This is a genomic window from uncultured Methanobrevibacter sp. (assembly GCF_902770715.1).
Classification (GTDB): Archaea; Methanobacteriota; Methanobacteria; order Methanobacteriales; family Methanobacteriaceae; genus Methanocatella.
Window position 1 is genome coordinate 441 of sequence record NZ_CACXTS010000012.1, and the last position, 115,343, is coordinate 115,783.

Sequence of the window (115,343 nt, forward strand, 5' to 3'; positions counted from 1 at the left end):
TGTTCTGTTTTTGGTTGTTTTTTCTGTTGTTTTTGTGGTTGTTCTGTTTTTGGTTGTTTTTTCTGTTGTTTTTGTGGTTGTTCTGTTTTTGGTTGTTTTGGTTGTTTTTTCTGTTGTTTTTGTTTTCCCTGTTTAACTCCATCTTTTTGCCTATCTAAAACATGCTGTGGAGTAATGGTTTCACTATGAGTATAATTTTCAGGACGTTTAAGTTTTGTTTTTTTATTATTCAAGTTATTTTTTTCATGTTTAGGAGATTTTGCAGGGGTTTTATTCCAAGATTTTCCTTCAAGTTCCCTTAATTTTTCTTCAGCTTCATCTTCAGATAAATTAAACTTTTTAATCAAGTTCTCTTTTATTCTTTGACGCCTAATGTCGTCTTCTGTTTTTTGAGGATTTTCTTTTTCTAAACTTGTTATTGTTTTTGTAAATTTCAATTGTTCTTTATCACTCATTTAAAACCCTCTAGAATCTTTTAGAAACTCTGTCCCTATAAGCTTGGAATACGATTATTCCAAATATTAATATGATAATGGAAAGCAGCATTGAATTGATTGTATTTGACATGGAATGCATTGTTCCTAAGTATACATAATCCCTGACCTGATCGATAATCCAGAATACAGGACTTAAAATTGCATAGCTGCGGAAAGGTTCAGAAATAATGTCCATAGGGTAGAATATCGCTGATGTATATAGGATTAACAGTGAAACTACTCCCCATAAGTGTATTATATCTGAATAGTAAACGGCCAATATTGAAACAACTAAACTAAAACCGGTAGTCATCATTATCAATGATATGACTGGAATTATCATATATGGGATTGTATTGAAGTAGAATGGAGCGTGGGTTGCAATCATCACGCCAACTACCAGTATTAAACTAATCAAATAATTAAGAAACTCAGTAATGACTGAGGCCAACACGAAAATATGTTTAGGTGCAGCCGTTTGTATCAAAATGTTTCTATTACCTCTAAGTGCATTCATTGAAGATGTTATACTTCCATTAAAAAAATCAAGCACGGTTCTACCTACTAAATAGTAAACTGGATAGTTCTTAATAGTCCTTCCAAACACTGTTGAGAACACAATGGTAAATACCATCATGATTAATAACGGCCTCAACAGGCTCCAAAGAATACCTAATGATGAATCTTTATATTTTGATGAAAAATTCTTTTTAACTAATTCATGCAGTAAAAAGAGGTGATTAGTATTTAATATATTCATATAACCAACAATATTTTTTTTAATTAAGATTTAGTTTTTCTTCTTATTTAAAATTGTCTTGAGTTTTTTACTCATTTTTATTAAGTAATTTGCAAATTTCATCAGCCACTTTGAACATGCCATAGTCTGTATAATGGGATGAATCGATGGTGATAAAATCATATTCATCCGCACTGAATAGTTCGTGCTGGTTTATGAGAAATGTATTTTCATTATTTTCAATAGCGTTGGCGTATGTTGTCTTGACAATTTCATCAAATTTATCATATACGCTCCAGCCGTTAAAGCATTCTGATGTTAATAGGATGATTGGCACATCAGGATGGTATTTCCTGATTCTTTTATAAAATCTCTCATGGGACTTGATGAAGACTTCAGGAGCATGGGCGTTTCTGGTATAATCGATCACGATTGCATAACAGCTTATTTCACCAATTAGATCTGCCATGCCCAGGGTTCCCCTGCAGCATGATGAACAAGATAAATTAATGATGTCCCTATTAAGCTTTTTGCTGACCACATTAGGAAATGTGTTCCCGCTTCTTGATGCGGCAGCTCCCTGTGTCACTGAATTTCCATAGAATATGACTGGTAAACTGTTTTGCTCAGGATAGTCAAAATTTGCAATTTCGCTTCCTTTTTCTATTCCGATATGCATTTTTTCTATTGTGTTGTAATTGGGTAGGAAAATACATAATTTTCCATTTTGAGGAACATTTATGACTTCAGAAAATGTGTCATAGCCGCTGGCAGGTCCAAATACTGTCCTGTGGGAATATTTGTCATTTTTCAATGCATATACATCAAATCCGGATGCATTCCAGTTGGTCATCTTTTGATATTCCCATTTTCTTTTCAATTTGACTTTAAGCACTAAAACTTTTGAGTCAGTTGATATGCGCAATCTAGTTCCGCAGGCGGAACTGTTCAAATTGGCCATTTCTTTGACGGCAAGCTCCCCATATCTTTCCATTTCCTTTTGAACATCCTGAGGGTATTTGCAGAAATCCAATCCTTCACCTGATAAATTTAAGGTGCCGTAAACTAATTCTGGGTGCTGGAATAAATCGATGTATTCAATATTATTCTCATCAACACTTGTTATGGAATCATCTATTGAATTTAAATATTCCATTTCTTAACCCCCTTAACTTTTCATTTAAATTAGATTTGGTCGGTTCTTCATCCTTTTGGTTAATTTGTTCATATAACTTCTTATAAATCATTATATTCCCAGTATCATTAATGAAATTTTTACTGTGAGTGCACATTTCTGAAAATTCCTCATCATAAATGAATGACAAATCGAGAATTGTGATGCCTCTTTTTTTGGAATATTTTTCCGCAAATTCATTCAATTTGGAATATTTTTCCTCAGATTTGGGAATTGCATACCAACAAATTAAATTTTTGCATCTTGATTTTAATTTTTTAATGACTTTTTCAGCATATTTATCAAAAACAGCTTCATCTTGACGGATGTAATCCAATTCTAGAATTATGGTGTCATATTTTCCTAGGTTATAGCTATTTAACTTTTCATGAATTGTTTTCAGGTAATTGATTTCATTAAAAGAGATATTCTGGAAGTGCTTGTCAAATCTTCTTGCAAGTATATTTGGAAACATCACTCCTGATGCGGTACATCCGATACCGGAACTGTGAATTCCTCCAACAAAAAGAAGATCGTTTGAAATGTCATTGCTTAGAAGAGTGATTTTTGAGCTGTCTTCAACTTCAATTTTCAGCAATTTGATTTCGCTGAAGACTGGCCCATATATTAAAATCTCGTAAGATTGGTCATCATTGGCCAGATACTTCATATTTACGTTTATTGGTGAATTTCTATAAGTATAGGCATCTACATTAAGCCATTGTGTAGTGCCACTAATTCTATATAAAACGTGAATTCCTTCTCTGGCAGTAACGCCCATATGAGGATAATTTCCGGAAAGCTCATCAGGTATCTGATAATGGATTCTGAATCGTTGAGCATCAGCTTCAAACTTAAAGATATGTGGCTTGACTGAGTTTCCATTATTCAAGCTTTCCTGCAATAAATCCAATATGATTCTTACACTCTCCAAAATGTTCGTACATACAATTTATGTCATTAATTTAATATATAATTTAAGAAAGTCATTATCTTTTTAATAATTTTCCGCGGAAATTATTTAACAACAATTTTAGCAGTCTTTTTGCTTGCTTTGTATTTTTTATCACCTGCAAATCTAACAACTGCTTTGTAAGTTTTCTTTTTAGTCAATTTAATTTTTATTGTCACTTTACCTTTAGAGTTTGTAATTCTCTTGTAGGTTTTGCCATTGACTTTTAATGTAACTTTTTTCTTTGCAATTCCCTTTCCAGCCGGTGTTTTCAATGTGATTGTAACCTTCTTGCTTTTTGCAGATTTTTTAAATTTCTTGTTAGGCATTGTTAATTTTGTTGTCTGTTTTTTCACTTTCAAAAAGAGTGATTTGGATGATGCCAAGTTATATTTGTCCTTGTTGAATTTAATTATGCATTTGTAGTTTCCTAGTTTAGGCAATTTCAATTTCGCTGTTACTTTACCTTTGGAATTGGTTATGGCTTTGTATGTTTTGCCGTTTGCCCTTATTGAAATTGTCTTGCCGGTAATTGCCAACCCTTTGGAATTGAGAAGGGTAACAGTTAATGGTTTGGAGCTTGTAATGGAATATGTTTTGGCTGAAACCACCAATTTTGTTTTATCAATAATTCCTTTATTGTCTTGAATATTGAGATTTTTTCCATAATACAATATGGAATTGGAGTTATAGTCCATGAAGTTGTTTTTGGTTATTTTTGTGTTGTCTCCATTCCAGACAAGGATGCTTGATCCTTTTCCTGCGGTATTTTTATTGAAAATGTTTTCTGTTATTTTGGCACTGCTTCCAGTAGTTCTTATCGCCCCTCCTTTTGAGGCTTTACCTGCATGGTTTGATATGAAACTGTTTTTGTAGATATTGGCATTTGCACCATTGACATATACTGCACCGCCAAAGCTGGCCGCAGTATTGTCTGTAAATTGGTTATTTGAAACTACGGCGTTTTTTCCTTCAACATAAACTGCACCGCTGTGAGATCCTGCAGTGGAATTTATGATATTGTTCTTGTTGATGATTGTGTTATTTCCTTTTACATAAATTGCTCCACCGCCTGTAACAGCTTTGGAATTTGTTATTCTGTTTGAGCTTATTTTCGCATTGTTTCCATCGATATAAATCGCACCACCGCATGTGCCTGCAGTGCTGCTGCTGATTTCATTGTCGGATATTGAAATATCGTTACCCAATGCATTGATTATGCCACCACCTTGTTTGGCTGCAGTATTGTTGATGAATGTATTTTTGGTTATTTTGATGTTGTTTCCATAGATATAGAATGCTCCTCCTGTTACTGATGCGTTGTTATTTCTAATTTTGTTTCCTGTAATAATGCTTGTGGTTTTAAAGTCAATCAAATAAACTCTTGCGGCCGCACCAAGACCCAATTCTCCATCAGCATAGTTTTCTGTGAATTCATTGTTCCTCAAAGTGAAATAGCTTGTGTTGTAAATGCTGATGCCTGCACCATAATCGGCACCATTGTGTATGAAAGTGTTGTTTTCAATCAAATCTCCGGAACTGTGCTGTAATTCAACTGCTCCACCACCCATTCCGGCATAATTGTCCTTGAATATGTTATATCTTATTATGCTGTTCTGGCCTCTTCCAATCTGCATAGCCCCACCGTTCATGTGGCGGAGAGCTTTGTTGTTTTCAAAATAATTGTGTTCGACTACGCAGCTTTTTCCATCAAGGGCAAGTCCTCCACCACTGCCTCCAACTGTATTGTTTATGAAAGTGTTGTAAATTATGTGGTTGTAATTACCGTTTATATAAATTCCTCCGCCAACGATTCCAGTTCCGTCCCTGTCGCCTGCAGAAGATCCGTTAGCATTGTTATTGATAAAAGTACAATTGGAAATGATGATGTTATTACCATGGCAGCGTAAGGCTCCAATGCTTTCGGCCGAATAACCATTAATGAAAGTTATGTTGTTTAAAACCACGTTATCCGCAAGTATATTCAGGGTTCTTGCTTTGTTCTTACCATCTAATGTATGTCCGTTTCCATTGATGGTCAATGATTTATTGATGATTTCAACGCCGATATCCTTGAAATCAGTGTCATATTCATAATCTGAGTCCAAATCAATGGTGTCTCCAACTTCAGAATTATTAAAAATAGTTTCCAACTCTGTGAATGTCCTTGCTTTAGCAGAATTGCCTGCTGCAATGCTTTCATCAATATCACTAATTGCTAAATTATCATAATTAGTATCAGGTTCTTCCAATTCAATTATATCTGTTTCTGAATCTTCGTTTGCAAATGCAAAAGATAATGATAGCAGGAATATTATCAAAAATAATGGAATAATTTTTAAATTTGCTTTCATACCCATTACCTAACAGTTTTTATGTATATTATTGTTATTTGTTGTTGTATAAATAGGTATTATATTGATTTTAAAAAAAGAAAAATAAATTTGGCATTTAGCCAAATTATTTGATTTTAATTGTAACTTTACCGGTGCATGCCTTATAGGTTTTGTTACCTGTATATTTCAGGGTTCCTTTGAAGGAACCTTTTTTGGTTATTTTAATTTTAATTGTTGCCTTACCTCTTGCATTGGTAGTTTTTGTGTATTTTTTACCATTGATTTTTAAAGTAACTTTTTTCTTTGCAAGGACTTTCTTACCGGATTTAAGGGTTACCACGACTTTTTTAACTGCTGATTTCTTGAATGTTTTTGCAGGGGAACTTATTATTGGTAGCTGCTTTGGTTACATATAGGTAGAATGAGTTTTTGGCAGCGAGATTAGTATCGTCACCTGCAAATTTAACTGTACAGGAGTATTTTTTGATTGCTGAAATTGCAATTTTGGTTTTGTATTTACCATTTGCATTGGTTGTGCCTGTGTAGGTTTTGCCGTTGAGTGAAATGGTAAGGGTTTTGCCTGAAACTCCAGTTCCTCTTGAATTTTTAAGGACAACGGTCAAGTATTTTGTAGTGGTTGTAACAGCATAGTTTTTGTTTAAAGTCTCTATTTTGAGTGTTTCTTTAATTCCTTTGTTGTCTTGGATTTCAACGGGTACACTAAAAGTAACTATTGATTTAGTGGTGTAAGTGACAAAGTCATTATTTTTTATTTGAGAAACTTTGCTGCCTGTATAATAAATCAGTATGTCTGATCCCTTATCAGTTGCGGTGTTGCTTTTGAAAGTATTTTCTGTGACTATGACTTTTGTATCACTTTTAATTGCCCCTCCTCTATTTGATGCACTGCATTTGGTGAAATTATTGGATTTGATTGTTGCTGCACCGCTTTCCACATGGATTGCTCCACCATCGTTAGCGTTTGCATTTGTAATGTTGTTTGATTGGATTGTTATTGAAGTGCCTGTTTTCACTACGATTGCTCCACCGTTAGTTTTAGCGTTTGTATTTGAGATATTATTGTTTAAGATTTTTATGTTATTTCCGTTGATTTGCATGGAACCGGCGTAACCTTGTGTAGCTTTATTGCCGTCAAATTCATTTGTGTTTATTTCCACTTTGCTTCCGTCAATGTGCAATGCACCACTATTTGGCGCACTATTGCTTTTGAACTTGTTGTTTGAAATGGTTGTTTTAGTATCGGAATCAGTAATAGATTCTCTTACAGCACCACCCAGTACAGTTGCATTGTTGCTTGTAAATGTATTGTTGGTAATTGTTGAGTATCCTGCTTCATATAAACTGACAGCTCCACCTCTCATTGCTGTATTTTTAATGAATATATTATCGCTAATTTCATCACCATTTGTTTTATCTAAGTATAAAGCTCCAGCGTCACCTTTGGTTGCTTTATTGTTTTCGAATGTATTTCCTTTAATTATATTTTGACCTGCGGTATTTTGACCTGTGATAGCTATAGCCCCTCCATTTTTGGATGTAGCCACATTATTTTTAAAAGTGTTATTTATGAGGGTATTTTCGTTGTTGTTAATGTTTAATGCTCCTCCGCTTTGAGCAGCAGTATTATTTTCAAAAATACAATTTATGATTGTATTTCCACTCAAAGGACTATAAAATGCACCACCATAACCAGTAGCTTTATTATTGATAAATGTACAATTGATAAGGGTAATGCTACCTTCTTTAGCCCATACTCCAGCACCTGAATCGGATTGTCCATTTTTAAAAATAATGTTTTGTAAAGTCACATCGGTTGTACGAGCCGCAATAACTCTAACTGTATTTTTTCCATTAAGGGTGTGACCTTGTCCATCAAGTGTTATTTTATTATCAATGCAAATAGTTGCGTCTAAATCATAATCTTTATCCAATACAATTGTATCTCCATCTTCGACACCATTATTATTTGCTGCACTAATCTTATTTCCTTTTAATACTTCATTTAGTGTCTTCTGAATATTGGATTCTCCTCCGTCCGTTTCTTGACCAGCATCATCATTATTTACCATGCCATTATCAGCATCATCAGTCGCCGGCAAATCGCCGGTATCAGTTTGATTATCTCCATCTGCAGATACTGCAGATAGTGAGAGTAGGCATATGATGGCTAATAATGCAATAAATTTAATATTTATCTTCATATCCTTTTTCACCTTTTATTGGTTATACACTCATTTTTATTCTTTCTATTATAAATAGGAGTAGTTTAAGGATTTTGGAGCTAAATTGAATGTTTTTTTAAAAAAATTCGTCATTTTAGTGATATTTTTAAATATTGATAACTGAAGTTGATGTATTGACAAATATTTTTGTCATTTTTTAGAAACTTTAATGATTATTTATGTAAACTAATTGCAGTGATTAAATTAAATGTCAATTTAATAATTATTAGCAATGTTTATAGTATAAATTGGTCAAAAATATTCATTGAAGAAATTATTGATGTGATTTTGTGGATTCTCCAAAGGTTTCGGTTATTGTTCCAGTTTTCAACAGTGAAGATTTATTAGGCAATTGCTTAGAGTCAATTGAAAATCAATCTTTAAAGGATATTGAAATCATATGTGTTGATGATGGGTCCAGTGATGGATCTTTTGATATTTTAAAGCAATTTTCATCAAAAGATGCTCGTTTCAAGATATATCAACAGGAAAATTCTGGTGCGGGATCTGCAAGAAATAGGGGCATTGAAGAATCCAGTGGAGAATACATCTTATTTGTCGATTCCGATGATTATATAGAAAGGGAAACCTGTGAAATGTTATATGAACAGGCAAGTCGGTTGGATTGCGATTTAATATTATTTAATTCCATGAGACATTTCCCAAATGATAGGAATTTGGCTTTAATTCATTTCAAGAAAAGCGACGACATCAATTATCAAATTCGTGTATTTGATTATGAATATTTCAGAGACAGGATTTTTGATGGGGAATATGGTGTCATATGGAATAAGCTCTACAAATCCTCTTTTATAAGAGACAATAACATCACTTTCCCAGGGCATAAAATCTACAATGATGTGGAATTCCACATAAAGACAACTCTTTTGGCAAAAAAGATTTCATATGTCGATGGAACCTTTTATCATTACAACCGCTCAGGACATGCATCTCTGCAGACTTCTTTTGTTAAGACAAGCAAGGCAATTGTATTTTTTGACGTTTTATATGGAATTGTTGATTTTCTGGTTGAAATTGATATGTTCAATGAATTCAGAAAGGAGTTCATAAACTTCACTATCTTTGAGCTAAGAAATAAGTTGAAATCAATCGATGATGATAGCAAACAGGAATTTTTTGAAAAAACTAAGGAATTTTATTATTCCCTTGAATTGAGCAGTGATGAGGTAAATAGCATTCCTTATGAGTACTTTATGCATTTTATTTTTGTAGTCAACTCAAAGGATTATGAGGAATTTATAAAAAATGAGTAAAAAAATAGAAAAATCGAATTTCTATTTTTGAATTGCTTGCAAAATGGCATCTAATTTATTTTCGAGATTATCCATTCTGTTTTCTAGTTTTTTTGTTTCACTGACTTCGCTAGAGCCGGTTTTATGAGCAACCAGACAAGCGTCATGCCATGGAGCAGCTTTGTCACTGCCGTTTACTTCAGTATGCAAGACTTCCAAATCGACATATTTTGCCATAGCTGCAAGGCCGTCTTCCCTGAATCTATAACAGTTTGGCATATTTCCGCCATGTTTTGGACCTGCTGCAGGTGCAATAATACACACATAGCCTCCAGGTTTTAAAACACGTTCAATTTCGCTCATTGTCAACCAGAAGTATTCCAAATGTTGGAATAGTTGGCCGGAAATTACCACATCATAGCTATTGTCCTCCACTTCGGTCCAGTTGTAGATGTCGCTTACGAGAATGTCCACATTATTTCCGTCTTGGAAGTCCAGTCCTGTATAATGCCAGTTTTTTTCGTTGAATATTTCGCGATAATTGAATTCACCGGTGCCGTCTAAGGATCCCACATCCAAAATTCTTAAATTGGCAGAGGTGTTGAGATATTTGTTTTTAAACCATTTCATTTTTAAGTATGAGCTCTTATGCATGTTATTTTCTCCTATAATTATTTTTTTTATATTTTTATCATATTATTTAAATTTAATCTAAATTGAAAAACGATTGTGAAGCTTGTTTCTAATAAACAGCTTTTCTATAAACTCTATTTTTTTCTCAGGCTCTAAATTGAGAATCAAATCGTTTATTTTAGCAGTATCTAAGCTTTCACCATTTACGACATCAAACATGAATATTCTGCTGTTGTAATCGTCATAGTTCACTGTTTCTTCTTCAGTAAAGTTTCCGGTGTACTCTTTTGTAAAGAATACGTCGTCACGAACGGCTGTTGCAGGATTTCCGGAATATAGTTTGTTGGATTTTAATATTGAATGTTTATAAACATGTGAATTGTTGTTGATGATGGAACCTGAACCGATTCTTGCACCCATTTCAACGTAAACCTGATGCGCTAGCCATACGTGGTCTCCTATAAACACACTTGCGCTGTGATTGATTCTTTTTTTGGAATTCATGTCATAGACGATATGCGCATCGGCAGTTCTTGCATTGAAATTACTTCCGACTATACAGTCGTCGCCCATGATGAAATTCTGATGTTCCTGAACATTGATGTGCATTGTAGGGCTTAGCTTGTTGTCCTTTCCGATGAATACTGTACAGTTCTGGAAAACATTTAGGTCTAAAGCGTAATTGCTTTTTGTATATCCAAGATAAACAACAGAATCATTCCCATGAAACCTGATGGAACTGTTGACAATGTTGATATTGTCTTCACAGACCAAAATGTTATTTTTTCCGGTAAATGCTATTGTTGTATTGGATAGTTTAGGATTTCCTATAATTTCATTATCTCTTAAATCGTCACGATTTTTAATATCCTTAATGGATTCCATAAGTCACTCCTTCATTCATTTTATTTTTAAAATTGCATCATAAACACGTTTACAATTATTTTTATCGTTATACCTATAAAATTTATTCGCACGTTCACGATAGATATCTTTCATTTCACAGTCATTATTCAAGTATTCTTCGATTTCATCGATTAGTTTGTCTTCATCTTTTATGACTTCACCGAAGCCCATAGTTTCATAATCGAAGAACTGGTCGCCAAAGTGATAGTCATTTCCGTATTGGTAGTACAATAAAGGCTTTTTGATGTATGCAAAATCAAAGGCAAGGCTTGAATAGTCTGTAATCATCAATGAAGAATTGTTGAACAGGTCCTGATATTTGCTTTCGCTGTCGATTGTGACATAATCATTTTCTTCGAATAATTCAATGAAGCGGAATGTATTTGGATGAGGTTTGAATATTATTTTATATCCTTTGGATTTGGCCAATTCTATTAAGCGTTCGTTGTTGATTAGTGAATTGAACCTTAAGAAATATTGTGATTTTGCAATCTGGTCATTGTCCAAATGAATAAGGCTGCGTCTCCAGGAAGGCATAATAAGAATCTGTTTGCTTTTGGAGTTGTTTTCTAAATTGTCATACCTTGGAAGCCCCAATACCTGCACAATTCCATCTCTGTAATGATATTCGTATTTTTTAAATGATTCCGCTTCGATATCTGCAGTAGTAACTAACAGTTGCACATTTTTATCATATTTCCTAAGCCAATTGGACATGTCGTCCTTTATGACTCCATGCTGCAGGAATATCTTGTCTGCATTGGCAATTCCTGCGTATAGCTGGATGTGCTTTCCAAAAAATGGGTTCACGTTTTCATCATCCACCTGGGATGACACGATCTTGTCTGCAAATATGTACAGTAGCCTTTGCTTAATTGAATAATATGGAATCACGTTATTGAATGTCTCTGATAATCTATTGAAGTCTTTTGATTCCTTGGAAATAGTAAAGTATTTGTCGATTCCGTCTTCCATTTTGCTTGCGTATCTGTAGAAATGTTCCGCATTGTCGTCAGCCATATCTTTCCTGTCCATAACCATCCATATTTTCCGGTTCCTGTAGAACGGAAATAGGATTACATATGCCAAATGGAAAAAGAACGCTGAAGTCCAATATGGCCATCTGTGATAAATTAACCTTAAAAGAATGCGCAATTCATATTTTAAAAGTTTTAAATAACTGGCTTTAGTTATGAAAAATGTGTTGTCTTTAAATGATATCAGATAATCGTCCCATACAGCGCAGGTGGAGAAATGGGATAGTCTTGCATGATTTAAGAATTTTACATACAGGTCAATTGGGATGTCCCTGCCATGGTCATGGAACCTTACCTGAAGCTTGACAGTTGAATTTTCACTTGAGTCAACCGGAACTTCGAAATCAAAGCAGAGTTGGGATTCTGAATATGATGATTCCCTCCTGTTGCTGTAGCTGACGATTTTGGATTCAAAAACCTCTTCGGCTCCATTAACGGTCTTGATAAGCACGATATCCATATCCTTGCTATTGAAATATGAAGACAGCACTCCTGAAATGTATAGGGTGTTATTTTTAATCTCTACAATGTCCAAATAAAAGATATGGTCATTTAAAGTATCCAGCTTCTGACCGGGAATGCTGATGGAGACCTGATCATTTTCAGTACTTAATGTAAAACCATCATATTTGATTCTGTACATGTGGTTCCTGACTTTATAGGGGTCTTCCTTAAAGTGGAAGTTTATAACTTCATCGTCGATGTTTGCAAGGACATATCTCATGTGCTGATTAAATTCTTTGGAACGTATCCCACCTTTTCTTTTGAATAGTCGATTAATTCTCGGAAATATCCTTTTAGGCGGCCATTGAAGAATTCCTTATCCTGAATAGTGGTATCAATGGTTGAAGACTCATCAAAACGCTTGCGATAGTTGTAACCCGCCTCTTTAACAACTCCATATGCTTTTTTCTCAAGCAAAATCTTATTGACCATAACTGAATCTTCAGAGCTGATTAATGTGGTGTCGAATTCAAACTTGTCGAAAAGGCTTCTTTTAAACACTGCAGATGAAGCGGACAGCTGAGGATAGTCCCAGTATTCATCAAGATTAACCACCATTGTCTTTTTGAACTTATAGTTTAAAAGATGATTTCCCGTTTTTCTTCCGAAGAAGTACATCGGAAAGGCAACCAGATCGATTTCGGAATAATGCTGTTCAAAGAAGTTTATGACATTGGAAAAGGTATTTTTCCATAATGTGTCATCGGCATCAAGGAAATTGACATATTTTCCGGTTGCATATTGCAGCCCCACATTTCTGGCGGTGGCCTGTCCCTGATTTTGCTGATGAATCACTTTGATGTTGTCAGGGTATTTCTTTTCATATCTTCTGCAGATTTCCAGTGTATCGTCCCGGCTTCCATCATCAACCAAAACAAGCTCGATATTTCCTCTAAAATCAAGGGTCTGCCCAATTACAGAGTCAAGAGTTTCATGGATGTAATCTTCTGCATTATAACATGGAATAATTACGGAAATCAATTTGTCGCTGGTTTTCAGATAATCTGAATAATCTTTTGAATTCAGAATTCTGCTGATGGCTAAGGTATGCTGAGCACTTAATTTGGAAAAGATTGCCTCATCATGAGTCAAATCTTCCAATTCTTTTTTAAACTCGTTATAAAACTCTTCTTTGTGTTCATCTGAAGTAATTGCGAAATAGTGAAAAATTCTTTTAATGTATAGATTCACGACATCAACTTTGCAGAATTGCCAGCAATCGGCGGCAATCAGTTTTTCCTTTATTGACCTGAAAGCGAAGAGTATGTCGGTATAGTCACCATAGCTCTCCCCCTTTATGAAACGGTTATTGAATCTTCTAACATAAAGAGGGTCCTTGACGAGTGAAATCCTATCCGCTTTTAGGATTGTATCGTAGAAAAATATTTCATCATGAAACTTGTTTTCGGTAAAGTCAATTTCATTGTCCTTTAGAAATGAAGATTTGAACAGTTTATTGAAAGGTTTAGAATAAATTCGTGTAATGACATCAATAATATCGTCACGATTGAAAACGTCTTTTTCCAATCCTTTTAAGATATCTAATGATAAATCATGCAGGTCTTCATCAAATTCATTTGTTAAATCATCATGTGAGGTCAATTGGCACATTGCAATATCCAAATCATTTTTTTCAGATGCATTGGCTAATTTTTCAATCATGCCCTCATTAAGATAATCATTGCTGTCTATAAAACTGATATACTTTCCGTCGGCCTCATTGATTGCAGATTCCAAATCATTTACAACTAGGACATCATTAAATTTCTCACAATATTGCCCTATCAATTTATCGATATTATTTTCTGCATTGTTGACTAAAATAATTTCTAAATCTTGGAAGTTCTGGTTTAAAACACTTTCAAAACATGTAGGAAAATAAATAGAGTCATTAGAAACGGAAATAATTACAGAGACTTCATTCATAATAATATATTAGAAAAACATATTATATATAAATTGATTTCAAATATAATAATCGAGGAGTTTTTGTGTCGTTTAAAGAAAAGATTTTATCCAAAAGCAATTCTTATGCATATTACAAAAAGGAAAACGAAAGGCTGACAAATGAGAACCAATCTCTTAGGAATGAAATAAAAGACCTAAAAGAGAGCAAGCAGAAGAATTTAAAAAATGAGTTTTTTGAAATTTATGACGATGCCAGTTCATTCTGCAATTGGAAATACTTAGATTACTACCTAAAAGATGATTTTGAGGATATCTTAAAGAATGTTACCGAAAATTTGGACAGCGACGCAAAAAGAAAATTCAAACTGATTCTGCTTAGGGTATTGATGGTGAACATGATTAGACAGGACTCATTGTATTTTGATGAAGAGCTTGAAAATCAGGAAAAATTCCTTGAGTTTAGGAAAAATAACTGCAAGGACAATAAAATCGGAAAATATAATTTCAATGGAAATTATAATCTGCACATGTTTATTGATTTAGGATTTAACGATGGGGAAATGGATTTTATTAAGGATAAGCATATAATAGATGCAGGTGCTTTCACAGGAGATACTGCCATTCCCCTTTCAGAGATTACAGAAAAAAATGTTTATGCATTTGAACCTTTCCAGGAATCCTTTGATTTGCTTAACAAAAACGTGAAAGATAACAATATCGAAAACATAGTTCCTATCAACAAGTCTTTAGGCGATATAAACGGTGAAAGAACCTTGTTTTTGGCTGGAGATAATGTTCAGGGAATAACCAATGATCCGAATATCAGAAAGCATGACAAGGAAATCAAGGTTGAAGAAACAACAATTGACAAATTCGTTGAGGATAATGGACTGGATATAGGATTGATAAGTGTGGATGTTGAAGGGGCTGAAATGGATTTGCTGAAAGGAGCTATTGAGACCATCAAAAGCCAAAAGCCGATTTTAACAATAAGCATTTACCATAAGGCGTCAGACTTTTTTGAGATTATTCCCTGGATTGCAAATTTAGGTTTGGGATATGAATTTGAAATAGAAAAGGACCATCCATGGCCATTTTTAGCAGATACGGTTGTCAAATGTAGGACAAAATTGATTTAAGATTTAATGATGATGGTGGTTTTTTTTAAAGGTTAAAGAATGGAAAATGATAATTTAATCAAATTTTTCCACAAGTTTCAAGGATTCTTCAATAACCTTCCACATGTCAAAGTATTGATACATTCCTAGTCTTCCACCGAAGATAACATTTTCCTCCTTGGAAGCTAATTCCTGATATTTTTTGAACAATTCCGAATTTTTTTCATCATTTAAAGGATAATAAGCTTCTTCACCCTTTATCCAAGTTTTCGGATACTCTTTTGTAATGACTGTTTTAGGAGATTCTGATCCTTCAAAATGTTTATGTTCAATTATTCTGGTATATGGAGTTTCGGCATCAGTATAGTTTATGACGGCATTTCCTTGATAGTTTTCAATATCCAAGGTTTCAAACTCGAAGTCCAATCCTCTGTAATCGAGTTCACCAAAACAATAGTCATAATACTCATCAATCATTCCAGTAAATAGGATGGTGTCGGCAATATTTAACCATTTTTCTTTGTCATCAAAGAAATTTGTATTTAATTTGACTTCAATTCCATCAAGCATCTTTTCGATGATTTTTGTATATCCTCCCATGGGGATTCCTTGATATAAGTCATTGAAGTAATTGTTATCAAAAATAAACCTTACAGGCAATCTTTTAATAATTGAGGATGGCAATTCTTCGCATTTTCTTCCCCATTGCTTTTCGGTATATCCTTTTACAAGTTTTTCATATATATCTTTACCGACAAGGGAGATTGCTTGCTCTTCAAGATTTTTAGGATTTTCAATATTCGCTTCGCTTTTCTGCTTTTCAATAATGTCTTTGGCTTCTTGAGGTGTTTTTACTCCCCACATTTGATAGAATGTGTTCATATTGAATGGGAGATTGTATAATTCTCCATTGTAATTGGCAACAGGGGAGTTTGTGTACCTGTTAAAGTCAGCAAATTGATTAATATATTCCCAAATTTCCTTTTTGTCTGTGTGGAATATATGCGCACCATATTTATGGACATTAATGTTTTCCACTTCCTCAGTATAAACATTTCCACCAATATGGCCTCTTTTTTCTATAATTAAACATTTTTTACCTTTCTTTGTCATTTCATGGGCGAATACGGAACCGAATAAGCCGGATCCTACAATTAGAAAATCATATTTCATTTTCATTCTCCTTTTCGTAATATTAATTAGATATATGTTGCATCAAATATATAAAAAAGTGTTCTTTATACATCACATAAATTCATTTAATTGATGTTGCAATTACTAGATGCACTTTCAATTAAATAATACAATATTTTTATATGTTTATTCAATTAAATTATTCATTATGGAAAGTTTCAATGACATTAGTGGAACGGAAAAAAGTGAATATGAAAAATTATTTGGGGATGAATTTTTTATTATTGACTCAAATAACATTAATTCATTAGAAAATAAATTATATGGATATGCACTAAATGGTGATGAAGTTATATATGATGCAAGCAAGGTCAAAAAAGAATTGGCCGGAGAGGGTGCATATGTTTACATAGATGTCAGAGATAATGATATTTCTATTTTTCAGGATATTAACGGAAGTTATGGATTATATTTATTTAGGAAAGATGATTATTTTGCTATATCCAATTCATTCCTTAAATTAGTGGAATTTTTAAAACATGATTTTAAATTAACCCTGAATTCAGATTATGCTTATGGATTAATTTCTGCAGGATTATGTTCACATATTTTTGAAAAAACATTAATTAATGAAGTAATGTCCATACCTAGAAATTATATTGTGCATATTGATAAGTGGAAAAAATTTGTTTCATTTGATAAACTTGATTTTAAAGAAAAAACAATCGATTTAGATTCCAAAGAAGGACTGGAGGTATTGGATAATTGGTTTTATAAATATATTAATATTCTTAGGTCTATTAAGGCGAAAACCAACAATATAATAATTGATTTGAGTGGTGGATTTGACTCAAGGATGACATTTATTTTCGCGTTATGTTCAAACATTGATTTAAATAAAGTAAAAATTGGGTCTATGAATCATAAAACCAATAAATCAATTCAGGAAGATTTTGAAATTGCAAGTGAAATAGCAAAAGAATTTAATTTTAAGTTAAATGAGGAAGTATTCTTTGAAAAAAGAATTACTTTTAAGGACATTTTAACCATATTAAACATATCATTTAATGTTAAATTGGGTTTTAATAATCAAATGAATTATATTTTCTATAAAAGCGAAGAACCAGTATACTCATTTAGTGGTGCTGGTGGAGAGAAATTAAGAAGTTACAACCAAAAAAATCCTGAGGAATTCTTATTAAATACAGAAAAAAATTCTAAAAGATTTGATAACAGTTTAATAGAACCTTCTTTAAGATTAATGCAATCAAATATTAATAGGGTAGCTGAAGAATTTGAAATTGATGACCCCACTTCAAAAAGAATAATTGACTTATTGTACAGTGAAAATAGATTTAAGAATCATTTTGGTAAGCTATCTGTAGAACGTTATATGAGGAATTTAATTAGATTTACTCCACTTTTGGATTCTGAGATAAATAAATTAAAATTGACAACAAAAAATTGTGATGATGAAAACATTTTAATGGCAGTAATTTTCTTGAGGTACTGTCCAAAATTACTTAAATTCAGAGTTCAGGGAGGTAGGGAAATAGATGCGGAAACTATTCGAATTGCTAAAGAAATTAACAGAATAAAACCATTCAAACCTAAGCATTATGAATTTATTTCAGGACCTCCTATAAATATAGGAGAGATAAATGAGAATAAGAAAAATTTCAATTATCCTTTAGGAACAAATTATGCAGTGAATGAATACTTGAAGAAAATTTTCTATTCAAGAAAATTTGAAATGGAATTTAAGAAATATTTCACAGATAATTTGTATAATAATATCTCAAAAAGTATTGAAACAAAGCAATATTTCCCATTACAATATGCATTTCCAATTTTTTCAATAATGAAAATAATAAATGACATAAAATTCAGCCAGTCCAAAAAGGATTATTCATTTTCATCATGGTTGACCAGTCACATTGAGGAGGAATATGGCAATAATGATAGTGTTCCACCAATTTCAAGAGAGTTGTTATTGAATTATGGAACTGCAAGAATTGACCTGATGAATATGGGAAATCAAGATAATAATATAGAAATTTTAGAAAAATCCGATAACTTCTCTGAATTAACTTATCCAGAATGGCTTGGAGGGTCTGACGGAAATGGTTTGATTATCTTAAGTCATGTAGGTTCATTAAATTTAAAAGTAAAATGCATAAATGATGGGGAATTGAATATCCGCCTTAGATCTAGGGATCTTAAAGATAAAAATCAAAAGAGATTTCCAGTTTTCATTGATTATACAAAATGCACTATTAATGGTGAAGAATTTTTGGAGGATAGTTCTCTAGTTACTCATGGCAAACCTTACCTGATTACCCGTCCTGTAAAAGATTCAGAAATTTTAGACATTTGCTTTGAGTGGAAACCATTTGACAACACTAGTGACTACCAAGATGAAGGAAGGCAAATTCTTCAAAGAGTAGGTAATAAATTAAATAAATATAATACTGCAAGAATTGATGTTTATTTAGATGGAAAAGATAAAACAGGAAACACATTAAAACTTGCCGAAATTGATGATTATACGAATCTATCTAAACTTACTTGGATGGAAAATCCCAATTCAAGTTTAAGTATTACTAATAGGAATAACGCTATAGACTTTAAATTAATTTGTCTTGATGATGGAGATTTGTCCCTTAAATTGAGGGGAGTATCATTCAAAATGGGTAATCAAAGAATTCCTATCTTTATTAATTATACCAAGTTCATTGTCAACGATGATGATATTATTGGGGATAATACTGTTGTTGATCATAATCATCCATTCATTTATAATAAAAATGTTGAAAATGGAGAAATGGTGAAAGTCCATATTGAATGGACGCCTTGTTAATAATTAATATTTTTAATGGAAATAGGGTACACTAGTTATAAATGAGATTTATTTTGTTAAAATTTAATATTAAAAATTTAATTTTAAATTAGTGATTAGTTTTCAGAAGTTTTCATTCACTTCCTTAAATATTGAGATAATTTTTTCAAACACTTCATCATTGTTTTCATTATATCTAAGCATTGACATTCTTCTATGCTTATGAAGTATTTTAGGTATGCTCATGTAATCGCCATAACTGCCTTTCATGTACCTGTGCGGATTATTTGGGCATGGAAACATTCTGTCCTCAAATTTTATTTCTTTGAGAGGGAATAAGTTTTTAGTTTCAATTACTGATCTGTTGATTTCGAGGGCATCAACACCTGGAATAATATATTTTGACCTTTCGAAAGTTAAATTTAATTCATCATAATATTGTTTCAGATATTCTTCTCTACTGACATTTTTAAGTTTATTTCTATACAGATTTTCTTTGCTCGCTTTGACTCTTTGTTTAAATCCTTTTTCTTCATATTCAGTCATAAAATCGTATGGTACCACGTCAATATTAGAAATTATTCTTTTGCCTTTGTATGATTTCATTTCGGAATAAACTCGGATAGCCATAAATGTTTCCACGGGTTGATTATCAATTTTTCGAGGGTGATATGCTATTCTAACATATTCACCAAGGTTGTGCTCATCAATTTCTTTTTGCAGAATTTCTTCGAATTTAATGAAATCTTCCCTAATCATACCGATGTCTGCATCATCATCCCATGGAATAAAACCACCATGGCGGACAGCACCTAAGAGATTTCCAAAATCTATCCAAAACTCTAAATCATATTTGTTACAAACGTTTCTTACAAATTCCATCAATTCAAGAAGTAATGTCTGGAGGTCGCTAAATAATTTCTTAGGTTTTAATTCATAATCTAGGTAAATATTATTAAACAGGTAATTGTATGAATCCAATACTCTATCAGTAATAATCTTATATTGTTCTAGTTCTTTTTTTAATTCTGGAACTTCATCATCTGGATGTTTAATAAGATTTTCCAAATATGCAATTCTTGCTTCTAATAATTCCCTATTTTCAGGCGTGGTTTCATCGGTGTCAATTGATCCAAGTTTAGCATGAAACTCTCTAATGTTTACTTCACGATTGTCATTAAAGACTCTAATAACAAACAATGTTTCGTCAGATGCAACAGTTCTAATTAGATTTCCATCTGCAATTATGGAAACTATTCCATCTTTCCTAGTAAATTCCATATCGTGCCACACGTTTGTTTTCAATGCAACATCATTTTTGAGGTCTTTATTTCTAAAATTAATTAAAGTACCAGTTCCCAAATAGAAGTTAACTAAAACTTGATAGTTTAATTTAAATTTTAATTTGAAGTCTCCAGTTAAAGGATGATTTAAGATAATTCCTTTAAGCATAGAGGACATTTCATGATAGAAATTAATTCCAGTATCTGGGCTGATATTAAATTTGGCTCCTTTATCTATTATCCAAAATTTCTCATCAGTTGTTAAATCAATATTTGAAGTAATTAAATCATATTTTCCTTTATTATGGTTTTTAATCGTATTTTCAATGTTCATCAAATTATTTTTTCGTTCGGTTCTAATTTGATCATCATCTAAAATGATTTTGGTTTTCTCTTGCATATTAACAACCTTTTGTAATTAACAGAATCTCCTACATTATTGATATTATATTTTTTACATTAACATTATAAATCTTATTATATGTTATAAACTCTAAGTATTCTGCGATGATTTTAAAAAAAGGTAAATAGAATTTTAATTTTCATGTTTTCAAATTAAATATCCTTTTTTAAATGGGTTTTTACTATATTTAAAGAAAATTTTATATTAGAATAATAATATAGTTAACTATAATATATCAAACTTATATTGTAAATTATTTTAGTTGATTCTTTTATAAATGAGGTTTTTTAATGGTTAAGGTTTCTGTTGTAATTCCCGTGTATAATGTGGAAAATTATTTGGAAGAATGCTTGGATAGTATTGTTAATCAGACAATGAAGGACATTGAAATTATCTGTGTCAACGACGGATCTACAGATGGGTCCTTGGATATTTTAAACGACTATGCTGCAAGGGACGAAAGATTCACTGTCGTTTCCCAAGAAAACGGAGGGCATGCTGTGGCGACCAATAGGGGAATGTCCATGGCAACAGGGAAATATCTCTATTTGATGGATTCTGATGACATATTAAAGGTTGAAACTGCTCTTGAAGACACATATAATATTGCGGAAGAGAAAAATCTTGATTTTGTGATTTTCCAATCCATTAATTATTATATGGATACAAATAAATTGATTAAAAAAGAAAACTACAGTATGAATGCACTTGCCGATTTCATTGGCGATAAGGTATTCAACTGGCGTGACATTAAAGATTACATATTTACCATTACCGTAACTCCTTGGAGTAAGCTATACAATAGGGAATTCATTGTAAAATCCGGTGCAAAATTCCCTGAGGGGCTTGTTTTTGAAGATAATGTTTTCTTCTGGGAAGTTCTTTTCAGTGCTGAGAGAATATATTTCCATAGGCAACATTATTTCGTACGCCGTTGGCACTCTTCCTCATTTACAGTTTCTGGAGGGCCTCAGTTTAAAGATTCTATTGATGTGATGAGATTAGTTTGGGAAGTATTTAAAAAATTTGGTGTTTTCCACGAATTTGAGGACATTCTTTATCACAGAAGGATTGACCTCGGATACATGAGATTCAGATTAATCAGAGACGAATTTAAGCAGGGTTATCTGGATGCACTTAAGGAATCATTTAATGAAATCAAACAGGAAAGCAACTTTGATGAGGTTTTCAATAGATTGTCCAAACGTGACCAAGCAATATTCAATTATGCGCTTGAATCAGAAACTCCTGAGGAGTACAAAAACATAATGGAGGATTTCGATTCTGGAAGATTGAGAAGAATGGCTCCTAGAGACCCTAACACTCCTATCAAGATATCAATCATGATGCCGGTCTACAATCTTGAAAATTACCTTGATAGATCAATTGGAAGTATCATTAGCCAAACATTGGATGAACTGGAACTCATTTGCGTTAATGATGGCTCTTCAGATAACTCCCTGAAGATTTTAAGGGAATTTGAAGAGAAATATAATTTTATTAAAGTATTCACACAGGAAAACCAGGGTGCAGGGCCTGCATTGAACCGCTGTATTGGTGAAGCCAGCGGGGAATATATCGCATTCCTGGATGCGGATGACATCTATGTTGATGATACTGCTTTGGAAAAAATGTATAATTATGGAATTAAAAATGATGCAGAAATTGTCGCAGGAAATCTCAAGAGAACCAATCTGAAAGGAGATTTAATGGCAAACTTCAATTATGATGTCGGCAATTATGCATATTGTGATGATTATGGCACAATGGACCCGAAGGATTATGGAATTCCTTGGGCATTTTATAAAAATATTTACAAAAAATCATTTTTAGATGAAAATAATGTCAGATTCCCTCCATTTAAGCGTGGTGTGGATCCGGTATTTTTAGCAAAAGCATTGGCTGAAGCTTCTGTGATTTACACAGTGCCTGTAGACTTATACGGATACAATTGGAGTATTGGAGGAGGATTCAATAACAAGCTATTCGATTATTCATTTAAGAAAAACCATCTGATTGCTTTCAAGTCTTCCTTTGACATTTTGGAAAATGCAGGATTTAGTGAAGTGGCCCACAGGTTTAAAAAAGAAGTTATAACATATTTAACTCATTTCGGTAATGAAAATGACCTTGAACTATTCAATTTGGTTCATGAAGTCTTTGGTGAGGATGAACGCTACTTCGATGACTATTCCGATGAGTTCATGCTTTACAAAGTAAAATTGATATTGAATAACATCAATGACCAGAAATTTTTCATTTATGCTAAAAATACTTTAAGCGAAACTCCAATTTGGGAGAACAATTTACTAACCAACAGCGTAATTAGGGAAGTCTTTGTTGTGCTGTCATCAAATTCATTTGAAGAATACAAACTCAATTTACATAAATTTATAATTAATGAATCATCTGGAAATGAGTTAGTGGCTGCTAAAAAGATATTCAATCCTGAATTTGAAGTGCAAGGTTTAAGCAGTGCTGCAGATTCATTAATTGATGGAAGAAACAGTTTAAATGAGAACATTGCTTCATTATTGGAAAACAATGAAAAATTAAAATTAAAGATTTATAAATTGACTGAAGATAACAAGTACCTGAAAAAAGAAGTAAGTGAATTAACGGAATTAAATGACAAAAATAATTCTTCAACAGGTTCAAAAATTAAAAAAACATTAAAATTGGGTAAATAATTGGGTGGTTTTGATGGTTAAAGTTTCTATAGTGATGCCGGTTTATAACGGTTATAATTTTCTAGAAAAATCAATAGAAAGTGTTGCAAAACAAACATTGAAAGATGTGGAGCTAATCTGCATTGATGACGGTTCTACCGACAAGTCTTTGGAACTCTTGAATGAATTGAGTGAAAAATATGATTTCATCAAAATATTGACTCAAAAGAATCAAGGTTCAGGAATAGCTAGAAATAACGGTATTAAAAATGCCACTGGAGAATATGTCGCCTTTTTAGATGCCGATGATGAGTTTTTAGATGCTGACGCATTGGAAAGAATGTATAATGCATCCAGTATCAACAATGCGGACATGATTTCAGCTAATCTTCAATTCATAAATGAAAATGATGAAATCGTTGATAACATTTTCTATAATAATAAGGATTATCTATTCATATCCAAAGAGGATGTTATTTCACCAAGTGATTATGGATTGCCTTTATCTTTCTATAAGAACATATTCAAAAGAAGCTTCCTATTGGATTATGAGATTTATTTCCCTGATTTGAAAAGAGGACAGGATCCTCCATTTTTAGCTAAAGCTATTGTTTCAACCAGTGAAATCCCAGTTATTCCTGTTGATTTGTATGGTCATCATTTCCAATCCGGAGGGGGTGCTGAAAGCAAGGTAAACAGTTTCCCTAAAAGACATGACTACATCACTCATTACAAACTTACTTATGATATTTTAGAGAAAAAAGGATACTTTGATTTGGTGGAAAGGTATAAGAAGAAATTATTCATTTATCTCAATAACAATTTCAATAATGATTTTGAATTAACCGGCTTTAAAATAGTCAATGATGTTTTCGGTTCCGGAAACGAGTATTTTGAAGGATTCGAAGATCAAATCGCGGAATTCCGTATAAAACAGATTACTGATTATCTAAGCAGTTCCGATGATTATGACTTTTTTATGAAAGCTAAAAAATTAATTTTAAGCTATAGAATTTGGAACAATAAGCTATTATCAACTCCATTGCTCAAAAAGTGTTTTTTAATATTGACCGCTAATTCTCTTGATGACTTCAAAAACAAAGAGACAAAAATCAATGAAAGAATCAACAATGATGATTCTGCAAAAAAATCCTCCGGTAAGGATTCAGCTATTTTATCAAAATATATCACTGGCAGAATTGACATTAAAAACTTCGGAGGAAAAGACAATAAGGTGGAAGTTATCGAGAATTCCGACATGGATGCAACAGTTACCCAACCTAAATGGTTTACAAATCAAAAAGGTATCGGAACCCAAATTCAAAGTAAAAAGGGCAACATTCGCTTAAAAATACGATGTATCAATAATGGAAAATTAAATGTAACACTTAGAGGTATTGACTTTAGAGATGATTACGACAACAGAATTCCTATTTATGTTAAATACACTAAGTTAATGATTGATGATGAGAACGTTATTGAAAATCCTGCATTTATTTGGCATGATGAACCACTTTCCCATGAAATTGATGTTGAAGATGGTCAAACTGTAGACCTTCTTGTTGAATGGGGTGCAGTTTAATGAGGGGGTGATAAAATGAAACCAGAGAATAAACCTACAAAAAGCAGAGATGAAATTAAAATATCTTATTTAAACAATTTATTAAATCTTAAAGAGGTAACCATCAAACATAAGGATGGGGACCATGGAATCATTCCTTCAGAATTTTCTGATTTAACAAACAATAGAGGTTTGTGGATAACTGATGAGGGAACCTTTTTTGAGAGGGACTATAATCAGGGAATTACTTTTTACCATGAATATCCCTTATTGGAGAAAGGAGTAATTTTAAATTATCCTTTAAAGGGTGATTTCACATTAAAATTCAAGTTAAATTATCAGGTTCTTGTTAATTTTTACTTGGGCACAAAACATTTGATAAACTTCCGAAATAAACAAATGAAAAATGATGTTGCATTGGAAACAAACGTTTGGCATGATATGGAATTTAGCAGAGAAGGAGACATTGTTTCCATTAAAGCTGATGGTTCTCTAGTTAGAACAGTTGTATCTAATGAGGAATTGTTTGTCATTAGGATTTATAATAGTGGCCGTAAAGTCAATATTAAAGAATTCTATGCTAATGTTGCTCCGGTAGCGGGCAGGGAATACATTACTAAAAGTAGGGAAACTCAACTTTTGGAAGATAAAATTTCACAGCTGGAAAATTACATTTATGCTTTGCCTCATGGTGAGGATTTCATTGGTTTGGAAAATAAATTCGAAACTCATGAACAAATATTGGATTCTTATAATTATTATTTTGATACATTGTTCATTGATTATAACTTACAGCCAAAAGGGTTGTTAAAAAGTGTCCAGGATTTATGTGAGGAATTATTGTTTTTTGTCGGCAATGTATGTGATAAATATGACCTTCCATGGTGGATTGATAGCGGTAATATGTTAGGCGGTTTGAGACATGGTGGTTTCATACCGTGGGATGATGATGTTGATATTGGTATGATGAGAAAAGATTACCATGAGCTTAATAAAGTTCTGCCGTTGGAAATTAAGGAACTTAACTTGTCCGATTTTGTTGATGTGCAGTACAGGTATCGTAAATATCAAAGAAAAGATGTTGTAAATGGTTTCCTTCAAGTTTTCGTTAGAGATTTGCCTGATAAAACAGTATTTGCAGGCGTTGACGTTTTCCCATATGACTTTTTAGTTTCTTATGATAATTCTACAATTGGAGATTTATATGAAAAAGCTAAAAACGATTTTTATAAGAAATTAACTGAGGGGTCTGATACAAAACAGTTGTACATGGGGTTAAATGAAGATGAAGTCATGGATGATTATTTCAAAACCTTAAATCTATCCTACGAACCTACAAAGTACCTTGTTCATGGTGTTGAAGGGTCCTTCGGATATGGGGGAACCAATTTGCTTGAAGTATTTGTCATGAATTATGACGATATATTCCCGTTAGGTAAAGTGAAGTATTGCAACCATGTATTTCCGGTACATAATAATCCTGATGCTTATTTGACTCAAGTTTATGGAAATAATTATATGCACGTCCCTAAATCTATAAGATCTCATGGTAGGGTTGATAACTTCAGAAACAGGAAAGATGCAAGCGCAAAATTCGAGGAGTTTCTTTCAAAACTTAAAGAGGCAAATGATAAATTTTAATATTCTTGGCTGTTAATGTCTTAAAATAAAAATTCTTGAAATAATGTAGGTAATAACATGTCTGAAAATGATGAAAATATTGATGTTTTATTGGAAGGGATTTCCAAATTTACAGAAGAGTTAGTTAAGCTTGAAAACTGCTTTGAAAATCAAGATAATCTAATCAATAATAAATTAGAGGGATATGATGCTAAAATTAATAATCTAAACAATGATTTCTCTAATTTAAATGAAACCATCAATAAACTCAAGGAGTATCTGTTATTGGAGCTAGAATCCAGTTTGGATAAGCAGAAACAGATACAACTGAAAAATGAACATAAATACAATGATTTGCTTGTCATTTTAAAAAATAATGATGATGAAAAAATATTTTCATTAAATCAAGAAATTGGGGCATTAAAACAAACATTAGCTAATAAAACTGAAGAAATCAATGAGTTGTCTTTCAAAAATGAAGATTTAAACAGCATTTTAAGGCAAAAAGAACAAGAAACCGATGAATTAAATAAAAAAATTGATGAAGTTTCTTCTATTAAGGATTTGGAGATTGAAAAGGTTTTCGATGAGAAAAATTCTGAAATTGATAATTTAAATATTATTCTGAATGAACGTGATGATGAAATCGTTTCCTTAAATGAAAAGATTGATGAAATTTCTTCAATAAAAGATTTAGAGATAAAAAACGTATTTGAAGAGAAGACTAAGATTATTGATGATTTAAAGAATAGTTTAAAGGAACGTGATGATGAGCTTGTTTCTTTGAAGGAGAAGATTGATGAAATTTCTTCTGATAAGGATTTGGAGATTAAGAGGATTTCTGATGATTTGAGTTCTGCTCTGAAAGATTATGATGAAAGTGATGGTCTTATTGATGATTTAAAGAATAGTTTAAAGGAACGTGATGATGAGATTGTTTCTTTGAAGGGGAAGATTGGTGAGATTTCTTCTGTTAAGGATTTGGAGATTAAGAGGATTGTTGAGGAGAAGGATTCTGAAATTGATGATTTGAATAGTGCCTTGAAGAAACGTGATGAAGAAATCGATGCTTTAAATCAAAAAGTTGGTATTGTCAATGACTTTATCCAAATTGTGGATGAAAATGATAAAATTATTAATGCAATTGGAGATGATATTTCCAAATTTGAATCAGACTTATCTGATAAAGCAGACCAAAATTCAATTTTAAATGATGAGAATGATTTCCTTAAAAAGAATCTAAAAGAAAAAAATGCTCAAATTGATTATTTGAATGAAGAAATCCAAATTTTAAAAGAAATCATAGCAGAAAAGGATAAAACTATTGGTTATTTAAAAGGAGATGATTAATATGTCCAAATTTTATGATTCCAATACGATTCTTGAGATTCTAAGAATTTTCAAGGTAAAAGATGTGGTCTTATCCAATGTATCTAATAGGAATCTGATTGATGCTATTAAAAAATCTGATTTCAATTTAATCAATGCAGATGAAGAAAACAATAATCCCTTGGATGTTCTTCCGGAATTAACAAATTACGATGCCATATTTATAGATGGAGATGCAAATTGGTACACTGTCTTCAATGAATTGAATATTGTAAAACAGTCAAATAAGGATTTCCCATTGGTTTTCATTTGCAATAATGTTTTTCCAAACAAAAGGAGGGATTCATATAAAAATCCTGAATCTATTCCTTCAGAATTCAGGCAAAAATTTGCAAAGGAATTGCCTTTGGTCTATGATGGTGAAACAATTAACATTGTTGATGAGTGTTATCATGCCTGTGAGGAAAACACTCCTAGAAATGGTGTATTAACCGCAATTGAAGATTTTTTAAGCGAAAATTCTCATATTAGTCTCATGAATATCAACTTTGTAGATGGAACTACAATTTTATATCCGAAACTTCAGATTAATGAAAAAAGAATCAATATCATCAATAACTTGACTAAAAATGATGAAACCGAATCAGTTAACTTATCAGATAAATTAATTGAAAATGATTTATTGGTTTCTCATATTAACAAATATAATGAATATTGTGAAAATTTCATTGAGTTTGAAGATGAACTCTCTAAGAAAGATAATCTTATTGCAAATTATGAAAAGGAACTCAGCATTAAAAATTCAGAAATGACTTTAATGGATAGTCAGATTAAGAGTATAGAATCCAAATTAAATCTAAAAGATTCCCAAATTGAAAATTTTGAGTCTAAATTAGTCAATAAGAATGAAATGATAACTACTCTGGAAGACCAGATTAAATCTAATAATGCTGATTTTTCTGAGAGGGAGTCTTCTTTTAATGAGAGGATTAATGCTCTTGAGGGTCAGATTAAATCTAATAATGCTGATTTTTCTGAGAGGGAGTCTTCTTTTAATGAGAGGATTAATGCTCTTGAGGGTCAGCTTGACTCTGCTAATGCTGATTTTTCTCAAAAGGAGACATCATTCAATAGTCAAATCATTTCCCTTGAAAATAAGTTAATGAGAAAGCAGGGTGAATTTGACACATTATCCCGCAACATTAAACAAAAAGACAATCAACTTAAAATCAAACAACATGAATTGGATGATGTGGAAAGGGAATTAAGTGATGTGGAAAGTGAATTAGATAATTTGCAACATAATTATACAAAGCAATTATCCAAATTAGATTCAAATAGGTATTGCATCAGCTGTTTTAAGGATGAGATTTCTAACAATCATTTGGAAATCAACTATCTTAAAAAGAGTCCAATTCTTAAAAAGATTTTAAGTCCTGTAGCTTACTTATATTTAATTTTCAAATCCAAACCAAAGGAGTTGTCATTAAATATTGATTTATACAAAGCTCTTAAGGACAGCAACTGTTTTGATATTGGATTTTATCTAAATAAGAATAAGGATTTAATAGATAGTAAATGGTGTAAATACTTTTCACCAGAATTGCATTATGTTTGTGAAGGCTTTAAAGAGGATAGGCTGTTTAATAAGAGATATTTCAATACGAATTCCAAAAAGGAATTATTGGATTATTTATTGGAATGTGATAAGTAACCATGTGGGGCATTTTTTTAAAATGGGATGCTCCCCGGCGCATGTTTCTCATAAAAACATGTGGATGTGAGTTTAAATATTTCGAATCATGAATAATACCAAGGTGAAAGTGTGATTTCTGTTATTGTTCCAGTGTATAATGTTGAAGACTATTTGCATGTTTGCTTAAATAGTATTTTAAACCAAACTTTTCAAGATTTTGAGATTATTTGCATTGATGATGAATCAACAGATTCCTCTAGTGAAATTCTTGAATATTTTGCAAGCAAAGATTCAAGAATTAAAATTCTTCGCAATGAGAGGAATATTGGATTAGGTCCTAGCCGTAATAGGGGTATTGATGCCGCAAAGGGCAAGTATATAATTTTCTTAGACAGTGATGACTGGTACAGCTTCGATACTCTAGAGACATTTTTCAATGAAGCCGAAAAAAATAATTTGGATATGGTAATGGGCAAGCCTATCGTTTTTTATGAAGAGGAAAAATCTTTTGGCAGGGAAAGATATTATGATGCCGAATTCATGGGCAAATTTGATCATAAGGTATTTGACCATTGGGATTTGGATAAAACAAGGTTGTTTGACATTCCAATTGCCGTTTGGAATAAGCTATACTTAAAATCCTTTTTGGATGAGAATAACATAAGGTTTCCCGATGAGGATTATATTCATGAAGACAATCCGTTTTCATGCAGGGTAATGACTCATGCTAAAAGAATCTCTTTTATAAATAAGTATTTTTACAATCGTCGAAGACGTCCTGGTTCTTTAATGGCTTTGAATGATGATAGGTTATTCGATAACATTGCGATAGTCCGTCTTGTTCTTGATGTTTTCATGGAAGATGCTGAACTTTATGAATATTATAAGAAGGAAGTGTTGACTTATATCTTCAAAACTGTTTTAAATTGGAAATACCAACAAATTGAGGACCAGTACAAGGAAAGGTTTTTCAGTGAAGTTCAAGGGGTCTATAGGACCTTCATTGAAGATTATGGATTATATAATGATATTAGGGATAATGTTGATAAGGAAATTCTTGATTTTTTCAAATTTGAAGATATCGTCTCAGAAATGTTATAATATATTAATTACCTTTTTCAATTTATTATTTTAAAGTCAAACGACTTAATTTTAAATATTATTAAATAAAAATATTCAATCAATCATAAAATGGGTTCCTATCGGATTTTTAAATTAGATAGATTTATAAAGTTTACTTTACTAATAATAATATATAATTTATATTTAATGGGTGCGTTTATGGTGGATAACGATGTTGAAAGTCATGAGTTCCAGAATGTAGGGATATTAAAAGCCAAAATGTTGAGTTCCTTTTCAAATTATTTCAATGAACTTTATGACAGTTTTCTTAATGAGGACATTAGTTTAGCCGAATTTATAGATAATAAGAATTTATTCGTTGACCAATGGGGTTTCACACGCATCGATATTAAAAACAGAGGGGATTCTGCCAATTCTATAAAAGTTATAAATCTCGATGATGATGTTACGGTATCCTCTGCAAAATGGCTGACCGATGAAACAGGTGAAGGGTTTAAGATCACATCCCGAAAAAATAAGTTAAGAGTTACATTTCGCTGTGTCAATGCAGGCGAGCTAGTTTTAAGATTCAGAGGTCCTGAGTTTAGGCACATATTAAATAAGAATAGGATACCTGTTAAAATTTTCATTTCTGATGTTAAATTAAATAATGAGACAGTTTTAACCGATAAGCTATTGTGGCATGATGATTCGGTTTCATACACATATTCCTGTGTGGATGGCGAGATTATCACAATGGACATCGAAACAAAATTCATTTATGATTATTTCCCAAGCCTATTGGATTTGTGCAATAATATTGTCGATGATGATGATTTCATTTCGTCTGTAAATAGTCTAAAAAAATATTTCATAAGCAATGGTGATGGCAATCCTAAAGAATTTAAGGACGTATATCTTGATAATCATTATTTGAATCAGAAATATGTCGAATTAAGTAGAAACGACAAGTCCAATATTGATGATTTTATGGATTCCAATAAAAATCTATATGACATCCTAAATATTGTTAGGCAGGAGGATAGCCAAATTTTGATTCAGCAATTCCAGGAATTTTTAAATGTCTCATCATTCAACGGTGCCTTTGATTCAAATAGATTTAAAAATCTGCTTATTTACATGTCAGGCAGGGTGGATATCATCAATTTTGGTGAAGACTGCGATGTCGAGCTTGTCTACAGTTCAGATAATGAGAATAACATCCGCATTCCTCACTGGATTAAAGGGGGATCTGGTGTTGTAGTCGAAAGCAACAAGGGAATTTTGGATGTGATAGTTAGATTTGTCGGTGATGGGAACTTGAAGCTTTCATTTAGAAGCACAGACGTTCGTGACAAAAATAAAAAGCCTAGATTGCCGATATACATTGACTTTACAGATATAAAAATCAACGGCAAGCCAGTTTTAGATGAAAGGAAATTGGTAACTCACAATAAGCCATTTAACTTCAATAGGAAGGTTAAAGATGGCCAATCCATGTCCATACATATGGAATGGACTTCATTTGACCCGAATAATTCCTCTTTTGAGTAATTTTTAAAAAAGTTCTTTAGAAGTAATTAGGTGATATTCAAAAGCAGATATTGTTAAATGTCGTTTAAGTTTCAAGGAAAGTTAATAATTTTATTTATAGTAAGTAATATGTTCTATTTTCTTTTTAGAATATATATTTAAATACTTATTCCTATAAAATTATATTTATTAAAGTAATTTGAGAATTTATCCAGTTTTCCTTTATTTATTTTGAATTTAAAGGAATTCTCCAAATAAAATTGGATTTTCAAATTTTTGGTGTTATGATGAATCCGTCAGTATCAGTTGTTGTTCCAGTTTATAATGTTGAAATGTATCTAAAAGAATGTTTAGACAGTTTAATCAACCAAACATTCAAGGATATTGAAATTATTTGCGTCAATGACGGGTCAACAGATAATTCATTAAATATTCTAAATGAATATGCATCAAGAGATGAGAGAATAAAAGTATTTTCAAAGGAAAATTCAGGTCCTGGTTCAACCCGTAATTACGGTATTGACAATGCCCAAGGGGAGTATCTGCTGTTCGTGGACTCCGACGACTGGTTGGATTTGGATGCCATCAAGATTTTATATGAAACATCTAAATCTCAGGATTTGGATTTGCTGATCTTTTTGGCTGAAGACTATGATGACCTTCAGGATAAATTTTATGAAGAGGATTACTACAATAACTCATTATTGCCAAATTCCCTTGATGAAACCGTATTTAATCATAGGGATATTCAAAAATATCTATTTTCTATAGCTGTTGTACCCTATAACAAATTGTACAGACGCAGCATACTTGAAAAATACCATATTCGTTTTCCTGAAAACATTTTTTTTGAGGACAACCCGTTCCATTATGAAGTGCTTTTAAGCTCAAGGAAAATGTCAATATTGAGAAAGCATTTTGTAATGAGACGTAGGCGCGAGGATTCCATTACTTCAGATATAGACAAGAAGTTCTTGGATGTCATTGAAATCAGCAACATGGTTCCGGACGTATTCCGGAAGCATAATCTGTTCAATGAATATGTTGTGCAGATAGTGGATTTCAAATTGCGTTATGTCAGCATGTGGTATGACTTGATAGAAGAGAAATTCAAGCCTCAGTACTGGGAATTGATGCATGACGATTTCTTAAGGATTTACAATGACAAGCAGCAACATAACCTATTTTTAAATAATCTTGTGGACAAATATAGGGAATTTTATTCGGCCGCTTTAGAATCAAACAGCTATCAGGAACTCGACATGCTGCTTTTGTCAAATCAATTGGATTTAAAAAAGAAAAATCATATGAACCAGATTGATAAAGAAAAAAGAAGAATTTACAACCGGTCCCGTGTACTGGATTCAATGGAAGAGGACCTCTTGAATAAAAATGCGAAATTGGTCGGGGAAATCAAGAGGGTCGAATCTAAGGAAAAGATTCTTGACATCAAAAATGATAATATTGAACGATACTTTGCAGAAAAGAAAGCCTATTATGATGCCCGTGAGCGTGAACTGGTGGAACGACAGGCAGATTTCGAAAAGTTGATTTTGGAAAAAAACGCATTAGTCGATGAAAAGCAGGCAAGCTTTGAAAGTTATGTGGAAGAGAAGGAAGCCTATCTTGATAAGCGTGAGAAGGAATTGGCTGATAAGCAATCAGAATTTGAGAATTTAATTTTAAAAAGGCAAAAAGAGTTAATTGAAAAAGAAAAACAATTAAGCGAAAGGGAAATTAGATTTAATGAGAACATGTCCAGAAAAAATGACATGCTATATCTAAAAGAGATGGAGCTATTGGAAATCGCTTCAAATCCAAGCTCAAATTCACGTCAAAACTTTGCTAATGTCGGGCCGAAAATCTCAATAGTCATTGCAGCATATGATGCAGAGAAATGCCTAAAAAGATGTTTGGAAAGCGTTTCAAATCAAACATTAAGAAATATTGAGGTTGTTTGTGTCGATTGCGGATCAATTGATGATTCTTTAAAACTATTAAATGATTATTCTAAACTAGATTCAAGGGTGAAGGTTCATGCCCAGAATAATTTGAACATTGCCGAAGCCAAAAGATATGGTTTCGAAAAGTCATCAGGGGAATATGTGATGTTCTTAGACGCTTCAGATTGTTTAAAGATGGATGCATGCGAAAGTGTCTATGCAGATGCTAAACTAAATAATGTGGATTTATTGATTCTCTCAAATGATGATATCGATTTGGAGGGCAATGTTTTAAGCCATAACAATATGGGAAGCGAAATGTTCAATATTCAGGCAGCCGGTTGTCAACAGTTATATAAACGGGAATTGTTGAAAGGTATTGATTTCTTTGATGAGGTTCCCTTATTTTGGGAGGCTGCATTGTCATCAAATTCATTTAAGATAGATAGTAATCGATGCATTGATATGGATGCCACTTCAAACAACTCATTCAGCATAATATCAGATATGAATAAGATATTTGACATTTTCAAAAGGCATGATGTTGATGGACAGTACGGCAAGGAGTTAATCAATTATAAAATCAGATCAGTTAAACAGTCATATTATTCTTTCGATGAAAGTGAAAAGCAAGATTTCTGGAACATGATGCAGAATGATTTTTCAAAAATTAAAGAGGAATCCATAGAAGATTTAACAGATGAAAATAGGGATTTCTACAATAAGGTAATCCAGTCCAGAAGCTTCAAGGAATTGGAATATTTGGAAAAATATGGAGATAGCATATAAGTGATAAAATGAGTCCCAATAAAAGATTTCGAGATGATTTAACATTAATTGATGAGTTGGACAATGAGGTTGAAGATTTATACATCACTTCCAGGTTTCCTCCACTCAATGACGTAAGCGGAATCGTTTTTTCCAAAAGAATCATGGTTGCAGGCAAAAAGGTCGATGTATTATGTTCTGATTTTATTGGAGATGAGGACAAGTCTTTTGATAAATTGATAAACAATTTCATCTCTGAAAAATTCCTTCTTGGTGGGGATTTTGCTCCAAACACCATCCCTGAAATCAATTACTTTAGAAAGGAAGGGTTAAAGAGATTAAATGAGTCCGGCAAGAAATACAAAACAGTTGTAAGTAGGGCCTGGACTATCGAATCACATTTTTTAGCTTTGGATTATAAGCTCCAGAACCCGGACGTCACATGGATTGCCGAGTTTTCGGATCCTATTGCTTATGATATGAATCGTGCTTTCAGGGGCAACAAGCCATATCATCTTGATGATGACTTTGTTGAAAAGCTCAATGAACTGATTTCAAATATTAATAAGGAGCAATTTGGCGATAACGTTGATAAATACTTCCCAGATGTCAAATCTGATGAGGAAGTCTATTATTTAGTTGAATACCTGCCATATCTTTTTGCAGATGTCGTCAGGTATACAAATGAAATTCAATGTCAGGTCATGCTGGACATGTTCCCAGTTGACATGAGGGAATTTGTTTTGAAAAAGACTGAAGTTTCAGTACATCCGACATTGGATTCTGAATTTTATTTCCTCAAGAGTTCCTCATATGATGTTGATCCTAATTATTTAAATTTCGCATATTTCGGAACATATGTGGGAAAAAGGCACTTAGAATACTTATTCAAATCATTTGAAGAGCTGAATGATGATGTCAAATCTAAAATAAAACTGCATATGTTCGTTCCAAATCCAGACGTCCTGAAGTTAAACGTTAATGATTTGGACATGAAGGACAACATTGAAATAGGTAAGAAGCTTCCATTTTTGGAATTCTTAAACTTAACAACTAAAATCGATGTTTTGATTGTAAATGACACCATAACAGAGGGTGCTTTTGACATAAATCCATTTTTGCCTTCAAAAGTGTCAGATTATCTAGGATCAGGCAATGATATTTGGTACATCTGTGAAAAGAACAGCTGCATGGATTTGAAAGACGGAAAATACAAGTCTTATGTCACTGACTATGAATCCTCCAGAAACATGCTTGAAAAGATAATTAATGATAAGTTGGGTGTTGATGGCATATTTGATGAGGTTCTCGACATTGAGTATTACCAAAACAGGCTGACAAACCTGAACAATGTCATTCACGATTTATACGGTCAGAGGATGTATTGGTTTAATCAGACACAACTGTATAAAGGCAAAACAAATGAGCTGAATTCAAGCCTTAAAAGAATCAAACCAATGGAAAGTAAGTATGGCTCCCTGGTCAAGGAAATGGATGCAAAGGATGAGCGCATAGAATCTTTAAGAAAAGACTGCGATTCTCTGATTGAGGACATTCATCTAAAGGATGAACAAATCAATGCTCTGGCGATTGATGCAAGTTCCAAGGAAGACGAAATTTCTTCCCTCCAAAAGGAATGTGACTCTCTACGTGATGATCTTCGATTGAAGGATGAACGGATTTCTGAACTGGTTGCTGAAGTGGGAGAGGCCAAGAATGAAATTTCAACATTTAAAAGTCAGATGGAATCTGATTATCTGGAAAAGACTAAATTAAAAAATGATTATGATGATTTGCATAAGTTAACTAACGAATCCTTTGAGTTAGTTCAGATTAAGGATGACATAATCAATGATAAGAATAATGAGTTGCAGTTCTATAAGAATCATGGAAACCTGTTTAACAGAATCATATCAAATCCCTTAAGCCATGTTTACATATTCCTTACTTCAGGATCTGAAAGGAGTTTGAATCGTGATTTATACAACGCCTTAAAGGATAGTGATTGGTTCAATGTCGGCTTTTATCTTAGTGAAAATGAGGATATTTCAAGGTTTAAGTGGGTAAGGCTGTTCTCACCATACCTTCATTATGTATGTCACGGATTTGATGAAAAGAGAAGTCCAAACAGAGAGGAAAAAACGGATTTTACCAAAAAAGAGCTGTTGGATAAGCTATTGCTGTTGGGTGAGAACGAGTAAATGAAATAATCCGTTGATGTTCCAACTTGCAATAAAAGTTGCTGTATGTTTATCATTTAAGATTTAAAGCATATTTGATAGTTTATATATGAATTTGAATTTAATTAATCGTGGAATTGTTTAAATATTATGTTTAACTTATAAAAGAATAGGAGGATTTTCTTTGGGATTTAAGGTTGCAGTTGTGATGCCGGCATATAATACGGGAAAATATATTTCAAAGGCATTGGATTCAATTATAAATCAGAGTATGGATTTTAAAAAAGATATTCAAGTCATCATTGTTGACGATGCCAGTTCTGACAATACTCTGGACAAAGCAATTAAATATCAAAGGGAATATCCTAATAATATAACTGTCGTCCATAATGAGACTAACTGCGGTCCGAGCTATGCGAGAAATGTCGGTCTCAGTCATGTTGATGCGGAATTTGTTAATTTTCTAGACAGTGATGATTACATCTCAAGGCATGCATTCAGAAAGGCATATATCTTTTTAAAGAAGAATCCTGATGTGGATATTGCATCCATTCCTATGTATTTTTTTGGAGTCAGAAAAGGACCTCATAATTTGAATTATAAGTTTAAAAAGACTCAGGTTGTTGATTTAAGGCAACATCCGGAATTCATTCAGCTATCCGGACCATCAAGTTTTTTCAGATTTAGCAAACTTAAGGACTATAGGTTCAATGAAAAGTTGAGGGTTTCTGAAGATCCTCTATTAATCAATCAAATGCTTTTGGACAATCCGAAAATTGGTCTTTTGCATGGCGTCAAATATTATTATAGACGAAATGCGCTTGGAAACTCTTTAATTGCAACTTCAACTCATTTCAAGTCTTATTTTACTACAAGGGTTGATGAATACTTCATTGGCCTTTTAAATTATACATTAAATAAGTGGGGTCATGTTCCAAAGTTTATTCAGCATTTGCTGATGTATGACCTGCAGTGGATTGTTGAAATCAAGTCTGTCAATAAGATTCTTGACAAAAATGAAATCGATGAACTGTATGACAAAATATTCTATCTTTTGAAATATATCGATAAAGATGTCATTGACTTTCAGGCTTCCATATCTGAAGAACTAAAGTGTCATTTAAAGCTTTTAAAGGATTATGGTACTGGTTACAGATTAAATAAGGATAGTTTTCAGGAAGATACCAATTTAAGAACAGTGTATATAGACCATTTTGAGTTTATAAATAAAAATCATGTCTTCATTGGCGGGATTTTAACAAATTTCATTAAAAACGATGATGTTTATGCGGTTGTAAACGGCCAAGTTGTCGAAACAACAAAAGTGGAATATCCCCAAAGGGACAATTATTCCCTTAATTTTAATTATGCTTATAATCACTGTTTTGAAGTCGTTTTGCCTATTGGAAAGGATTTAAAGATTTCATTCAAATCAAAAAGGAACAATCTGACCATTGATTATAATCATACTTCAAGACTCAGTAAAACTTCAAAATACAGATTTGGGAAAGATTATCTTGCTATTGATAATGGAGATTATATTGAAATCACAGAAAAAACTTTCAAAAAGTGCATTAAATTAGAACGTGAAGTTTTATCAATGATTTTAAGCGAAAAAAAGCAGGGATGGCGTACTGGTGTAATTCTAAGAATATTGTACTTCATGTCTTATTACTATTTTAAAAATAAGCATCTGTGGATATTTATGGATTTGCCGAATATAGCGGGAGATAATGGATTTTTCTTATTTAAAAAAGCGATTGATAACGATAAACTTAAAGACATTAAGAAATATTTCGTTTTTTCAAAGTCACCTACTCTTTCCGCTAATTTGCCTGAAATGGAAAAATTATATGTTGCAAGTTCACGATGGGATAAAATCAAAAAGTTATTGGGCTTGGAAAGCGGAAATAGCGAATATGATAAAATCAACAAGATTGGGAATGTGCTTCCAAGCATGTCCTTGAAGCATAGGCTTTATCTATTGTTTGCGGATTATATTATTTCTTCTCACCCCGACAATGAACTTATCTATCCATATTGGGGCAATTATTCTCACCTTTCCGGTCTTGCAAAATCCAAGACAGTATTCTTGCAGCATGGTGTGACTAAGGATGATATTTCATACTGGCTCAACAAGTATGACAAGAGGATATCTTTAATCGTTACAGTTTCCGAAAAGGAAAGGGAATCGTTTTTAACATATGATTATGGTTATCCTGAAGATTTTATTCAGGTTCTTGGATTTCCGAGATTTGACTTTTTGGAAAGTTTTGTCGATAGAAAGGAAGTTGTTTTCATGCCGTCCTGGAGAAGGCAATATGACCAGCTTGAAGATGATGAATTCGTCCAAACCAATTACTTCAAAGGCATCAATGAAGTTTTGAATGATGCAGAATTGCTGGAATTTTTGGATTCAAAAGGGTATAAATTCATATTCAAACCGCATAGGAATATTTTGAAATTTTCTCATCTGTTTGATATTCCATCAAATGTTCAGATGGGCAGCGATATCTCTTATACAGATATATTTAATAATTCTTCTTTGATCATTACCGATTATTCATCAGTAGCATTTGATTTCGCTTATCTTGCAAAACCTCTAATTTATTATCAACATGACAAAGATTATCACTTTGATATAGATAGGTCATACTTCAAATATGAAACTATGGGGTTCGGTCCAGTTACTAAAACAAGTGATGAATTAAAACAACAGGTCATGAGGTTGGTTGAAAATAATTGCATCATGGATGAAGAATATGTACAACGTGTCAATGACTTCTTCAAGTATGTTGACAAGAACAATTCGGAAAGGGTCATTGATGCAATCTTGGAGTTGGATGAGAATTTCTATTATTAGATTTTAAGAATAATTTTTTATGTTTCTATAAACAAAAATATATGTAATTATTTTTTCACATGAGGATTTATTATGAATTTAACTGTTATTGGAACCGGATATGTTGGTCTTGTTACAGGGGCTTGCTTTTCTAAAATGGGAAACAAGGTATACTGTGTAGATATCGATGAAACTAAAATTGACGGATTGAAAAAAGGAATTTTACCTATTTTTGAACCGCATTTGGGGACTATGGTCATTAACGGCCAGGAAAGAGGTGATTTGGTCTTCACAACAGACATTAAAGAAGCGCTTGATGATTCCAATATTGTTTTTATTGCTGTTGGAACTCCTATGGCTGAAGATGGAAGCGCTAATCTTGACTATATTTTCTCAGCAGCATCTGATATTGCAAACAACATTACAAAAGATTCCCTTGTTGTAATAAAATCAACAGTTCCGATAGGCACATGCTTTAAAGTTAAGGAACATATAGAAAAAATCCTTGAAGAAAAGAACTCTGATGTAAAGATTGACATTGCTTCAAATCCCGAATTTTTAAAGGAGGGTAGGGCGATTGATGATTGCATGAGTCCTGACAGAGTAGTTATAGGTGCTGAAAAGGAAGAGGTTTTCCTAAAATTAAGAGAACTTTACTCTCCGTTTGTCTTAAATCATGACCGTTTTGTTCTTATGGATGTCAAATCATCAGAGATGACAAAATATGTTGCAAATGCAATGCTTGCAACAAAAATATCCTTCATGAATGAGATTGCAAACATCTGTGAAGTCACTGGTGCTGATGTTCAAAAGGTTCGATTGGGTATTGGATCTGATAAAAGAATTGGATATCACTTCATTTATGCAGGATGCGGATATGGGGGCAGCTGTTTTCCAAAAGATGTGCAGGCCTTAATCAATACTGCACAATCTAACGGATATGAGCCTGAAATTTTATCTCATGTGGAAATTGTAAACCAAAGGCAAAAGCTTGTCCTGGTAGATAAGATAACTAAAAGATTCGGTGAGGATTTGAACGGTTTTACATTTGCCATTTGGGGACTTGCATTTAAGCCTGGAACTGATGATGTAAGGGAGGCAACATCCCTTGTCGTTGCATCTGAACTCATTAAGAGAGGTGCAAAAATCAAGGCTTATGATTCACAGGCAGTTGAAGAGTTTAAAAAAGCAATTGGCGACAAATGCTTGGAATCCATTTCATTTACCAACAACAGGTATGAAACTGTTGAAAATGCAGATGCATTGATATTGATTACTGAATGGAAAGAATTCAGAACACCTGATTGGGAATATCTAAAAGAAAAATTGAATCATAATGTCATATTTGACGGAAGAAATATTTATGATAAAAAAATCATGGATTTAGGTTTTGAATTATATCAAATTGGGTGTTAAAATTTTTATATCCTAAAAACTAATTTTTATACATGACATTAATTGACATAATGCTCAAAAGAAGGAGTACAAGAAAATTCAATGATGAGCCGGTTACTAAGGAGGAACTTGAAAAGATTCTTCAAGCGGCACTTCTTGCTCCAACCAGCATGAATAGAAAGCCATGTAATTTTTTGGTGGTCGAAAGAAAAGAGACTTTAGTTGAACTTTCAAAATGCAAGAACCATGGCGCTGAGCTAATTGCAAATGCTGATAAGGCTATTGTTGTTGTTGCAGATACTATGATTGCCGATACTTGGTGTGAAGATTCATCAATTGCTCTAACTCATATGCATTTAATGGCAACAGAATTAAATTTAGGCAGTTGTTGGGTACAGATTCACCTAAGGGATAAAGATGGTGTAGATGCAGAGGAAGTCTTACGCGATATTGTTAAAATTGATGACCATTACAGGATTGTTGGAATCCTGGCGCTTGGCCATTCTGATGACATTCCGCAGCCTCACACATTGGACGACATTGATAAAAGCAAGATTCATTTTTTAGTTTAACATGTCAAAAAGAGTTTTAATTGCAAACGGCGAAGTCATCGATGATACTTTCATCGAGGATTTCATAAGCACTCCTGATGCTCTTCCAATTCTGTTGATGAACATTTTGGATGAATTCGATGAGGACATTGAATTGAAGCGATTCAATATTTATGAAACCCATCCTGAATTTGAAGAGCTTGACAATAAGGAAATTAGATTGACTTCTGAATTGTTGAAAGAAGGTAAATTTGATGAAGCTGAGGAATTTCAAATTGATTTTGCTCTTGATTTTTTGAATAAGCATCCTCAATTCAAATCTATGATTAAAGGAGTGGAATCGGTGGGTCATAATGATCTTCGCATTGCCCTTTCATCTATCAAGGAAGCGTTTCTTGGAGATTTTGACTACTTTTAACCCTTGGAAAGTTACAATATATTTATATATATTTTTCCATAGAATTTTATTTAGATATAACTACTCTAGGAGATTTTTAAAATGCACGTTAAAGATATTTTGGATGATTTGGATATTAGAATCAAATTGCCACAGCACTGGTATTCAACAGACGTAAGCAATGATTTTGAAGAACCTGAACTTGTTGAGAATGGTGAAATAATTAAGATTAAAGCTGAGGGCGAAAAGGACACAAAAGTCATAGTTATTGATGTGAATGACGGTATGAGTGTCGTTACCGTATTTCCGGATAAAAAGGTCATTGGAGTCAAATATTTGGATAACAAAGATGACTTTGAATATATCGGGCATCCGTCAGATCTTTACTTTTAGAATTGCAACGCCACTTAAAATACCAACCATTGCTCCCACAATCACATCCAGAGGGTAATGCACACCACAGTACACCCTAGAAAATGCAAGGACACAACCGAATATTATTAATAATGCAATCAATGCTTTGTTCTGTTTATATTCATGAATTAAAACGGTTATTATGCTGAAAGTTGATGAAGTATGTCCTGAAGGAAAGGAATTCGGTTCGCTTGGTATAACTAATTGGTTTACATGGCCCAATACCTTGAACGGGCGTTCTTCAACGATTCCCAGCTTTAGACATGCAACGATTCCTGCAGACAGCAGGAGAGAATATAAACATAGCTTGCTTATTCGGGAATATTTTTCATTATTATAATGTCTTGAAATGATGATGGCCAGAATACATAAAACCAAAAGGCTGATAAACCCTCCAACATTTGTTAATTGGGGCATTATCAAATCAAAAATCGGATTTGATAGTGTATTGTTTATGAAATAAAAAATATCAATGTTCGGATTCATTGGTTTAACTTTTCTTTTTATTTGTTAAATAATTTTAGTAGTTGCCTTTTCACAAGTAAAGTTTCAAAATATTTAAATATAGTTAAAATATATTTTTAATCACAATGATTAGGAGGAATTAATCATGGCTGATAAAAAAGCACCTGCAGATGGCTGGCCTGTAATCAGTGGGGATTACATTGTTGGGGACCCTGAAAGTCCCGTGGCTGTTACAACTTTGGCTTCTCATATTGAAGCTGATTTATCTGGAGCAGCAATTGCAGGACCATGTAAAACTGAAAACTTAGGTATTGAAAAAGTTGTAGCAAATATTATTTCAAATCCGAATATTAGGTTCTTGATTTTGGCTGGTGCTGAAGTGCAAGGTCACATTACTGGTCAAAGTATTCAAGCATTGTACGATAACGGTGCGGATCCAGATAAGAAGAAAATTATCGGCGCTACTGGTGCTATTCCTTTCGTAGAGAATGTCCCTCTCGACGGTATTGAAAGGTTCCAGCAACAATTGGAAATAGTTGATTTGATTGATACCGAAGATATTGGCGCAATTCAATCAAAGATTAATGAATGCGTTGAAAAGGACCCTGGGGCATTGGAAGAAGATCCTATTGTTATGGAAGTTGACGAAGAAAATGAGAGACTTGTAATCGTTGAAGATAAGGACGACGATGATGATGAAGAAGATGAGGCTGAAGAATAATTCGGCTTCAACTTTACTTTTTTTTACTTTTTTTTAAAATTTTTGTGATATTTCACACATGTGTTTTTTTGTCTTTTTTTACTAAATACAAAAACTTTATATATGAGTACAACCAAAGTAGTAATTGCCTTTCTTATTGATGTATTTTTCATCAAAAAGTAGGAAAAATAGTTAAGTTTATATACTATTGTATACAAAATATGATTACAAAATTAAATCTTCATTGCAAAAATGCAGATTATTTGTAATTGTATTTTCAAAAAAATATTGTTGAACTCCTCCACAAAAGTGGATTTAAAAAAATAGAGGTGATAATATGAATGATTACCCAACTAACTCCATCAACTGGAGTGAAAAAGTCAAAAACTTAGACGAAAACATCAGGCGTGAAATCGGGCTTGAAGGGGATAATGAAGCAAAGCATATCCTAATTAAGGTCCAAACCAAATCCGCCGAAGCCATCGAACCAGCGTTCATAGTAGGGGAAGATGAAACATTCCTTGATTTATTTGTTTTGTCTCCGCAGGGTGCAGGGATTACATCAACTGCCGTTTTGAAGGACAACATTCAAAGCGTTGGTGTAATAGGCGGCGTTTCTGCTGAAAAATTGGACCCATCAGAAGTACCTGATGAAAAGCCATTGATTGACGATGTTAGCGCATTGTATCAGTGAGGTAGAAATGTCCAGATACAGGCATAATAAAAGGTCAAGACAGTCAAACAATGAGTATTATGAAAGGGAGCAGCTGATTAACCGAAAGATTAAGGAGTTTAAAAACAACTTCTACAATCTTTCAAATCCTCCTATAGCATCTGAATACCACAAAATGGATGCTTTAAGAAAGGAGATAAAATATCTGCTCGGACTTCAGGAGTATCAAGTCTGGCAAAAATCATACAACCGCAAACATGCTTATTTCAGCCAACTCTCCCTTTTTAAATCAATATATATGATGTGGAAACGCTTCACATGCTTTGTATACCTTGAAGAATACCACCACGTTCCCCATCATATTGCTATGTGGGCCAAAATCATTGGCTCAACATTGGTTCCAGGCAGGTGCTTTGGAACCTAATTTTTATATTTTATTAAAATAAACTATAATTAGTGAGAAAGATGCATGATGTAAAACTAAAAGATATTGCAGAGATATACTCTGGTCTTTCATATAGGCGTTATCTAGACGATAACGGAGTGGAATGCGATGTCGTCGTTCAAAGATCCATCAAGGGAGATGGAGTCATCAACGATTTTGAAAAAATCAGGCTAAATTCAGAAATTAAGGAAAGGTTTTTTTCAAAAAAATGTGACGTGTTGATGAGAATGCCATATCCATTTGATGTAGTTCACCCAAACCTGGAAGGCCTTGTAATAAGCGATAGAATCGCCATTATAAGACTTCATAACAACCATGACCCAGCATTTATTGCTCATTTACTCACCAATGCCCATGTTAAAAAACAATTGCATGACATTGGAAGTACAGAAAGAATACCACATATATCCATCAAAGAAATTAAGGAAATCAACCTCAGAGTCCCCGATTATGAAACACAGGTAAAATACGGGGAGCTCCTAAACACCATTAATGAAAAAATCGCCCAGGATTTGAAAGTTGTGGAATATGACAGGCGTCTCAAAGAGGGAATTTTAAACAAGCTTTGGGGGCAAGATGATGAATAGGCAGAAACGATCATCAAACAACACAATTTTCAGAAACATCAGAACCAAACTTAGACAGGCAGACTACTCCCGAGATGTCTCTTATCTTTTGGTTTTTACATTTTTATATAAATACTGTTCTGATTCACTTAAGGATTATTTTTTAAGCGCAATTGAAGATAAGGAAATCACCCTGGATGAAGCTTTCAGAGATTCCTATTATCGGGAAGTATTTAGGGATGATGCATTTCACATGTTCGGATACTACATCAACAATCCCGAAGCGTACATTGATGAAGTAATCAACACCAAATATCAGGAAAGATTCTTTTTATCATCATTCTTTTCATCATTCAGTAAGAATATCGAGTTTGTTCCGAATTCAAATTATGAAAAATACTTTAAATTCCTGTTTGATGCATTTAAAAGGGAAATCAACATTGACAAGTTGGAATATGACTCTGAACATAATCTGCTTTATAAAGACATTATCTATTCCATTTCGAAATTGGATATATATGAAGAAAAATTCCCGTTCAGCGAAGTTTTCAACCAGATTTGCCAATTCAGAAACATCAATATTGACCATGATCCCGATTATGTCAATTATATTCTAACGGAATTGGTCTGTGCAAGCAAATCATCGCCGATGGATGTTTATAATCCGTTTTTGAATGATGCATCTTCACTGGTTAAATTATCAGAGAAATTTCCATTCAGTTACGGCAAATCTTATGGAAAGGGTTATGATGAGATTACCTACTGCGTAAGTATTGTAAATATGCTGATGCACTACTTCGATTTGGATAATGTATTTTTAGAATTCGGAAATTCAATTGATTCAGTCGATATCAATGGAGCTTCATTTGATGTAATCATGTCAAAATTCCCACACATCGGCGGTTGGAGTTCAAAAGCCAGAAATAAGGTTCAGAATATTGAATTGGCAAAGAGGAACAGAAGAAGAAAACTTGAAAATGTACTTTCAAAAAACTTTAAAATGGATGAAAACTCCTTTGCAAACGATTCACAGCTGAATGATGCTCTGGAAAATTTACTCGAACAAATTGATGATGAATTCAACTCCCAAATTCAATTCACAGGCGAGTACGAATCACTCAAGGACAGTGAATATCTGTTCCTTATTAATTTGATCAATTGCCTTAAAAATGATGGAGTCATGGTCGTATCACTTTCCCAAAGCTTCCTATTCAAGAATTCGCTTGAGACATTGAGAAAATACTTAACCTATGAGAATAACTTCATTGACACTATCATAAGCATGCCTGACGTTCTTGGAAGATATTCAAGGCCTGAAATCATTTGTGTATTCAAGAAAAACAAGTCCGATGACAATGTTTTATTCATTGATCTCTCACAAGGTTTCGATACAAAAAGAGCCCATAATGCTTTGCCGGGTGCGTTCAAGAGGAACTTGCTATTGGATGATAAAACAGTCAGCAAACTTGTTAAAACATACGTCAATAAGGAAATCATTGACAGATATTCAAATGTTGTAAAAATATCAGATATTGTTAGAAATGACTTTAATCTGTCTGTTTCAAGATATGTTGACACATTTGAAGGCGAATTCATTCAACTAAGTGATTTGACTCATGAAAAAGAAGAAATCACCTCAAATATTAAAGAGTTAAATAAGAAAATTGATAAAATGATGGATGAATTGGATATTAAGTTTTAGGACGGAATTTCCTGTCCTCAACATTTTTTTTCGTTTGCTTAAAAAAATAAGGTGATAGTAGATTTATAATCTACTAATTTTAATTAAAGATTCAACAGGAATTCCTTCAATTTCGGAAAGGCCTGCTTTATCGATTAATACAGTAACGCATGTTGGCTCTCCGCCAAGATCTTTTACTGTGTGAATAACTTCTTTTGCAGTTTTTCCACTGGTGATAACGTCATCAACGATTACAACTTTTTTGCCTTCTACAGTTCCAAAGTTAGTACTTATTGCACCTTCATCATCGATTTCATCATTGTTTAACCTATGTTTGTTTGGGTGGAAAATAGCAATAGATGTATCCATACCAGTCATATCCTCAATAAAATCCGCCATTAAGGTTGCAAATGGAACTCCACTAACTGCAACGCCCACAATGGTATCCACATCTCCATGGGTTAATGCCATATCACTTAAAGCACCTGATACATAACTTAAACGAGTGGAATTTCCTCCAATGCTTTTCCAGTTGATAGCAAAGTCTACTGGAGCTTCGGTTTTAATTTCAGCTTTTTGAAGTGTTAACCATCTTGCGGTATCCATACTCACATTAAGTTCGTCAGCAATCTCACCGGTTGTAAAACCGTGTTGTCTTAATTCTTGTGCTTTTGCAATTAATTTTTCTTTCACATTATCACCTTAATTATAATTCTTCAAAACTAATTGGTTTATGTTCTTTAGAGGATCTGTTAGCAGCAATAACCATTTTGAGAGCTTTAAGCCCGTCTTCACCAGTTATTTCTGGTTCTATGTTATTCACTACTGCATTTAAGAAGGATTTTAATTCACCTTTTAAAGGTTCTTCATGTTTGATTTGGATATCTTGTGCGAATTTACCGTAAACTTCAATACTTTGCTTGATATAATCCACAGATATGATTCCTGCAGTACCTGTGAGTTCTAATTCTCTACGCTTGTATGGGGTTAACCAGTTAACTTCAATAATTCCGGTTGATTCATCATCAAAGTTTACCATAATCTCAGCATGGTCTTCAAATTCACTGTCATCAAAACTGCAGTTCATTGAACCATAAACCTGAGTCACTTCTTCATCAAATAGATAATTCATAATGTCTAAATCGTGAATAGCCAAGTCTATTGAAACACCAACGTCTTTTATTCTTGGTGGGAGGGGCCCTACTCTTTTTGCAAATGCAGATACTACATCGCCAATTACTCCATCATCAATAAGTTCTTTAGCCTTTTGAACAGCAGGATTAAATCTTTCAACATGTCCTGTTGCAAGCAATACTCCAGCTTCTTTAGCAGCAGCAATCATTTCTTCAGCTTCTTCAACTGTAAATGCAATCGGCTTTTCAACCAAAACGTGTTTTTTGTGTTTGATTGCTTCCATTACCACATCGTGGTGGAAAGTGGTTGGAACACATACGCTTACAGCTTCAATATCCGGATTTTCAAGCAATTCGCTATACTCTGTAAATCCTTTTGCACCATATTTTTTCTCAATTTTCTTAAGCGCTCTTTCACTTACATCACTTACTGCGACTAAATTCGCTTCTTCCATTTTGTGATAGACACGAACGTGGTTTTCACCCATTGCACCTACCCCAATAACTCCAACGTTAACAGTTCTCAATTTAATTCCTCCGTTTAAACATAATCTTGGAAATGTTCCCCAATGCGCCTGCCAAGTTCAAGTGCATTTCTTATAGAACCTTTCTCTTGTTTTTCAGAAAGGATTTCTCCTTCTTTAGTTAATAATATTGAATAAATATTAAATTCTTTATCATTCATGCGAGCAATAGCTCCGATTGGCCATTGGCAACCTACGCCAAGTTCTTCTAAGACCATTTTTTCTGCAAGAACTTCCTGCATGGATATGTAATCATTTAACTTTTGAATTGTCTCTTTCTTATCGGAATCTTTTCTAGTGATGATAGCTAGTGCACCTTGGCCTGCAGGCGGTGTGATATAATTAATCGGAAACACCTCTTTGATGTATTTTGTAAGATTCAATCTTTTAAGGCCGGCTTCGGCCATAATGGTTGCATCCAAATCACTATTAAGCGCCTTATCAATCCTAGTTTCGATATTTCCTCTAATAGGTTTAAGTTCAAATTCTTTATTGTAATGATTACAGAATGCTTCTCTTCTAAGGCTGCTTGTTCCAAGTTTGGATCCCGGTTCAAGTTCTGCCCATGATTTTGAAGAAATAAGCACCTCATTTGGAGATTCACGTTTGGGAACGGCCACTATTTCCAAATCTTCATCCAATTCGGTAGGCAAATCCTTAAAACTGTGGACGGCAAAATCAACCTCTTCCTCTAAAAGTGCAATATCAAGTTCTTTTGTAAAAAGACCTTTTGAATCCATATTGTATAGTTGAGAGGTAGTTATTTTATCTCCTTTAGTTTTAATTATTTCTAAATCAATAGCTTTGCCGGTAATCTTTTGTAAATCAGCACATACTTGCTTGGTTTGGGCTAAAGCTAGTTGACTTCCGCGTGTTCCTACAATCATGTATAATCTCCTATTTTCAAATTCATTTTATAAGGTATAACTTATAAAGATAGTTACATTGTTAATTTTTGAAGTTAATTATTATTAAATGTTTAGAATTTTTTGTTGAATGGGTTATTTAAAGTCTTTAAAAATAGCTTAAATCATCTTTGTGAAAGTTTTTTATAATCCGATCTGTAAATAAAAAGAAGATTTTTATTATTTTCAACTGCAATATCGTATACCTTATTGTAATCTTCAATAACGGGACACTCTTTGGACATTTTCTTAGAAATGCTAAAGCCAACGTTTCCTGTAAGAATTACTTCAATATCTAGACTATCTAAAAATTCGCTTACTTTATCTTCATCAATCTCTTCACAGGTTATGCCATAATCACCGCCGATAGCCACGATATAGTCATCCAAACTGCTGACCATGTTGATGGATTCTTCAATGGCTTTTGTGTTTATTCCGGGGTTTATCTCTTCAATGATGGTTGAGTTTTCCATCTGCTTTTTATTGGTTCTTCCAGGTATTCCTTTGAAATTTTTAATTCCCCTGACAATTTTATCCGGTGGAATTTCTAGACTCAATGCAGTCAAAACCGCCCCTAAAACATTGCTTACATTATGTTTTCCAGGTGCAAATGCTTTTAAAGTGATTTTGCCGCTGAAAATATTGTCGTTTATGGTCTTAACATCTTTAAAGGCAATGCTCATTGTAGTTTCATCCAAGGAATATGCAACATTTTCCAGATATAAGTTGGAAGATTGGTCATTTAATGAGAATGTGTTTACCTTGTCATGCTCCACATCGCTATAATAAGTGTCATATGCATCTTTTTCACACACGACTGTGTTGCATCGGAATACTTGCTTTTTCGCTTTTGATGCGCTGCTTTTTCCTTTGGCTATTGGATAGTCTTCTGCAATATTTAACAGAACTCCAACATCTCCAATGCCGCTTACACCAAGTGATGACTCAAATATTGCAGAATTGTATTTTCTTAAGTTTTGACTTTCAACAATGCCATCTGCAATTTTACAGATGGGATTCGCTATTTTATAAGCTAGGTCAATTGTTTCCTTAATGTTTGCAGGAGTTATTGAAATATTGCGTTTTAACATTATCTCCCTTTCATCTTCATAAAGCAGTGCGCCAAGGCTTGATAAAATCAGAGGATCTTCATCTATTAGGATTTCCTTGAGCATGAAGACGGTTGATGTTTTGCCTTTCACACCTGTAACTTCAACTTTTGGAATGTCATCTCCCCAATCCTTGAGAAGTTCAAATATGGCTTCATGGTGGGTTTGAAAAGTATAATTTAATTCAGGGTTGTTTTTTGTAATATCCTCAAAGGCTAATGGCATATGAATAGGATAGATTACATTCATATCTCCTTTGAAATCACTTAAATCATTTAATTGAATAAGTTCCACATAGTAAATGCTGAGCATTTTGGCGTCAATCTTGTCCAATGTATTGTAGAGGTCATAGGCAAGGACATTTTTTCCTTTTTTTGCAAGGCTAATGGCGATTTTGACTCCGCCATGGGTCAAGTCAATCACTAGATGGTTCATGATTTCACCATTAGTGGATTCCGCCTTCGTTTAACTTGTCTTTCACTTTTTCATAGAAGTATTTGGTGGAAGTTCTTATGAAGTATGCATCTTTATCTGATTTTTTGAATTTGATTTCCTCTTCATATTCCGCTTCCTCGTTGATCTGACCGTCCATTACAAATACTGCACTTTTACCCTTTTTAAGTAGTTTAACTGTTATTTCACTATTGTCTGATACTACAAACGGCCTTACTCCAAGTTTGTATGGGCAAATTGGGATAATGATGAATCCTTCAACTTTAGGGTCGACAATAGGCCCTCCGGCAGACATGGCATATGCAGTAGAACCGCTTGGTGTTGAAATGATAAGTCCGTCAGCCCGAACCTCTTCAATAATTTCGCCGTCCACCTGTATTTCAAAATGAAGCATTTTTGCTGTTTTGTCAGTCATTACGACTACTTCGTTCATTGCACTGTATTTGTGGTTTTCGTGTGAAACGACAAGTCTTGTTCTTTTTTCTTTATAGTAATCTCCTTTGAGAATGTCGTTCAGTGCTTCAAATGTATGTACAGCTTCAATTTCTGTTAAAAATCCGACTGTACCCATGTTGATTCCGAATATTGGAATGTCTGGGTTCATTTTTCCCTGCGCTCGTAGAAGTGTTCCGTCCCCTCCTAAAATCAGTGCCATATCACAGTCGAAGTCAAAGATATTTTCAGATAACTGTTTGAAGTCAATATCAAGGTTAATGTCATCAAGAAGATGGGCTATTTCAGGATATTCCTCTTTAACTTTGATAATTATGTTGTCAATGTCCGGATCCTCTTTTAATTTAGTCAATTCGTGGGCTAGTCTCTTTTCGATTATCACTTCACGCCCGTTTGTAAGGAGGTATTCGATGACTTTTGCTGAAAAGAGTATTGGCCTTGTCTGGTCTATTCTTGCAATAATGCCGACTTTTCCTATAAAGTCTGTCTGATTATCGTTTAGGATATCAATCAGTTGCTTGTGAAGTATCTTGTTGTTTGCAGCAACAACAACGGCCTTTTCATAAATGCTTAACTTGTTGTTGAGCTTTTGACCATATTTGTTTGTGATTGTGCATCCTGCTTCTTCAAGAATTAGTTTGGAAGCTGCAATGTCAATGATTCTACTTCCCCTAAGGTCAAGAAACGCATCGTATCTTCCGCTTGCAACATATGACAATTCCAATACAACGCTTCCAAGAACTCTCATACGGCGTGCATTATCGACAAGCTTGGAAGCCTGTGATGTTCCACTTTTTGTAAATCCTCCTAGAGTCATTTTGCTGATGTTGACATTTGTGCTCGGTGTTACCTCTTCATTGTTTAACCAGCATCCCTTTCCTTTTTCAGCTTCAAAAAAGTTACCGTTTGCCAAATTGCTAATAAAACCTAGTTCGACATCGTCCAATGTTGCAAGACGACCTTGTGTAACATTTGCGACAGCTATTGAAATGGCGTATGCAGGAATTTCCTTGATCGCATTGTTTGTTCCATCAACAGGATCGATTAGGAATATGAATTTTGGGATTTCGTCCTCCTCCAGGTCTTCACGTCTAAGTTCTTGGGTAAGTGTAATGCTTCTTTTAGTCCCACGGCCGAGTTTCAACTCTCCAATCTCTTCGCTAACAATATATGAGAGTACAGGCGCATTTTTTAAGATGTTGATTAATTTGTCTTCAGCTATGATGTCAATCAGTGATGTCGGTGTGCCGTCCGCTCCCATCTTTACTTTTTCTGCGGATTCGGGTTTTCCGACATACGGCCTTATGGCTCTTGAAACTTCGCGGATTATTTCATATGCCAGGTCTGTTGCTATTTGTTTGTCTTTTGCATCCATTTTCATCCCTCAACAATCTCATCATTTAGATAAACTACTGATGCAACAACTGATGCTGTTTTGCTAACAGTTGTAGTGGAGCATTCAACAATCAAATCTTTGATTTCAACTCCACGCTTTTCCATCATATATTCAACCATCATTTTCGCTTCTTCTATTAGGTCATCAGCCTCTTTATTTTTTCCGGTTGTTTCAACCACACAACCGAGTTCAGTTCCGATAGCTACTGCAATTACTGCGGTAATTTCATCTCCAGGAACGTCTGATGTGACTTCTGATAAGACACAGTTCACCATGGCTCCAGCTTTTAGTTTAGGCAATTCACTGATTTCGGCATTGCCTGCAAGCATACTGGATACTTTTATTAAGTTTACATCACCAATTCCGGCATCGGTCAGAGCATTGTCAAATGCATTCAGTTTTGTAGGACCTTCATCACTTCCAGATACAATAGCTATTTTCATTTTATCACTGAATCTATTTTTGTATTTTATATTTTAAATAAATATTCAAATATTCTTTTTTATAAAATTTTTTTCAAAAAACCTATTTTCAACGAATACTTTATATAAAATGGAAAAGATAATTTAATATAATCTAATAATATTCCTTATTATCAGATTAAAAACCGGTTTTTAAATATGGAGGAAAAATTAATGTCAACAAAAGTTGTAGAAATTAAAACATTAAAAGTTGGAAAATATATTGTTTTAGGCGGAGAAGCTTGTAAGATTATCAGTTACACAACTTCATCTCCAGGTAAACACGGAGCTGCTAAAGCAAGAATCGAAGCTGTTGGTGTCTTTGACAACCAAAAAAGAAGTTTAGTAAAACCTGTAGATAACAAAGTAGACACTCCTATCATCGATAAAAGATTAGGACAAGTTATTTCTATCCAAGGTGACACTGTTCAATTAATGGACATGGAAAATTACGATACTATCGACTTACCAATGCCTGAAGACTTAAAAGATTCTATCGTTGAAGGTATTGAAGTTGAATATATTGTTGCTTTAGGAAACATGAAAATAATGAGAACTAGAGGATCTAACTAGAGATTCTATTCTCTTATTATTTTTTCCTTTTAAGAATAATTATGCTTTTAAATACATATGAACCATGGAAATTTGCATTTTCAAAAGAAAATGAGAATTTTAAAGAAAATTCATTTGGAATAATCGGAGTTCCATTTGACAGCACCACTTCTTATCACTCCGGTGCACGTTTAGGACCAATTGTTGTAAGGGAAGCATCATTTGGTTTTGAAAAATATAATACTGTTTTTAATAAAGACTTGACAACTACTTTTTATGATTTTGGAGACGTCAATGTCATTCCAGGAAACTGTCAAAAGACTTGTGAAATCGTCGAGGAGACAGTTGGCGAACTCTTGGATTTGAATATCAAGCCAATCATTATTGGAGGGGAACATTCCGCTTCCATTGGTGCCATCAAGGTATTGTCCGAAAAATATGAAAAGCTGACAGTCATCCATTTGGATGCTCACAGGGATTTGGCATTTGAATTCATAGGCGAGAAATATTCCCATGCGACAGTCATGAGAAGAGCACATGAAATGGGTGTCGATTTGGTTCAGATTGGAATCAGGTCATCTTCCAAGGAGGAGGAAGAATATGTCAAATCGACTTATAATATTCAAACCTTCAAAACTAGGGATGTCCACAAGCACATGGATGCAATCGAATACTTTTTGGTGAATATTGATGGTCCGATTTACATTTCAATAGATATGGATGTGATGAATCCAGCTATTGCTCCTAATGTTGGAAATCCAACACCTGGTGGATTATTCGTATCTGAAATTGAAACTATTCTTGAAACATTATGCCGCAAGGATGTTGTGGGCTTTGATGTTGTAGAAACCGCAAGCGATAAATTAGGCGATCCGACAGCTGTTGTTGCAGCAAAAATTATTTATGATTTTTTAACTTTAATCGAATAGCATTTCAATTTTTTTAGTAATATTTAATAATACTTTTTTTTAAAAATAATACTATCGGAATATATTTTTTTCTGATGAGGTGTTATATGTTGGACAATTTTTTCAAATTTACGGAAAATGGAACTGATTTTAAAACTGAAATTCTTGCAGGTATCACCACATTTCTCGCTATGGCTTACATTTTGGGTGTAAACCCGATAATATTGTCTGATGGTGGAATGCCTGCTACCGGAGTATTCTTTGCTACCGCGATTGCTTCCGGTGTAGCTAGTATAATTATGGGGCTAGTTGCTAAATATCCAGTCGGATTAGCTCCAGGTATGGGACTTAATGCATTATTCACATATACAATCATTTTAGGAATGGGAAACACATGGGAAACTGCGCTTGCAGCAGTATTCATTTCAAGCATAATCTTTTTACTCATTACCATTTCCGGTCTAAGGGAAGCTATCTTAAATGCTATTCCTCTTGACTTGAAATTAGGTATCGGTGCTGCAATCGGATTCTTCCTTGCATTCCTTGGGCTTAAAGGTGCAGGAATTATTGTAGCTGATCCTTCTACTTTCGTTACTATGGGATCACTCTTGTCCGCTCCAGCACTTCTTGCATTGATAGGTATTGTTATTACTTTAATTTTATATGTAAGAAAAGTACCTGCTGCTGTATTTATCGGATTGGTTGTAACCGCTATCATTGGTGTAATATTCACTTTATGCGGATTTGGTGCAGGAGACATGTTAATGCCTGCTATTCCAGCTCAATTCATTTCAGCCGATTTTGATTTATCACTATTTGCAGGATTCATGAAAGGATTTGGACAGTTATTCTCAAACATTCCAAACTTAATAATGATGTTGTTCTCACTTGTATTCGTAACATTCTTCGATACAACTGGAACTTTGATGGCATTAGGTAGACAATGCGGATTTATAGATGAAGAAGGTCAAGCTGTTGGAATCCAAAATGCATTTTTAGCTGACGCTGTTGGTGGTATTGTTGGTGCAATATTCGGTACAAGTACCGTTACAGCATACGTAGAAAGTGCAACAGGTATTGGTCTCGGTGGTAAAACTGGTTTAACTGCTATTGTTACCGGTATCTTATTCATCCTTTCAATATTCTTTGCTCCATTAGTGTTATCATTATTTACTTCTCCTGTTACTTGTGCAGCACTTGTAATCGTAGGTATTTTAATGATTGCACAATTACAAGAAGTTGAATGGGGTAACTTAATTGTTGCGGCTTCCGTATTCATGACCATTATCATGATGATTTTAACCTACTCCATTTCACTCGGTATCGCTTGGGGATTCGTTGTTTACGCAATTGCAAGCTTAGCTAGTGGAAAAGCAAAAGAGTTAGGCTGGGGTATCTGGTTAATGGTTATTGTATTTGTAATATACCTATTCTTCGGACTTTAAACTCACTTCTGTGAGTTTAATTTTTTTCTTTTTTTTTAAAATTAGTCTTTATAATCTTTTTCTACTTTATTAAGATAGTATTTGCCTTTATCTGTAATACTATAGAATCTGTATCTTTTATCCTCTTCATTAAGACATTCCACTAACTCCGCTTCTTTCAATGTCTTCAGATATTTTGATACATGATTGCTGTTGTCGTCAATGTCCTTGCTGATTTTTGAAGGAATCTTGTCTTCCTTTTCCAAAGATTTCAGGACTTTGATTCTTTTTTTGGAGCGGACAAGCAGGGATATAATGCTCATATCATCTTTTTTGCTCATATTTAAAAATTTAATTTTAGCTATTTAATAGATATCTATACGATATTAGCATGCTAATAGCAATGTTTATATTGTGTGTGTAACATAATTATTATCACAGAATAAACGAGGTGATACTTATCAAGAAAAGATGGTTACTGTTAATCGTTATTTTGGCATTGATCGCCATCACTGCTGTTAGTTCATTTGCAACCGCAACACAGGATTTTGACGGATTATTCACCATGAATGTTCCATTGGGTCAGCATTATAGTGATGCTGTCTGGTGTTATTCAAATAAACCGTTAGGCTGTGCAAAAGAATATCTAAATGATGATGACGCTAATGGGGTCATTGATGAGGATGAATTTGCGGTTTACTATTATGATGATTCCCAAGTGAGGGGAGGTTACTCAAATGCTGCAGATTATTCTATTGATGTGTTGACAAAATCATTTGTCTATGATTTTTATCAAAGTGATGGGGATATGCTGGTGTTTAATAATGATATTGGCATGACAAACCTGCCGAAATATGTAGTTGGCGTTAGAAGTGCTGATAATAGTAAGGTCGTTTTTGTTGGTGGATATGACCTTGATATGCTAAAATCTTATGCAAGTTCTGTTAAATTTAAATGAGGTAAATGATGGATTTAATAGATTTTTTTGAAAATATGGGACTTGGAGCAGGCATTGTCACTATAATATGCATTGTTCTATTCGCAGTACTGTTCCTTGGCAGAATTATTCCAGTTTTACTCATAGGATTGGGAAGTGTTTTATCCATTTTGGTATCTTTGGCTATAATTGGCGCTGCTATTTATTTCATAGGAAAATTTGCAAAGGATTTTATTAAAAAGTGAGGTGTTAAAATGTTAGTACGTAATCTAGATTTCTTGTCAATTCCAAAAGAATTCTCAAAAGTGGAAATTGATATTTATGAAAAACAGTCAATAGCATTGGTTTATATTGAAAACAAAGGATATTCTTTAGTGTTGAAAAATGATAATGATGTCCAATCTGTATTTTTACTTAAAACTGATATTCTGCCGCATAATGTCAATGAACATTCCGACAGGGAAGATTTCATTAATGTGATTAAAATGCTGTTGGATAGGATTTACAGTGTTGAGGATATCAAAGAATATGAAAAACAGCATCAGGAACATGTATTCCTAAGATTGATGGACATGTTGAATGAAGGAACTGATGTAGAATTGATTTCAGAAGAAACCTCAAAAATCTACACTGATATTGAAAAGGGTTTCATGAAATTGGAAATTGATATTATGGACAATAAGATCAATGCATTAAACTCATCCATTTCTAATGTTTCAAGCAACTTAGACTCCACTGTAAAAAATATTGAAGATAATGCATGGGGAAACAAGATCAAAAGAACTCTTGATCAAAATAATTGGGGTTAAATCATGGTTAAATGTAACAATTGCGGTGCAGAAGTTGTAGGGTCTGATTTCTGTTTCAATTGCGGTGAAAAAGTGGAAAAATTTGAATCAACTTCTGATATTTGCCCAAAATGCGGAACAAAAAACAATCAGAATACCAATTTCTGCGTAGAATGCGGTCATAAATTAGATAACGGCGCTTCAATCTCATTCAAACAACAGGAATGGAATGCAAGGCGTGATGAGATACTTGCAAGATATGATAAACTTGCCGAAGAGTTTGGCATCAAGGATGAAGACTACTTCCTAACCAGCGTTAAACGTTTCAACATGTTGGAGGAATCAACTTCCAAACACAATACTATCAATAAATTTATTTTAGGATATAATCCTAGTATGTACATAGGTAATGAAACAATGATTGATGGATTTTTCTTGATAAAAGAAAATAAATTTGTTTTCATGGAAATTGATAATAGGGATTTCCAAAAAGTAAATGCCGGAATAAACAATTTCTACTTTGATAAAATTGTTTCAATGAGAGTGACAAAAAGACTTGGTGATGAAAGTAGATATGAGGATATCACCAAAAGGGCTTGGACTTCTCCTCATGATATTCGTCGTGACATTGAGAATAAAATTCAATCTCTTAAAGCAACTAGATTTAAGGATATGGTTGCAAACAATGACAGTGCAAACATGTTCGACAGGTTATTAATAAAACTAGTCGACAATACTTCTTATGAAATTAGATTGCCTAGTTATGAATTTGGGCAAAATTTAGTTGATTTGTATGAAGCTTTAAGAGATAAACCTCAAACGGTCATTGTTGAAAATCAAAGTGCCGAACCAACTAAAGCGCAACAATTAAAGGAATTCCAGGAATTGCTTGAAAGTGAAGCAATCACCCAAGAAGAATTTAATCAGCTTAAACAAGATTTACTGTTCGGGTAATATGGTGATTTCATGGTAAAATGCGGTAATTGCGGATTGGATGTTTCCGATGATCTGGAAAACTGTCCCAATTGTGGGAGTAGTCTCGTCAAATCGGAGGAAATAAATGAAGTTGCAGATACTGAAATAGTATGCGGCAATTGCGGTGCACAATTGAAAGAAAATGAATCATTCTGCCCAAGTTGCGGTTCTGAAGTCAAAATTGAGGAAGATGATTCATTAAAATGTGAAAGCTGTGGTTCAAATTTGCCTGAAAATACATTGTTCTGCCCTACATGCGGAACTAAGGTTGAAAATGTTCAAAAGGCCAACAAGAAGAACTGTCCTAATTGCGGAGCTGAAATTGAAGATGACATTACATTCTGTGATAAGTGCGGAGCGAATGTGTTCACCGGTGAGAAGAATAAACAGGAATTAGTAACCGCAGGCTCTTTTGCAGAAAAGATTAATCTAAGCACAATCATCAAGCCTTCAATCGTCGCTTTGATTGTAGCGTTGATATTGTCAGTAATAGGATTATTAATTGGATTTTCATGGTTTTCATTTGTCATTGCAATCATTTTGTCTGTGGGATTTTTTGGTGCAGCTATTGATAATGAAGCCAATGCAATAATATTTGGTTTGATTGTTGGATTAATTTTAGGTCTTTTGGAAAATCCATTAGTCGAATTCACTTATGGGGCTTTTGTCGCAGGATTTTATGAAGGATTTTTCGGGGGACATTTGATATTGATTGTTATTTTAGGAGCGGTTATGGCATATGTCTCAAACAAATACCTTAAAGAAAGTATTCTTGGATTGACAGATAATTTCAAGGGTATGTTATAAATGTGAAAATGTTTTTCACATCCTTTTTTTCTTTTTTTTTCAACCGTAACAATACCATTAAATATCACCAAAAACAAAATTATAATATTAACTAAAAATGGAGCATATTGTTATGAACAAAAGAACTATTGAGCTTTCAGGCCATATTATTGACTCATTGACATTGACCAGGACAATGGGCATAATAATGGATAAAGGCGGAGAATTTGATATTTTGGAAATTGATGTTGGACGTAAGAAATCAGATATAAGTCATGCGAAAATTGAAGTTTCAGCGGATTCTCCCGAATTATTAGAATCTATTTTAGATGAATTGTCTGTTCTCGGTGCTTCAATTGATGAGATTAAGGAAGTCAACCTTGTTGCAGCCTCAAAAGATAAGGTCGCTCCTGAAGGTTTTTACTCATCATCTAATCATACCACTCATATTTTTTACAAAGGCAACTGGATTCCAGTTGAGGAAATCGAAATGGACTGTTTGGTTGTTGTTGACGAAGATCAAAACAGGGCATTTGTAAAGCCTATTGCCGATGTCAAGGCCGGAGATAAGATTGTCGTTGGCCTTGACGGCGTAAAGGTAACACCTCCTCACAGGTCAAGGGAAGAACAGCAGGTATTCGAGTTCATGAACAGTGAAGTATCCTCCGAAAAGCCTTTAATGAATCTAATCAATGGTATTGCCAAAGAAATGAAAGAAATCAAAGCGAAAGGCGGAAAAATCGGTATTGTCGGAGGTCCGGCTATTGTTCACACAGGTTCCGGAAAATATTTGGCTTCACTCATCAAAGAAGGATACATTGATGTAATCATGGCTGGAAACGCTTTGGCTACTCACGATATTGAATCTGATTTATTCGGCACTTCTTTAGGTATTGAAGTGGAAACAGGTAAGATTGTGGCTCATGGTCATACACACCATATGAGGGCAATCAATAGGATCAACAATTCAGGCTCAATTAAAAATGCAGTTGAAGACGGTACTTTAACTAGCGGTATAATGTACGAATGTGTTAAAAACAATGTTCCATATGTTCTTGCAGGTTCAATCCGTGATGACGGACCTCTTCCAGATGTCATTACTGATACTGCAGAAGCACAAAAGTTAATGAGACACTATGCTCAGGAAGTTGACATGGTAATCATGATTGCAACAATGCTCCACTCCATTGCAACTGGTAATCTCTTGCCTTCAAGGGTTAAAAGTATCTGTGTAGATATCAATCCATCTACCGTTACTAAATTATCCGATAGGGGAAGTGCGCAGGTTGTAGGGCATTACAGGAGGAATAGACATGTCATTTACAGCTTTCATGTTGGATGTAATTACTAATACTTTTTATCCTGCAAGGATTACTATTGAAGATGGTAAATATAAAGAAATCACACCAATATTCGTTGATGAGGATACCGTATTGGATATGCCTGGATTGATGATGCCAGGATTCATAGATTCACATATTCATATTGAAAGCAGTATGCTTACTCCTGCACAATTTGCTAAAATAGCTGTGCGTCATGGAACTACAGGTGTGGTTTGTGACCCTCATGAAATTGCAAATGTTTTAGGAATAGAAGGTATTGAAGCAATGATTGATAATGCAAAGAAAGTGCCTTTTAATTTCTTCTTCTCAGCACCTTCCTGTGTGCCTGCAACACCTTTTGAAACTGCTGGGGCGGTTATAGATTCATCAGATATAAATTATTTGCTTAAAAAAGATGAAATTGTTGCATTGGGTGAAATGATGAATTTCCCTGGTGTAATCAATGGTGATGAAGAGGTTTTAAATAAGTTAAAATTGGCTAGAATCCATAACAAACCGATTGACGGTCATGCGCCGTTGCTTTCCGGTGAGAATTTAAACAAATATCTTAAACAACAGATTTCAACTGACCATGAGTGCAGCAATATTCAAGAGGCCTTTGAAAAGAAGATGAAAGGTATGAAAATTATGGTCCGTGATGGGTCATCTGCAGTAGACATGGAAAACCTTTTCAATATTGAAGATATTTATTCGTATGTTGAAGATCCTAAGAGATTTGGGGTAATTTTTAGAGATATATTCGAAAAGAAAATCTATGCGCCATTGTTTGATTTCATTGTTAGTGATGATAAAAACCCTAACGATTTACTTGAAGGTCATTTAAACAAATCTGTCAAGAAAGCATATGAATTGGGAATCGATATTCTAAATGCCATTAATATGGTGACAATTAACCCGGCATATCATTATAATCTAAACTGCGGAGCTATAGTGGTTGGTGCAAATGCAGATTTTATCATTGTTGACAGTATTCATGATTTAAATATTCTAGAAACATATATTGGCGGTGAATGTGTATTCGATGGTGAAAATGTTTTATTTGATGCACCCAAAGTTGAGGGTAGAAACTCAATAAACGCAACAAAAAAATCCGCTAGTGATTTTGACATATCATATGATGGCGATGAATGTGAAGTCAATGTAATTGAATGTATTGACGGGGATTTATTGACCAATAAGGCAACTGCAAAATTAAAAACCAAAGATGGAGTTGTTCAGCCGGATATCATCCAGGATGTTTTAAAGATATCTGTTGTTGAACGTTATGGTGGAAACAAGGTATCAAATGCTTTCATTAAAGGATTTGGACTTAAAAAAGGAGCTATCGCTTCATCAGTTGCTCATGATTCACATAATATAATCGTTGTAGGCTATAACTCAGAAATGATGGCCAAAGCTGTAAATGAGGTTATTGATAATCATGGCGGAATATCAGTTGTAAGTGAAGATTTCTCTGATTCATTGCCTCTTCCTATTGCAGGTCTTATGTCTAATGAAGATGCAGAAGTTGTTGCAGAGAAATTGACTGTATTGCACAATATGGTTTCAGCATTAGGTTCAAACCTCAAGTCTCCATTCATGACAATGGCATTCATGGCATTATTGGTAATTCCATCCATTAAAATATCTGATATGGGATTATTCGATGGAGATGCATTTGAATTTATTGATGTTATTAGAGATTAAGGCTCATAGCCTTTTTTTCTTAACTCTTCTTTTATTATTTTCATGGATTTTATATCCTCTTTGTAGCCTACTTTTCTTACAACGCGAAATGCTTCCCTAAAGCGGTTAAGGTATTCCTCTTTTTGCTCTTCACCAACCATATCAAAACGTGTAAGGTTGGAAAGGGACTCGATGACATAGCTAAATCCCCTATTCATAGCACGGGTAGGCTGGTTAATTGTCAAATCGGTAACTTTTGATTTAATAACGATTGCCTCTTCTTTCTTTCTGATGGGGTCGCTTTGTTTTACTGCCTCGCTAAGGCTAATCACTTCACATTTAAAGTAGGCTTCTGCACACTTTAAGGAATTGTCCTCGTTAAAGTAATCCTCACTCAGATTTCCGATGGTTGACAGCATAAATATTTCCGGATCGTGTGTGATGTTTACAATGAATTTCCTTTGTGAAATGATATTTTCCAAAGTATGGCTGCCTTTAAAAATACGATTCAAAATCATGTCAGGGCCTGAACAAAGTACGCCTATTGGAGCGGCATTTTTAATTTTTTCACAATTTTCTGTTGTAATCACAGTTTCGTACTGTCTGCCTTTTTCCATCCCTATTAAAGATAAATCTATTTGCATTCTAATCATTGCTAATTTTTTAATAAATGTTTTTATATGTTAATAATCAATATATAATTAATATTATTTAATTTTAAAGGAGTTTAAGCTATGAAATATAAGATGTATGATGAAATGATGGAGCAACCTGAATCACTTAGGAAGACTTTTGAATCAGAATTTGCTACATTGGATGAAGTCTCCAATTTGATTTCTAGTGCCGATAAAGTATATTTAATTGGTTGTGGCAGTTCTATTTCAACCTGCTACAGTGTACGTGATGCAATCAGAATGTCAAGCACCAATATAGATATCGAAGTTTATGCAGGATATGAGTTTTACTACAATAAAAAGCTAGTCGATGGAGAAAATTCCATTGCTATTTTCACATCCCAATCAGGTGAAACAGCAGATACATTGGCATCACTTAGAAAAGCAAATGAATTCAATGTTCATACGGTCGCTATTTCAAATGAACCTGAAAGTTCCATGATTAAAGAAGCTAAAACTCCAATTATAACCAGGTGTGAAACTGAGACTGCAATTTTAGGTACTAAAACATACATCACTCAATTGGCTTGCCTTTATAGAATTCTATTTAAAGCAAGTGATTATGAAAACAAAACTGAATTGTTGGCTCAGCTTTCTGAAATGCCTAAAATGTTAGAGAAATTGCTTTTATTAACTGAAGATGAAAGCAAAGAACTTGCTGAACAGTATAAGGATGAAGATATCTTTTATTGTTTAGGAAGCGGTCCTAACTTTGGTCTTGCATATAAATTGGCAATGACCATGCTTATGGAAGGTGCAGTTAAGCACGCATGTCCAGAATATTCAGCTGAATTCAGGCACGGTTTAATTGAAAGGGCAGAAAAAGATGTTCCTATTATTATTTTAAAATCAGAATTCCCATCTGATGAAATTACTGATAAAGCTATTGAATTTTCTAAAAATTTAGAGTTAAAGTCCATAATATATGAATTAAATGATTATGCGGATGTTGATAAATTATTATCTCCATTCATCTTGGTAATTCCGCTTGAATGGTTTGTATATTACTTGGCACATTTCAATGGTGAAGATCCTGGTGCAACAAGACACATAGGAAAAGTCAGATATTAATTTTTTTTAAAAAAGAGATTAAATGTAGAAATCTATTCTACATTTACTTTGTGTTTTGGTATAATTAATTTTGGAATGGTTACAATAACGATTCCGTTAGAGAATTTTGCGGTAATGTTTTCAAGGTCAATGCTGTTTTCAAATCTTACAGTTTTAACACATTTACCGGATTTAATTGCAGATAAAATTACTTCAGCTTCGTCTTCTTCTTCAAACTCTTCGATGTATGGTTTGAAACAAGTTTCGATAGTGATGTCATTGTCACCTGCTTCGATTGAGACATCTTCTTTTTCAACACCAGGTACTGCTGCTTTAATGTAGTAGATGTCTTTGGTTTCTACTAAATCAATATCGATAGATTGTACTGTTGTTTTTTTGTAGTCAGAGTATTTTTGATCTGCAGATTTTTGCATGTTTTTGATGCTTTCTCTGAATTCATCGATGCTTTTGTATAAATCGTTGATAACGTTATCAGCAATGTTTTTGGTTTTTTCTCTTGTTTCATCGATTTTTTCTTTTGTTTCGTCTTTTCTTTCATCAAATTTTGATTTTTCTTCGTTGATTTCATCTTCAACAGTTTCTTCTTTTTCAGTGAATTCGGTATCAATAGTTTCTTCGTCTACCATATTTTTCACACTCCTTATTGATGAATTATCATAAGTATATATTAGTTACTTTTTGTTAGTATATAAAGTTTTCTATTAAATTTACTAAAAGTTATTAAAAAGTATAACTTTTAATCTTTGATTTTTCATATGTGTGATGCTTTATTTTTTTCGAATTCCTAAATTCTTTTATCAATGTTCTAAATACCTGTTTTTAAATCTTTAAAATTAGATTATATTTTTTTTAATCAATTAATTAATTGGTTGTATTGGGTATAATTTATGTTTTTCATGTTTTCAGATTAAATTTGCCTTATTTTGGATGTAAGTATTAAAATTTTTTTGAATATAATTGGGGCAACGATATAACTGTGACGTGTTTTAAACAAATTAAACCTAAAAAAAGATAATTGGGAATGTCTTATCGATACTGCTTTCTCTGGTTCCAGATTTTCCTTAAACTGCTTAGGCCACCGCAATTTTGATCATATAAGTCCATACTTGTTGTTAATTCAGCTACTTTAAGACTTGCTTTACAACCATTTTTAATTAAACGTTTGCCTTGAGGTTTTTTCATCCTAGAAACAGCATGATTAATATCTTGTGTAGAAGCAACATTTATTCCTAAATCTTGAGCCAGATCATTACTTGCATGTTTGGTATGGAAGCCCAAAATTTTTACTGCGGGAACTCCTAAGGCGCCAACTTCAATTGTCACTCCCATTCCAGCACAGTAAATTACTCCCTGTGAAGCATTCATCAAACTGATTAAATCCACATAACCCTCAACAACAAAAATATTGTTTTTAGTGATATGAGGGGTTATGGTAGATGTTTCAAACCTATATGGAATGACTAATATGGTTTTATCTATTTTTTCCACTTCTTTGATTATTTCAGGAATATCTGAAGCTCTTGTATCTCCACCTAAAAAAAGAACATAAAAATCGTCATGTTTGTACTGTTCATATATTTTCTCAGGTTCCAATATCGGAACTCTGCTTACATATTCCGCTAGAGGATATCCATTTATATTTACAGTATTTGTAATATCATACATCTCTTCTAATTGTTTCATAGCTACCTTATTGGGAACTGTGATTAAATCTGCATATGCTATCATTTCTATTGGGTTATAAATATCCTGTTCTATATGAAGTTTTGGCAGATTTAATTTTTTTGATGCTGCGATTCCTTTACGCACATCCCCTGCATTCCCGCATGTTAATGTTAAATCAACAGGATGTTTTCTTAAAGCGTTATATGTGCGGATTGTATCTTTTAAAACTAGTCTGGCGATTGTGAAATTGCTTCTTTTTTTTGTTGTATTCCTTCGACCTTCGCCTATTGAAAAAATTTCCTTACTGTAAGGGCTCAATAATTCCATTGCCCCTTCACTATGAGTTAAAGATAAAATATTTGTATCAATTTTTTCAATGATTGGAATAAAGGCTTTTGCAGGAGCGGTTTCTGCCACAATAGCAATATTCATTTATTACCCACCTTTTTTATATTAACTAAATAAATCAAGAGGATTATTGAAATTAAATAGAATAAAAATATGACCAAATCGGTAGGTCCTGTTTCTATCCATATTATTAAATGAGCCAACAATATTGCATACAATCCAATGAAAATGCTCTTGACATTAATCTGTACTTTATAGATTAAATTCATTATAAATCCTAAGATTATCATTTGCAATAGCATGGCATATAATCCAAAATCCAACAATGCAGGTCCAAAAATCGTTGAAGTTGTTGAATGCGCATAACCTAATGTTGTTGAGCCAACAATTACCCTTGGATCTGAAGATTTGAAAAATCCCATCAATGTATTATATAGTAATTGACCGTGGGTGCTGCCCTGCAGAAATACTGCATGGTCTAAGACCTGTAAAGTGTATCCCGCCCTATAAAATAATAGTTCAATTGGAGTTGATGTCCAGGTTTGCCATTCAATTGATTTGACTGCAATATATCCCACTACCACTAGTAATATGAATATGGCGATTACAGATAATATCAGATATTTCCAAGGCAAATCCTTTGTATAATATGTTGTTATTAATACGCTTATCACGATAGCCATTGCAGTTGTTCTATATCCGGTGGATACAAACAGTAATAAACCTAATATGAACAACAAATAATATTTTTTGTTATCATATTTTGCTATTAGAATATTAATAGAAGGCAAAAAGATTAGATAACTCAATAACCATATCCTTGTTGCGGCATGCGCTTTAAGATAACCGCTAAATAGGGGAATGCCCCCCAAGTAGATTAGATTCACTATTTGAAGCAATATTCCAATTATTACCAATGATAAGACTAAGCGTTCCGAGAAAATTTTATCTGTTTTTCCAGTATTTATAGTAATTTCTTTATTCTTAAGAAAATAATTTGATAATGCAGTACCTATGATATAAAATAAGATTCCTAAGAAGATTACGCCAATGGTGTAAAGATCAACACCAATTAACTTATGTAAATGATAATGAAATGCTATTTCTGAAAACATTAAATAAATAATAACCAATAGAACAAACACCATTGGTGAAAAAATATCATATTTTTTATAATCCATAGTCCTCTACCATAAAATAGTTAATTAGCCTAAAATAAATACTAAATATATAATTATATTTTCATAAAGTTATATAAACATTTTATATATTCAATTAAGTGAAGAATATGTCTAATAAGGTACTTAAGAATAGTTTCATTTTATTAATAGGCAACTTACTTTATAGAGTAGGAGGTTACATTAATAGACTATTAATGAGTAGAATGCTCGGACCGGAAGGATATGGGTTATATGGATTAACTTTACCGTTTCAAGGAATATTCCAAATTTTATCTGCCGGCGGATTGCCTCCAGCAATATCAAAATATGTTGCGGAATATAATGCAAAAGATGAAAAGGCATTGACTAGACAGGTTATTTATACTGCAACCAAGTTCATGGTTTTAATGGCAATATTATTAAGCATTATCCTATTATTTTCATCAGATTTTATTGCAAATGAAATATTTCATAAACCACTAGTCGTATGGCCATTAAGGGCGGTTAGTCTAATAACTCCTTTTAGTGTAATTGTAGGAGCTATGAGAGGTGCATTTCAAGGAGTTTATAAAAATGAATATACTGTATATAATAGGATGGCCGAACAGTTAGCAACAATTGTTTTTGCTGTGGTATTTGTTTATTGTGGATTATATGCTATGGGGGCCGTATTGGGAGGAGCATTTGGTTTCATAGTTTCAGCCATAACTGCAGTATTGCTATATAAAAAATATATTAGTCCAATGTTCTATTCGGAAGATTCATTAGATTTAAGTTTTAAAGAAGAATTAAAATTATTATGGATGTTAATTTGTTTTGCAGTGCCTGTAGCTATAACTGCATTATCTGAAATGGCAATTTATGATGTTGGCACATTAGTTATAGGTGTTTTCATGTTATCCTCTGATGTAGGGTTTTATAATGCTGCGGACCCTATTTCAAGAATTCCGTTGGTTATTTCACTATCAATTTCAACAGTGTTGCTTCCTGCAACAGCTGAAGCTTATGTTTTAAAAGATCAAAAATTATTGCAAGAATATGTTGTGGACTGTTTAAGATATTGCATTCTTACAGTTATTCCAATGTGTGTAGTTATAAGCATGTTTAGCATGCCTCTTATTCAATTGCTATTTGGAGAAGTTTATACCCCCGGTTCCGGAGTTTTAAGTATTTTGGTAATCGGAATGTCTTTTTATAGTGTTTATATGATTAGTAGCAGCATACTTCAAGGTACTGGAAATCCGAGATTGCCGATGTATATACTGCTTGTGGGTACTGTAATGAATATTGCATTCAATGCATTTTTTGTTAAAATGATGGGCATTATAGGTGCAGCTATAGCTACAACAATCACTACATGTATATTAATGATTGTTATAATGCTATTTGTAATCAGGACTACCAAAATATCAATTCCTTGGAAGAATATATTGCTAGTTTTAATTTGCAATTTAATTTTAATGGTGGTTTGTTATGTAATTCCTAAAACATTAATTGGTTTGATCGTAGGAATTGTAATTGGCAGTTCAGTCTATATTGTAGCATTAATAAGATTAAAAGTTTTAACAAAACGTGATATAGACTTTTTTAGTCAGTATATGGACAAGATTCCTATACTAAAAAAATATACTCCTAAAATAGTTAAATATATTGAAGAAAAAGAACTGCTATATAAAATTGAAGAGTAATAAAACATTATTCACTGAATGCGATTAATTTAAAAGGTGTTAAAATAAAAAACAAAAAGAAATCAATTATCATAGGATAATTGATTATCTGTTTTTTTTTGGTTAAAATGGTGGTTCCATAAGTTTCAGTTAAATAGAATTACTAAATATATCTAATTCAACAATTAATCCCTTCTAAAGAGATCCCTTGTATATACCTTGTCAACAACATCGCCAAGAATTTCTGAATCAAAGCGGTTTGCAAGGATTACGTCACTTTCGCTTTTGAAGCGGTCAATATCATTTACAACTTCGGATTTGAAAAATTCGCTTCCATTCTCCAATGTTGGTTCATAGATAATTATTTGAATTCCTTCCGCACGTATGTGCTTCATTACATCCTGTATTGCAGATGCACGGAAATTGTCGCTACTGCTTTTCATGGTAAGGCGGTAAACTCCAACAGTTTTCGGATTTCTTGAAATGATCTGTTCAGCAATAAACTCCTTACGCACTGAATTGGAATGAACAACAGCCTCAATCATGGTCTGCGGAACATCCTTATAATTTGCAAGCAGCTGTTTTGTATCCTTAGGCAGGCAGTATCCTCCATATCCGAATGAGGGGTTATTGTAATGTCCGCCAATACGGGGATCCAAACACACTCCGTCTATAATCATCTGTGTATCGAGGCCTTTGGTCTGTGCATAGGTATCAAGCTCATTGAAGTAGCTTACCCTTACTGCAAGGTAAGTGTTGGCAAAAAGCTTTATTGCCTCCGCTTCTGTTAAAGGTCCCAAAAGCACTGGAATGTCCTGTTCGGGTGAACCTGATTTTTTCTCCTCTTCCCTCGCACCTTCCAGAAGGAGGTCTGCAAACATCTGTCCTTCTTCTTTTTGGTTATCATCACATCCGACAACTATGCGGCTTGGATGAAGGTTATCGTAAAGTGCCTTTGACTCACGAAGGAATTCTGGGCTGAAAATAATATTCTTAACTCCATACTTTTCACGCACGGATTCAGTATATCCGACAGGTATTGTTGACTTGATAACCATAAGAACATCCGGATTAACCTTAAGGGTCCATTCTATGGCATCTTCAACGGCTGATGTATCAAAGAAATGATTGACATCATCATAATTTGTTGGGGTGGCGATAATGACAAGCTCCGCATTCTTATAGGCGGCTTCCTTGTCGGTGGTTGTGTGGAGATTCAGTTCTCTTTTTCCTTCACGCGCCTCTTTGAAAAATCTTTCTATTTCATCATCCTGGATTGGGCTGATGAACTGGTTTAGCTTTTCAGCTTTTGATTCTGTTGTTGTAATGGCGGTAACCTCATGTTTCTGAGCCAGCAAAACGGCAAGTGAAAGCCCCACATATCCTACACCTGCAACGGTAATCTTCATTTTCATTGTCTCCTAATAATATTCGTCATCATCATCTTCTTCTTCATTTTCAGCATAGCGTTCAATTTTTTTAATCTTATCGATTTTCTTGTTTATTTCGTCTATGCCTTCACCTTCAATTGCGGATATGAAAATGGAGTTTTCTTCATCATCAATGTATTCGTTAAGATATTCCCTATCTTCAACAAGGTCCATCTTATTGAATAAATAAATGACCGGTATCTCTGAGAAAATCTTTTCAATCTGCTTTAAAAGGTTATATTGATTGTCCAAATGGAAACCGCAGGTTTCTGATGCATCGAAGATAAACAGGATTGCATCGGCTAAATGTTCAAGAGCTACAATCGCATTCATTTCAATATCATTCATCTCTAAGACAGGCCTATCAAGCAAACCTGGGGTATCGATAATCTGAACATGCTTCCAGTGTCTTTCAGTATGGCCAATCTGTATACCCTTTGTGGTAAACGGATAATTTGCAACTTGCGGATCTGCGCTGCTGAGCTGTCTTAGCAGTGTTGATTTGCCCACATTTGGAAAACCTGCAATAACGATGGTTGTTGCATCAAAGTCAATTGTAGGCATATTCCTCAGATTCTGCTTTGCAAAATCCAAGAAGTCCAAATCCTTTTTAATCTTATTTACAACGGAAGCTATTCTTCCATAAGCTTGTTTCTGTATTGCAGTTGCCTTTTCAGATGGATTTTTTCTTATTTTTGCACCATATTCCTTTTCAAGTTGGGTTATAATTCCATATGCCCAATTAAGTGCTCCAAGAGCTTGTTTCATATCATCTACACCGACGGTAATGTCTATGTAGTCTTGATAAAACGGATGTAAGCTTTCAATTTCAGGAACTGCATCAATGATTGATTTTAATTTATCCTTGATTACTTGGCAGGAAGTAACCACCCTTCTCTCTTCAATTCTTTTACCTTTCAAATGTTTAGGCATTTTCTGACTTCTAATTAAGTCTGCTTGTTTTTTACCTCTGCTGAATCCTTTGTCAAGTAATTCTTGTGGCGTTGGTATTGTCGGAATCATCATTTTAATCACTATTCAAAAATTTGTCCTTGGAATTTGTACACGTCACAACTTTCATCCATCCAGCTATCTGCACTAATTCCTGCTTTCATGCATGTGTGTTCTAAAAACATTTCTATATCAAATTTATTTTCTGTAGCAACCTGCGGAAGCAGCAATCCTCTGGAATATCCTTTTTGGATGATTAGGCCGTCACGGCCGATTTCGATTTCTTCAAAGTATTGGTCAGGGTGTGCTACTATAATCATTTCAGGTTTGGTCAAGACGGTAACTTCCAAATCAAGTTCGTCAAATTCATCTAAGGTCACTTGTGGAAATCTAGGATCGTTAACTGCAGCTGCAATAGCAACATCGATTGTCGCTTCAATTGCGCTTTTGATAGGTTCTGCATATCCGATACAACCTCTTAAATTGTTTCTTTTATTCAATGTTACAAAAACACCTAATTTTTCATCTAATTCGATTGGATAGCCTTCTCCTTTATCTAATTTTTCTCCTGTTTCCAAATAATGTTTAATTGAGTCTTTAGCTAATTCAACTAAGTATTTTCCAGCTTTATCACTTATCATCATCCCATTCCTCCTACAAGTGCGTTCAAGATTCTTGTGTGTGGGCCGCCGTCACCTACAGGTGCGGTCTGACCATCTTTACCACAGAATCCGACACTTAATTTAAAATCATTTCCAATAGCATCAATGTTTTTCAATGTTTCAAGTATGTTTCCGGATAATGAAACGTCCCTTAGCGGAGTTGATATTTCACCACCCTTAATTAAGTAGCCTTCCGCTGCATTAAATTGGAAAATGCCTTTACCGGTGTCCACTTGGCCCCCTCTTGAACCTTTAAGATAAATTCCATCAGGAATGTCTTCAATCAACTCTTCAAACGTATTGTCTCCCGGTTGCAGATATGTGTTGCTCATTCTCACAATTGGCTGGTCGGCAATTATTGATCTTGCATTTCCTGAAGATTTCATATTCAATTTTGATGCGGTTTCTCTTGAATTTAAAAGTGAGACCAGTTTTCCATCTTTCACTAATTGATTTGGTGCGGTCTTCACGCCTTCCACATCATAAGGATAATATCCGAATCCTTCCTTAAGGCTGGCATCATCGAATATGTTAACAATGTCTGATGCAATTTGGCATCCCATTTTGTCCTTTAAAATTGAATCGTTTTGTAAGATTAAATCGCCCTCAACAGCATGACCTAATGCTTCGTGAACCAAAACACCGGTTAATTCAGGGTCGGCTATAACTGGGAAGTTTCCGGAAGGCGCGCTTTCAGCGTCAAGTAATCTAACGGCTTTTTCACCTATTTTTCTTCCGAATTCCTCGATATCTGCATCAGCTATTACTTCAAATCCTTTTACTCCTCCAAGACTTCCGTGTCCAAATTGGATGATTTTACCATTTGTTGCAGATGCATTTAAGGCCATTCTTACCCTGCTTGTTTTCACTTGAATTTCGCTTCCTTCGCTGCTCATGAATAATTCATTTATTTCGCTGTCACCATAACTGACTGTGGTACTGTTGACTTTATCTATGGTTGCTGAATCGTTAGCTTCTTTCATGATGTTCTTTTTTTCTTCAATAGAAATGTCTTTGAAGGGTATCTTAACATCAACAGCTATTTTGTCTTTAATTATTTCTGTTTCACTTAAACTGACATCTCCTTTAAGTGAATTTGAGAATTTGATTGCAGTATCGGTAATTTCATTTATTTTTGATAAGTCTGTTGTATATGCAAAGCCCCATGCTCCATTATTCAACACCCTTACTCTTGCCGCTAAGCTCATTCCGGTGTTGATTTCATCGACTTCTCCATCTTTCATTAATAAAGCAGTATTTTCACCAATTCCTGCTCTAACATCGATGTAATCTACTTGTGGGCTTGTTTTTGCAATTACATTTTCGAATAAACTGATATATTCTTCCATTTTATCCCTCAATAAGATTGATATTATAATATTATATCTTTGTATTACATATTTAATAAAAGTTTTTTAATTCATGAATTCAAGTAATTTTATGTGCTTGTTTTAATAAAAATAATACATATTTTTATAACATGAACTATAATATAACACATGTTAATATTTTTAGGTGATTGAATGATTGTTATTGTAGGTACTGGTGCAGGCGGAGGAATCCTTGCCCGTGAACTTGCATTGGATGGAAAGCAAGTTACAATTTTGGAAAAAGGCTCTTATATAGACTCAAAAGATGCATTTAATTGTTATGATAAATACTCACAAGACGTTGATTTGCTAACAACAACCTGTATTGGCGGTTCAACAATTGTATCCATGTCAAATATGGTTCGAGCTTTAGATGAGGAATTGCTTGACTACGACATTGATCTGGCTGAGGCTTATGAATATGTTGAAGAGTTGGTTGGAGTGCACCAATTGGATGACTCACACATCGGGAAAGGCACACAGGCATTTCTTGATGCGGGACGTGAATTGGGATTGAACACTCTTAAAATGCCGAAAGCTATTCGTGAAGAGGACTGCATTCAATGTGGAAAATGCGCATTTGGATGTCCTGCTGATGCCAAATGGTCTGGAAAGGACTTTGCTGATGAGGCTGTTGAAGCGGGTGCAACATTAATAACTGAAGCTGAAGTGGTTGAGGTCTTATCTGAAAACGGTAAAGTCTGTGGAGTCAGATACATTAAAGATGGTAAGAAAGAGGTTATTGATGCCGAAAAGGTAATATTGTCTGCCGGAGCTATCGGTTCTACTTTAATTTTGAGAAATTCAGGAATCGATAAAGCGGGTCATGAAATATTCTTCGATCCATTTGTGACAGTTGGAGGATACATAAAAGACATTAACTTTAACACAGAAGTTCAGATGGCCGGTCTGATAATCGGTGAAAACTTTGTCTTGTCCCCTCACTTTTCATCATTCATCCGTGAAAATATTCCTGATGATAATGTAACCAATAATGATATTTTAAGCATCATGGTAAAAACAGCAGATGAATGCAAGGGGTATGTGACTGATGACGGTGATGTCGTTAAGATAAATACCATAACGGACATCAGATATCTGGCGGAAGGAGCAGCTACTGCAGGTTTTGTATTGGAAAAAGCCGGTGTCGATCCAAATACTATCGGTTCAACAGTTTACAGAGGAGCTCATCCCGGCGGAACTGCAAAGATTGGTGAAATTGTGGACAGCAATCTTGAAACAGAAATTAAAGATTTGTTTGTTTGTGATGCAAGCGTACTGCCAATTTCTCCAGGAAAACCACCTATATTGACAATACTCGCATTGTCTAAAAGATTGGCAGATTATCTAAAAAAAGAATAGAAGATTATTCGAATTGTTTATCGATATCTTCTGTTTTTATTAATTTTTCACAGTAATGGCATCTAACAACAGGAGGATAATTGTTTACAACATTAAAAATTGGTGTAATAGGCTCATTCTTGTTGTTGGTGATGCACTTTGGATTAGTGCATTCTATGATTGATGTGATTTTTTCAGGAAGAACAATTTTATCTTTTTTTATTGGCTTATAATCTCTAATAATGTTAATTGTAGCTTTTGGAGCAATTAAAGCAACCTGATTCAGTTCTTCATGATCCAATTCCCTATTCTCAATTTTTAAGATGTCCTTCCTGCCAATTTCTTTTGAGGATACATTCATAGCTATTGTAACATTTTTAGTATCTGAGTCGGGAAGTCCTAAGATTTTAAGAATGTGCAATGATTTATTGGCCGTAATGTGGTCAATTACTGTTCCGTTTTCAATAGCTCTGATTTTCAATTCTGATTTTTTATTTTCAATCAATTTAATCTACCTTGTATACATTTTTAAATCTTTCATTTCGATAATAGCTTCAGTATCGGTAACTAGCTTTTCAGGACCTTTTCCTTTAGTAGCAATGGCAAAACTTTCAATAACTCTTGCTCCACGCATCTTAACTTTTTCTTCAAGCCTTTCAATGTTTGTATCACCACGGTTGTTGTCCATTGTAGCGAATAACATTACATCTTTTCCGGTTAAGTTACATCTGTCGATAATTGTTAAAATTGCGGGAGTAGGGTTTCCAGCCCAGGTAGGTGTTCCGAATATTACTGTGTCATAGTTGGTCAAGTCCACCCTGGCCGGAACGATATCAGTTTTATTTTCTCTAAATGCATTAATTGATGCGAATAATCTATTTTTAAAGCCTTCACGATTTTTCAAATCATGAATTCTTACCATGTCTGCTCTTAAATTTTGAGCTAATGTTTTAGCTACTAATTCTGTAGTTCCTCCTTGTGAATAATAGATAATTAATGTAGCCATTTAAATCTCCCCCGATTTTTTTTAAGGATGAAGACCGAAGTGTGTTAGTCCGGCATGTTCATCAATGCCGAGAAGGATATTCATGTTTTGAATAGCCTGTCCGGATGCACCTTTAACAAGGTTATCAATAGCTGAAAGCATCACTAATCTTCCAGTTTCATCGATTTCGAATCCTCCGATGTGTACGAAGTTGGACCCTCTGACTGCACTTAAATGTGGGATTTCTCCTTCATCCATAAGTTTGATAAAGTATTCATCACCATACTCTTTTTCGTATAATGCTCTGATTTCATCAGGAGTAATATCTATGTTTTCCTCTTTTAATAAGCTGTGGCTTGTTGTTTGAATTCCTCTGATTACTGGCACCAAATGTGGTGTGAAGGATACTTTAACGTCATCAAATCCATGCAATTCCTGTTGGATTTCAGACATGTGTCTGTGTGAGGATATTTTATATGGATTTACGTTATCTGCAATATTTGGGTAATGTGTAGTTGCTGACGGATTGACACCCGCTCCACTAACTCCAGTTTTTGAATCAATGATGATCCTATCGACCAAATCATTTTTAACCAATGGATAGGATGATAGAATTGCACCTGTTGGGAAACATCCAGGATTTGCAACAAGGTTTGCTTTTTTGATTTCATCTCTGTATAGTTCAGGAAGCCCGAAAGCACCTTTATTTTCACTGTCAGTATGTTCCATACCGTACCATTTTTCATAGACTGCAGTATCTCTGTATCTGTAATCTCCGCTTAAGTCAACCACTTTTGCGCCTGTGTCTAAGATTTCAGGCACGATTTTCATTGATGCGCCGTGAGGGGTTGCGGTAAACACAACATCAACGTCCAATTCAGAAGGACTTTTGTTTGTAAATACGAGTCCTGAATCTCTTATGTGTGGATGAATTTTATGTGCAGGAGTTCCATCGTATTGTCTTGAAGTGATGTCAGTTATCTCCACTTCAGGATGGTTTAAAAGCATTCTTAAAAGTTCTCCACCAGTGTATCCGCTTGCTCCTATAATAGCCGCTTTAAACATTTTATAATCTCCTCCTTAATCTTCACAATTATCTAATATTTTACCTTCAAAGTCAGTATTTTTAATCTTTTTTATAATCTTACAGCTGCTGTCAAGTTCATCTTTGTGATAAACTTTAACGCGCTGAACACGGGCCTTCAAACCCCTATCATCGATTGCCTTTTGCAGCTTTTCAACATTGTGGGTTTGGTCAGGTCCAATAGCTATGATGTCAGGGTCGATTTCCTTTACAATTTTAAAGATATCTCCCTCTTCATTACCAAGATAAGCTTCATCTACTGGTTTTAACATTTTAATTAATTCTAAACGTTGATTTTCTCCAACAATTGGGACTCTTTTTCTTTTCTCAACGGTTGAGTCACGTGCAACAACAACATAAAGTTTGGAATTGTATCCACCAAGGTTTTTCGCTTCCTCTAAGTAAACTCCATGTCCCGGATGGAGCAAATCGAAAGTTCCACTTGCCATTACTTTTTTCATCTGATTACCTCTTTTGATACTTTAACGCTTCAGTCAAATCAATTTTATCTTTATAAAGTGCAGAGCCGATTACTATTCCTTCCACTCCGCTTTCATTTAATTTTTTAATGTCATCTATTGTTGTAATTCCGCCTGAATAGACAATTGGCAAATCAACAGATTTTTTCAATTCCTCTACAGGTTCTGTGTAAAATCCGCCTAAAAGCCCTTCAACATCAACATTTGTAAATAGGATGCTGCCTGCTCCATGGTCTTTGAACTCCTGGGAGATTTCAGCAGGGCTTTTGTCAATCTTTTCCTGCCAGCCTTTAATGACCACTTTGTTGTCTTTGCTGTCTAGTGAAATCATTATCCTGTCGGATCCGTATTCTTCGGAAAGCTGTGTAATGGTTTCAGGCTGCTGTATTCCCATTGTTCCGATTATCAGTCTTTCGATATCCAAATCTAAAAGTTCTTTTGCATATTCAACACTTCTTATTCCGCCGCCAAGTTGTATCGGGACGGAAACCTCTTTTAGGATTTTTTTGATAATGTCAAAGCTTGCAACGCCATTTATGGTTCCATCCAAATCAATGACGTGGATGTTACGAGCTCCCAAATCCTCCCAATGTTTTGCAACAAGTTCCGGATTTTCTATTTCAACCATTTCACTTCCAGGTTCGCCTTGAACCAGTTGAACACATTTGCCGTTTTTTATGTCAACTGCGGGCATTATTAACATTTCATCTTTATTGAATGACATTTGGATTTTTTCCTATAATATTTTATTATAATATAACTTTTGTTTTGAAATGTTTTATATGTATTGTTTAATTAAAAATAAAATTTTTAGGCATACCTAAATTTTATATAGTATGTTAAATAAATTTAACTACAACTAATTGAAGAAGGCAATATTAATGAGTACAATTATAGAATTTAAAAATGTTGAAAAGATTTATAAATCTGGAGATCATATTTTAAAAGCTATGGATAATGTTAATTTTACAATTGATGAAGGTGAATTTGTTGTAATCCTTGGGCCTTCAGGTGCAGGCAAATCAACACTTTTAAACCTTTTGGGAGGTCTTGATACCGTCACTTCAGGAGAGATTATCGTAAAAGGCAACCATGTAGAAAACTTCTCTGATAATCAGCTTACAGATTTCAGAGCAAAAAATGTAGGTTTCATTTTCCAGTTTTATAACTTGATTCCAAATTTGACAGCTCTTGAAAATGTTGAACTAATGAAAGACATTGTTGATGTAAACATAAATGGTTTGGATGTTCTAGACTCCGTAGGTCTTAAGGACCATGCAAGTCAATTTCCGGCGCAATTGTCCGGTGGGGAACAGCAGAGGGTGTCTATTGCTAGAGCAGTAGCCAAACAGCCTACAATGCTTTTATGTGATGAGCCAACAGGAGCATTAGATTCAAAAACTGGTGTTTTAATCTTGAATTTACTTCAGGATATGAGCAATAACAAGGATACAACTGTTGTTATTGTTACACACAATGCAATTTTGGCTGAAGCCGCAGATAAGGTAATCAGGATTAAGAATGGCCAGATAGAAAGCATTGCCGTTAATGAAAATCCAAAAAAGATTGCTGATTTGGAATGGTGAGCAAATGCTTTTCAAAAAGATGTTGAGAGACATCCGCAAGCACAAAACCCAATTCCTGTCAATTTTTTTGATGGCATTTTTAGGAGTGTTTGTTTTTGCCGGTGTCGGTGGAGAATCAGTAGGCCTTGAAGTCAACAGTGAAAATTTTTATAATGATACCAATCTGGCAGACGGTTGGATTTATTCGGCCAATTTAAACGACAAGTTTCTGGATGATGTATATTGTCTGGGTCCAACTAACCAGATGGAAAGGCAATTGGTTGTGGATTCGGTTGCGGACTTTTCAAATGACCCCGAAATTACACTGCATTTTGTTGAAAACAACACTATTTCAAAATTCTATCTGGTTGATGGAAAACCGTTGAATATTAGTGATGGTGATGGGGTATGGCTGGATAAGAGCTTTGCTGATGCTAAAGATTTGAAAGTCGGAGACAACATCACCTTTGAATTCAATGGATTTGAAATCGAAAAGGAAATTAAGGGAATAGGATATTCTCCGGAATATGTTTATCATGCTTCAAAATCATCTGTAATTCCGGATTTCTCCAAGTTAGGTTTTGCATATCTGTCATATAAGGCATTCCCGACAGACATAGTTCCGTATAATGTTTTAAATGTTAAGTTTGATGGAACACCAGAAACCTTCAACGATCTGCTGTCTGACAAGTTGGATGGAGACTACAATTCATTTGTTGAAAGGTCAGAGCATTCCAGCGTAAACCAATTTTCAGAAGAGATGGACCAGCATAAGATGATGTCTGGAATTTTTCCAGTGGTGTTCATACTGATTGCAATGTTGATTTTGCTTACAACAATGACAAGAATCATCGCTCATCAGAGAACTCAAATCGGTATTTTAAAGGCATGCGGATTTAAGGACAGGTCCATAATGTTTCATTATGTATCCTACGGATTCTGGCTTGTTTTGGTCGGATCTGTTTTAGGCCTAATCATTGGGCCGATGACATTGCCTCAGCTGTTCTATCCGTCAATGAGTTCTACATACATCCTACCTTCATGGGAGCCAGCATGGAGTATGGATTTTGTCTATGTTGCAGCGGCAATGATTATACTGTCAGTACTGGTTTCATATTATGCAGTAAAAAGCATATTCAATGAGAATCCTGCCGATACAATTAGGCCAAAGGTTCCTAAGGTGTCATCATCAGGTTTCGTTGAGAGATTTGCATTTTGGAAGCATCTGTCCTTCAATGCCCGTTGGAATTATCGTGATGCAAAAAGAAATAAATTCAGGGCATTGATGACAATAGTTGGTGTCATCGGATGTACTGCACTTTTGATATCCGCTTTCGGAATGTATGATGGAATGAATGATTTGAAGGAATGGGAATTCAATCAGATTAACCATTATGATTCCAAATTGGTTATAGATGATGAAGCAAGCCTGTCTGAAATTGATGATGTGGCTGATGAAGTAAACGGTGATAAGGTAATGGAATCTGCCATTGAAATCGAACAAGGTTCGGTTAAAAAGTCAGGTTCGCTATTGGTTTTAAACCATACTGATTTGATAACTCCAACAGATTATAATTGGAATAAAATCAAAATAGCTGATGATGAGGTTTCAATTTCACAAAAGATGGCGGACATGCTGGGTGTTGGTGTTGGAGACACTGTCAAATGGCATATAATGGGTTCTGATAAATGGATTAAAACAAAAATAGATAAGATTCATGCAGATCCGACATCACAGGGTTTCATAATGTCCAGCGACAAGCTTGATGATTTGGACTTGAACTACACTCCAACAAGCATTGTAACAGCGGAACATGTCGACAAGAATTATTCTGCCGTTAAAACAGCTAATTCACTTAAGGACATGACCTCCAGTTGGGACGAGCTAACAGAAGCGATGTGGCTGCTGATATACATTTTAATATTCTTCGCATCTCTTTTGGCGGTTGTGGTGCTTTATAATTTGGGACTATTGTCATTTACTGAAATTGAACGTGAAATTGCAACATTAAAGGTATTAGGTTTCAAAACAGGGTCATTGAGAAGGCTGCTTTTAACACAAAACTTATGGTTTACAGCTATAGGATTCCTGTTGGGCATTCCAATCGGTTACTACATATTGAAGATAATGTGGGAATCTTCCGGAGATTCATTTTATATACTCCCTTCAATAACTATTACAAACTTGGTATTGACTGCTTTGATAACATTTGCCTTATCAATTCTTGTAAACCTAATGTTTTCACGCAAGATTAAGAATTTGGACATGGTCGAGTCTCTAAAAGGTGTCGAATAGATTTGTATCTATTCGCACTTAATTAGTGATGAAATCTTTAAAATTTTAATATTTTTTATTTTTTTCTGTTTTCAGATATATCTCTTTTTTAAAGCATGTATTATTGGTCTGATGCTTGATGTTAATGAAAATTGCAATTTATTATTTTGTGATCTTATCGTTAACAATATAATTTAATGGGGCATATCATCAATTTAAAATAGGTTTTTTATATTCCATTTTTCTAATATATTATCATGTCACTATCCAAAAAAATGCTGAGGGATATAAAAATCAATAAGGCCCAATTTATTGCAATATTTCTAATGGCATTTTTAGGTATTTTCGCATATTGTGGAATATATGCTGAATATTATGGGTTGGAACAGACCTCAGAAGGTTTTTATGCCGATACTAACATGGCTGATGGATGGATTTACAATACTGGTTTTGATGACTTGGATCTGGAGAAGGTGAGCGATTTTTCAACCCAGACTGATAGGCAAGAGGTTATTCAGGCCGTTGCAAATCTGGATAGCAAACCTGATTTTACATTGCATTTCATAGAAAAGGGAACGATTTCCAAGTTTTATTCAACTGAAGGGGAGGATTTCAACCCTGAAGATGAATCCGGTGTATGGTTGGATAAGCGTTTTGCGGATGAATGGGATTTGAAAGTAGGGGATAAAATCACATTCAAATTCGGAGATTCAAAAATCAAAAAGGAAATTAAGGGTATTGGTTACTCTCCGGAATACATTTATGAATCATCTCCAAGTTCGTTGACTCCCGATTTTTCACAAATGGGATTTGCCTATCTTTCAAGTAAAGCATATCCTGAAGATTTGGAATATAACAGATTGCTGGTCAAATATAATCAATCGGATAGTGATTTTAAAGAGAAACTGGACAAATCAATTGATTATTTGTCATTCACCAAAAAAGAGGACCAGATCAGTGTTGCCAAATTTTCCGATGAAATGGCGCAGCACAAAATGATAGGTGATGTTTTCCCGATAGTGTTCATATTGGTGACATTTTTAACCCTTTTGACTACAATGAATAGGATTGTTGCCCATCAGCGTACTCAAATAGGAATCTTAAAGGCCGTTGGGTTTAAAGACAAAACAATAATTAGGCATTATTTGTCATATTCGTTCTGGCCGGTTTTGGCGGGAGCTATTCTAGGTTTGATAACCGGACCTATGGTTATTCCTCAAATGTTCTATCCGACAATGTCCAAAAGCTATAGCATGCCTAGCTGGCATCCGGGTTTTGACATGAGATTTATCTATATTGCATTGTTGATGGTCTTTTTATCTGTTTTGGTTACTTTTCTGTCATGCAGAAGGATTTCAAAGGAAAATCCTGCAAATACATTAAGGCCGAAAGCTCCTAAGATATCTTCAAATGGGATCATTGAAAAATCAAGATTATGGAATCATTTAAGCTTCAATTTCCGTTGGAACTGGAGGGATGCAAAAAGAAATAATTTCAGAGCAGTCATGGCAATCGTTGGAGTTATGGGCTGCGTTGCACTGTTGATTGCAGCATTCGGTATGAACGACAGCATGGGCGAATTGAAATCATGGGAATATGATGACATCAGCCATTACGAGTCAAAATTGCTTCTTTCAAATGAAGCCAATCCTATGGAATTGTATTATATCCTAAATGAGACCAACGGCAGCTTCATAATGCAGCAGTCAATCGAGATGAAGGCAAACGACATGGAGGACACGGTAACCCTGCTGGTTTCAAACAACACGGATTTGATATCCTATACTGACAGCGACCGAAATCCGATAGAGATTAACGAGAGTGATGTTTCAATTTCCAAAAAACTTGCCGAGACTTTTAATTTGAGCATTGGAGATAAGGTGAAATGGCACATTGTCGGAAGTGATGATTGGGTGAGCTCAAAAATTGACCAGATTCATGCAGAACCGATTTCACAGGGTTTGATAATGTCACCTGATACCCTTGAAGATCAGGGACTTAACTTTACACCAACTAATATCTTGACCAAAGAGAAATTCGGCGAAAACTTCAATTCAATCAAATCCGTTTCAAGCATGGAAAAAATGAAGAAAGGTTGGGATGAATTAACAGAAGCAGTTATGATGATGGTTTATGTAGTCACTATCGTGGCCGTAGCCCTTGCCATTTTGGTGTTATACAATTTAGGAATATTGTCATTTACAGAAATGGAAAGGGAAGTTGCAACCTTAAAGGTTTTAGGTTTTAAAACAAATAGCTTAAGGAAACTGTTATTAACTCAAAATTTAATTTTCACAGCCATTGGATTTGTTTTGGGAATTCCGCTTGGATTTTACTTCATGACATTGATGCTCAATGCTGCAGGAGACTCTCTGTATTATGTACCTTCTTTAACATGGGGAAACATTCTATTGACAGCCTTTATAACCTTCACAATATCAATCGGAGTTAATCTGTTGTTTTCGGATAAAATCAGTGATTTGAACATGGTTGAAGCACTTAAGGATGTTGAATAATCTGAAGTTATTTGCGTTTTTTTCGAGCAGGAAGCTCATCATACATTGCTTCAAATAATTCTTTTAGAAACTCTCTGTTTTCCACATCCTCAACAAGCAGCATTTTCTTGGCGCCTTCGTAGGGCAGTTCCATATCAGCATCAGGCATCATTTCCATAGCTGTTTTTACGGGTTTTATGAGAAAGCGGTCATCGTAAATGCCTCCAACAATCTTTTCGCGATAATAGATAATGTATTCGCCCATCATTGCCCTGTATGATATGTCATCCAAATCAGACAGCTGTTCCATTATGTATTCCAGATATTCCTTGCTTGATGTCATGTTAAATCACTTTATTATTAAATTTGCTCTTTAATTTGATAATTTACCATATGAATGGTATAATCTTATAGTTTACTTTGTCTTTATAGTCTTTATAGCCATCTAATTTGCTTTCCAAAAATTTTTCTTCATTTTTTATTCGGAAAATGATGATAATCGGATAAATCAGCATAATACCAAATGAAAAGAGTGAGCCCAAAATTAATGGCATTGATAGGAATAGAAAGATTGTTGAAGTGTACATTGGATGTCTGACAAGCCCGTATAATCCTCTGTCAATCACTTTCTGATTTTCACTCACTTCAACAGTACGTGAAAGATACATATTTTCTCTTAATACTTCCGCATACATGATATAGCTCAATAAAAAGATTATTGAAGAGGCAATTATCACGATTTGTGGAAGTTCGGACCATTTGAATCTAAAATTTAGTCCCGCTATGATGAATGCGAGTAAAAATATTGCTCCACTAATCAAGATAACTATTTTCTGTTCATTTTCCTCTTCTTTAGCATTCAATCTTTTTTTTAGAAGTTCTGGTGATTTGATAAGCATGATGATTCCTGCAATGAACATCGGAATGAATAATAATGCTAAGAATAACCATGCATTGGGATAGTTTAGAGTTCCTGCAGGTATAAATAGCAATAAGCTGATTATTATTAATCCGAAAAGGAATTTGCTTAAAGCTTGTGAAAATAATTTTGCATTCATTCAATCACTTAAATTCTTTCTAATGATTGATATTATGATTTCATGGTATAAACAATTAATTTAATCCCCTGTTTCAGTTTCAGCAATATCTTAAAAAATCACCGGATATTTTATATAATAATGTTTAATTAATAATTGTGTGGTGATAATATGAATCGTGATTTCATAGGATATTTGTTAGGTTTGATTATTTTCATAATTGGAATTCCATATGTGATGTATTTGGCATCAGGAAGCCCTAACCTGGCCGAAATTGGATTGAGGGGACTGTTGATTCTGATCATATTGGCAATTACAGGTATAGGATTAAGCGTCTGGTCAATTGTTTATATGAAAAATGTCGGTGGCGGAAATCCCTTTGATGCATTTAACCATGAAGTTGCCCCTAGAACCAGTTCACTAATGACTGATGGACCTTATGGAATATGTAGAAATCCGATGCTGTTGGGTGTTTTCATATATCACATAGGAGTTTTAATAGCTCTTTTATCTGTAGAATCTCTATTGATTTTCATAATTGAAGTTTTAATAATGAATGTTCAAGTTAAAAAAGAAGAGCAACGCTTAAAGATAGATTTTGGAAAGGATTATGAAGAATATGTTAAAAATTCAAATAGATTTTTTCCAAAATTAAAATGAATTCAGATAATAGCAAAATTTTTAAAAAACTAAAATGAGATAAATTATTGAAGGTTTAATTTAGTTGTTTAAAGCTATTCTACCAATAAAATGCTTATTGAAGGTGGTATCATGGAAGATGTTAATGAATGGAAAGGATTGAACGGACAGCTTGTAACATTTAAAAAGGAAGTTGGAGATGCTGAAAAAATTACATTTATTGGATCTCCAGGTGTCTGCACTCCATTTGCAGAGTTTTTGGCTTATTCCGTTAGGGATAAGGAAAATTATTTCATTCCCCTATTGGATATTGATGACTGTCATGAATTTGAGTCCAAACCTTATGCTATGGTGCTTAAGGATGAAGTTTCCGATCCTCACGACTCTGATGTTGTCGTTTTGTTGGGAGGATTGTCCATGCCGAAGTATGATGTTGACACAGAAGATGTAAAGGCACTGGTCAATGAAATCTTAAAAGAAGATGGTCAGCTTATGGGAGTCTGCTTCATGGACATGTTTACCAAGGCAGGTTGGCTTGAAAAGGTCGATTTTGACTGTGTCATTGATGGAACATTAATTGGTGTGGTCAAAAAGTAATCTTTAAAGGGGCTTTAAAATGAACAATAAAAGTATTATTGCTGTGGTAATTTTACTTTTAGCGGTTTTATCATTGGTTTTGGTTTATTCATTTGAGGAAACTGATGATTCAACTAAAACACCCATTACGGTATATTCAGAAGGCCCAATTCCGTTGACTGAAATAATCAAGGATATTAAAACAGCGGAGTATTATGAAGGTCATGATAATGAAACACTTGCATGGATGGAATCCTTGGGAAACAAGCAGGTTTTCATTTCTGATGATGCCTTTGTGGTGATGAACAGCTGGGATGCAAGAAAGATTCCTTCAGAATATGTATGTGATGTATATATTGAAGAGTTTATAGAATGTAATGTCTTGGAAAACCATTCTATAGGTGATGTCAAGTATCCTAAAGATGTTTTGCTGGTTGAAAATGTAGATTATCTTGGCCAGGAGGTTCATGACCTTCAAGGCAGTTAATTTTTCTTTTATTTTTTTAAAATAACATATCACGATATCATGATATGACAACATTTAAATACATAATCATATCATAATATCATTATATAATATATGTGATGACTATGGAAAATAATAATCTTGAAAACAATAATGATGATATGTGTGAAATATTCGACTCTCATGAAGATGTTGTCAGCCGTGTAAAGGAACGCATACCTGATGAAAATGAATTCACTGAATTATCTGAATTCTTTAAAATATTTGGAAACCCGACAAGATTAAAAATTATTTCTCTGCTTAGCATTGAAGATTTATGTGTTTGCGATATTTGTGAGGCACTTGATTTAAATCAAACTACTGTTTCAAATCAATTAAGAATATTGCGTGCAAATAATATTGTTAAATACCAAAAAGAAGGTAAAATGGCAAGATATTCTCTCACAGACCTTCACATAGAAATGATTTACAAAGTAGGTTTAGAACATATATTAGAATAATTTTTAATTGGTGATACTATGGCTGAAAATAGGTGTTATGATGCTGATTGTGCTGATGAAAACTGCCACAATCCAGAACATTACAATTACATCTGTTTCGATCCAAATTGTGATGAAACTCACTGTACAGATTCTAACCATTATGATAAACAGTTATTAAGAGATTATCAGAAAAATGCTGATTTAAGTGTATATGATCACAGAGAAGAAATTGATTATGATGAGGATGTAGATATTAATCTTTGTGCTTGTCCCGATTGTGCTGACGACCATGATCACGACCATGACCATGATCACCACCATCATGGCCACGACCATGGACATGGGCATTCTCATGAGGAGCATCATCATGGCCACGACCATGAGCATGAGCATCATCATGAAGAGGATGTTTGCACTGATGATGATTGTGGTTGTCATGACCATGACCATGAGCATGAGCATCATCATGAAGAGGATGTTTGTACTGATGATGATTGTGGTTGTCATGATCACAACCATGAGCATGAGCATCATCATGGCCATGATCACGAGCATGAGCATTCTCATGAGGAGCATCATCATGACCATTCTGAAAGTGATGTTTGTACTGATGATGATTGTGGTTGTCATGATCACGACCATGACCATCATGGACATGACCATAGCCATGACGATGATGTTGAATTTAGCCTTTGCGCTTGTCCTGATTGTGCAGATGATGACCACGACCATGGACATGACCACGGCCACGACCATGCTCATGGAGATGAGGACTTATTTGCTGAAGGAAAACCGTTCTGGGCAAATAGGCCGGTGCAAATCATTCTTGCGAGCGGTCTGATGTTTGTTTTAGGACATATTTTTGAATGGATGTCATTCAGCCCTACAATCGTAACTGCTACATATATGGTGGGTGCCGTGATTGCAGGTTATGAAATAGCTATTTTGGCTTATAAGTCATTAGTTAACAGACATACTATTGGTCCTGCAATGTTAGTATGTATCGCTTGTGTTGCATCATTCATTATTGGGCATCCCGAAGAAGGTGCAGCTGTAACATTCCTTTATTATATTGCTGAATTTTTAGAAGATGTTGCTGAAGATAGGGCTAAACGTTCTATTAAATCCTTAGTTGAAATTGCTCCTGACACTGCAAGAGTCAAAGTAGGTGATAAGGAAGAGATTAGAAATGTCGATGAAGTTGACATTGGTGATATTGTTATTGTAAAACCTGGAGATAAGGTGCCTTTAGATGGTGAAGTTGTTTTCGGTTCCTCCTCAATCAACCAGGCTTCAATTACTGGTGAAAGTGTCCCTGTCCTAAAAGAAGTTGGGGACAATGTCTTTTCAGGAACTGTTAATGAAGATGGATATCTTGAAATTAAAGTAACCAAAGCCGCTAAGGATTCAGTAATCTCAAAAATCGTAACATTGGTTAAAAGATCACAGCTCAACCGTTCTGAAACAGAATCTTTGGTTGAAAGGGTTGCAAAATACTATACTCCAATCATGATGGTTGGTGCATTATGTGTCGCATTAATCCCTCCATTGTTATGGGGTCAGAATCTGGTCGATTGGGTTTATAAGGCTCTTTCCCTTCTGGTAATTTCATGCCCATGTGCATTTTTGATTTCAACACCTGTCGGAATGGTGTCTGCTATCACTTCAGCTACTAGAAATGGGGTTATCATCAAGGGAAGTACATATGTTGAGGAAATGCGTAACGTCAAGGCGGTCATCTTTGACAAGACAGGTACATTGACTGAAGGAAAACTGGTGTTAAGTGACGTTGGTGTATTTGATGAAAACTACTCTGAAGAAGACATTGTCAAAATCGCAGCATCTTTGGAGCATCAATCTTCTCATCCTATTGCTAAAGCCATTGTTGACTATGCAGATGAGCATAACATAATCTTTGATACAATCGATGAGTTTAAAAATGTTCCAGGTAAGGGAATTATAGCCAACATTAACGGCGAGCAGTTCTATGCGGCTAATGAGGCTTTGATTGAAGGAAGTGCATTTGACATTTCAAAAGATGAAATCAACAGTTACTCCAGTGAAGGAAAGACCTTGATATTTGTCGGAAATACCGAAAAGGTTTTAGGTATCATCACAGTATCCGATAAGATTAGAGACAATGCTTCTGAAGTAATTGCCGATTTGAAAAATCAAGGAGTACAGACTATCATGCTTACAGGAGACAACAAGCTTGCCGCAAAAAGCGTTGCTGATGAAATAGGAATCGATTATGTATACTCTAATCTGATGCCTGAAGACAAGCTTAACATCCTGGATACAATCAGAAACAAATTCGGTGACGTGGCTATGGTTGGTGATGGAATCAACGATGCCCCGGCTTTGGCACGATCAAACATTGGTATTGCTATGGGTGCTGCAGGTTCTGATGTAGCTATTGAAACAGCAGATGTTGCACTGATGCAGGATGACATATCAAAATTGCCGTATCTGTTCGCCTTAAGTCGCAAAACAATGGGAATCATCAAACAGAACATCACTATTGCTATTCTAGTTAAATTATTGTGTGTAATTCTTGCGATTATGGGAATCATCACATTGATGATGTCTGTCGGTTTTGGTGATTTAGGATTAACAATATTCGTTATCTTAAATGCATTTAGAATTGGAATGGTGAAAGATCCACTATTCTAATTTCTTTTTTTCTTTTTTTTGTTGTTCTCTAATGGAAAAATGCTTATTTTGAGTTACTCGAAAAATTCGAACAAATGAATAATTTAATAAATAACTACTTTTATATTTGAAAAAATTTTAATATTAACTCATGTTAAGTAATGATTCATCGAATAGTGTTGACATAATGCTTGGAAATCCTAAAAAAGCACTGATAAAAATGTCCATACCTTTGATTGTTTCATTGCTTATAACCAGTTTTTACAATTTGATTGATGCTGCTTGGGTGTCAGGACTTGGTGCTGATGCACTTGCGGGTGTTGGATTTTTCACACCAATATTCATGATTCTGGTAGGGTTTGGAAATGGTTTGGGTTCAGGTGCAGCTTTTGCACTGTCAAAGTATCTTGGCGAAAACAATAAACAAAAGGCAAACAATGCATCTGTTCATTCCATAATTCTTGATATTGTCATTTCAATGATTTTAACAATCATATTGTTAATATTCTTAAAGCCGATTTTGAATGCAATGGGTGCCGGTCAAACCATAGGCTATGCAACTGATTATGGTGTAATCATCCTTTTAGGTTCGATTTTCATAATATTCTCCAATGCATTATATGGAATTTTTAGAGGTGAGGGGGATACTACCCGGCCGATGTATGCAATGATCATCTCAGCTATCCTGAACATGGTTTTGGATCCGATTTTCATTTACACCTTAAACTTGGGAGTCAAAGGAGCGGCAATTGCAACAATCATATCTTCAGTATTTGTAATCTTGATGTTGTTGTATTGGTTTTATATCAAAAAAGATACTTACTTAAAGCCTAATTGGAATAATTTCAATTTTAAAATGGATATATCAATAGATATTGCTAAAGTGGGCATTCCTGCAAGCATTCAGCTTTTGAACAATGCATTTTTCGCAGCGGTTTTCTCAGCATTGCTTGCATATGTTGGGTCAACAGATTCTGTTGCTGTTTACTCAACTGGCTGGAGAGTGGTAATTATTGGAACAACACCTCTTTTGGCTATCGGAACTGCATTAATCAGTGTCATTGCAGCCAACTATGGTGCTAAAAACTATAATAATATCCAAGTTGCCCATAGATATGCAATGAAAGTGTCAATAGTCATTGGAATAATCGTGGCAGTTTTGACTAATGTTTTTGCAGGAGACATAGCATCAGTATTTGCTTCATCGGGAAGCAGCATAAGGATTGCTCAAGAGCTTACTAGCTTTCTCGCTTGGATTGTGATATATTATCCTACAATGGGTGTTGGTGTTGCATCGACTTACGTTTTCCAGGGCATAGGAAAAGGCATAACTGCGATGTTTCAGACAATCATGAGAGAAACAGGCTTTACAATATTCTTTGCTTATTTGTTGGCTATTGTATTTGGCTTTGGTGTATGGGGTGCCTGGATGGGAATTGTTTTAGGTGAAATTGTTTCAAATAACATTACGATGGTCTGGGCCGATTTTGAAATTAAAAAATTGATTGAAAAATAAGTTTAAATGAAAAAAGAGTTGAAATAAATTCAACTCATAATTGTTTATTTGCTTTCTTCAATTGAAGAGGTACGGGACCAATCAAGGATATTTCCGAAAATATCTCCACCGTGTGGTTGGATTAAAGCAGTATCTTCAGATATGTCTAAACTGTCATCTACAAAGTAACCGTATTTGATTTCGCCAACCCATAACCATGGTGCGTCACCTTTAGCTGAGAATCCAGTTTTTCCATCCCAAGATGCAGCTTTCCAATCATCATATGATGCTTCACGTGATTCGCCCATTGCTTTGTCGATATGTGCATCAACAGCACTGTCATTTAACATAGCGTAGTTTCCGGTTTCAATTTGTGAGCTGTGATATTTGGAAAATATTGTTGATGGATCTGTTGAACCATATCCGAATACGATTGGGTCGGTCCATTTGTGTGATCCCATTTCGTCCCAGTTTGAACCTGTTGCATTGATTTCGATTCCGAATTCTTTTGCTTGTTCACCGAGAGCTACAGCAATTGCTTGTCTTTCCGGTGCATTGGATGGGTAATATACGTTAAGTGATGCTTTTACACCGTCTTTTTCAACGATTCCATCTCCGTCGGTGTCTTTCCATCCGGCATCGCTTAAGAGTTTTTTAGCTTTGTCAACGTCAGCATCCTGGATTTGTGCTTCTTTATTGTACCATGGTAATAAGTGAGGTACTCCATCGGAAGTAGGAACTCCAACTCCATTCAATGCTCCTTCAGCGATTGCAGTTCTGTTGATACCGTAATTCAATGCTTCTCTGACTGCTTTGTCTGCAGTTATGTTGTTACCCATTGGGCTTCCGTCTTCAGTTGTTTTGCCGGTATTAGGTTCTGTTGGTAAGGTAAGGCCTCTTACGTCAATTGTATCCATAAGAACCATGTTATATCCGTCAACTGTTTCATTAGCATATTGCATTGGCACTGCTGCAACATCCACTTCTTTGTTTCTAGCAGCATTTAATGCAGCTTCATTTTGTTCGAAGAGAATGGTCAATTTGTTAAATTCCGGTTGTTTTCCATAGTAGTCAGGGTTTTTCTCTAAGATTACTTGTTGACCTTTGTCCCATTGTACAAATTTGAATGGTCCTGATCCGACAGGGTTGGATCCGTAGGTTTCATTATTGTATGAATCTGATGGAACAATACCGATGTATGCAAATTTATCTACAAAAGTTGAATCTTTTTTGTTTAAATCAAATTTAACAGTTGTATTATCCACAGCAGTCGCATTGTCCATGCTGCTTAAATCTAAACTTGCTCCAGTTGCTTTTGCTTCATTAAATGTGAATGCAACATCTTCAGCATCTAATGTTGAGTTATCCGTAAATTTAACGTCATCTCTGAGTTTTACGGTATATTCAGTAAAGTTATCGTTTGCTTTCCAACTTGTAGCTAAATCATTTTCATAATCTAGGTTTCTGTTAACCTTTAATAATGTTGATTGAATCAAAGGTTCGCTGTAGTAGTTCCAACCAAGGATAGGGTCAAAACCGGTTTCCGGTTCTCCCCCGTGACTGTAAGCAGCAACTACTAGTTCATTGTCTGCTCTTTGTACAGAAGAGCCTCCTCCTAAGAACATGGCTCCTCCAATTATTGCAATTAATAATATTGCTATTATTCCAATAATGTATTTTGTATCCATTATCAATTTCTCCAATTCTAAATATAATCTTGTTATTACAATAATTAAAAAAATTATTATTTTAAATAATAACAATTAATAAAATATTATTAAAATATAATATTTAAATTTATCTAAGGGAAGTAATAAAAAATTAAATAATTCATTAAAAAAAGTATTAACTTTCACGTTTTTGTACAAAGTTTTTATTATTAAAAATAATGTTTATAAAAAAAATAAAGGGATATTAATGATTAAATACCATTAATATCATTAAAATAGATTACATCATCACATATGGTGTTTACAAGATCCATGTCGTGGCTTACGAGTAAGAATCCCATTTTTCTTTGTTTTACTATTTTCAATACTGCATCCAAGATTTGCACTTGTGTGATTGCGTCAAGCATTGTGGTCATTTCGTCAGCTATAAGGAATTTTGTTTTTGGATTTAATGCTCTGAGCACGGAAAATCTCTGCAGTTCTCCTCCGGAAAGTTCCTGTGGAAATCTTGTAAACCAGGATTTTTGAATACCGAATTCAGATAGAAGATTGTCATCAACATTCCATGATTCTTCCAGTACATCCTTCATTTTCCACTTTGGGTTCATTACTTTTTCGGGATGTTGGTAGATTAACTGAACCGGACAAAATTCGTTTTCAGGCAATTTTTGACCGTCCAGCTCTACTGTCCCTTCGAAGTTTGTGTAATATCCGGATAGGATTTCGCATAATGTTGACTTTCCGACACCACTGTCCCCAACTAAACCTGTGATTTTACTGTTGTCCAGATGTATGTCAATATCTCGTAACAAGTATTCTTTTGCTAATGGGTATTTAAATGAAATTTTTGTTCCTTTAAGTTCCATCTTATGCACCTTCCTCATATTTAAAACATCTGACTTTTTTATTTCCTAGGTCGATAAGTTGTGGTCTTTCCTCTTTGCATCTGTCGAATCTCATTTCGCATCTGTCGTAGTATGGGCATCCGTTTGGTATTTCTCCGTGTAGTGGTTGGTGTCCTTTTGTTAGGTGCCTGTGAAGTCTTCTTTTAGTGCGATTTCGATTACGTATCCTGAGTAGAAGATTCCTATTCTGTCTGCCACTTCGAGTGCCGCATGAATGTCGTGTGTGATGAGCAGTACTCCTATTCCGTCTTCTTTCATGTGTTTGAAGTGGTTTAGGGTTTCTTGTACTGTTTTTTCATCAAGTCCAGGAGTTGGTTCGTCAGCCACCACTAGTTTTGGGTCAGATAGCAGTGCTGTTGATACGAGTACTCTTCTTGCCATTCCTCCTGATAGTTGGAATGGGTACATGTCATCCACTTCTGGACCCAAGTTGTAATGTTCGAAGATTTCTCTTTGTTTTGTTTTTTTTGCTTTTTTCTCTTCGTCGCTTTCTGTGTGTCCGATTGCCTGGTCTGAGATTTTCATTAGGGGATCAAGGAAGTTCACTGATTGAGGTACGAGTACTATGTCTTTTCCTCTTATTTCTTCTTTGTCTTGTTGTGATAGTTCCTTTCCTTTGTATTTTATTTTTCCGTTTAGGTTTGCGTTTTCCGGTAAAATCCCGAAAATTGCATGTGCAAGCAGGCTTTTTCCTGATCCGCTTGAACCCAATACTGCCAATATTTCTCCTTCGGATATGTCAAGTGTCAAATCGGTGATGACTTTTAAATCCCTTTGATTTAATCCTTGTGTATATTGTATAAATGATATTGAAACATTTTCCACGTCTAATAGTTTATCCATTTTCATCACCTACTCATTTGCACTTGTTGGGTCGAGCATTTTCTTAATGTTTTCACCAGCTATATCAAATAATAAAACTATTATTAATAATGCTAAACCAGGGAACAATGCTAACCACCAGTTACCTGTTGCAAGGTATTTCATGGATTCTGATAAGATTACTCCAATTGCAGGTTCGTGCGGTGATAAACCGAATCCTAAGAATGTTACACTAGCTTCGTGCATGATTGCATGAGGGAAAATCAATATTGTTCCAACAATAATCTGAGTTATAACTAATGGCAAAATATGTTTTTTTGCAATCCATATTTTTGATTTTCCGAATCTTTGTGATAATTTAACAAATTCTGATGTGTTGATCTGCTTTATTTCTGCTCTTAAGATTCTTGTAAGAGATGTCCAGTGAGTAAGTGCAACACCCATGGTAACACCAAATGCTCCTCCACCTAATCCTATGGATATTAATATAATCAATAGAATATGTGGAACAGATAAGAATAAATCGACCAGCCATGCAATGAAGCTGTCTAATTTGCTGTTGATGCTTCCGACAAATGCTAAAATTATAGCAATGATACTGCTCAATATTGAAGCTCCGGCACCAATCTGAACACTTAATCCAAGACCTTTCATGGTACGGGTAAACATATCCCTTCCCATCCAGTCTGTACCGAATAGATGTTCGAATGAAGGCGGTTGATTCATAGCATTAAAGTTTGTTGTAATGTCTGCAGAATTAATGAATAAGCTTGTGATTACAACGGCTACTAAAATGAAGACAGTCAAACCAATTGTAAGCAATGTTTTTGTTCTCAAATTCATATTTGCAATAGGGCTGTAAATACTTGAGACATCTTTTGATTTATCCGCCATCTTCTTCACCTTCTCTGATTCTTGGATCTACAAAGTTGTATAAGACATCTGCTATTAAATTGCCGCAATAAACGAATATTGCACTGAATATTACGATTCCTAAAAGCAATGGAACATCACTTCTGAGTCCAGCGGATACTGCTGCCTGTCCGATACCAGGGTAAGTGAATATTTGCTCTACAAGAACTGCTCCTCCGAATAATTCGGAAAATCCTAAAAATTGCAATGTGATTGCAGGAAGTAAAACATTTCTTATACCATGTCTCACAATTAAATTCCATCCGCTTTCTCCTCTTGCTTTAGCAAATAGGAAATAATCACTATTCATTACATCAATTAATTTATCACGTGTAAACAATGTGATTGATGCAATTCCAACAACGCTCAATGTAATCATTGGAAGAATCAATCTGTGCAGCCAGTCCCAGAAGGACACATTTTCACTTAATGTTCCGACAGGAACACCCAATCCTGTTGGGAACCATCCAAGATATACGCTGAATACCATTAAGAATAATAATGCAATCCAAAATGTAGGTGCAGATTGCAATATGTAACAGTATACTTTGATTGCTTTATCAATTATAGTGTCTTTTTTAAATCCGGCGATTACTCCTAACAAGAATCCTATTACTCCTGAAAATATCCATGAACTTAACATCAATACCAATGATGCAACGAATTTTTCTTTGATTACATCAAGTACAGGTGCTCTGTAAATCAAAGAGGTTCCGAAATCAAGATGTATAATATTTGCAAGCCAATTGAACATTTTAGTTGTAATTGGTTCATTCACACCCCAATATGATTCCAGAATGGCAATTTTTTCAGGTGAAACAACACCTAGGTTAGCGATGTATGTTTTTACAGGATTTATAGGAGACATATCAATAAGTATAAAACTTAATAATATTACAAAAATAAGCAAAATTATAAATCTGACAATTTTTTTACCTAAAAATTTTAAGAGTTTTTCGTTTTTTAACATAAATATGCTCCAATGTTAATAAAAAGGGAAAAAGAGAGAGTTGAATTAATTCATCCAACTCTATTATTTTTTTTAACTTGTTTCGTTAATTGGAGATACACGAGTCCAATCGTAAATGTTTCCGAATGCGTCTCCTCCGTGAGGTTGTAATTTGAAGGTGTCTTCGGAAATGTCTAAACTGTCATCTACGAAGTAGGTGTATCTGATTTCACTAATCCATAACCATGCTGCGTCACCTTTAGGTGAGATACCTGTGGTTCCGTCCCAGGAAACAGCAGACCATTCAGCATAAGATGATTCACGAGGTTCGGACATTGCTTTGTCGATGTGTGCATCTACAGCGCTGTTGTTTACAAGTGCAGGGTTGTTGTATCCGATACCTGCTTGGTCACTGTAGTATTCTCCCCACATGGTGATTGGATCGGTTGAACCGAATCCCCATACGATTGGGTCAGTAAATTTGATAGCGTCCATTTCGTCCCAATTGGAACCGGTAGCATTTACTTCAATTCCGATTTCTTTTGCTTGTTCAGCAACAGCTACAGCAATAGCTTGTCTTTCGGTTGCATCAGATGGGTAGTATAAATTGATTGAAGCTTTTACGCCGTCTTTTTCTACAATTCCGTCACCGTTGGTGTCTTCCCATCCGCCTTTTTTCAAGATGTCTTTAGCTTTATCTATGTCACCATCTTTAATAGCAGCTTCTTTGTTGTACCATGGTAATAAGTGAGAAATTCCGTCGTAGTTAGGTACTCCTATACCGTTTAATGCTCCTTTAGAGATATTTTCCCTACTGATTCCGTAATTCAATGCTTCTCTGATGGATTTGTCTGCAGTGATGTTGTTACCTAATGCAACGCCGTCTTCATTTGTTTCGCCAGTGTTGTTTTGTACAGGTAAGGAAATACCTCTTACGTCTAAGGATTCAGATAATAATGCGTGGTATCCGTCAATAGTTTCATTAGCATATGCTAATGGCACTGCTGCTATATCCAATTCATGATTTTTAGCAGCATTGAATGAAGCTTCATTTTGTTCGAAGAGAATAGTCAATTTGTCAAATTCAGGTTGTTTTCCATAGTAATCAGGGTTTTTCTCTAAGATTACTTGTTGGCCTTTGTCCCATTGTACAAATTTGAATGGTCCGGATCCTACAGGGTTAGTTCCATAGGTCTCGTTGTTGTATGAATCAGATGGCACAATACCTACATATAACAATTTGTCTGAAAATGTTGAATCAGGTTTGTTTAATGTGAATTTAACGGTATTTTTATCAACTGCTGTTGCATTGTCCATTGTACTTAAATCAACAGCTTCACCAGTAGTTTTAGCTTGGTTGTATGAGAATGCTACATCGTCAGCATCTAAAGTTGTGTTGTCAGTGAATTTGACATCGTCTCTGATGTTTACGGTGTATTCTGTAAAGTCATCATTTGCTTTCCAACTTGTAGCCAAGTCATTTTCATAAGTCATGTTTCTGTTCATTTTCATCAATGTAGATTGGATTAAAGGTTCTCCACAATCACCCCAACCATACATTGGGTCATAACCTGCTTCAGGTTCACCGCCGTGACTGAAAGCAGCTACTACTAACTCATTATCCGCTCTTGCTGGTGTTCCGCTTCCGCTCATAAAGAGTGCTCCACCAATAACAGCGATTAAAAGTACAGCAATTATTCCTATAATGTATTTTTGATCCATAAATAGTTCTCCAATTTTAAATCTGTAATTGTCATATTTTTAATATAATAAGTAATAATTAAAATAATAACAATTAATTATTTTTTATTATTTTGTAACTATTTAAATTTACCTAAAAAAAGTATTACTAAATTGCTTTATTTTCTAAAAAAAGTATTAATTATTACTCTTTTTAATTTTATTTATATATGGAGTATTATTTTATTAAAAATAGAAATATTAATGGATTAAACACCATTAATATCCTTTAAGTATATTTTATCGTCACAAATTGTTTCTACCAAATCCATATCGTGACTTACGAGGAGGAATCCCATTTTTCTTTCCTTAACTATTTTCAATACGGATTCCAGAATTTGCACTTGTGTGATTGCATCAAGCATTGTTGTCATTTCATCTGCAATCAAAAATTTGGTATTTGGATTTAATGATCTGAGTACAGAAAATCTTTGAAGTTCTCCACCGGACAACTCTTGTGGGAATCTTGTCAGCCATGATTTTTGAATACCGAATTCCTTTAAAGCTTCATCTGTTACATCCCAGGACTCAGCTAAAACCTTTTCCATTTTCCATTTCGGATTCATCACTTTTTCTGGATGTTGATAAATTAATTGGACTGGCTTAAATCCTTTAGTAGGTAGGGGTTGGCCATCAAAAGTCACGCTGCCTTCAAATTTTGCGACATATCCGGATAATATTTTGCACAATGTTGATTTTCCACTACCACTATCGCCAATCAAACCGATAATCTTATTGTTATCCAGTTCGAGATTGACATCTTTTAATAGGTATTTTTTAGCAGAGGGGTATTTGAATGAAATGTTTGTTGCTTTAAGTTCCATCTTATGCACCTTCCTCATATTTGAAGCATCTGACTTTTTTATTTCCGAGGTCAAGTAATTCAGGCCTTTCCTCTTTGCATCTGTCGAATCTCATTTCGCATCTGTCGTAGTATGGGCATCCGTTTGGTATTTCTCCGTGTAGTGGTTGGTGTCCTTTTGTTAGGGGAGTAGGTTTTCTCCTTCGCCTGTGAAGTCTTCTTTTAGTGCGATTTCGATTACGTATCCTGAGTAGAATATTCCGATTCTGTCTGCCACTTCGAGTGCCGCATGGATATCGTGAGTAATCAATAGCACTCCGATTCCATCCTCTTTCATGTGTTTGAAGTGGTTTAAGGTTTCTTGTACGGTTTTTTCATCAAGTCCGGGTGTTGGTTCGTCCGCTACCACTAGTTTTGGGTCGGATAGTAGTGCGGTTGATACGAGTACTCTTCTTGCCATTCCTCCGGATAGTTGGAATGGGTACATGTCATCCACTTCCGGACCCAAGTTATAATGTTCGAAGATTTCTCTTTGTTTTGCTTTTTTTGCTTTTTTCTCTTCGTCGCTTTCTGTGTGTCCGATTGCCTGGTCTGAGATTTTCATTAAAGGGTCTAGAAAGTTCACTGATTGGGGAACGAGCACTATGTCTTTTCCTCTTATTTCTTCTTTGTCTTGTTGTGATAGTTCCTTTCCTTTGTATTTTATTTTTCCGTTTAGGTTTGCATTTTCCGGTAAGATTCCGAATATTGCGTGTGCAAGCAGGCTTTTTCCTGATCCGCTTGAACCTAATACTGCTAAAATTTCACCTTCAGATATGTCAAGTGTCAAATCGGTGATGACTTTTAAATCCCTTTGATTTAAACCTTGTGTATATTGAATAAATGAAATTGAAACGTTTTCAACATCTAATAATTTTTCCATCCAATCACCTGTAATGATTTTCAAATGATAACTTTTAAATACTAATTTGTACTTTATCAATATTAAAGTTATTCAAAATTCATTAAAAAGTATTACTAATTGAATAAATTATTATATGAAAGTAATACTTTTTCAGAATGGTGTTTTTTATGAATGTTACAATCAAACCTTTAAGCAATGATCCAAAGGAAATTGAGGATGTTAAAAAATTCTTGTTTAAGATGATAAAATTGGAATTTGGATACGGTTATGTTCCAGAGTGGCATCAGGACATTGTAAATTTGGAAGATTATTATATCAACCCTGAAAGGAATAATTTTTTTGTTGCTTATTATGAAACCGGTGAAATCATTGGCACTATTGGAATTCGTGCTTATGATAAGGATTTCCCAGAATTCAGGCACTTATATTCAAAAGACACTACCTCCAGCATATGGAGATTATTCGTCGATAGGAGATGTCGTCGCTGTGGTTTAGCTTCAAAAATGTTTAACATTGCAGAAAACTTTGCAAATAAAGCTGATTTTGACGATATCTATTTGCATACTCATAAGACATTGCCAGGAGCTATAGAATTTTGGACAAAAATGGGTTTTGTTGTTGCATTGGATTCCAATGATGAGCTTGAAACCGTACACATGGATAAGAAGATACGGGGATTAGATATGGATTCTTGTGGTTCTGACTTTAGACATGCTGTAAAATTATAATTCTTTAATATATTTTTGTGTGTGTGGACAGGCAAAAATGCATTTTCCGCATACTGTATCTGGTTTTCCCAAATTTTCCTCTGAAACTTTTAATGCGTATTTTTCACATTTTTTGTCATCATAAAAGTCGTTTCGCTTAAGTTTGTAGTTCCAGTTTAGTCCGCTTATTGCCCCTCCGAGACATGCATCTCTGCACTCCATGCATTTTCCGCATCTTGATTTCAGTATTGGCTTTCCAATATCTAATGGGGCGTCTGTTAATACTGAAGATAATCTTAAGGCAGATCCGTAATTTTTTGTTGTAAACAGTGCGGATTTTCCAATCCATCCAAGTCCGGCACGTGTGGCAATGGTTTTGTGAGGCAATTCAAATGAGTTAAACTCTCCAAAATCAGTCCCTAATCTCTTTTTTGTTTGAGCATATGCATTGTAGCCTTCATCAATTAAAAATTCTTCACATTTCATTCCAAGAGCATCCAATCTTGAATTCAGACTGATTAGCTCTTCAACATATTCCTGTGTCGGGGCATTCTGCATATGTCTTATAATCTCTTTTGGATATGTGATGTAAAAAACAACTCCGTTTTTTAACTCTGGCTGTGGCGTGAAGTTTGCAATGTCTGCAAAACCCACTTCGGTTGCACCATTTTTTATTAAGAATTTTTTTAGTTTTAGAGATAGGGTCATTGGCCTTAGTTTAAAATTAATGTTATATAAATTTAAGTTTTGTATTACTTTTGGTTAATTTTTTAATTTTTTTATTGTGTTAAATTTGCTTTTATAGTTTTTGTACATGTTTATTTAATTAAAAATATTATTGGGTCTGTTCATTTTTTTGTTAAATAATTAAAAGTATTCTATTTGTCAAACAAACCTTAAAAGTAATAAATATATTTTTATATGTATTATTATAAAATTATTATCAATATTAAAATAACAATAAAAAGTATTACTAATTAAGTATTTTTTAGAAAAAAAGTATTACTTTTATTTTAATATGAATAAGGATAATGGTGAAAAGTTATGGATAGAAAAACATTGATGATTATTGGTGCCGTTGCAGCGATTCTTATTATTGTTGGTGGTGCTTTAGCTTTAATGGGTGGATCTCATGATGATGACCCTACTCATTTGACTGTAGCTGCACACAGCAATATTAAAGAACCTGAAGCAGGTTTCAGCCCTCTTGTTGGTTGGGGTTGCGGACACCAAAATTATAATCCTTTAGTACAAAGCTGTTTATTTAAAACAGATAAGAACGGTGATATTGTCCCTGACCTTGCTACAAATTATTCAATTAGTAGTGATGGAAAAACTTGGACAGTTCATGTCAGAGATGATGTTCAATTCTCAGATAATTCCACTTTCGATGCAGAAGATGTAGCATTCACATTCAATACTGCAAAAGAAACTGAATCTGAATTGGATTTAACAAATATAGAAAAAGTTGAAGCTAAAGATAACAAAACTGTTGAATTCACTTTGGTCGAACCTAGATCAACATTCATTTATGATTTAAGATATGTTGGTATCGTACCATCTGACTCTTATGATAACAACACTTACGGTGAAAATCCAATTGGTACAGGACCTTATGTATTAGACCACTGGGATAAAGGTCAACAAGCAATCTTCAAAATAAATGATAATTATTATGGTGACAAACCATATTTCACTCAACTTACTTTATTATTCCCTGAAGAAGCTACTTGGTTAGAATTAGCTAAATCCGGTGATGTGGATGTAGTTCCTGTAGCAACCTCCGCATTAAATCAAACAGTTGATGGATATCAATTTGTAGAAAAATCCGCTGGTAGAGCACAAGGTGTATCATTCCCTTACCAAAATGACACTGGCGATTCCTGGAATGGAACTTGGAAAATTGGTAACAATGTAACTGCGGATAAAGCTATTAGACAAGCATTGAACGTTGGTGTAAACCGTCAAACAATGTGTGATGAAATTTTCTCAGGTCACGCTACTCCTGAATACACTAGTGTAGATACAAGAGATTACGCAAACCCTGATGCTAAAGTTAAAGATGGTGATGTCGATCAAGCTAAAGCAATCTTGAAAGAAGGTGGTTGGGAAGACACTGATGGTGATGGAATCGTTGAAAAAGATGGTGTAAAAGCATCATTTGATTTATACTATCCACCGGATTACCTTGACAGACAATCCCTAGCAACAGTATTTGCAGAACAAGCAAAAGACATTGGTATTGAAGTAAACTTAGTTGGTGCTGACTGGGATACAATTTATGCAAATATGTACTCATCCGCTGCATTAATGCAACAAACTTCCCCAGACCCATATAAATCCATCTATCAACAATACCACAGCAAGGAAGCTGACGGTTTCTACATGAACCCTGGTTTATACAACAATACTGATTCCGATAAACTAATGGATGATGCAATGCATTCAAGCGATTTAAGTGCAGCTAACACATTATGGTCTCAATCCGCTAATGTCAATGGCGGAGGTTGGGGTCCTGCTGGAGACGCTCCATTTGCATGGCTTGTAAACTATGACTACAACTACTTCATTAAAGATGGAATCGATATTGGTGAACAACCTGACGGATTAGGAAACGATATATTAATTAATATCTGTGATTGGACCAGAACCAATTCCACAGCTTAATTAAATATCTTTTTTCCTTTTTTTATTTTTTAAAAATTTCTAAGGGGGGTTTCTTTTCTTGAATAAAAATCAATTATTGAAGTTTTTTGGTTACAAGTTAGTACGTTTCATAATATTGATACTTGTAGTTGCAATTTTTAGTTTTATATTAATAGATTTATCCCCTATTGATCCAGTTAATGCTTATTTAAGACAAGCTGCGGTGTCAGAAGCACAAAGGCAAATTCTTGAAAATTATTTTGGCACAAATGTTCCATTGACAACCAAGATCTTTCATTGGCTAATGGATTTAATCCATTTAGACTTAGGAACTTCTTTGATATATCGTGCACCTGTCATTGATATCATAATTGATAAGGCTTCTGCTTCTATTGTATTGATGGCCATTTCCTGGATATTGAGTGGAGTTATTGGTTTTGCAATGGGTGTTGTGGCAGGTAAGAATAAAGGTTCCTGGATTGATAAAGCAGTAAAAGTATATTGTTATGCAATTCAATCTGCACCATCATTTTGGGTAGGAATGCTTATATTGATGGTATTTGCTGTCTATTTAGGATGGTTCCCAATAGGATTTGGTGTTCCAATAGGTGTAAAGAGTACAGATGCCACATTTATGGAGTGGGCATCAAGGTTGGTATTGCCTGCACTTACATTGAGCCTTGTTGGTTTGGCGCCGATTGCGATGTATACACGTAATGAATTAATTCAAGTTTTATCTTCTGATTATGTATTATTTGCAAAATCCAGAGGAGAAAAAGGTTGGGATTTAGTAAAAAATCATGGTATAAGAAATATTTTACTGCCTGCAGTAACACTACAATTCTTATCTTTCAGCGAATTGTTTGGTGGCGCAGTGCTTGTTGAACAGGTATTTTCATATCCAGGTGTTGGACAAACTGCCGTAGCAGCGGGTCTAAACAGTGATGTTCCGCTATTTTTAGGCATTGTAATATTCAGTGCGATATTTGTATTTGTTGGTAACCTGCTTGCAGATTTATCATATTATCTAATTGACCCTAGAATCAAGGAGAGTGAGTTCAATGATTAAGAAAAGGGAAATTGATGATAAAAAGCAGTGGTTTTTATACCCTGCAAATCTCAGAACAAAAACTCTTGTCATCATTGCCCTTTCAGCATTGATTATTGTATCCATATTTGTCTGCGGTTATTTCATTAGGGATATTCCGACAAGTTTTATTAGTGCTAATCAAATGCCTTCATTTGAACATATCTTCGGTACTGATTGGATGGGAAGAGATATGTTTCAAAGAACCGTTGCAGGTCTTGGATTAAGTATCATGGTCGGTTTCATTGCATCTGTTATAAGTACTATCATTTCTATTGTTCTTGGATTGTTTTCAAGTTTCAATAAATTCGCAGATGAATGTGTTGCAGGAATCATTGATTTGTTCGGTTCAATACCTCACATTCTTTTGATTATTCTTGTCTCCATCATGTTTGGTGGAGGAGTAATCGGTGTTGTCATGGGTGTCGGATTGACACATTGGACTCCGCTTGCAAGGGTTCTAAGATCTGAAGTAAAGGAAATCAGAACTAAGGAATATATTCATTTGGCAGAAAATCTTGGAAGATCAAAAGTGTGGATTGCTACAAAACATATTCTTCCGTTAATTGTATCTCAGATTATTGTGGGCGTAATCTTAATGTTCCCTCATGCAATCATGCATGAAGCGGCAATTACTTTCTTAGGATTCGGTTTGCCTCCGCATGAACCTGCAATTGGAGTAATTCTATCCGAATCAATGCACTACTTATCTTCAGGATATTGGTGGTTGGCATTTTATCCGGGTATGTCCTTATTGATAGTTGTATTGCTATTTGATTTCATTGGGGAAAATGTTGAAAAGTTACTTAATCCTGAAACTGCACAGGAATAGGAGAAATTTCTAAAATTTCTCTTTTTTTTATTTTTTTATGTGATATTATGGATTTTACAATTAAGGAACTTGCTAATGATTATTTAGAGATTGAAGCTGCAAAAGAATTCTTATACGACCAAATCAAAAAAGTATATGGCATCGGACCCACACCTGAATTTCATTATGACATTGAGGGAATTGAAGAATATTATGTATTGCCTTCAAATAACGCCTTTTTTGTAGCTTATGATGGTGATAATATAGTTGCAACAGCGGCCATCAGGGCATATGATAAGGATTATGAATTGTTTAGGGGAATCTACACAAAAAAGGATACGGCAAGCATTTGGAGATTGATGGTCGACGAGGAATATAGGCGCCATGGTCTCGCACGCAGGCTTGTCGGTGTTATGGAGGATTTTGCTCGTAAGAAAGGTTATGATAGAGTATATCTGCACACTCACAGATATCTTGAAGCTGCAATGGCATTTTGGGAATCTGTGGGCTATGAAATAACCGTTCAAGAAGATGACTATGACGAGACCAATCACATGATAAAGGTTTTGGAGTAATGTCAAATATTTTTTGTAGTATTATTTTATAAAAAAGTATTACTTTTTTTTAATTTTTTTATTTTTCATTATTTGTTTTATTCATGTTTATTTGTTGGCATGTGCCAATTTAAAGAAATTATTAATTCCAGATGTTGCGGTAAGATAAAATTCTAATTTTTTATTTAAATTTAATTAATTTTATCAACAATCGGAAGTATTACTATTTTTAAGAAATATTATTAAAAATCATTTATTAATAATGCTGAAAAAGAGACATGGGTTATTTTACAACTTATAAGTTTTAAATCATTTGTTTTAAATTTAAGGATAAAATTGCCGAATTTTTAATTAATAATATTTATATGGTTATTACTATTAATTATCAATTAGATTATTCAGAATATTGAATAATAAAGATAATAAAATTAATTTCGCAATATAACCGCTTTATCTTCAAAAAAATATTTTTTAATTTTATTATCTTTCTATGATTATCAAATGTATAAATAGTAAGTCATATAACCTAAATAGCTATTTTATTAAATAGCTATTTCCCTCCTCTTATTCTATTTTTTTATTAAACTTTATTTTATATTATGTTTAATATTATATTGATGAAAAGAACAGCACTAAAAATCGGATATATCGGGACTAATTTTCATGGTTTTCAAAGACAGCCTGACTTGAGAACTGTTGAAGAGGAGCTAATCTATCATTTGCGCAAACTTGACTACATTGATGATTTAAAAAAGTCAAGATTCAGAATTGCAGGACGAACCGATGCGGGAGTTCATAGCTTGGGCAATGTAATTAGTTTTCAATCAGAAAAGGAAGTCAGAGTCAATGAAATTAACAATTCCCTGCCTGATGATATTCAGATTTTAGCCAGTGCTCCGGTCAGATATGCATTTAAGCCGAGGTATGCCCAGATGAGGCAGTACCGTTATATGCTATTCCAGGATTTGGATGTTGATAAGCTCAATGAAGTTGCGGAAATCTTTAAGGGGACTCATAACTTTACGAATTTCACTAAAAGATTCCAGAAAACAACTGAAAGAACTATTGATGATATCAAGATTACAAAAGTCGATTTGAATGATTATCACAAAAGGGAATTTCCAAATTTACATGATACAATCTCTCCAATCTTTGTAGACATCTATGGGGAATCCTTCTTATGGAATATGGTTAGAAAGATGATGAGGGTTTTTGTTGATGTTGCAATTGGAAAGATGGATCTGGAGGAAGTGGAAAGATTATTGAACCCTGCTGAAGACGAGCCAAGGGCTTACATCAAGGTTATGGAGGCCGAATATCTGATATTGATGGACATACAATATGATGGAATTAAGTTTACATATGATGATTACGCCTGTGAGAGATTCAGACGTGATTTGGTTGATTCACTGGCAAATTTGCAGAAAAGGTATGCCATTCGTGAATCAATGGTAAAAAGTTTATGTGATTTGCATAGTTTTTAGGATAATGAGGTGATTTTATGAGTGATAAAATTAGTTATGAAGATATTAAGCCATATGAAGAGTTGTTTACTGCAACACCTGCATTTTTGCTTGAAAGATTTGCTAAAAGGAAAACCAATTTCGTTTTAAAATTCAAATCCAAAGTGGAAAGTTTTTTGGATGGTTTGGATGATAATCAAAAAAAGAAGTTGGATATTGTTTTAAACAGTGATACTGATGAATTGCAGGCAGTAATGGCTGATGCTTATGAAAAGACCAATATTAAACAATATAAAATATTGGCCAATCCAAAATATAAGGAATTCATTCAGATCAACATCAATGAAATAGAAAATATGATAGAATAAATGTTTAACATAATTCTTAATGTTTTTTGTACTTGAAGGATTGGCTGTGATATTATTAAATCATATTATGAATGCGGACCCTGCATATTGAGGCAGGTAAAGGAAGTCATAGATTTGTCATGCACTGATAAAAATTTAAAAATGGACTTAATGCATGATTGCATGGTACATATGGCAAAAAACTTTAATAGGGATTCTCAGCCAAATAAATTAGCAACTGAAGTTAATCAGCATATTAAACAAAAAACCAAATGTGAAGATGCTTATTTTAAGGAAAAAGAATTAAGTAATGAAATCGCATTGTCCATATTGCCAAAAGTTAAGGACCTCCTGAAAGAGGATACTAGTTTGGAGACTCATGTCAAAGTAGCCATCGTTGGAAACATTTTGGATTTTGGAGCTTATGGCATCAGCACTGATTTTAAAAGATTAATTGATGTCAATTTGAATAGGAATCTTGCCATCAATGATATTGAGGAATTTGAAGAGGCATTGAATTTTCACAATGAGGCATTATATTTGGTCGATAATGCTGGGGAAATTGTATTTGACCGTTTATTGATTGAAAAAATAATGGAATATGATGTCAATGTCATTGTTGCAGTGAAAAGCAGTCCAATTGTAAACGATGCATGCGTAAAAGAAGCTATTGATGCGGGTTTAAATGAACTGTCTGAAATCATCACGGTAGGTTGCGATTCCGGAGGTATTGTTGAAGAAATGTTTTCAGAAGATTTTAAAAAGGTATTTGATGAAAGTAATTTTGTAATATCTAAGGGAATGGCGAATTATGAAGGATTAACAGAAATGGATTTGAAAAATAAGGACGTTTTTTCTTTGCTTTGCAGTAAATGCAATCCGATTTCCAAGAATTTGTCAGTTGATGTCGGATCATTTGTACTGAAGAAGCTATAGCACAATTTTAAATATCAAGATAAAAATTTTTAACCTATTCGATTAAATATATTAATTTAGTGATAACATGAAAATAGCGACTATTTTGGGAACAAGACCTGAAATTATTAAAATGGCTCCTATTATTGATGAAATCTCTAAAAGGGATATTGAGCAAGTTGTTATTCACACTGGCCAACACTATGATGAGGAGATGTCTGACAATTTCTTTAAAGATTTAGAAATTCCCACTCCAGATTACAACATTCATGTAGGTTCCGGAACTCATGGAAAACAGACTGGTTTAATGATGAAGGGTATTGAAGAGGTTCTTTTGGTAGAAAAACCGGATATTGTTTTGGTTCAAGGTGACACTAATGCAGTTCTTGCAGGTGCGCTTGTTGCCTCCAAATTGCATATTGCAATTGGCCATGTTGAAGCGGGACTCAGGTCATTTGACATGACAATGCCTGAAGAGTTAAATCGTAGAGTTGCTGATGTAGCCACAACAATGTATTTTATTCCAACAGAGCAGTCAGCCATTAACCTATTGGCTGAAGGATTTTCTCACAAAAATCTATTCATTACAGGAAATACCGTCGTTGATGCCTGTTTCAGACATTTGGAAATTGCCAAAAAAAGAGGTTTTGAAGACGAATCTCTTGCAGGTTTAGACATTGATAATTTGGATAATATCCTGACTTTAACAATGCATAGGGCTGAAAATGTTGATGTTAAGGAAAGAGTGGTTAATATTATTGATGCTTTGAAGGAATTAAGTGATATGAATATCATTTTCCCTATTCATCCAAGAACCAAAAATACATTGGAGAATTTTGGTTTGTTCGAAGAATTAAATAATTTGAGTCATGTTCATATTATAAAACCGTTAGGATACTTGGATTTCCTGCTTTTAACATCTAAATCTACTTTAATTTTAACCGATTCCGGAGGTCTGCAAGAGGAGGCCATTACACTCAATGTGCCTGCTTTAACATTAAGATACAATACTGAACGCCCTGAAACCGTTGCAGCAGGGGGTAATATTCTTGTTGGATCTGATAAGGATTCGATATTGGAAAATGCATGCAAAATTTTATCCGATGAGGAATTTGCTGATAAAATGAAAAATGCGATAAATCCATATGGTCGGGGAGATTCAGCAAAATCGACCGTTGATGCGATTGAAGATTACTATAGCAGGGGTCTGCTTAATATTGAAGCTCCAGAGGATATTATGGATTCATTTACAAGAAAAATGGCTTCAATTAAAGAGGATATTTCAGTAGCGGAATTCGAACAAAAGGAAAATGCTTTGATTCATATGGTATTTGATGGAGAGAATATGAAATTTCCGTTCGATGATTTAAATTTAAATGGGATGATGATTACTTATGATAAATGATGATTCAATTTTAGTATTTGAGTATTTTACGGCTTCCGGCGAAAAAGATAAATGCATTATTTCAGAAGCGGAAGCATTAATCTTTGCACTTTTGAAGGATTTGTCTGATTTTGATGTTGATTTGGTCATCAACAAATCTTATGAAAATGTTGTAAAGGATTATGAAAATGTTAATCCGATTCTAATTGATTGTGATGTTATCGATTGGTTGGAGGATAATGCGGTAAACTTCAATAAAGCTATTTTCATCGCTGCAGAAAACAATAACAACCTATACAACATCACTAAAATTTTAGAGGAAAATAATGTTAAAACATACACTTCTTCCGCAGAGGCATGTTTAAAGTCATCCGATAAGTATGAGACATATGAAGCGCTTCCAAATGATGTTCCGAAAAGGGCAATAGAAAATCTTCATGAAAAATGGCAGGCTGAAGACCCATTGACTCCTTTAAAATTGATTATAAAGCCATTGGTTGGTGTTGATTGTGAAGATATAATAATAATCGAGGATATCAAAGACTTATCTTATGATTTGGAGCAGATATTCCCTCCAGGTTCAAGAATCATTGTTCAGGAATATATTGAAGGAACTGATATTAGCGTTAGCTTAATTTCAGATGGCAAAAAAGCGATTCCAATCAGTTTAAACCAACAGTTCGTTGAATTGAAGAATAATAAAGGAACATACGAAGGCGGTAAATTGCCTTATGAAAGCAAATATGAACAGGAAGCTTTTGAAATCGCAACAAAAGCAGTTGAAGCTATTGATGGCATAAAAGGTTTTGTTGGTGTGGACTTATTAATCAATGCAGATGAAAAGGATATCTACTCAGTTTACCTTTTGGAGATAAACTCAAGATTCACAACACCTTATGTTGGATTGAGCAAAGTCGCTAATTTCAACATAGGCAAAAGCATCATTGAACTAATTGACGGAAAGATAACCCTTGATGACATTGATGTCTCTTTGGATGGTGAAGTTGAGTTCAAAAAATCTGGAGATTTACTAGAAATTAGGAGAATATGATATGAAAGTAGCTGGATTTGACATTGGTGGTGCAAACACCGATCTTGCAGTAATTGACTTTGATGGTGAAGATATTAAAAATATTGAAGTTGATTTTGCATATCTTCCTATGTGGAGCAATAATGATGATTTATCACGAGTATTAATTGAATTAATTGAAAATATCTGTCCTGTATCCGAAATAGATGCTGTAGGCATTTCCATGACTGCAGAGCTTGTCGATGCATATGATACTAAAAAGGACGGTGTCTTGGATGTTGTAAGAAAATGTGAAGATACATTCACATGCCCTATTGCATATGTTGGAATTGATGGTATGCTGTCTAAATCCGAAATTGAGGAAACTCCACTTAAGGCGGCTGCAGCCAATTGGATTGCAACAGCTCAAATCGCAACATTGATTTCCGATAATTGCATTTTCATCGATACAGGAAGCACAACCACTGACATTATTCCAATAAAGGATGGAAAGGAATGTGCCATTGGCAAATCTGACTTTGACAGGTCCGCTACAGGAGAGCTGGTTTACACTGGAACCTTAAGAACTAATCTTGCAAGCTTTTTGGATAAGGTTGAGTTAAATGGAAAGGAGTATCGTGTAGCCAGTGAGTTATTCGCACAAACTGCAGATGTTTATACAGTTCTGGATTTAATTTCCGAAGAGGATTATATCTGTGATACTTTTGATGGTGAAGGTAAATCTAAAACAGACTGCGCTAAAAGGATAGCTCGTGTGGTATGCGCCGATTTGGAAATGTTGACCATGGACGATATTGTAGACATGTCCAAATTCATTCACAAAAAACAGGTCGCTCAGATTGCAGACGGTTTAAAACAGGTTGTTGAAACTCAAGACTTGAATTTGATTGTAACAACAGGTTTGGGAAAGGATATATTGGATAGGCCTGCTGCTGAATCATTAGGTTTGGAAGTTAAGTCTATGGGTGATGTTTTAACCGACGATGAATGTACTGTAGCTCCGGCTGTTGGAACTGCAGTAATGATGAACAGATACTTAAATTAGAGGCCTTGTCCTCTTAAACTTATTTTTTTTAAAAACTAGTACCAAACATCTTTTATTCCAAGAAGATATGCGCAGGTATTGGTTAATAAATGAATTGCTAAAGTAAGGATAATAGCTATTGCTACGAATGGTAGTGTGAGTTTCACAACAAAGGAAACTAAAATCAATGCTACGATTATGAAATCTAACTGATCTAAAATTGGGGCGGGTTTTCCTCTTCCAATTCCAAGCCTTCTTTTTAAAAAGCTACCTATCGCGTCACCTAATAGTGCTCCAAATCCAAGTAAAAATCCGATTATTATTCCTTCCGGAATGTTGGTTATGATTGGGGTTGTAATGAATTGTCCAAACTCATTAATTATGCTGGGGCCTAAAAATCCTTGAATAATTCCTGTGAGGGTACCGATAATAGTACCGGCAGCCAATCCTCTCCATGTAACGCCATCTCCAATCCAACGAACTCCGTTTTTGTCGGATTTTCCAAAGTCAACTGGAAGTCCGCCTCCAAATAGCAGTCCGCTACCATTTGAAAAGTATGCTGGGAGAATGAAATAGAGTGTTGTTAAGCATGTAATCAAAATCATCTGAATATCAAATGTCATTTGTGTTTTACCCCAATTTTATTAATAATACATTTATATTTGATATAATTTAAGTTTTTAGATAATAATATTTAAATAATAAATTAATTTAAATATATAATATTATGTAAGTTACACTAACAATTCAATTTTGTTAGTTCAAAGGTGATTTTTTTGAAGATTAAAGGAACAAGAAGTTTATGCCCAGAATGTGGCAAACCTATCAATGCAGAGGTTTATGATGAGGATGGTAAAATTTTCATCAAAAAAACTTGTGATGATCATGGGGAATTTGTCAACACATATTGGAGTGATGAAGAACTTTATAATCAAGTAAAACAATATGTTCCATCTGTTGCTCCTGTTGAAAACCCTTGTGTTGATGATACTGGAGCTTGCCCAAGCAATTGCGGGTTGTGTTCTAAACATGAAACATCAACTGTTTTAGGTTTGATTGATGTAACAAATAGATGTAATTTAAGATGCCCTGTTTGTTTTGCAAATGCGGCTGCTGCAGGCTACCTATATGAGCCTAGTAAAGACGAAATAAGACAAATGCTCAGGAACTTAAGAAATCTAAAGCCTAATCCATGTCCTGCTATTCAATATGCTGGTGGTGAACCTACCATCAGAAAAGACATAGTTGAACTTATTGAAATGGCTAAGGAAGAAGGTTTCACTCATGTTCAAATAGCTACTAACGGTATTAGATTGGCTAAAAGGGAAAATTTGGCTAAAGAGTTAAAAGATGCTGGTTTAAATACAGTCTATCTTTCATTTGAAGGAGTAACTCCAGAACCTTATATTGAAAATAAAGGTAGGGATTTGCTTCCAGATAAGCTTCAAGCTATTGAAAACTGTAGAAAAGCAGGTTTAGGAGTAGTGCTTGTTCCTACATTAGTTAAAGGAGTTAATGATAATCAAGTTGGAGAAATAATTAAATTCGCATTTGATAATAATGACATCATTTATGGGGTTAACTTCCAGCCAGTATCATTCTCAGGAAGAACTCCTGCTGACCAAGTAGAAGAACAAAGAATTACAATTCCAGACTTTATAAAAATCATTGAAGACGAAACTGATGGTCAAGTTCCAACAAGTTCATTCTACCCGCCATCTTGCGTTGAGCCAATTGCGGAGTTCATATCTTTACTTGACGGTAATGATTCAGCTACAGTTACATTAAACTGTCATGAACATTGTGGAATAGCTACTTATGTATTCAGAGAAAAAACTGAAGGTGATGGAAAGGATAAATTAATTCCAATCACTGATTTCATTGATGTTGATGATTTATTTGACAAATTAAAAGAATATAACGGTAAACTTAAAAAGGGAAAATTCGGATCCCGTAAAAGAGTGCTTGCAGGCTTGACTGGAAATCTTCCTAAGTTGGTTCACCCAAGCAGGTCTCCTAAAGATTTGGATATTACCAAAATCTTGTTGAACATATTTGTTAAAGGAGATTACGAGGCATTAGGAGACTTCTCTAAAGATGCAATGCTCATTTCATGTATGCATTTCATGGATCCATTCAACTTTGATGAAGATAGAGTTAAAAAATGTGTTATTCATTACGCAACTCCTGATGGCAGAATTATTCCATTCTGTACCATGAATTCAATGTATCGTGAAAGTGTAGAAAAAGAATTTTCAACACCTTTTAAACAAAAAGATTAGATTAATATAAAAATCACCTTACTTATTTTGTATTTGGGCACGTCCCAAATACTCGTTTTTTAAAATCAATTTTATAGTGATATTAATGAATATTATTGAAGGTAAAACATGGACTTTTGGGGAAAATATTGATACTGATGTCATAATTCCTGGAAGATATTTAAGAACATTCAATCCACAAGATTTGGCGGATCATGTATTGGAAGGCGAACGTCCGGATTTCACTAAAAATGTCAAAGCCGGAGACATTATCGTTGCCGATGAAAACTTTGGATGTGGTTCATCAAGAGAACAGGCACCAGTGGCTATTAAAACAGCAGGCGTTAGCGCTATTGTTGCTAAATCCTTTGCAAGAATTTTCTATAGGAATGCAATCAACATAGGATTGCCGGTTATAGTTTCTGATATTGAAGCTAAAGATGGCGATATCATTAGCATTGACCTGTCAAAAGGAACCTTAGTCAACAAAACAACTGGTGAAGAAAAAACATTTGAACCGTTTAAGGAGTTCATGTTAAGTATTTTGGAAGATGGTGGATTAGTCAACCATTATTTGAATGAAGCGGAATAGGAGGTATGA

Annotated in this window: 99 protein-coding genes and 3 pseudogenes; 57 read left to right on the plus strand and 45 right to left on the minus strand. The window is 34.3% G+C overall.

The window, feature by feature from the left end; genetic code table 11:
- Window positions 1–465 precede the first annotated feature (465 nt).
- The 6 genes from QZU81_RS04695 to QZU81_RS04720 all read right to left on the minus strand — a co-directional run bounded on the left by QZU81_RS04695 (window position 466) and on the right by QZU81_RS04720 (window position 7,899).
- Window positions 466–1,236 carry an ABC transporter permease gene (locus tag QZU81_RS04695; RefSeq protein WP_295589683.1) on the minus strand — a complete coding sequence of 257 codons (771 nt, stop codon included), beginning with the start codon at window positions 1,234–1,236 and terminating at the stop codon, window positions 466–468.
- Between the two features lie 67 nt (window positions 1,237–1,303).
- Complete coding sequence (locus tag QZU81_RS04700) at window positions 1,304–2,371, minus strand: SGNH/GDSL hydrolase family protein (RefSeq protein WP_295589685.1); 1,068 nt, start codon at window positions 2,369–2,371, stop codon at window positions 1,304–1,306.
- Window positions 2,346–3,323, minus strand: a complete 978-nt coding sequence (locus QZU81_RS04705) for an SGNH/GDSL hydrolase N-terminal domain-containing protein (RefSeq protein WP_295589687.1) — start codon at window positions 3,321–3,323, stop codon at window positions 2,346–2,348. Before QZU81_RS04705 ends, QZU81_RS04700 begins: the two co-directional genes overlap by 26 nt.
- Window positions 3,324–3,406: 83 nt before the next feature.
- Window positions 3,407–5,695, minus strand: a complete 2,289-nt coding sequence (locus tag QZU81_RS04710; protein ID WP_295589688.1) for a right-handed parallel beta-helix repeat-containing protein — start codon at window positions 5,693–5,695, stop codon at window positions 3,407–3,409.
- Window positions 5,696–5,801: 106 nt separating this feature from the next.
- Window positions 5,802–6,017 carry an Ig-like domain repeat protein gene (locus QZU81_RS04715; RefSeq protein WP_295589689.1) on the minus strand — a complete coding sequence of 72 codons (216 nt, stop codon included), beginning with the start codon at window positions 6,015–6,017 and terminating at the stop codon, window positions 5,802–5,804.
- Between the two features lie 7 nt (window positions 6,018–6,024).
- Window positions 6,025–7,899 carry a right-handed parallel beta-helix repeat-containing protein gene (locus tag QZU81_RS04720; RefSeq protein ID WP_295589691.1) on the minus strand — a complete coding sequence of 625 codons (1,875 nt, stop codon included), beginning with the start codon at window positions 7,897–7,899 and terminating at the stop codon, window positions 6,025–6,027.
- 311 nt (window positions 7,900–8,210) lie between these two features.
- Between QZU81_RS04720 and QZU81_RS04725 the strand changes: the two genes are divergently transcribed.
- Window positions 8,211–9,194, plus strand: coding sequence for a glycosyltransferase (locus QZU81_RS04725; RefSeq protein WP_295589692.1), 984 nt, complete (start codon window positions 8,211–8,213; stop codon window positions 9,192–9,194).
- 21 nt (window positions 9,195–9,215) lie between these two features.
- On the opposite strand, the gene QZU81_RS04730 is transcribed toward QZU81_RS04725, so the two are convergent.
- Genes QZU81_RS04730 through QZU81_RS04745 form a run of 4 tightly spaced genes read right to left on the minus strand, consistent with a single transcriptional unit; the run spans window position 9,216 to window position 14,179 of the window.
- On the minus strand, window positions 9,216–9,827 hold the full coding sequence (locus tag QZU81_RS04730) for a class I SAM-dependent methyltransferase (protein ID WP_295589694.1): 612 nt from the start codon (window positions 9,825–9,827) through the stop codon (window positions 9,216–9,218).
- A 57-nt stretch (window positions 9,828–9,884) separates the two neighbouring features.
- Window positions 9,885–10,691, minus strand: coding sequence for an acetyltransferase (locus QZU81_RS04735; RefSeq protein WP_295589696.1), 807 nt, complete (start codon window positions 10,689–10,691; stop codon window positions 9,885–9,887).
- Window positions 10,692–10,706: 15 nt separating this feature from the next.
- A complete protein-coding gene (locus QZU81_RS04740; protein ID WP_295589698.1) occupies window positions 10,707–12,473 on the minus strand; it encodes a CDP-glycerol glycerophosphotransferase family protein in 1,767 nt (588 codons plus the stop codon).
- Complete coding sequence (locus tag QZU81_RS04745; protein ID WP_295589700.1) at window positions 12,470–14,179, minus strand: glycosyltransferase; 1,710 nt, start codon at window positions 14,177–14,179, stop codon at window positions 12,470–12,472. The genes QZU81_RS04740 and QZU81_RS04745 overlap by 4 nt, the downstream gene beginning before the upstream one ends.
- 65 nt (window positions 14,180–14,244) lie before the next feature.
- Here QZU81_RS04745 and QZU81_RS04750 point away from each other — a divergent pair, with 65 nt between their 5' ends.
- The gene (locus tag QZU81_RS04750) at window positions 14,245–15,300 is read left to right on the plus strand and encodes an FkbM family methyltransferase (protein ID WP_295589702.1); all 1,056 of its coding nucleotides are present in this window, start codon (window positions 14,245–14,247) and stop codon (window positions 15,298–15,300) included.
- 54 nt (window positions 15,301–15,354) lie between these two features.
- On the opposite strand, the gene glf is transcribed toward QZU81_RS04750, so the two are convergent.
- Complete coding sequence (gene glf / locus QZU81_RS04755; protein ID WP_295589704.1) at window positions 15,355–16,452, minus strand: UDP-galactopyranose mutase; 1,098 nt, start codon at window positions 16,450–16,452, stop codon at window positions 15,355–15,357.
- Between the two features lie 169 nt (window positions 16,453–16,621).
- On the opposite strand from glf, the gene QZU81_RS04760 reads away from it, so the two are divergent.
- The gene (locus tag QZU81_RS04760; protein ID WP_295589706.1) at window positions 16,622–19,273 is read left to right on the plus strand and encodes a hypothetical protein; all 2,652 of its coding nucleotides are present in this window, start codon (window positions 16,622–16,624) and stop codon (window positions 19,271–19,273) included.
- Window positions 19,274–19,375: 102 nt separating this feature from the next.
- Here QZU81_RS04760 and QZU81_RS04765 read toward each other — a convergent pair whose 3' ends face one another.
- The gene (locus QZU81_RS04765) at window positions 19,376–20,935 is read right to left on the minus strand and encodes a phosphorylcholine transferase LicD (protein ID WP_295589708.1); all 1,560 of its coding nucleotides are present in this window, start codon (window positions 20,933–20,935) and stop codon (window positions 19,376–19,378) included.
- Between the two features lie 293 nt (window positions 20,936–21,228).
- Here QZU81_RS04765 and QZU81_RS04770 point away from each other — a divergent pair, with 293 nt between their 5' ends.
- From QZU81_RS04770 to QZU81_RS04835, 14 genes are all read left to right on the plus strand, one after another.
- Window positions 21,229–23,628, plus strand: a complete 2,400-nt coding sequence (locus tag QZU81_RS04770) for a glycosyltransferase (RefSeq protein WP_295589711.1) — start codon at window positions 21,229–21,231, stop codon at window positions 23,626–23,628.
- Window positions 23,629–23,641: 13 nt separating this feature from the next.
- Complete coding sequence (locus QZU81_RS04775; protein ID WP_295589713.1) at window positions 23,642–25,189, plus strand: glycosyltransferase family 2 protein; 1,548 nt, start codon at window positions 23,642–23,644, stop codon at window positions 25,187–25,189.
- Window positions 25,190–25,204: 15 nt separating this feature from the next.
- Window positions 25,205–26,809, plus strand: a complete 1,605-nt coding sequence (locus QZU81_RS04780) for a phosphorylcholine transferase LicD (protein ID WP_295589715.1) — start codon at window positions 25,205–25,207, stop codon at window positions 26,807–26,809.
- A 57-nt stretch (window positions 26,810–26,866) separates the two neighbouring features.
- Window positions 26,867–28,138 carry a hypothetical protein gene (locus QZU81_RS04785; RefSeq protein WP_295589717.1) on the plus strand — a complete coding sequence of 424 codons (1,272 nt, stop codon included), beginning with the start codon at window positions 26,867–26,869 and terminating at the stop codon, window positions 28,136–28,138.
- Between the two features lies 1 nt (window position 28,139).
- Window positions 28,140–29,831 (plus strand): hypothetical protein, encoded by a 1,692-nt coding sequence (locus QZU81_RS04790; RefSeq protein WP_295589719.1) that lies wholly within the window; start codon window positions 28,140–28,142, stop codon window positions 29,829–29,831.
- 111 nt (window positions 29,832–29,942) lie between these two features.
- On the plus strand, window positions 29,943–30,914 hold the full coding sequence (locus QZU81_RS04795; RefSeq protein ID WP_295589721.1) for a glycosyltransferase family 2 protein: 972 nt from the start codon (window positions 29,943–29,945) through the stop codon (window positions 30,912–30,914).
- A gap of 180 nt (window positions 30,915–31,094) precedes the next feature.
- Window positions 31,095–32,429, plus strand: coding sequence for a hypothetical protein (locus tag QZU81_RS04800; RefSeq protein ID WP_295589723.1), 1,335 nt, complete (start codon window positions 31,095–31,097; stop codon window positions 32,427–32,429).
- Window positions 32,430–32,692: 263 nt separating this feature from the next.
- Window positions 32,693–35,140, plus strand: coding sequence for a glycosyltransferase (locus QZU81_RS04805; RefSeq protein WP_295589725.1), 2,448 nt, complete (start codon window positions 32,693–32,695; stop codon window positions 35,138–35,140).
- Window positions 35,141–35,148: 8 nt separating this feature from the next.
- Entirely contained in the window at window positions 35,149–37,320 is a 2,172-nt protein-coding gene (locus QZU81_RS04810) for a hypothetical protein (protein ID WP_295589727.1), read from the plus strand.
- A 163-nt stretch (window positions 37,321–37,483) separates the two neighbouring features.
- The gene (locus QZU81_RS04815; protein WP_295589729.1) at window positions 37,484–40,162 is read left to right on the plus strand and encodes a CDP-glycerol glycerophosphotransferase family protein; all 2,679 of its coding nucleotides are present in this window, start codon (window positions 37,484–37,486) and stop codon (window positions 40,160–40,162) included.
- 72 nt (window positions 40,163–40,234) lie between these two features.
- Window positions 40,235–41,557, plus strand: a complete 1,323-nt coding sequence (locus QZU81_RS04820) for a UDP-glucose/GDP-mannose dehydrogenase family protein (RefSeq protein ID WP_295589731.1) — start codon at window positions 40,235–40,237, stop codon at window positions 41,555–41,557.
- Between the two features lie 50 nt (window positions 41,558–41,607).
- Window positions 41,608–42,108, plus strand: coding sequence for a nitroreductase family protein (locus tag QZU81_RS04825; RefSeq protein ID WP_295589734.1), 501 nt, complete (start codon window positions 41,608–41,610; stop codon window positions 42,106–42,108).
- Between the two features lies 1 nt (window position 42,109).
- Entirely contained in the window at window positions 42,110–42,505 is a 396-nt protein-coding gene (locus tag QZU81_RS04830; RefSeq protein ID WP_295589736.1) for a hypothetical protein, read from the plus strand.
- An 81-nt stretch (window positions 42,506–42,586) separates the two neighbouring features.
- The gene (locus QZU81_RS04835; RefSeq protein WP_295589739.1) at window positions 42,587–42,877 is read left to right on the plus strand and encodes a hypothetical protein; all 291 of its coding nucleotides are present in this window, start codon (window positions 42,587–42,589) and stop codon (window positions 42,875–42,877) included.
- Here the strand turns inward: QZU81_RS04835 and QZU81_RS04840 are convergent.
- Entirely contained in the window at window positions 42,860–43,384 is a 525-nt protein-coding gene (locus tag QZU81_RS04840; protein ID WP_295589742.1) for a phosphatase PAP2 family protein, read from the minus strand. The genes QZU81_RS04835 and QZU81_RS04840 overlap by 18 nt on opposite strands.
- 124 nt (window positions 43,385–43,508) lie before the next feature.
- On the opposite strand from QZU81_RS04840, the pseudogene mtrA reads away from it, so the two are divergent.
- The 5 genes and pseudogenes from mtrA to QZU81_RS04865 form a co-directional block, all read left to right on the plus strand.
- A pseudogene (gene mtrA / locus QZU81_RS04845) lies at window positions 43,509–44,012 on the plus strand (tetrahydromethanopterin S-methyltransferase subunit A); the annotation flags it as partial.
- Between the two features lie 388 nt (window positions 44,013–44,400).
- On the plus strand, window positions 44,401–44,757 hold the full coding sequence (locus QZU81_RS04850; RefSeq protein ID WP_292825044.1) for a hypothetical protein: 357 nt from the start codon (window positions 44,401–44,403) through the stop codon (window positions 44,755–44,757).
- Window positions 44,758–44,764: 7 nt separating this feature from the next.
- Window positions 44,765–45,160: a hypothetical protein gene (locus QZU81_RS04855; protein WP_295589748.1), complete on the plus strand. Its 396-nt coding sequence runs from the start codon at window positions 44,765–44,767 to the stop codon at window positions 45,158–45,160.
- Window positions 45,161–45,201: 41 nt separating this feature from the next.
- Window positions 45,202–45,768 carry a restriction endonuclease subunit S gene (locus QZU81_RS04860; RefSeq protein ID WP_295589751.1) on the plus strand — a complete coding sequence of 189 codons (567 nt, stop codon included), beginning with the start codon at window positions 45,202–45,204 and terminating at the stop codon, window positions 45,766–45,768.
- Window positions 45,758–47,449 (plus strand): N-6 DNA methylase, encoded by a 1,692-nt coding sequence (locus QZU81_RS04865; protein ID WP_295589754.1) that lies wholly within the window; start codon window positions 45,758–45,760, stop codon window positions 47,447–47,449. Before QZU81_RS04860 ends, QZU81_RS04865 begins: the two co-directional genes overlap by 11 nt.
- Before the next feature lie 63 nt (window positions 47,450–47,512).
- Here the strand turns inward: QZU81_RS04865 and QZU81_RS04870 are convergent, their stop codons facing one another.
- The 6 genes from QZU81_RS04870 to QZU81_RS04895 form a co-directional block, all read right to left on the minus strand.
- Complete coding sequence (locus QZU81_RS04870; protein ID WP_292825056.1) at window positions 47,513–48,121, minus strand: orotate phosphoribosyltransferase-like protein; 609 nt, start codon at window positions 48,119–48,121, stop codon at window positions 47,513–47,515.
- A gap of 13 nt (window positions 48,122–48,134) precedes the next feature.
- Complete coding sequence (locus QZU81_RS04875) at window positions 48,135–49,088, minus strand: Gfo/Idh/MocA family protein (protein ID WP_292825059.1); 954 nt, start codon at window positions 49,086–49,088, stop codon at window positions 48,135–48,137.
- 14 nt (window positions 49,089–49,102) lie between these two features.
- Window positions 49,103–49,972 carry a hydroxymethylbilane synthase gene (gene hemC, locus QZU81_RS04880; protein WP_292825062.1) on the minus strand — a complete coding sequence of 290 codons (870 nt, stop codon included), beginning with the start codon at window positions 49,970–49,972 and terminating at the stop codon, window positions 49,103–49,105.
- A 143-nt stretch (window positions 49,973–50,115) separates the two neighbouring features.
- On the minus strand, window positions 50,116–51,534 hold the full coding sequence (cfbE, locus tag QZU81_RS04885; protein WP_295589762.1) for a coenzyme F430 synthase: 1,419 nt from the start codon (window positions 51,532–51,534) through the stop codon (window positions 50,116–50,118).
- Between the two features lie 10 nt (window positions 51,535–51,544).
- Window positions 51,545–53,380 (minus strand): bifunctional NADP phosphatase/NAD kinase, encoded by a 1,836-nt coding sequence (locus QZU81_RS04890; RefSeq protein ID WP_295589765.1) that lies wholly within the window; start codon window positions 53,378–53,380, stop codon window positions 51,545–51,547.
- Window positions 53,381–53,382: 2 nt separating this feature from the next.
- Entirely contained in the window at window positions 53,383–53,844 is a 462-nt protein-coding gene (locus QZU81_RS04895; protein WP_295589768.1) for a pyruvoyl-dependent arginine decarboxylase, read from the minus strand.
- A gap of 192 nt (window positions 53,845–54,036) precedes the next feature.
- Between QZU81_RS04895 and QZU81_RS04900 the strand changes: the two genes are divergently transcribed.
- The 3 genes from QZU81_RS04900 (at window position 54,037) to QZU81_RS04910 (ending at window position 56,767) form a co-directional block, all read left to right on the plus strand.
- Window positions 54,037–54,435: a translation initiation factor IF-5A gene (locus QZU81_RS04900; RefSeq protein WP_292825074.1), complete on the plus strand. Its 399-nt coding sequence runs from the start codon at window positions 54,037–54,039 to the stop codon at window positions 54,433–54,435.
- A 41-nt stretch (window positions 54,436–54,476) separates the two neighbouring features.
- Window positions 54,477–55,343, plus strand: a complete 867-nt coding sequence (gene speB / locus QZU81_RS04905; RefSeq protein WP_295589772.1) for an agmatinase — start codon at window positions 54,477–54,479, stop codon at window positions 55,341–55,343.
- A gap of 86 nt (window positions 55,344–55,429) precedes the next feature.
- Window positions 55,430–56,767: an NCS2 family permease gene (locus QZU81_RS04910; RefSeq protein WP_292825080.1), complete on the plus strand. Its 1,338-nt coding sequence runs from the start codon at window positions 55,430–55,432 to the stop codon at window positions 56,765–56,767.
- Window positions 56,768–56,808: 41 nt separating this feature from the next.
- Here the strand turns inward: QZU81_RS04910 and QZU81_RS04915 are convergent, their stop codons facing one another.
- Window positions 56,809–57,087, minus strand: a complete 279-nt coding sequence (locus QZU81_RS04915; protein WP_295589775.1) for a helix-turn-helix transcriptional regulator — start codon at window positions 57,085–57,087, stop codon at window positions 56,809–56,811.
- 110 nt (window positions 57,088–57,197) lie between these two features.
- On the opposite strand from QZU81_RS04915, the gene QZU81_RS04920 reads away from it, so the two are divergent.
- From QZU81_RS04920 to ade, 7 genes are all read left to right on the plus strand, one after another.
- Window positions 57,198–57,704: a hypothetical protein gene (locus tag QZU81_RS04920; RefSeq protein WP_295589779.1), complete on the plus strand. Its 507-nt coding sequence runs from the start codon at window positions 57,198–57,200 to the stop codon at window positions 57,702–57,704.
- Window positions 57,705–57,709: 5 nt separating this feature from the next.
- Entirely contained in the window at window positions 57,710–57,928 is a 219-nt protein-coding gene (locus tag QZU81_RS04925; protein WP_295589782.1) for a hypothetical protein, read from the plus strand.
- A 9-nt stretch (window positions 57,929–57,937) separates the two neighbouring features.
- Window positions 57,938–58,492 (plus strand): hypothetical protein, encoded by a 555-nt coding sequence (locus tag QZU81_RS04930; protein WP_295589785.1) that lies wholly within the window; start codon window positions 57,938–57,940, stop codon window positions 58,490–58,492.
- A gap of 3 nt (window positions 58,493–58,495) precedes the next feature.
- Window positions 58,496–59,425 (plus strand): zinc-ribbon domain-containing protein, encoded by a 930-nt coding sequence (locus QZU81_RS04935; protein WP_295589788.1) that lies wholly within the window; start codon window positions 58,496–58,498, stop codon window positions 59,423–59,425.
- 12 nt (window positions 59,426–59,437) lie between these two features.
- Window positions 59,438–60,253: a zinc-ribbon domain-containing protein gene (locus tag QZU81_RS04940; protein WP_295589791.1), complete on the plus strand. Its 816-nt coding sequence runs from the start codon at window positions 59,438–59,440 to the stop codon at window positions 60,251–60,253.
- Between the two features lie 112 nt (window positions 60,254–60,365).
- Window positions 60,366–61,583 carry a TIGR00300 family protein gene (locus QZU81_RS04945; protein ID WP_295589794.1) on the plus strand — a complete coding sequence of 406 codons (1,218 nt, stop codon included), beginning with the start codon at window positions 60,366–60,368 and terminating at the stop codon, window positions 61,581–61,583.
- A complete protein-coding gene (gene ade, locus QZU81_RS04950; RefSeq protein ID WP_295589797.1) occupies window positions 61,546–63,261 on the plus strand; it encodes an adenine deaminase in 1,716 nt (571 codons plus the stop codon). The genes QZU81_RS04945 and ade overlap by 38 nt, the downstream gene beginning before the upstream one ends.
- Here ade and QZU81_RS04955 read toward each other — a convergent pair.
- On the minus strand, window positions 63,258–63,884 hold the full coding sequence (locus tag QZU81_RS04955) for a DUF447 domain-containing protein (RefSeq protein WP_295589800.1): 627 nt from the start codon (window positions 63,882–63,884) through the stop codon (window positions 63,258–63,260). The two genes, ade and QZU81_RS04955, sit on opposite strands and share 4 nt — an antisense overlap.
- 90 nt (window positions 63,885–63,974) lie before the next feature.
- Here QZU81_RS04955 and QZU81_RS04960 point away from each other — a divergent pair, with 90 nt between their 5' ends.
- Window positions 63,975–64,985, plus strand: a complete 1,011-nt coding sequence (locus QZU81_RS04960; RefSeq protein ID WP_295589802.1) for an SIS domain-containing protein — start codon at window positions 63,975–63,977, stop codon at window positions 64,983–64,985.
- Between the two features lie 32 nt (window positions 64,986–65,017).
- Here QZU81_RS04960 and QZU81_RS04965 read toward each other — a convergent pair whose 3' ends face one another.
- From QZU81_RS04965 to QZU81_RS04975, 3 genes are all read right to left on the minus strand, one after another.
- Window positions 65,018–65,611 carry an Hsp20/alpha crystallin family protein gene (locus QZU81_RS04965; RefSeq protein ID WP_295589804.1) on the minus strand — a complete coding sequence of 198 codons (594 nt, stop codon included), beginning with the start codon at window positions 65,609–65,611 and terminating at the stop codon, window positions 65,018–65,020.
- Window positions 65,612–66,011: 400 nt separating this feature from the next.
- A complete protein-coding gene (locus QZU81_RS04970) occupies window positions 66,012–67,082 on the minus strand; it encodes a hypothetical protein (protein ID WP_295589806.1) in 1,071 nt (356 codons plus the stop codon).
- Window positions 67,079–68,179 carry an oligosaccharide repeat unit polymerase family protein gene (locus QZU81_RS04975; RefSeq protein ID WP_295589808.1) on the minus strand — a complete coding sequence of 367 codons (1,101 nt, stop codon included), beginning with the start codon at window positions 68,177–68,179 and terminating at the stop codon, window positions 67,079–67,081. The genes QZU81_RS04970 and QZU81_RS04975 overlap by 4 nt, the downstream gene beginning before the upstream one ends.
- A 107-nt stretch (window positions 68,180–68,286) precedes the next feature.
- Between QZU81_RS04975 and QZU81_RS04980 the strand changes: the two genes are divergently transcribed.
- Window positions 68,287–69,846 (plus strand): flippase, encoded by a 1,560-nt coding sequence (locus tag QZU81_RS04980; RefSeq protein WP_295589810.1) that lies wholly within the window; start codon window positions 68,287–68,289, stop codon window positions 69,844–69,846.
- A gap of 164 nt (window positions 69,847–70,010) precedes the next feature.
- Here the strand turns inward: QZU81_RS04980 and QZU81_RS04985 are convergent, their stop codons facing one another.
- From QZU81_RS04985 to QZU81_RS05000, 4 genes are read right to left on the minus strand one after another with little or no spacing between them, the layout of a single operon-like run.
- Window positions 70,011–71,240, minus strand: coding sequence for a nucleotide sugar dehydrogenase (locus QZU81_RS04985; RefSeq protein WP_295589813.1), 1,230 nt, complete (start codon window positions 71,238–71,240; stop codon window positions 70,011–70,013).
- A gap of 6 nt (window positions 71,241–71,246) precedes the next feature.
- Window positions 71,247–72,281, minus strand: coding sequence for an NOG1 family protein (locus tag QZU81_RS04990; protein ID WP_295589816.1), 1,035 nt, complete (start codon window positions 72,279–72,281; stop codon window positions 71,247–71,249).
- An 8-nt stretch (window positions 72,282–72,289) separates the two neighbouring features.
- Window positions 72,290–72,847 carry a TIGR00296 family protein gene (locus tag QZU81_RS04995; RefSeq protein WP_295589990.1) on the minus strand — a complete coding sequence of 186 codons (558 nt, stop codon included), beginning with the start codon at window positions 72,845–72,847 and terminating at the stop codon, window positions 72,290–72,292.
- Entirely contained in the window at window positions 72,847–74,217 is a 1,371-nt protein-coding gene (locus QZU81_RS05000) for a TldD/PmbA family protein (protein WP_295589820.1), read from the minus strand. Before QZU81_RS05000 ends, QZU81_RS04995 begins: the two co-directional genes overlap by 1 nt.
- A 174-nt stretch (window positions 74,218–74,391) precedes the next feature.
- Between QZU81_RS05000 and QZU81_RS05005 the strand changes: the two genes are divergently transcribed.
- The gene (locus QZU81_RS05005) at window positions 74,392–75,600 is read left to right on the plus strand and encodes a GMC family oxidoreductase N-terminal domain-containing protein (RefSeq protein ID WP_295589823.1); all 1,209 of its coding nucleotides are present in this window, start codon (window positions 74,392–74,394) and stop codon (window positions 75,598–75,600) included.
- Between the two features lie 4 nt (window positions 75,601–75,604).
- On the opposite strand, the gene pyrI is transcribed toward QZU81_RS05005, so the two are convergent.
- The 5 genes from pyrI to hisA are packed head-to-tail and all read right to left on the minus strand — an operon-like array spanning window position 75,605 to window position 78,851.
- A complete protein-coding gene (gene pyrI, locus QZU81_RS05010; protein ID WP_292853057.1) occupies window positions 75,605–76,084 on the minus strand; it encodes an aspartate carbamoyltransferase regulatory subunit in 480 nt (159 codons plus the stop codon).
- 6 nt (window positions 76,085–76,090) lie between these two features.
- On the minus strand, window positions 76,091–76,585 hold the full coding sequence (locus tag QZU81_RS05015; RefSeq protein WP_295589844.1) for a flavodoxin: 495 nt from the start codon (window positions 76,583–76,585) through the stop codon (window positions 76,091–76,093).
- 21 nt (window positions 76,586–76,606) lie between these two features.
- Window positions 76,607–77,629, minus strand: a complete 1,023-nt coding sequence (gene argC / locus QZU81_RS05020) for an N-acetyl-gamma-glutamyl-phosphate reductase (RefSeq protein ID WP_295589847.1) — start codon at window positions 77,627–77,629, stop codon at window positions 76,607–76,609.
- 15 nt (window positions 77,630–77,644) lie between these two features.
- Window positions 77,645–78,109 (minus strand): FAD synthase, encoded by a 465-nt coding sequence (locus QZU81_RS05025; protein ID WP_292825150.1) that lies wholly within the window; start codon window positions 78,107–78,109, stop codon window positions 77,645–77,647.
- Window positions 78,110–78,113: 4 nt separating this feature from the next.
- Window positions 78,114–78,851, minus strand: coding sequence for a 1-(5-phosphoribosyl)-5-[(5-phosphoribosylamino)methylideneamino]imidazole-4-carboxamide isomerase (hisA, locus tag QZU81_RS05030; RefSeq protein ID WP_292825153.1), 738 nt, complete (start codon window positions 78,849–78,851; stop codon window positions 78,114–78,116).
- A gap of 157 nt (window positions 78,852–79,008) precedes the next feature.
- Here hisA and QZU81_RS05035 point away from each other — a divergent pair, with 157 nt between their 5' ends.
- The 3 genes from QZU81_RS05035 (at window position 79,009) to QZU81_RS05045 (ending at window position 84,483) form a co-directional block, all read left to right on the plus strand.
- Window positions 79,009–79,713 (plus strand): ABC transporter ATP-binding protein, encoded by a 705-nt coding sequence (locus QZU81_RS05035; protein WP_292825156.1) that lies wholly within the window; start codon window positions 79,009–79,011, stop codon window positions 79,711–79,713.
- Window positions 79,714–79,717: 4 nt separating this feature from the next.
- Window positions 79,718–81,988: an ABC transporter permease gene (locus QZU81_RS05040; RefSeq protein WP_295589854.1), complete on the plus strand. Its 2,271-nt coding sequence runs from the start codon at window positions 79,718–79,720 to the stop codon at window positions 81,986–81,988.
- Between the two features lie 236 nt (window positions 81,989–82,224).
- Window positions 82,225–84,483 (plus strand): ABC transporter permease, encoded by a 2,259-nt coding sequence (locus tag QZU81_RS05045; protein ID WP_295589857.1) that lies wholly within the window; start codon window positions 82,225–82,227, stop codon window positions 84,481–84,483.
- A 7-nt stretch (window positions 84,484–84,490) separates the two neighbouring features.
- Here the strand turns inward: QZU81_RS05045 and QZU81_RS05050 are convergent, their stop codons facing one another.
- Window positions 84,491–84,805: a TfoX/Sxy family protein gene (locus QZU81_RS05050; protein WP_295589860.1), complete on the minus strand. Its 315-nt coding sequence runs from the start codon at window positions 84,803–84,805 to the stop codon at window positions 84,491–84,493.
- 43 nt (window positions 84,806–84,848) lie between these two features.
- On the minus strand, window positions 84,849–85,520 hold the full coding sequence (locus QZU81_RS05055; RefSeq protein WP_292825168.1) for an isoprenylcysteine carboxylmethyltransferase family protein: 672 nt from the start codon (window positions 85,518–85,520) through the stop codon (window positions 84,849–84,851).
- 150 nt (window positions 85,521–85,670) lie between these two features.
- Between QZU81_RS05055 and QZU81_RS05060 the strand changes: the two genes are divergently transcribed.
- From QZU81_RS05060 to QZU81_RS05085, 6 genes are all read left to right on the plus strand, one after another.
- On the plus strand, window positions 85,671–86,159 hold the full coding sequence (locus tag QZU81_RS05060; protein WP_292825171.1) for an isoprenylcysteine carboxylmethyltransferase family protein: 489 nt from the start codon (window positions 85,671–85,673) through the stop codon (window positions 86,157–86,159).
- Between the two features lie 111 nt (window positions 86,160–86,270).
- Complete coding sequence (locus tag QZU81_RS05065) at window positions 86,271–86,735, plus strand: DUF2124 domain-containing protein (RefSeq protein ID WP_295589865.1); 465 nt, start codon at window positions 86,271–86,273, stop codon at window positions 86,733–86,735.
- Window positions 86,736–86,754: 19 nt separating this feature from the next.
- On the plus strand, window positions 86,755–87,201 hold the full coding sequence (locus QZU81_RS05070) for a hypothetical protein (protein WP_295589867.1): 447 nt from the start codon (window positions 86,755–86,757) through the stop codon (window positions 87,199–87,201).
- A gap of 104 nt (window positions 87,202–87,305) precedes the next feature.
- A complete protein-coding gene (locus QZU81_RS05075) occupies window positions 87,306–87,680 on the plus strand; it encodes a helix-turn-helix transcriptional regulator (RefSeq protein ID WP_295589869.1) in 375 nt (124 codons plus the stop codon).
- 18 nt (window positions 87,681–87,698) lie between these two features.
- Window positions 87,699–90,335 (plus strand): cation-translocating P-type ATPase, encoded by a 2,637-nt coding sequence (locus QZU81_RS05080; RefSeq protein WP_295589872.1) that lies wholly within the window; start codon window positions 87,699–87,701, stop codon window positions 90,333–90,335.
- Between the two features lie 130 nt (window positions 90,336–90,465).
- Entirely contained in the window at window positions 90,466–91,830 is a 1,365-nt protein-coding gene (locus QZU81_RS05085) for an MATE family efflux transporter (protein ID WP_295589875.1), read from the plus strand.
- Window positions 91,831–91,874: 44 nt separating this feature from the next.
- On the opposite strand, the gene QZU81_RS05090 is transcribed toward QZU81_RS05085, so the two are convergent.
- The 8 genes and pseudogenes from QZU81_RS05090 to QZU81_RS05125 all read right to left on the minus strand — a co-directional run bounded on the left by QZU81_RS05090 (window position 91,875) and on the right by QZU81_RS05125 (window position 100,531).
- Window positions 91,875–93,497, minus strand: coding sequence for an ABC transporter substrate-binding protein (locus QZU81_RS05090; RefSeq protein WP_295589877.1), 1,623 nt, complete (start codon window positions 93,495–93,497; stop codon window positions 91,875–91,877).
- A gap of 233 nt (window positions 93,498–93,730) precedes the next feature.
- Window positions 93,731–94,345 (minus strand): ABC transporter ATP-binding protein, encoded by a 615-nt coding sequence (locus QZU81_RS05095; RefSeq protein WP_292825192.1) that lies wholly within the window; start codon window positions 94,343–94,345, stop codon window positions 93,731–93,733.
- 1 nt (window position 94,346) lies between these two features.
- Window positions 94,347–95,227, minus strand: a pseudogene (locus QZU81_RS05100) (ATP-binding cassette domain-containing protein).
- 9 nt (window positions 95,228–95,236) lie between these two features.
- Window positions 95,237–96,100 (minus strand): ABC transporter permease, encoded by an 864-nt coding sequence (locus tag QZU81_RS05105; protein WP_292825199.1) that lies wholly within the window; start codon window positions 96,098–96,100, stop codon window positions 95,237–95,239.
- Window positions 96,090–97,088 (minus strand): ABC transporter permease, encoded by a 999-nt coding sequence (locus tag QZU81_RS05110; protein WP_295589882.1) that lies wholly within the window; start codon window positions 97,086–97,088, stop codon window positions 96,090–96,092. The genes QZU81_RS05105 and QZU81_RS05110 overlap by 11 nt, the downstream gene beginning before the upstream one ends.
- A 72-nt stretch (window positions 97,089–97,160) precedes the next feature.
- Window positions 97,161–98,789 carry an ABC transporter substrate-binding protein gene (locus QZU81_RS05115; RefSeq protein WP_295589885.1) on the minus strand — a complete coding sequence of 543 codons (1,629 nt, stop codon included), beginning with the start codon at window positions 98,787–98,789 and terminating at the stop codon, window positions 97,161–97,163.
- A gap of 227 nt (window positions 98,790–99,016) precedes the next feature.
- Window positions 99,017–99,631 carry an ABC transporter ATP-binding protein gene (locus QZU81_RS05120; protein ID WP_295589886.1) on the minus strand — a complete coding sequence of 205 codons (615 nt, stop codon included), beginning with the start codon at window positions 99,629–99,631 and terminating at the stop codon, window positions 99,017–99,019.
- A gap of 1 nt (window position 99,632) precedes the next feature.
- Window positions 99,633–100,531, minus strand: a pseudogene (locus QZU81_RS05125) (ATP-binding cassette domain-containing protein).
- 149 nt (window positions 100,532–100,680) lie between these two features.
- Here QZU81_RS05125 and QZU81_RS05130 point away from each other — a divergent pair.
- On the plus strand, window positions 100,681–101,241 hold the full coding sequence (locus QZU81_RS05130; RefSeq protein ID WP_295589890.1) for a GNAT family N-acetyltransferase: 561 nt from the start codon (window positions 100,681–100,683) through the stop codon (window positions 101,239–101,241).
- Here QZU81_RS05130 and QZU81_RS05135 read toward each other — a convergent pair.
- The gene (locus tag QZU81_RS05135; protein WP_295589893.1) at window positions 101,236–101,874 is read right to left on the minus strand and encodes a 4Fe-4S double cluster binding domain-containing protein; all 639 of its coding nucleotides are present in this window, start codon (window positions 101,872–101,874) and stop codon (window positions 101,236–101,238) included. The two genes, QZU81_RS05130 and QZU81_RS05135, sit on opposite strands and share 6 nt — an antisense overlap.
- 390 nt (window positions 101,875–102,264) lie before the next feature.
- Here QZU81_RS05135 and QZU81_RS05140 point away from each other — a divergent pair, with 390 nt between their 5' ends.
- The 10 genes from QZU81_RS05140 to QZU81_RS05185 all read left to right on the plus strand — a co-directional run bounded on the left by QZU81_RS05140 (window position 102,265) and on the right by QZU81_RS05185 (window position 112,502).
- The gene (locus tag QZU81_RS05140; RefSeq protein ID WP_295589896.1) at window positions 102,265–103,887 is read left to right on the plus strand and encodes an ABC transporter substrate-binding protein; all 1,623 of its coding nucleotides are present in this window, start codon (window positions 102,265–102,267) and stop codon (window positions 103,885–103,887) included.
- 58 nt (window positions 103,888–103,945) lie between these two features.
- A complete protein-coding gene (locus tag QZU81_RS05145) occupies window positions 103,946–104,935 on the plus strand; it encodes an ABC transporter permease (protein ID WP_295589899.1) in 990 nt (329 codons plus the stop codon).
- A complete protein-coding gene (locus QZU81_RS05150) occupies window positions 104,928–105,785 on the plus strand; it encodes an ABC transporter permease (RefSeq protein WP_295589901.1) in 858 nt (285 codons plus the stop codon). Before QZU81_RS05145 ends, QZU81_RS05150 begins: the two co-directional genes overlap by 8 nt.
- 47 nt (window positions 105,786–105,832) lie before the next feature.
- Entirely contained in the window at window positions 105,833–106,339 is a 507-nt protein-coding gene (locus QZU81_RS05155; protein WP_295589902.1) for a GNAT family N-acetyltransferase, read from the plus strand.
- 596 nt (window positions 106,340–106,935) lie between these two features.
- Window positions 106,936–107,802 carry a tRNA pseudouridine(38-40) synthase TruA gene (truA, locus tag QZU81_RS05160; RefSeq protein ID WP_292849945.1) on the plus strand — a complete coding sequence of 289 codons (867 nt, stop codon included), beginning with the start codon at window positions 106,936–106,938 and terminating at the stop codon, window positions 107,800–107,802.
- A gap of 17 nt (window positions 107,803–107,819) precedes the next feature.
- Window positions 107,820–108,149 (plus strand): hypothetical protein, encoded by a 330-nt coding sequence (locus tag QZU81_RS05165; RefSeq protein WP_292849943.1) that lies wholly within the window; start codon window positions 107,820–107,822, stop codon window positions 108,147–108,149.
- Window positions 108,150–108,203: 54 nt separating this feature from the next.
- Window positions 108,204–109,064: a DUF89 domain-containing protein gene (locus QZU81_RS05170; protein ID WP_295589993.1), complete on the plus strand. Its 861-nt coding sequence runs from the start codon at window positions 108,204–108,206 to the stop codon at window positions 109,062–109,064.
- 67 nt (window positions 109,065–109,131) lie between these two features.
- A complete protein-coding gene (wecB, locus tag QZU81_RS05175) occupies window positions 109,132–110,448 on the plus strand; it encodes a non-hydrolyzing UDP-N-acetylglucosamine 2-epimerase (protein ID WP_295589906.1) in 1,317 nt (438 codons plus the stop codon).
- Window positions 110,438–111,478: an ATP-grasp domain-containing protein gene (locus QZU81_RS05180; protein WP_295589908.1), complete on the plus strand. Its 1,041-nt coding sequence runs from the start codon at window positions 110,438–110,440 to the stop codon at window positions 111,476–111,478. The genes wecB and QZU81_RS05180 overlap by 11 nt, the downstream gene beginning before the upstream one ends.
- Before the next feature lies 1 nt (window position 111,479).
- Window positions 111,480–112,502, plus strand: a complete 1,023-nt coding sequence (locus QZU81_RS05185; protein ID WP_295589911.1) for a hydantoinase/oxoprolinase family protein — start codon at window positions 111,480–111,482, stop codon at window positions 112,500–112,502.
- 35 nt (window positions 112,503–112,537) lie between these two features.
- On the opposite strand, the gene QZU81_RS05190 is transcribed toward QZU81_RS05185, so the two are convergent.
- Window positions 112,538–113,104: a CDP-2,3-bis-(O-geranylgeranyl)-sn-glycerol synthase gene (locus tag QZU81_RS05190; RefSeq protein WP_292825247.1), complete on the minus strand. Its 567-nt coding sequence runs from the start codon at window positions 113,102–113,104 to the stop codon at window positions 112,538–112,540.
- Between the two features lie 153 nt (window positions 113,105–113,257).
- Here QZU81_RS05190 and tes point away from each other — a divergent pair, with 153 nt between their 5' ends.
- Both tes and hacB read left to right on the plus strand, forming a co-directional pair.
- Complete coding sequence (gene tes, locus QZU81_RS05195) at window positions 113,258–114,763, plus strand: tetraether lipid synthase Tes (protein ID WP_295589914.1); 1,506 nt, start codon at window positions 113,258–113,260, stop codon at window positions 114,761–114,763.
- A gap of 85 nt (window positions 114,764–114,848) precedes the next feature.
- On the plus strand, window positions 114,849–115,334 hold the full coding sequence (hacB, locus tag QZU81_RS05200) for a homoaconitase small subunit (protein WP_292825253.1): 486 nt from the start codon (window positions 114,849–114,851) through the stop codon (window positions 115,332–115,334).
- The last annotated feature ends 9 nt before the right edge of the window (window positions 115,335–115,343 follow it).

What these genes read in the sequence shown, in the direction of transcription:
- ade (WP_295589797.1), top strand. Translation starts at nt 61,546, where the DNA reads ATGTCATTTACAGCTTTCATGTTGGATGTAATTACTAATACTTTTTAT.
- QZU81_RS05065 (WP_295589865.1), top strand. Translation starts at nt 86,271, where the DNA reads ATGGAAGATGTTAATGAATGGAAAGGATTGAACGGACAGCTTGTAACA.
- QZU81_RS05165 (WP_292849943.1), top strand. Translation starts at nt 107,820, where the DNA reads ATGAGTGATAAAATTAGTTATGAAGATATTAAGCCATATGAAGAGTTG.
- QZU81_RS04960 (WP_295589802.1), top strand. Translation starts at nt 63,975, where the DNA reads ATGAAATATAAGATGTATGATGAAATGATGGAGCAACCTGAATCACTT.
- QZU81_RS04720 (WP_295589691.1), bottom strand. Translation starts at nt 7,899, where the DNA reads ATGAAGATAAATATTAAATTTATTGCATTATTAGCCATCATATGCCTA.
- QZU81_RS05055 (WP_292825168.1), bottom strand. Translation starts at nt 85,520, where the DNA reads ATGAATGCAAAATTATTTTCACAAGCTTTAAGCAAATTCCTTTTCGGA.
- QZU81_RS05185 (WP_295589911.1), top strand. Translation starts at nt 111,480, where the DNA reads ATGAAAGTAGCTGGATTTGACATTGGTGGTGCAAACACCGATCTTGCA.
- truA (WP_292849945.1), top strand. Translation starts at nt 106,936, where the DNA reads ATGAAAAGAACAGCACTAAAAATCGGATATATCGGGACTAATTTTCAT.
- QZU81_RS05095 (WP_292825192.1), bottom strand. Translation starts at nt 94,345, where the DNA reads ATGGAACTTAAAGGAACAAAAATTTCATTTAAATACCCATTAGCAAAA.
- QZU81_RS05075 (WP_295589869.1), top strand. Translation starts at nt 87,306, where the DNA reads ATGGAAAATAATAATCTTGAAAACAATAATGATGATATGTGTGAAATA.
- wecB (WP_295589906.1), top strand. Translation starts at nt 109,132, where the DNA reads ATGAAAATAGCGACTATTTTGGGAACAAGACCTGAAATTATTAAAATG.
- QZU81_RS04955 (WP_295589800.1), bottom strand. Translation starts at nt 63,884, where the DNA reads ATGCAAATAGATTTATCTTTAATAGGGATGGAAAAAGGCAGACAGTAC.
- QZU81_RS05110 (WP_295589882.1), bottom strand. Translation starts at nt 97,088, where the DNA reads ATGTTAAAAAACGAAAAACTCTTAAAATTTTTAGGTAAAAAAATTGTC.
- QZU81_RS04735 (WP_295589696.1), bottom strand. Translation starts at nt 10,691, where the DNA reads ATGGAATCCATTAAGGATATTAAAAATCGTGACGATTTAAGAGATAAT.
- QZU81_RS04785 (WP_295589717.1), top strand. Translation starts at nt 26,867, where the DNA reads ATGTCTGAAAATGATGAAAATATTGATGTTTTATTGGAAGGGATTTCC.
- QZU81_RS05040 (WP_295589854.1), top strand. Translation starts at nt 79,718, where the DNA reads ATGCTTTTCAAAAAGATGTTGAGAGACATCCGCAAGCACAAAACCCAA.
- QZU81_RS04965 (WP_295589804.1), bottom strand. Translation starts at nt 65,611, where the DNA reads ATGGTAGACGAAGAAACTATTGATACCGAATTCACTGAAAAAGAAGAA.
- QZU81_RS04760 (WP_295589706.1), top strand. Translation starts at nt 16,622, where the DNA reads ATGGAAAGTTTCAATGACATTAGTGGAACGGAAAAAAGTGAATATGAA.
- QZU81_RS04890 (WP_295589765.1), bottom strand. Translation starts at nt 53,380, where the DNA reads ATGGATGCAAAAGACAAACAAATAGCAACAGACCTGGCATATGAAATA.
- QZU81_RS05000 (WP_295589820.1), bottom strand. Translation starts at nt 74,217, where the DNA reads ATGGAAGAATATATCAGTTTATTCGAAAATGTAATTGCAAAAACAAGC.
- argC (WP_295589847.1), bottom strand. Translation starts at nt 77,629, where the DNA reads ATGTTTAAAGCGGCTATTATAGGAGCAAGCGGATACACTGGTGGAGAA.
- QZU81_RS05045 (WP_295589857.1), top strand. Translation starts at nt 82,225, where the DNA reads ATGTCACTATCCAAAAAAATGCTGAGGGATATAAAAATCAATAAGGCC.
- hemC (WP_292825062.1), bottom strand. Translation starts at nt 49,972, where the DNA reads ATGATTGTAGGAACACGCGGAAGTCAACTAGCTTTAGCCCAAACCAAG.
- QZU81_RS04940 (WP_295589791.1), top strand. Translation starts at nt 59,438, where the DNA reads ATGGTAAAATGCGGTAATTGCGGATTGGATGTTTCCGATGATCTGGAA.
- QZU81_RS04925 (WP_295589782.1), top strand. Translation starts at nt 57,710, where the DNA reads ATGATGGATTTAATAGATTTTTTTGAAAATATGGGACTTGGAGCAGGC.
- QZU81_RS05130 (WP_295589890.1), top strand. Translation starts at nt 100,681, where the DNA reads ATGAATGTTACAATCAAACCTTTAAGCAATGATCCAAAGGAAATTGAG.
- QZU81_RS04770 (WP_295589711.1), top strand. Translation starts at nt 21,229, where the DNA reads ATGGTTAAGGTTTCTGTTGTAATTCCCGTGTATAATGTGGAAAATTAT.
- QZU81_RS04990 (WP_295589816.1), bottom strand. Translation starts at nt 72,281, where the DNA reads ATGATGATTCCGACAATACCAACGCCACAAGAATTACTTGACAAAGGA.
- QZU81_RS04985 (WP_295589813.1), bottom strand. Translation starts at nt 71,240, where the DNA reads ATGAAAATGAAGATTACCGTTGCAGGTGTAGGATATGTGGGGCTTTCA.
- QZU81_RS05015 (WP_295589844.1), bottom strand. Translation starts at nt 76,585, where the DNA reads ATGGCTACATTAATTATCTATTATTCACAAGGAGGAACTACAGAATTA.
- QZU81_RS04895 (WP_295589768.1), bottom strand. Translation starts at nt 53,844, where the DNA reads ATGAAAATAGCTATTGTATCTGGAAGTGATGAAGGTCCTACAAAACTG.
- QZU81_RS05085 (WP_295589875.1), top strand. Translation starts at nt 90,466, where the DNA reads ATGTTAAGTAATGATTCATCGAATAGTGTTGACATAATGCTTGGAAAT.
- QZU81_RS04710 (WP_295589688.1), bottom strand. Translation starts at nt 5,695, where the DNA reads ATGAAAGCAAATTTAAAAATTATTCCATTATTTTTGATAATATTCCTG.
- QZU81_RS04695 (WP_295589683.1), bottom strand. Translation starts at nt 1,236, where the DNA reads ATGAATATATTAAATACTAATCACCTCTTTTTACTGCATGAATTAGTT.
- QZU81_RS04780 (WP_295589715.1), top strand. Translation starts at nt 25,205, where the DNA reads ATGAAACCAGAGAATAAACCTACAAAAAGCAGAGATGAAATTAAAATA.
- QZU81_RS04860 (WP_295589751.1), top strand. Translation starts at nt 45,202, where the DNA reads ATGCATGATGTAAAACTAAAAGATATTGCAGAGATATACTCTGGTCTT.
- QZU81_RS04810 (WP_295589727.1), top strand. Translation starts at nt 35,149, where the DNA reads ATGAGTCCCAATAAAAGATTTCGAGATGATTTAACATTAATTGATGAG.
- QZU81_RS04910 (WP_292825080.1), top strand. Translation starts at nt 55,430, where the DNA reads ATGTTGGACAATTTTTTCAAATTTACGGAAAATGGAACTGATTTTAAA.
- QZU81_RS05090 (WP_295589877.1), bottom strand. Translation starts at nt 93,497, where the DNA reads ATGGATACAAAATACATTATTGGAATAATAGCAATATTATTAATTGCA.
- hacB (WP_292825253.1), top strand. Translation starts at nt 114,849, where the DNA reads ATGAATATTATTGAAGGTAAAACATGGACTTTTGGGGAAAATATTGAT.
- QZU81_RS04945 (WP_295589794.1), top strand. Translation starts at nt 60,366, where the DNA reads ATGAACAAAAGAACTATTGAGCTTTCAGGCCATATTATTGACTCATTG.
- QZU81_RS04805 (WP_295589725.1), top strand. Translation starts at nt 32,693, where the DNA reads ATGATGAATCCGTCAGTATCAGTTGTTGTTCCAGTTTATAATGTTGAA.
- QZU81_RS04830 (WP_295589736.1), top strand. Translation starts at nt 42,110, where the DNA reads ATGTCAAAAAGAGTTTTAATTGCAAACGGCGAAGTCATCGATGATACT.
- QZU81_RS04980 (WP_295589810.1), top strand. Translation starts at nt 68,287, where the DNA reads ATGTCTAATAAGGTACTTAAGAATAGTTTCATTTTATTAATAGGCAAC.
- QZU81_RS04935 (WP_295589788.1), top strand. Translation starts at nt 58,496, where the DNA reads ATGGTTAAATGTAACAATTGCGGTGCAGAAGTTGTAGGGTCTGATTTC.
- QZU81_RS05180 (WP_295589908.1), top strand. Translation starts at nt 110,438, where the DNA reads ATGATAAATGATGATTCAATTTTAGTATTTGAGTATTTTACGGCTTCC.
- QZU81_RS04775 (WP_295589713.1), top strand. Translation starts at nt 23,642, where the DNA reads ATGGTTAAAGTTTCTATAGTGATGCCGGTTTATAACGGTTATAATTTT.
- QZU81_RS04840 (WP_295589742.1), bottom strand. Translation starts at nt 43,384, where the DNA reads ATGAATCCGAACATTGATATTTTTTATTTCATAAACAATACACTATCA.
- QZU81_RS04850 (WP_292825044.1), top strand. Translation starts at nt 44,401, where the DNA reads ATGAATGATTACCCAACTAACTCCATCAACTGGAGTGAAAAAGTCAAA.
- QZU81_RS04835 (WP_295589739.1), top strand. Translation starts at nt 42,587, where the DNA reads ATGCACGTTAAAGATATTTTGGATGATTTGGATATTAGAATCAAATTG.
- glf (WP_295589704.1), bottom strand. Translation starts at nt 16,452, where the DNA reads ATGAAATATGATTTTCTAATTGTAGGATCCGGCTTATTCGGTTCCGTA.
- QZU81_RS04915 (WP_295589775.1), bottom strand. Translation starts at nt 57,087, where the DNA reads ATGAGCAAAAAAGATGATATGAGCATTATATCCCTGCTTGTCCGCTCC.
- QZU81_RS05140 (WP_295589896.1), top strand. Translation starts at nt 102,265, where the DNA reads ATGGATAGAAAAACATTGATGATTATTGGTGCCGTTGCAGCGATTCTT.
- QZU81_RS05060 (WP_292825171.1), top strand. Translation starts at nt 85,671, where the DNA reads ATGAATCGTGATTTCATAGGATATTTGTTAGGTTTGATTATTTTCATA.
- QZU81_RS05150 (WP_295589901.1), top strand. Translation starts at nt 104,928, where the DNA reads ATGATTAAGAAAAGGGAAATTGATGATAAAAAGCAGTGGTTTTTATAC.
- QZU81_RS05035 (WP_292825156.1), top strand. Translation starts at nt 79,009, where the DNA reads ATGAGTACAATTATAGAATTTAAAAATGTTGAAAAGATTTATAAATCT.
- QZU81_RS04900 (WP_292825074.1), top strand. Translation starts at nt 54,037, where the DNA reads ATGTCAACAAAAGTTGTAGAAATTAAAACATTAAAAGTTGGAAAATAT.
- QZU81_RS04745 (WP_295589700.1), bottom strand. Translation starts at nt 14,179, where the DNA reads ATGAATGAAGTCTCTGTAATTATTTCCGTTTCTAATGACTCTATTTAT.
- QZU81_RS04790 (WP_295589719.1), top strand. Translation starts at nt 28,140, where the DNA reads ATGTCCAAATTTTATGATTCCAATACGATTCTTGAGATTCTAAGAATT.
- QZU81_RS05115 (WP_295589885.1), bottom strand. Translation starts at nt 98,789, where the DNA reads ATGGATCAAAAATACATTATAGGAATAATTGCTGTACTTTTAATCGCT.
- QZU81_RS04855 (WP_295589748.1), top strand. Translation starts at nt 44,765, where the DNA reads ATGTCCAGATACAGGCATAATAAAAGGTCAAGACAGTCAAACAATGAG.
- QZU81_RS04765 (WP_295589708.1), bottom strand. Translation starts at nt 20,935, where the DNA reads ATGCAAGAGAAAACCAAAATCATTTTAGATGATGATCAAATTAGAACC.
- QZU81_RS04975 (WP_295589808.1), bottom strand. Translation starts at nt 68,179, where the DNA reads ATGGATTATAAAAAATATGATATTTTTTCACCAATGGTGTTTGTTCTA.
- QZU81_RS04740 (WP_295589698.1), bottom strand. Translation starts at nt 12,473, where the DNA reads ATGAGATATGTCCTTGCAAACATCGACGATGAAGTTATAAACTTCCAC.
- QZU81_RS04930 (WP_295589785.1), top strand. Translation starts at nt 57,938, where the DNA reads ATGTTAGTACGTAATCTAGATTTCTTGTCAATTCCAAAAGAATTCTCA.
- QZU81_RS05105 (WP_292825199.1), bottom strand. Translation starts at nt 96,100, where the DNA reads ATGGCGGATAAATCAAAAGATGTCTCAAGTATTTACAGCCCTATTGCA.
- QZU81_RS05120 (WP_295589886.1), bottom strand. Translation starts at nt 99,631, where the DNA reads ATGGAACTTAAAGCAACAAACATTTCATTCAAATACCCCTCTGCTAAA.
- QZU81_RS04730 (WP_295589694.1), bottom strand. Translation starts at nt 9,827, where the DNA reads ATGCATAAGAGCTCATACTTAAAAATGAAATGGTTTAAAAACAAATAT.
- cfbE (WP_295589762.1), bottom strand. Translation starts at nt 51,534, where the DNA reads ATGAACCATCTAGTGATTGACTTGACCCATGGCGGAGTCAAAATCGCC.
- QZU81_RS04995 (WP_295589990.1), bottom strand. Translation starts at nt 72,847, where the DNA reads ATGATAAGTGATAAAGCTGGAAAATACTTAGTTGAATTAGCTAAAGAC.
- QZU81_RS05025 (WP_292825150.1), bottom strand. Translation starts at nt 78,109, where the DNA reads ATGAAAAAAGTAATGGCAAGTGGAACTTTCGATTTGCTCCATCCGGGA.
- QZU81_RS05080 (WP_295589872.1), top strand. Translation starts at nt 87,699, where the DNA reads ATGGCTGAAAATAGGTGTTATGATGCTGATTGTGCTGATGAAAACTGC.
- QZU81_RS05190 (WP_292825247.1), bottom strand. Translation starts at nt 113,104, where the DNA reads ATGACATTTGATATTCAGATGATTTTGATTACATGCTTAACAACACTC.
- QZU81_RS04970 (WP_295589806.1), bottom strand. Translation starts at nt 67,082, where the DNA reads ATGAATATTGCTATTGTGGCAGAAACCGCTCCTGCAAAAGCCTTTATT.
- QZU81_RS04825 (WP_295589734.1), top strand. Translation starts at nt 41,608, where the DNA reads ATGCTCAAAAGAAGGAGTACAAGAAAATTCAATGATGAGCCGGTTACT.
- QZU81_RS05050 (WP_295589860.1), bottom strand. Translation starts at nt 84,805, where the DNA reads ATGACATCAAGCAAGGAATATCTGGAATACATAATGGAACAGCTGTCT.
- QZU81_RS04865 (WP_295589754.1), top strand. Translation starts at nt 45,758, where the DNA reads ATGATGAATAGGCAGAAACGATCATCAAACAACACAATTTTCAGAAAC.
- QZU81_RS04700 (WP_295589685.1), bottom strand. Translation starts at nt 2,371, where the DNA reads ATGGAATATTTAAATTCAATAGATGATTCCATAACAAGTGTTGATGAG.
- hisA (WP_292825153.1), bottom strand. Translation starts at nt 78,851, where the DNA reads ATGTCATTCAATAAAGATGAAATGTTAATAATGCCCGCAGTTGACATA.
- QZU81_RS05070 (WP_295589867.1), top strand. Translation starts at nt 86,755, where the DNA reads ATGAACAATAAAAGTATTATTGCTGTGGTAATTTTACTTTTAGCGGTT.
- QZU81_RS04800 (WP_295589723.1), top strand. Translation starts at nt 31,095, where the DNA reads ATGGTGGATAACGATGTTGAAAGTCATGAGTTCCAGAATGTAGGGATA.
- speB (WP_295589772.1), top strand. Translation starts at nt 54,477, where the DNA reads ATGCTTTTAAATACATATGAACCATGGAAATTTGCATTTTCAAAAGAA.
- QZU81_RS05155 (WP_295589902.1), top strand. Translation starts at nt 105,833, where the DNA reads ATGGATTTTACAATTAAGGAACTTGCTAATGATTATTTAGAGATTGAA.
- QZU81_RS05005 (WP_295589823.1), top strand. Translation starts at nt 74,392, where the DNA reads ATGATTGTTATTGTAGGTACTGGTGCAGGCGGAGGAATCCTTGCCCGT.
- QZU81_RS04820 (WP_295589731.1), top strand. Translation starts at nt 40,235, where the DNA reads ATGAATTTAACTGTTATTGGAACCGGATATGTTGGTCTTGTTACAGGG.